The following is a 109,616-nucleotide window of genomic DNA, read 5'->3' on the forward strand; positions in this document are numbered from 1 at the left end:
CGTCCGCCCGGACCTGGACCCGCCCGTCCTGGTCCGGAGCGGCCGCGGGGGCGGCCGCCGAAGCGCCCACTATCCGCGCCATCACCCGCTCGATCAGCGTCTCTCCGTCCACCGGCGACCCGCCCAGCGGGGGAGACTCCAGCGCGCGCCCGAGCGCCCGCAACTCGTCGGGCAGGTGCCCGTCCCCGTCCCCGCTCCGGGCCACAGCCTCGGTGTCCTTCGCGGGCGACCCCGAGCCCCTCTCCGCAGTCCTTTCCGCGTTCCTCTCCGTCACTTCCTCGCCTTCCTTCCTCCTCCGCCACCAGCCCCTCCAGCCGCCTCAGCGCACGGCTGAGCCGGGACTTCACCGTGCCGCGCGGCCAGCCGAGCGCTTGCGCGGTCTCCGACTCGTCCAGATCCAGCAGATAGCGGTAGGTGACCACCCGCCGCTGCGGCTCGCTCAGCTCGTCCAGCGCGGCCAGCAGTCGGGCCCGCCGCTCGCCCGCGAGCGCCGCCACCGCCGGGTCCGCGGATTCCGGTATGGCCGGCTCGGATCCGCCGCGGCCGGCACAGCCGCCCAGCGCCGCTTCCCGGCCCACCGCCGTGCGCATTCGGCGCGCCGAGCGGAGCAGGTTGCTGGTCTCGTTGGTCACGATCCGCAGCAGCCATGGGCGGAACGACGCGCCGTCCCGGAATCCCTCCAGGGCGAGATACGCCTTGACGAAGGCGTCCTGCACCACGTCCTCCGCGTCGGGGCCCGCCCCGAGCAGCACGGCGGTGCGATGGGCGATCGGTGCGTGTGCGCGCATCAGCTCCGCGTACGCCTCGGTGTCCCCGGCGCGCACCCGCGCGATGATCTCCGCTTCGGTCGAAGCCGTCTCCGCTTCGGCCGACGCCGTCTCGGCCCCGGCCCCTGCCGACCGCGCGCCTACCGACCGCGCGCCTACCGACCGCGCGCCTGCCGACCGCGCCCCTGCCGACAGTGCCCCAGCCAACCGCGCCCCTGCCGTCTTCCGCACGGCGAGGTCCCCCTCCCGCGCCCTCTCACGAGTCCTCACACCTTTCATACACCGGCGGACCGAGACCGGTTCCACACCTGAGAGAATGGGTGCCATGGCCCTCGATCGTCCCCGTGCACTCTCCGGTATCCAGCCCACCGCAGGCTCGTTCCACCTCGGGAACTACCTCGGTGCGATCCGGCAGTACGTCGCGCTGCAGGAGACCCACGACGCCTTCTACATGGTCGTGGACCTGCATGCGATCACCGTGCCGCAGGATCCGGCGGCGCTGCGCGCCAACACCCGCCTCGCCGCCGCCCAGCTGCTCGCCTCCGGGCTCGACCCGGACCGCTGCACCCTCTTCATCCAGAGCCATGTGCCCGAGCACGCGCAGCTCGCCTGGGTGATGAACTGTCTGACGGGCTTCGGCGAGGCGTCCCGGATGACCCAGTTCAAGGACAAGACGGCCAAGCAGGGCGCGGACCGGGCCACTGTCGGGCTCTTCACCTACCCGATCCTCCAGGTCGCCGACATCCTGCTCTACCAGGCCAACCATGTCCCGGTCGGCGAGGACCAGCGCCAGCACGTCGAGCTGACCCGTGACATCGCCGAGCGCTTCAACGGGCGCTTCGGCGACACGTTCACCATTCCCGCTCCGCATATCGTCAAGGAGACCGGGAAGATCTACGACCTTCAGGACCCGGCGATCAAGATGAGCAAGTCGGCGTCCACGCCCAAGGGCATCATCAGCCTGCTGGACGAGCCCAAGGTCTCGGCGAAGAAGATCAAGAGCGCGGTCACGGACACCGAGACCGAGATCCGCTACGACGAGGAGAAGAAGCCCGGCGTCAGCAATCTGCTGACCATCTACTCCACCCTCACCGGCACCACGATCGCCGACCTGGAGCGGAAGTACGAGGGCAAGGGCTACGGTGCGCTCAAGACCGAGCTCGCCGAGGTGCTGGTCGAGTGGGTCACCCCCTTCCGCGAGCGTACGCAGGAATACCTCGCGGACCCCGAGACGTTGGACGGAATCCTGGCCAGGGGTGCGGGGAAGGCCCGCGCCGTCGCGTCCGACACGCTGGCCCGCGCCTACGACAAGGTGGGCTTCCTGCCCGCCAAGCACTGACCCGCCAAGCACTGGCACTACTCGCACTGATCGGCACTACTCGATCACCTCGATCACCGGCCGATGTCCCAACGCCCCCTTCGCGGGGGCCGTGGGTACGTGCGCCGATGGACCGGCGAACCTAGCCGCGAAGGCGGCCCAGCCGCCACACTGACACCGGATACAGCGGCTCAGGCCCACAACGCCCGGGAGGGCCAGGAGGGAGAACGCAGTGGGGACCGTAACGCTCGGCGTTTCGATCGCGGTCCCGGAGCCGTACGGCAGCTATCTGCAGCAGCGGCGCGCGGGCTTCGGCGACCCTGCCGCTCATGGCATCCCCACCCACGTCACGCTGCTGCCGCCCACCGAGGTCGACTCCTCGGCGCTGCCCGGCGTCGAGCGCCATCTGGCGACGGTCGCGACCGAGGGCCGGCCGTTCACGATGCGGCTGGAGGGCACCGACACCTTCCGCCCGCTGTCCCCGGTCGTCTACGTCAAGATCGTCGAGGGCGTCGAGGAGTGCGCGGCGCTCCAGGAGCGGGTGCGGGTCGCCTCCGGGCCGTGCGCCCGTGAGCTGCAGTTCCCGTACCACCCGCATGTCACGATCGCCCATGGCATCGACGAGGAGGCCATGGACCGGGCGTACGCGGAGTTGAAGGACTTCGAGGCGGCCTGGACGATCGACGGCTTCGCGCTCTATCAGCAGGGCGCGGACGGGGTCTGGCGCCTGGAGCGCGAATACCCCTTCGGCGACGGACCCGGCCCGTCGGGCCCCGGCCCGGTGCTCCCTCGCCAGGTCAACCTGTGCCGTCCGCCCGCGCCGTCCCTCTAACGGATCCGTAAGAGCCAACGGGCCCGTAAGAGCCAACGGGCCCGTAAGAGCCAACGGGCCCGTAAGAGCCAACGGGCCCGTAAGGGCCAACGGTCCGTAAGAGTGATGAGCGGGGTGTCGGACAAGTCGATTCCGGCTGACGGCCCGTCGTAGCGAGACCCTGGCCTCCTCGCCCCGGGGACTGGAAGCCGACCGAAGGGTACTCGCTGATCATGGACTGGTTGACCCGGCTGCCCGTGATCGGCCCCCTGATCGTCCGGCTGATGCACACCCACGCATACCGCTCGTACGAGACGCTGGAGCGCGTCCACTGGACCCGGCTCGCCGCCGCCATCACCTTCATCAGCTTTCTCGCCTTCTTCCCTCTGATCACCGTCGCCGCCGCGATCGGCGCCGCGACGCTCAGCGCGGACCAGATGCGGCAGCTGGAGAAGAAGCTCGCCCAGCAGGTCCCCGGGATCTCCGGCCAGCTCGACCTCAGCGGCCTCATCGAGAACGCCGCCACCATCGGCATCGTCGCCGGCGTGCTGCTGCTGTTCACCGGCATCGGCTGGGTGGGCTCGCTGCGTGAGTGTCTGCGCGCGGTGTGGGAGCTGGAGGAGGACCCCGGCAACGCGGTGAAGCGCAAGCTCAAGGACGCCGTCGTGCTCTTCGGCCTCGGCGGCGTCGCGCTCGCCTCCTTCGCCGTGTCCGGCTTCGCCGTCACCGCCGTCGGCTGGACCGCGCGCCATCTGGGCATCCCCGAGAACGGGCCCGGCGGCTCGCTGCTGCGGCTGGCGGCCTTCGCGGCCGCCGTCGTCGCCGACTTCCTGCTGCTGTGCTACGTCCTGACCTGGCTGCCCGGCGTACAGCCACCCCGCAGGAGCGTCGTCGTCGCGGCACTCATCGGCGCGATCGGCCTCGAACTGCTCAAACTGCTGCTGAGCAGCTACCTCCAGAACGTCGCGGCCAAGAGCATGTACGGGGCTTTCGGGGTGCCCATCGCCCTGCTCCTGTGGATCAACTTCACCGCCAAGCTGACGCTCTACTGCGCCGCCTGGACCGCCACCAAGCCCGTCCCCGAGCCGGAGCGGCCCGGGCTGGAAATCCCCCAGCCCGAGCGCTCCTGACGTCGGGACTTGCGAGCAGAGCGTGCTCAGCCGCGTGAGCGGCGCCGTACCAGCTCCGGCAGCGGCCACCGCCGGTGCACCGCGTACGCCACGCCGCCCAGCAGCACCAGCGAGCCGCCCGTGACGCCGACCGCCGTCCACATGCCGCCCGAGCCCGAGCCGTCGTCGCCGGGCGAGACGGCCGCCTGGGCGTGGTCGCCGGTCTTCTTCCCGCTGCCTCCGGCGCCGTCCGACCCGGACCCGCTCTCCAGGCCCTTGGGGCCCGGCCGGACGAGCGTGCCCACCGGCTCGATCTTGTCGGCCGCCTTGAAGCCCCAGTCGAAGAGTTTCGAGGTCTCCTTGTATACCTCGTTGGCCTCCTCCTTCTGCGGGTTCATGACCGTGACCAGCAGCACCCGGTCGCCGTGCTGCGCGACCCCGGTGAAGGTGGAGCCAGCGTGCGTCGTGTAGCCGTTCTTCACCCCGGCGATGCCCTTGTACTGCGGGACCTCGTAGCCGGTCAGCAGGCGGTTGGTGTTCTGGATCGCGAAGCTCTCGCGCTTCTTCTTCCCCTTGTTCTTCTTGTCCTTCTTGTACTCCCCGGGGAACTGCGCGGTCGCCGTCGAGCAGTACTCCCGGAAGTCCGCCTTCTGCAGCCCCGAGCGGGCGAAGAGCGTGAGGTCGTACGCGCTGCTGACCTGGCCCTTCTCGTCGTAGCCGTCCGGGGTGACGACATGCGTGTCGAGCGCGTTCAGCTGCTCGGCGTGCGCCTGCATCTCCTGGACCGTCTTCCCCTTGCCCCCGTTCATCGCGGACAGCACATGCACCGCGTCGTTGCCCGAGCGCAGGAAGACACCGAGCCACAGATCGTGCACCGAGTAGGTCAGGTTCTCCTTGACCCCGACCAGGCTGCTGCCCGCCCCCATGCCCGCCAGGTCGGACGGCGCCACCTTGTGCTCGCGGTCCTTGGGGAGCTTGGGCAGCACCGTGTCCGCGAAGAGCATCTTGAGGGTCGACGCGGGCGGCAGCTTCCAGTGGGCGTTGTGCGCGGCGAGTACGTCGCCGGACTCGGCGTCGGCCACCATCCAGGAGAGTCCGCTCAGCCCCTTGGGCAGCGCGGGCGCGCCGCCCTTCAGCGAGACCTGGGTGCCCGGGCGGCCGAGCCGTTCGCCGCCCACGTCGGACATCTTGGCGGGCGGCTTGGGGGTGTCGTCGTCGCGGTCGGCGGTCGGCGCGGCCTGGGCCGGGGCGGCGGACAACAGGGCGGCCAGGAGAAGGGCGGCGGAGGCGGCCAGGGGGGCGGCGGTGCGCCGCTTGGGGGCGCGGGAGGAGGTCGGCACGCCTGTGAACGTACCGGCCGTCGAACCCCCGGGCGAAATGGCTGCGGTCTTGCGAGTGTTCGACCCGCGCGAGGTACGTCCGCCATGCGTGTTCATACTGGAAAGCATGAAGCTCAGCCGCCCCATTTCCTGGTTCCTGCTCGCCTTCGGGGTCTGGAGCTGGGCCATCTGGTTCACCTTTGTCAAAAACTTGTGGAAGGACAGCAGCGGGCTGGCTTTCGACGACGCCGGAGATCCCACCGCGTACTTTTGGGTGCATCTGCTGCTCGCGATCACCTCGTTTCTCTTGGGGACGGGGATCGGCGTGATCGGGTTCCGTGGGCTGCGCGCTCTGCGCCACGAGGACGCCGCTGAAGCCGCAGAAAAGCAGCAGCGCTGAACGGGAGGACCTGGGTTGGTCGTGCTCTTCGCCCTCGTGGCGCTTGCCATCGTCGGCCTGCTGGCCGGCGTCCACTGGTATCTGTGGCGCCGGCTCGTCCGCGATACGACGGCGCGGGGCGGGCGCGCCCGGCGCGCCGGTACGGTCGCCGCGGCGGTCCTGCCCCTGATCAGCGTGGGCGCGCTGGTCTCCGGGCGGGCCGGAGCGCCCTTCGCCCTGCAGCAGGCCCTGGCCTGGCCGGGGTATCTGTGGCTGGCGCTGGTGCTGTATCTGACGCTCGCCCTGCTGGCGGGCGAGGCGGTACGGCCGCTGCTGCGCCGATGGCTGGAGCGGCGCGACGCGGCCCGGTCCGGTCAGCCTCAGCCCGAGCCCGAGCCGATCGCCTCGCCCGCCGAACCGCCCGCCGACTCTTGTATGGAGCGGACGCCGGTGGCTGTGGACGAGGCGGTGCGCACCGAGACCGAGACCGAGACCGAGACCGCGACCACTGACGCGCCACCGCCCCCCTCCCGGCGGCTGTTCGTCGCGCGGACCGTGGCTGTCGGGGCGGCCGCCGTGGCGGCGGGCACCGTGGGGTACGGGACGTACACCGTGCTGCGCGGTCCGCGCCTGAAGCGGGTCACCGTGCCGCTGGCCAAGCTGCCGCGCCAGGCGCACGGGTTCCGGATCGCCGTGGTCAGCGATATCCACCTCGGGCCGATCCTGGGCCGCGCCCACACCCGGCGGATCGTGGAGACGATCAACCGCACCAGCCCCGATCTGATCGCCGTCGTCGGCGACCTCGTCGACGGCAGCGTCGAGGATCTGGGCCCCGCCGCCGAGCCGCTGCGCGAGCTGCGCGCCCGCCATGGGTCGTACTTCGTCACCGGCAATCACGAGTACTTCTCCGGCGCGGCCCAGTGGGTCGACCACGTACGCGAGCTCGGGCTGCGGCCGCTGGAGAACCAGCGCACCGAGCTGGGCGGCTTCGACCTCGCCGGGGTGAACGACGTCGCGGGCGAGGACGAGGGCCAGGGCCCCGACTTCAAGGCGGCGCTCGGCGATCGCGACCCGGCCCGCGCCTGTGTGCTGCTCGCCCACCAGCCCGTGGTGATCCACGACGCGGTGGACCACGGCGTGGATCTCCAGCTGTCCGGGCACACCCACGGCGGCCAGATGTGGCCCGGCAACTACGTGGCCGAGCTCGCGAACCCGACCGCCGCCGGACTCGAGCGCTACGGCGACACACAGCTCTACGTCACGCGCGGCGCCGGCGCCTGGGGCCCGCCGGTACGGGTGGGGGCGCCGCCGGACATCACCGTCGTGGAGCTGGCGGCGACCCGCGCCTGACCCCCGACAACCCACATCAGGGCCCCGGCCGGGCCGCCGGCTGTCCGGCCGTGGTCGTCGTCTCAAGGTCGGCCGCGCCCCGCGCCCGATGGTGGCCGTCCGCCCGCGCCGACGGCAGGGCCACCACGACCGTCAGCCCCACGCCCGGGGCGGTGGTGACCCGTACCGTGCCGCCGTGCGCGTCGACCGCCGCCCGTACGACCGCCATACCAAGACCGCTGCCCTCCGCGCCGCCCGTACGGAAGAAGCGGTCGAAGATGCGCTCCGCGTCCTGCTGACCCATGCCCGGCCCCTCGTCGGCGACCCGCAGCACCCCGTATCCGCCCTCCTCGGCCACGCTCACCCGCACCCGCGCGTCGGCGGGCGTGTGGATGCGGACGTTGGCCAGCAGATTGCTGACGATCTGGTGGAGGGTCGGCTCGTCGGCGAGGACCGGGCAGTCCGCGGGCAGGCGCAGCTCGACGGGGCGGCCGGGCTGCTGGGCGCTGAGGTCGGCGGCGGCGCCACGCGCCACGCCCGCCAGGTCCACGGGCGCGGGGCGCAGCCGGGGCCGCTGGTCGAGGCGGGCCAGGGCGAGGAGTTCGTCGATGAGCCGGGCCATCCGTTCGGCCTCGGCGTTCATCCGGGCCATCGCGCGCGCCCGTTCCGCCTCGTCCTTGAACATGCCCTTCTCGTCCAGCTGCAGATAGCCGCGGATCGCGGCGAGCGGCGTCCGCAGCTCGTGCGAGGCGTCGGCGATGAACCGGCGCAGCTGTCCGGCGGCGTGCTCGCGTGTGACGAAGGCGGTCTCCAGCTGCTGGAGCATGGCGTTGAGCGCGGTGCGCAGCTGTTCGACCTCGCCGCCGCTGTGCCGGTGGCCGCGGGAGGCGACCCGGCGGGAGAGGTCGAGCCCCTGGGGGCAGCCCTCGGCGATGGCGGAGGCGGTCTCGACCATGTCCTCCAAGGGGCGCAGCCGCCGCCGCGTGCCGAAGAAGGTGGCCGCGCCCAGGCAGGCGACCAGGGCGGCGCCGATGGTGAGCACCATCCGTACGACCTTGTGCATGGTCTGGGTGACGGCCGTGGTGGAGTTGGCCATCAGGACCAGCAGCCCGTCGGGGCCGCCCAGGCGCAGGGCGGTCACCCGGTAGCCGGTGCCGTGCGCGGTCACGTCGATGGGCTCGTCGCGGCGGGCAAGTGCGGCGGCGTCGGGGACGGCGTCGGCGAGGGCGCGCTGGGCGGCGTCCGGCGCCACCCTGCCGAAGGGCGCGGCCTTGCCGTCGCGGCCGACGACGGTGAACAGGGTCCGGTTGGAGTGGTTCTGGGCGGCGAACTGGCCGCTCAGGTCGGCGATCGCGGCGATGGCCGCTATCTGGTCGCTGTTCAGCCCGGTCCGCTGGAGCCCGTTGCGGGAGGCGATGAGATCGCTGTCGATGTTGGCGACCATGTAGTGCCGGATGCCCATGGTGCTGACCCACAGGGCGGCGGCGATGCCGAGCGTCAGCATGGCGATGATGCTGAGCGTCAGCTTGGCCCGTAGCGTCGCGCGCTGATGCCGCTCCTCCTTCTTCCGCCACTTCACACCGGCTCCACGGGCCGCAGACCGTAGCCGACGCCCCGCCGGGTGCGGATCAGCGGCGGCCCCAACGGGTCGAGTTTGCGCCGCAGATAGCTGATGTACGTCTCGACGACCGTGGATTCGACGGGCTGCTCGTACCGCCATACGTCCCGCAGCAGCTGCTCCTTGGGCACGATCCGGTCCGCGTGCCGCACCAGATGGCGCAGCAGCGCGAACTCGGTCGGGGTCAGATCCGCGCTGCGCCCGCCGCGCCGCACCGTGTACGTGGCCTCGTCGAGCTCCATGTCACCGTGGCGCAGCACCGGGGGCCGGGGCGGCGGCGGGGCGTCCGGGTCCGGGCCCGGCGGGCGGGTGCGGCGCAGCACGGCCCGGATCCTGGCGACCACCTCGTCGACGTTGAACGGCTTGGTGATGTAGTCGTCGCCGCCGAGGGCCAGGCCGCGCACGATATCGGCGGGGGCGTCGCGCGCGGTGAGGAAGACGACCGCCAGATCGGCGCGTTCGGCGCGCAGCACCCGGCACACATGGCGCCCGTCGCCGTCGGGCAGGGCGATGTCGAGCAGGACGGCGTCCGGGCGCGCCTCGCGGGCGAGTTCCACGGCGGCCCGCGCGCTGCCCGCGCACACCACCGAGAAGCCGTGGAAGCGCAGGGTGATGGCGAGCACGTCCGCGATGCTCGGCTCGTCCTCGACGATCAGGACGGTGGCGCTGCCAGGACTGCCAGGACTGCCAGGACTGACGGGACCGCCAGGACCGCCAGGACTGACGGGACTGCCAGGACTGCCGGGACTGACGGGACTGCCAGGACCGCCAGGACTGCCAGAACCGCCAGGGCTGACGGGATTGCCAGGACTGCCGGGGTTGCCGTTGGGGTCTGCGGCACTCATCTCCCCAGTATCGGTCGCAAAATTGCGCGATCCCATGGGGAAGCCTGGGAGCTTCTTGTGAGTCCGGGGTCGGTTGCCCTGCCGCCCCGCCCCCGCGGCCGAGCCTTGGTGCGTACCTCGGGGACGTACGTCGGAACATCACGAGAAACAGGGGGCGGAACGCATGGCGGCATGGGCACGGTGGTGCCTCAGACACCGGCTGGTGGTGCTTCTGCTGTGGGTGGGGGCGCTGTTCGGCACGGCCGTCGCGAGCGGGGTCGCGGGCAGCGCGTACGCGAACGTCTTCGGCTTCCCGGGGACCGAGTCCTCGCGGGCCATGGAGCGCATGGAGAAGGCGTTCCCGCAGCGCGCGGGGGACACCGACAGCGTGGTGTGGGAGGTGGACCAGGGCAAGTCGGTCAAGGATCCGGCCGTACGGGAGCGGATGTCGGCGGCGCTCACCGACATCGGGAAGCTGCCCGAGGTGGGCACGGTGGTCAGCCCGTACGAGCCCGAGGGCGCGCGGCAGATCAGCGAGAACGGGCGGATCGCCTACGCCGAGGTGACCTTCACCAAGCAGGCGTTCGAGCTGCGGAAGGAGAACATCCAGAAGGTCGTCGACCGGGCCGAGGAGGCGCGCACCGCGGGGCTGCGGGTGGAGCTCGGCGGCCAGGCCATCGAGCAGACGCAGGAGCCCCCGGCCGGGCTTTCGGAGGCGGTGGGCATCGTCGCGGCGGCCGTCGTGCTCTTCCTCGCCTTCGGGTCGCTGTTCGCGATGCTGCTGCCGCTGCTCAACGCCATCTTCGCGGTGGGCACCGGCCTGTCCGCGCTGATCCTGCTCAGCCATGTCGTCGACCTGCCCGATGTGGCGCCGCTGATGGGCAGCCTGATCGGGCTCGGCGTCGGCATCGACTACGCGCTGTTCATCGTCACCCGGCACCGCAAGGGCCTTCGGGCGGGCCTGGATCCGGCCGAGTCCGCGACGCGGGCGCTGGACACCTCGGGCCGCGCGGTGCTGTTCGCGGGCGGCACGGTGTGTATCGCGCTGCTGGCGATGTTCTCGCTGGACCTGAGCTTCCTCAACGGCATCGCGATCGCCGCGACGCTCACCACCCTGCTCAGCGTGGCGGCCGCGGTCACCCTGCTGCCCGCGATGTTCGGTTTCCTCGGGCACCGGGTGCTCAGCCGCAAGGAGCGGCGCGCCCTGGCGGAGGAGGGGCCGCGGGAGGGCGAGAAGCCCGGCGGGCGGGCGGTGCGCTGGGCCTCGTTCGTGGAGCGCCGGCCCAAGGCGCTGGCCGCGGTCGCGCTCGTCGTGATGGCGGTGCTCGCGATCCCCACGCTCTCGCTCCGGCTGGGCACCAACGACCAGGGCAACCAGCCCGAGTCGCAGACCACCCGCAAGGCGTACGACCTGCTGGCCGAGGGGTTCGGGCCCGGCTTCAACGGGCCGCTGCTGATGGTCGCGGACGTCTCCGGCGGAGCGGTCGAACAGCGGGCGCTGGACGGTCTGGTGCGCCGGGTGAACGGCACCGAGGGCGTGGTGCGGGCCGTACGGCTGCCCGCCCCGCCCGGAACGGCCAAGGACACGGCGGTGGTGCAGGTGGTGCCGACCACCTCGCCGCAGTCGGAGAAGACCGACCGGCTGATCGACACGTTGCGCGACGACATCGTGCCCGCGGCCGAGCGGGGCACCGCGCTCGAGGTCGACATCGGCGGTGCCACGGCCATCCAGAAGGACTTCGCGTCGGTCATCGGCGAACGGCTGCCGCCGTTCATCGCCCTGATCGTCGGTCTTGGCGCGCTGCTGCTGCTCGTGGCGTTCCGCAGCGTGGTGGTGCCGCTGACAGCCGCGGTGATGAACCTGATCGCGGCGGCCGCGTCCTTCGGTGTGCTGGTGGCGATCTTCCAGTGGGGCTGGGGCATGGACCTGCTGGGCCTGGGCAAGGAGGGGCCGATCATCTCCTTCCTGCCGGTGATCATGCTGCCGCTGCTGTTCGGCCTGTCCATGGACTACCAGGTCTTCCTGGTCAGCCGGATGCACGAGGAGTGGGTGCACACCAAGGACAACGCGCGGGCGGTACGGGCCGGGCTCGCCGACACCAGCCGGGTCATCAACTGTGCGGCGCTCATCATGATCTGCGTCTTCTCCTCGTTCATCCTCAGCGGCGACCGGGGCGGCGTCATGGCCGGGCTCGGGCTCGCGGGCTCCGTGGCGCTGGACGCGTTCATCCTGCGCATGGTGCTCGTACCGGCCCTGATGCAGCTGATCGGCCGGGCCAACTGGTGGCTGCCGCGCGCGATCGACAAGCGGCTGCCGCATCTGGCGGTCGACCCGCCGGACCGCCCGTACCCGGGGGTCGCGCCGGAGCCCGAGGGAGAACGGGAGCTGGTGTCGGAGCGCTGAGTTCATGCGCGGGCGGGGGCGCTTCCGGGAACCGGGAGCGCCCCGAGCCGTAAGGTGATGGTGGTCGACGTCCGCCGATCCGTCGGCCAAGCGGCGCCGCCCACAGGGGAGTTGGGATGACGGGCTACGACAGAAGCGGAGAAGGGCTTGCGCCGGGAGGCTGGGTCGGGCTCTATCGCATCCTGTCGGTGCTCGCCGACGGGGGCATGGGGCGGGTGTATCTGGCCCGTTCATTACCCGGAGGCCGGTTGGTCGCGCTCAGGACGATCCGTACAGAGGGGCCGATCAGCGACGCCGCCCGGCAGCGGTTCGCGCATGAGGTGACGCTCGCCAGGCGGGTCGCGGGCATCTACACCGCCAACGTGGTGGACGCCGACCCCGCGGCCGAGGTGCCGTGGATGGCCACCGAGTACATCGCGGCACCTTCCCTGGCCCATCTGGTCGAGACCTGCGGGCCGCTGCCCGTCCCCGCGGTGCGGTGGGTGGCCGCCGGGGTCGCCGAGGCGCTGGTGAACGTGCACGCGGCGGGGCTTGTGCACCGGGACGTCAAGCCCTCCAATGTGCTGCTGCCCGAGGGCGGCCCGCGCGTGATCGACTTCGGTGTCCCGCACGCCGTCGATCCGACCCGGACCACGGTCACGCCGGGGACGGTCGCCTTCACCTCGCCCGAACAGGCCCGGGGTGAGGAGAGCGGCGCGGCGTCCGATGTCTTCTCCCTCGGGGCGACGATGTTCTACCTCGCGGTCGGCCGTCCCCCGTACGCCGAGACCGGCGAGGTTCCCCAACTGCTGGGGCGGGCCGCCCAAGGGCGGTTCGACCTGACCGGCCTGCCCGCTGAGCTCGACGGCCTCGTACGCCGCTGTCTGGCGGCCGACCCGGCCGGCCGGCCGTCGCCGCGGGAACTGTTCGAGGCCCTGGCCGCCGAGCTCGCCGCGTCGGCCTCGGCCAAGACCTCGGACGACCCGGCATGGCTGCCGCCGAGTTGGTTGCGGGCCATCGCCGCCTTCCGGGAGCGCGGCCTGGAGGGCGGCCCGCTGGACGGCACGCCGGGCGGTTCCTGGGGCCTGGTGCAGCCCGGCGAAACAGCGTGGCCGGTGGAGGCCGACGTCCTTCAGGACGTACGGACCGCGCCGGTGCGGAAGACCGCAGTGGCGGTCGCGGTCGCCGCGATCGTCGTGGGCCTCGGTGTCGTGGCGGTGGTGCTGATGTTCGGCGGCGTGATGTCCGACGACGGGGACGAGCCGAAGGCGCGGGCGGGCGGCAGCACATCGCCGTCGCAGAGCACGTCGCCGTCGCCGTCGCAGAGCATGTCGCAGAGCATGTCGCCGTCGCTGTCTCCGGGCTCGGCGAGTTCCACGCGTACGGCGGACACGGCCGGTGAGCCCGCGCTGCTGACCGGCGAGTGCACCGATGTCTTCCATGACGGCAGCGCGTGGTATCCGGCCGACAAGGCCCCGGGGCCGGTCGACTGCGCGGCCGACGACGCCTACTACAAGGTGGTCGACCGCGCGGAAGAGCGCGAGGGGCTGGACTGTCCGGAGACCTGGCAGATCGAGTGGAAGCCGGCCGAAGCGGAACGGCCGGCGCTGTGCATGGAGCGCGTCTACCGGGTGGGGCAGTGTTTCCCGCTGCGCACGGACTCGTCGAGCGACGAGATCGTCGAGGCGCGGGTCGGCGCCCGGACGCCGTGCGGGTGGCAGATCCCCTTCACCGGCCGCGACTGGGTGAAGACGCGGATCTTCAAGGTGCTCGAAGGCCAGGACAAGGTCTACGAGGACGCCTGCGGCGATGACCTCGGGACGTACACGGTGATCGTCAGGCCCCGTGAACTCGCCCTCTGCGCCCGGGAGGCATGAACCGGGCCTGACGACCTGACGACCTGGCGACCGCTGAGGCCCCCGGGCGCCGGGCTCACACGCTGGTGAGCGTCTTCTCTCGCGGGGCGGTTGTCCTCACGGCGACGGGGCCGGTCCCGACGGGGCCGGGGACGGCGACGGGGCCGGGGACGGCGACAGGGGCAGGGACGGCGACGGCGACCGGGACGGCGACGGGGACCGGGACGGCCGCCGCGCCGCGGGGGTGCCGGGCGCGGGTGTGCGGCAGGGCCTCGTTGCGGAGCCCCGAAAGGGTCTCGTGCGGGCCGAGCCCATCGGGGTGCCGCAGCGTCCTCAGCCCGTACGCCACCAGCAGCGCGACGCCCAGCACCGCGACGAGTGCCTGCTCCGGCGAGGACGCCACGAGGTACACCGCGTCCTCACCGTTCGCCTGCAGGGCGGTGGCAGTGTTGACGAAGCCGGACAGCGACGGCTCGAAGAGCAGCACCGCCGTCGCGAGGGAGAGCCCCGCCAGCAACGGCAGCGCGGCCACGCCGAGCACCAGCGCCCGTACGGCCAGCCGCCAGAGGGGGAGCGCCCCGCCGTCCGAGGGCACCACCCGCAGCAGCAACAGCCGCTTGCCGGGTGTCGCCCCGGTCAGATACGGCAGGACGACGAACCACCCGGCGAAGGCCGCGACGGGCACCCACAGCACGAGGCCCCCCGCGCCGAGCCCCGCGCTCACCACGACGGCGAGAAGCGTCGCCGCCGCATACCCGACCAGGTCGACCACCAGCGCCGTCAGCCGCCGCCCGAACGGCACCGGATGGCGCGCCAGCGCCCGCCCGTCCAGCGTCTCCAGCGTGGGCAGCCGCCGCGCCACGGGCCCGGCCAGGACCCAGCCGAGCATCGCGCCCGAGGTGTTGACGATCAGATCGTCCACGTCGAAGAGCCGGTACGGGCATGCGTACAGGCCCCACACCCCGCTCCACTGCGTCAGCTCGAAGAACAGCGAGGCGCCGAAGCCGAGGGCCGCGGTGGCCCGCAGCCCTTGCCGGAAGTGATAGCGCAGGAAGACCCCGAGCGGCAGGAGCAGCAGCAGGTTGAAGAGGGTTCCGGCGACGGCGGGGTTCTGTAGGACCAGCGCGTTGACGCCGACCTCGCCGTGCGCCTCCTTCCAGATGTCGCCGAAGGTGTTGCCGGGGATCAGCTGCGGGTCGGCGACCGCGGCGAATCTGCTGCACATGTCCGCGGACCGCCTGGGCAGCGGGACGACCGTCATGCAGAACGCGCTCAGCGCGTAGTACAGGAACCCGTACAGCGACAGGGTCCGCCCCCGCGACATGACGCCGTGCCTGCGGTACAGCGCGACGGCCGTCGGCAGGAACAGGGCCAGCGCGAGGAGGGGGAACAGCGCCGCGGCGGTCTTGATCGGCAGCAGATACGCATCGGTCATGCGGAGCACTATACACACCACGTATACACCGCGTGTATAGACCCAAAGACGCACGCAGGGAGCCCTGTTGGCATACGACGAGGGCCCCGCTTCCCGGGCGGGAAGCGGGGCCCTCGTCAGATGACCGCAGGCGCTACGAGGAGCGGTGCCTGCGGCAGTGAGGAACTCAGAAGCGCCGCGTGATCAGCGCGCGCTTCACCTCCTGGATGGCCTTGGTGACCTCGATGCCACGCGGGCAGGCCTCCGTGCAGTTGAAGGTGGTGCGGCAGCGCCAGACGCCGTCCTTGTCGTTCAGGATCTCCAGGCGCTGCTCACCGCCCTCGTCGCGCGAGTCGAAGATGAAGCGGTGCGCGTTGACGATCGCCGCCGGGCCGAAGTACTGGCCGTCGTTCCAGAACACCGGGCACGAGGAGGTGCACGCGGCGCACAGGATGCACTTGGTGGTGTCGTCGAAGCGCTCGCGGTCCTCGGCGGACTGCAGGCGCTCGCGTGTCGGCTCGTTGCCCGTGGTGATCAGGAAGGGCATCACATCGCGGTACGCCTGGAAGAACGGCTCCATGTCCACGACCAGGTCCTTGAGGACCGTGAGGCCCTTGATGGCCTCGATCGTGATGGGCTTGTCCGGGTTGATGTCCTTGATCAGCGTCTTGCAGGCGAGCCGGTTGCGGCCGTTGATCCGCATGGCGTCGGAGCCGCAGATGCCATGGGCGCAGGAGCGGCGGAAGGTCAGGGTGCCGTCCAGATCCCACTTGATCTTGTGAAGCCCGTCGAGGACGCGCTCCTTGGGGTCGATGTCGATCTGGAAGTCCTCCCAGAACGCATCGGCCGAGACCTCCGGGTTGAACCGGCGGATCCGGAAGGTGACCGTGACCAGGTGCGAAGCGGTGGCCGCGGCCGCCTCCGGAGCCTCGGCGGGCTTGTCAAGCGTCGGGGTGCTCATCAGTACTTACGCTCCATCGGCTGGTAGCGGGTCTGCACGACCGGCTTGTAGTCGAGGCGGATGGACTCGGAGCCGCCTGCGCCCACCTCGCGGTACGCCATGGTGTGGCGCATGAAGTTGACGTCGTCGCGGTTCGGGTAGTCCTCGCGGTAGTGGCCGCCGCGCGACTCCTTGCGGGCCAGCGCGGAGACGGCCATGACCTCGGCCAGGTCGAGCAGGTTGCCCAGCTCGATCGCCTCGAGAAGGTCGGTGTTGAACCGCTTGCCCTTGTCCTGGACGCTGATGTTCTTGTAGCGCTCGCGCAGGTGGCCGATCTCCTCGACGGCCTCCTTCAGCGTCTGCTCGGTGCGGAAGACCATGACGTTCTTGTCCATGGTCTCCTGGAGCGCCTTGCGGACCTCGGCGACCCGCTCGCTGCCGGTGGCGTTCCGCAACCCCTCGACCTGGCCCTGGACGAAGGTGGCCGGGTCGTCGGGGAGCTCGACGAAGTCGTTCTCAGCGGCGTACTCCGCGGCGGCGATGCCGGCCCGGCGGCCGAAGACGTTGATGTCGAGGAGCGAGTTGGTGCCCAGGCGGTTGGCGCCGTGCACGGAGACACAGGCGACCTCGCCCGCCGCGTACAGGCCCGGCACGACGGTGTCGTTGTCGGACAGCACCTCACCCAGGACGTTGGTCGGGATGCCGCCCATCGTGTAGTGCGCGGTCGGCTGGATCGGGATCGGGTCCGTGTAGGGCTCGATGCCCAGGTACGTCCGGGCGAACTCGGTGATGTCGGGCAGCTTGGCGTCCAGCTGCTCCGGCGGCAGGTGGGTCAGGTCCAGGTAGACGTGGTCGCCCTCGGGACCGCAGCCGCGGCCCTCCCGGATCTCGGTGTAGATGGAGCGCGAGACCACGTCGCGGGAGGCGAGGTCCTTCATGACCGGCGCGTACTTCTCCATGAAGCGCTCGCCGTCCTTGTTGCGCAGGATGCCGCCCTCACCGCGGGCGCCCTCGGTGAGCAGAATGCCCATGCGCCAGATGCCGGTCGGGTGGAACTGGAAGAACTCCATGTCCTCCAGCGGCAGCCCGCGCCGGTAGGCGACCGCCTGGCCGTCACCGGTCAGGGTGTGGGCGTTGGAGGTCACCTTGAAGAACTTGCCGCAGCCGCCCGAGGCGAAGACGACGGCCTTCGCCTGGAAGACATGGAGCTCACCGGTCGCCAGCTCGTACGCCACCACACCCGCGGTGCGCTTGACGCCGTCGACCTCGGTCAGCAGCAGATCCAGGACGTAGAACTCGTTGAAGAACTCCACGCCCTCCTTGACGCAGTTCTGGTACAGCGTCTGGAGGATCATGTGGCCGGTGCGGTCCGAGGCGTAGCAGGACCGGCGGACCGGGGCCTCGCCGTGGTTACGGCTGTGGCCGCCGAAGCGGCGCTGGTCGATGGTGCCGTTCGGGGTCCGGTTGAACGGCAGGCCCATCTTCTCCAGGTCGAGGACCGAGTCGATGGCCTCCTTCGCCAGGATCTCGGCGGCGTCCTGGTCGACCAGGTAGTCGCCACCCTTGATCGTGTCGAAGGTGTGCCACTCCCAGTTGTCCTCCTCGACGTTCGCGAGGGCGGCGGCCATGCCGCCCTGGGCGGCGCCGGTGTGGGAGCGGGTCGGGTAGAGCTTGGTGAGCACCGCGGTGCGGCTGCGCTTCGTCGACTCGATGGCCGCGCGCATCCCGGCGCCGCCGGCGCCGACGATGACGGTGTCGTACTTGTGGATCTTCATGAGTGGATACCTCAGCCCCGGGGCCTAGCGGATGTTCGGGTCGAAGGTGAAGATCACCAGAGTGCCGAGCACAATGGTGAATCCTGCCGCCGTGTAGAGCAGCCCCTTCAGCCACAGGCGGGTGTTGTCCCGCTCCGCGTAGTCGTTGATGACCGTACGCAGGCCGTTCGCGCCGTGCAGCGTGGCGAGCCAGAGCATGATCAGATCCCATGCCTGCCAGAACGGCGAGGCCCAGCGGCCGGCCACGAAGGCAAAGCCGATCTTGGAGACGCCGCCGTCGAGGACCAGCTGGATCAGCAGGTGGCCCAGGACGAGCACGACCAGCAGGACGCCGGACAGCCGCATGAACAGCCATCCGTACATCTCGAAATTGGTGCGGGTCGCCTTCGGCGTCTTACGGGTACGGGCGCGCGGCGGCTCGATGAGCGGCGCGGGGTGGTCCACGTCGTACATGTGGACACTGTCGTTCACGGGGGTGGTGGTCTCGGCGGACATCGTGCGTCAGCCCTTCCCGAACAGATCGCGCAGGGTGTGCTGCAGGATCGGGTAGAAGGCACCCGCCATCAGCACGACCCAGATACCGACGACGCTCCACAGCATCTGCTTCTGGTACTTCGGGCCCTTCGACCAGAAGTCCACGGCGATGACGCGCAGGCCGTTGAGGGCGTGGAACAGGATGGCGGCCACCAGGCCGTACTCCATCACGTTCACGATCGGATTCTTGTACGTCGCCACGACGTCGTCGTAGGCCTCGGGCGACACGCGAACGAGCGAGGTGTCCAGCACGTGGACGAACAGGAAGAAAAAGATGAGGACGCCGGTGACTCGATGAGCCACCCAGGACCACATGCCTTCCCGGCCGCGATACAGCGTTCCAGCCGGCACGGAAAACCCTCCGGAAACGGGGATTGGGGCCTGCCGGCTTCTGTCGGTCGGGCCCGGCCGGGTACGGTCCACCGGCCCTGGCCATCGTAGCGACGTGTTGTCGGTTCGCTCGCCCGGGGGGCTTCAGTGTGATCGATCAGGCACGCACGGCCTATATCAGGCGGGGTGGAACCGTTTGATTCCGGACATCCGAGATTGGCCCGCGATCAGCCGCGCGAGTCGGCCGCGCGCGATACGCCGCAGCTCCTCGGCCGCCTTGACCCGCTCGGCGTCCTTCTCGTTGTCCAGTCGCGTATGTATTTCGGCCAGCACCCGATTGCGCATTTCGTCGGGGTGAAGGTCATCCAGGCAGATCACGAAGACATGTCCGAAGCGGCGCTCGTACTCCGCATGGGCGGCCCGCAGCGCGGTATGCGCGGCCAGCGCCCCCGGCCCGTCCATGGGGCTGCCGGCCGGCAGCTGTCCCACCACCGCCTCGTCGGCCAGGGCCTCGTCGAGGTCAGCGGGGGTGAGGTCATAGCTGGCCTCGTCGCCGGCCGCGAGCAGCGCGTCGAGATCTGGATAGGGGCGGTGCGCCACGAGCAGCCGGGCCCAGCGGCGGCTTCCACAGCAGGCGAGCAGTACGTCCTCGGCGGCGCCGGCGGAGGCGGCGTTGAGGCGGGCGAGGCGGGCGGTGGACAGCATGGGCTCCTTGGACACGTGTGTTCGAAGGGGCGATGCAAGAGGTGCGTAGAGGGAGATAACGGGCGTCAGGGGTTGAAGTGGTGCGATCGGCAGTTCAAGGTAGCGATATGTGTCAGTCGCTGTCTGGAGGATGTGCGAAATTCACCCGGAAGGGGAGGTTTCGCGGCATGCGATGGACGCCACAGGGCCGGAACGGGAGGTCAGCACCATGGGACTGCCGTATATAAGGCGGCCAGGGCGACAGACGGCCGACCGTGCGAGCGCCACCCGCCGGGCGGGCACCCCCGTCGTCACGGCCGTCGCCATCACGGTCGTCACGGCCGTCGCCCTGGCCACCGGCTGCCAGCAGCAGAGCGGCGAAGGCGGGCACCCGGCCACCACCAGCCACCGCCCGACCAGCACCGCAAGCCCCACCCCGACCAGCCGACCCCCGGCCACCCGGAGCCCCCGCCCCACCACCACCTCGCCCCGGCCACCGGCCAGCCCGACAGCACTCCCCGCCGCGCCCCGCACCATCCCGTCCGTCCGGCACTTCGCCCCTGCGGCCGGCCCCGGCTGGCGGCCCGGCGCGGGCAGCCGCGTCGTCACCAATACGCGTGGCCCGCTCGCCGACGAGGCCGCGCTGATCGCCCGTGAGCTGGGCCTTCGCGTCAGCTCGGGCCCCGCACGCCGTGGCGACCTGGAGCTCGCCCTGAACCCCAAGCAGAGCGGCGGCCGCGAGGCGTACATCCTCACCGTGCGCGGCGGCCTGGCGCGGATCACCGGCTCCGCCGACGCCGGGGTGTTCTACGGCACCCGTACCGTCAAGCAGGCGCTGCGCTCCGGGGGCCGGGTGCCGCAGGGCGTCATCCGCGACGCCCCGGACCGCTCACAGCGCGGCCTCAACCTCGACATCGCGCGTAAGTACTACTCGCCCGCGTGGATCGAGGCCCGGCTGCGCGAGATGGCCGATCTCAAGCTCAACCAGCTCGGTCTGCACTTCTCCGACGACCAGGCCTTCCGTATCCAGAGCTCCACGCATCCGGAGATCGTCGCCCCGCAGCACCTCACCAAGCAGGAGGTGCGCCGGATCGTCAGCCTCGCCCAGAGCCTGCACATCACCGTCGTCCCCGAGATCGACTCGCCCGGCCACCTCGGCGCGGTCATCCTCGCGCACCCCGCGCTCCAGCTGCGCACCGCGAGCGGGTCCGCGTTCCGCGGCGCCGTGGACATCTCGAACCCGGCCGCCGCACGCATCGTGGACGATCTGATGCGCGAATTCGCGCCACTCTTCCCCGGTCCGTACTGGCATCTGGGCGGTGACGAGTACGGCGCGCTGATGTCGCGGAACCCCGAGGCCACCTATCCGGCCCTGGCCACGGCCGCCCGGCTGGCCTACGGGCCGCGGGGGCGCATCCAGGACCTGGCCACCGCATGGCTCAACGCCCGCGCCGCGGTCGCGCGCCAGCTGGGCAAGCAGCCCAAGGCATGGAACGACGGCTTCTTCTCCGGCGGCGTCGTCACCCCCGACCGTTCCATTCAGGTCGAGTACTGGACGGGCCGCGAGGCCGGGGCCAGACCACCGGCGGAGTATCTGCGCGAGGGGCGCACGGTGGTGAACCTCAACGACGAATACCTCTATTACGTGCTGGGGCAGCCGAACAACTTCCGCTACCCGACCGGCGAACGTATATACGAAGAGTGGTCCCCGGCGGTGCTGCGCGGCACCACGCCCGTCCCCGACCCGTCGCTGACCGGACCCGCCCGGGTGCCGGGCGCACGCTTCGCGGTGTGGAGCGACATCGCCGGCGCGCAGACGCAGGCACAGGTGGCCAATGGCATCAGGCTGCCGCTCGCGGCGCTGGCCCAACGGCTGTGGGATCCCGGGAAACCGTCCCTGAGCTGGAAGAATTTCGTCGCGCTCTACGACCGGCTGACGACGTGAGCTCCGCGGCCCGCTGAACGGGCCCTCGCTCGGACCTCAGATACGGGCCCTCGCCCAAAGGAAGGACGGTCGGGGCCGCCACCCCCCACAGGAGAGGCCCCGACCGTCGTCCGGTGCGGGCCCGCGAAGGACCCGTACTCCCTACAGCGTCGCACGCCCCGAATCCGTCACACCTCCCCTGGACGAGATCGAGACCGGACCGAGGCACCCGGGCCGAGTCCGACGCCCGGTACGGCTCTGGACGTGACCGGTCGAATCCCCGTAACGTGCAGGTCCGCGCTGTGGGCGCGGTGTTGTTTATTCCTTGCGTGGCCCAAAAGGGGCCACGTTTTCAGGGGGACTCCAAAAAATGTATCCGTGCGGGAACTGCCGCGCCGTGGCCGTCGGCCCCGACGGGCGCTGCGCAGCATGCGGGACCTACCAGCAACAGCTCGATCAGCAGCCACCCCAGCAGCCTCAGCCGTATGCCCCGCCCCAGCAGGGGCCCATACCGGCCGCGCCGCCGCTCGCTTACCCGGCCGCCCCGGGCATGGGGATGCCGACCGGAGGTGTGGATCTGCGGCGCGGGCTGTCGACCACGCTGGTGGTGCTCTTCGGCGTGGCGATCCCCTCCCTCATCCTTCTTCTCGTGGCGCGTGGTGACCAGTACGGCGTCATCGGGGACATGCTCGACGGCTCGTTTGTGTCCGTGAAGGACCTCAACGACGCCGACGACTTCTATACGGGCGCGGCGGCCATCTACTTCTGCCTCATGGTCGCGATCGTCGTCGTATGGGCCATATGGTTCCGCCGGCTGCGGCTGAACGCCGAGGTGTTCGCCCCCGGGCAGCACCGGTTCAGCAGCGGCTGGGCCGCGGGCTCCTGGTTCACCCCGGTCGTCAACCTCTGGTTCCCCAAGCAGATCGCCAACGACATCTGGCGGGCCAGTTCCCCCCAGGGGCCGCACAATGTGCGCCGCGGACTGCTCAACGGATGGTGGGTGACCTGGATCGTCGGCTTTGTCGCCAACGCCGTCGGCACGATCCGCTACAACACGCTGCGGAACAAGGTCGAGAGCGACAGCTACCAGCCGAGCCTTTCGGAGGCCAGGAGCGACCTCGACGACCTGCACGGCATTCTCGCGCTCGATATGTTCGCGGTCCTCGTCTTCATCGCCGCGGCCATCCTGGCGCTGCTGCTCGTCCGCCAGATCACCGCGATGCAGGAGCAGCGCGCCTCGCTTCCGCCGCAGGTCGGCGGGGTCACCCCGCCCTATGGCACGCCGCCGGCCGCTCCGTACGGCACGCCTGCCCCGCCCTACGGCACGCCTCCCACACCCCCCTACGGCCCGCCCGGTCCGGCGAACCAGCAGTACCCGCCCTATGGCCACGGCTAGCCTCGGCTACGGCATCGTTGGACCTCCGTTTCTCCGAGTGGGGCAGGTAGAGGGCGTGCAGGGGGACGACGCGGAACTGACCGCCGCGGTGCGCGCGGCGCAGGGCGGAGACGAGACCGCTTTCCGGACCGTGTACCGGGCGGTCCACCCTCGCCTCCTCGGGTACGTACGGACGCTGGTCGGCGACGGCGACGCGGAGGACATCACCTCCGAGGCGTGGCTGCAGATAGCCCGCGACCTGGCCAGGTTCAGCGGTGACGCCGACCGCTTCCGCGGCTGGGCCGCGCGGATAGCCCGGAACCGGGCGCTCGACCACATACGGATGCGTGGGCGGCGCCCGGCGATCGGCGGCGACGAGACCGAACTGGAGGGCCGGGCGTCCGACGCGGACACCGCGGACCAGGCGCTGGAGGCGCTGGGCACCGGCCGAGCCCTCGGGCTCGTCGCCCAGCTGCCGCACGACCAGGCCGAGGCGGTGGTGTTGCGGGTGGTCCTCGGGCTCGACGCCAAGAGCGCGGCCGCGGTGCTCGGCAAACGCCCCGGCGCGGTGCGCACCGCCGCCCACCGGGGCCTGCGGCGTCTGGCCGACCTGCTCGACGCGGGGAACGGGGCCGAACAAGGGGTGCTGGACGGGATCCCGCTGCAGCGGGAGTCACGCAGAGGGACCGCGAGGTCCGCTGGTGTGACGGATTCCGGCGCTCCGACGCAGAAGGACATGTGATGGCCGACGACCACCGCTACAGCTGGCTGGATGACGATGCGGCGGAGCGGTTGCTTCGTGGTGAGCCGGCCTGGGTGCAACCCAGCGACCTCGAAGCCGGGCAGAACGGCGGACAGACCGCCGGACAGAACACCGGACAGAACACCGGACAGAACGGCTGGTCGAGCCAGTCGCGGAGCGAAGCGGAGCGGTTGGCCGCCGTGCTCGACGCCGTGGCCGAGATGTCCCGCCCGATAGCGGCGGACGGCACCGCCGACGGGAAGCCCCTGCCGGGCGAGGAGGCCGCGCTGGCCGCGTTCCGCGCGGTACGGGCCGAGCAGGCGGAGCAGGCGGCGCGGACTGGGAAGGCAGGCCAGGCCAGCCGGGCGGCACTGCGCAGCGTACGGTTCGGCGCCGACGGCGGCTCGAGACCCCGCGGGACGTTCCGGATGGCGGGCCCGTCGAACGGTCAGGCGCGGCTGCGCAGACCGCTGCATATGGGACTGGTCGCCGCGCTGGCCGGCTGCGCGCTCAGCGGATTCGCGGTCGCGACGGCGGCGGGCGTGCTGCCTTTCGGACCGCAGGACAGCGCGCCGGGCCCCTCGGTGAGCATGCCGGCCGACACCAGCGGGGAGTCGGCCGAGCCCAACATCTCCCCGGACGGCACGACGCCCGGAACCGGAGGATCGCCCGACAACGATGCCAGCGGCGGGGCCGGGTACGGCTCCGGCGGCTCGCCGACGTCATCCGGCCAGGGCCATGAGACTGAGGGTGGCACGGACGGCAAGGGCGAGGGGAACAACGGCAAGGATGACCCCTCGGCGCCGGACTCGAACGCGGGCGGCTGGGCGCTCAACATCTGCCGCGACTATCTGGCGGCGGAGAGCGGCGATGCCGAGGCAGTCAACGCCAAGGACCTGCGCCAGCTGGAGAGGGCGGCGGGCAGCGTGACCGGGATCCACGGCTACTGCGTCGCGGTCGTCAACAACGGGGGCACCAGCGAGGGAACCCCGCGCAGCGGCGACAGCAGCGGCGACAACAACGGCGACAGCGGCGGCGACAGCGGCGGGAACGGCGACAGCGGCCAGGGCGGCGACTCCGGCAGCGGCGACAACGACAACGGTGGTGGGGGCGACCAGGGAAAAGGGGACGGGGGCACGGGCACTGACAACGTCCCAGCGCCCCCTCCTCCGCCTCCGCCACCACCCCCTTCCGACCCTTCCGACCCTTCCGACCCGTCTGATCCTTCCGACCCGGTGACCGCCGACCCGACCTCGGCCGTCGACGACGCGACCGAGAGCGCTGACGACGTCGCCGGTGACAGCACCGGTGACGGCGCTGGTGACACCGCCGGCGGTGTGGCGGACGACGTCACTGGCTCGGCCCACTGAGGGTCCGGAAACAGGGTGTGACGTTTTTTTCGGCGGTGACGCTGTAAGAAACGGGCCGACTGGTCATCGGCCGGCGCGCGGGAGCCGAGGTTCCCCCCGTACCGACGGCTCCGCGCATATGGCGCGGGCAGGGCACGTTCCCCCGGCCCTGCCCGCGCCCTTCTCTTTGGGCCTGCTTGTGGCCTACTCGCGTGGCCTACTTGTAGACCACGACCTTGTCACCCGTCCGGACCTGGTCGAAGAGCTTTGCGATCTTGGCCTTGTCCCGTACGTTGACGCAGCCGTGCGAAGCGCCGCTGTAGCCGCGGGCGGCGAAGTCCGCCGAGTAGTGCACCGCCTGACCGCCGCTGAAGAACATCGCGTACGGCATGGGGGTGTGGTAGATCGTCGAGACGTGGTCGCGGCTCTTGAAGTCGACCTGGAACTGCCCTTCCCGCGTCGGGGTGTACTGCGAGCCGAACCGCACATCCATCGCCGAGACGACCTTGCCGTTGACCATCCAGGCCAGCGTCCGGCTCGTCTTGCTGATGCACAGCGCCCGCCCGGTCATACAGCGCGGATCGGGCTTGGCGAGCGGGTTGGTGGTCGGCGGGTACAGCTCGTCGCGCGTGGGCCGCTTGGTGGCCGTGCGCAGCGAGTTCCAGGTGCGGCGGTCGACCGAGCCGGTGGCCGACAGGCCGTGGCCGCGCTGATAGGCCAGCACCGAGGAGCGGGTGACCGTGCCGTAGTAGCCGGTCGGGTTGCGGCCGAAGAGACCGAGCGCGCGCAGCCGCGCCTGTAACTCGCGCACCCGCTCACTGCTCGTCCCGAAGGCGATCACGGCGGCGGGCGCCGGTGGGGCGGTCCGCCGCGGTGGCACGGCCCGATGCGTGGGACGTGGCTTGTACGTCGGCTTGTGCCAGGTCCTGTGCGGCCGCGGCTTCGCCGGTGCCGCGTGGGCGGGCGCGCTGTGGCTCGTACGCACCTCCGGCCTCGCCCGCGTATGCCCGGCGTCGGCCATGTCCTGCTGTTTGCACCCTGTGACCAGCGTCGCCACCGCAGCCGTGGCGAGCGCCGTACCAGCCACCGATATCCGGTGCATCCTCCCCAACCCCCCAGTCCCGTCTCTGCCCCGGTCTTGTGTTCGCAGTTCGCTGTCGCTATCCGTCTTCCATGCTTCCCGGGGCTGCCGCCCGGCGAACATCGGCGCATGCTGTGAGGAGGGCTCTTTCCCCAGTGATGGACACCGGACCAGCAGGAGACGTGAACCCATGGCGCGCGATTCGGAGTCGGGCTTCCCCATCGAGCCGGTGTACGGGCCCGAGGCGCTGGCCGGCCGGGACCCGGAGGAGGCGCTGGGCGAGCCGGGCGTATACCCGTACACCCGCGGGGTCTATCCCTCCATGTACACCGGCCGCCCCTGGACGATGCGCCAATACGCGGGCTTCGGCACCGCCGCCGAGTCCAACGCCCGCTACCGCCGGCTCATCGAGCACGGCACGACGGGCCTGTCCGTCGCCTTCGACCTGCCCACGCAGATGGGCTATGACTCCGACGCCCCGCTCGCCCACGGCGAGGTCGGCAAGGTCGGCGTCGCCATCGACTCGATCGAGGACATGCGGACGCTGTTCGCCGGCATCCCGCTGGACCGCGTCTCGACCTCCATGACCATCAACGCCCCCGCGGCCCTGCTGCTCCTGCTCTACCAACTCGTCGGCGAGGAGCAGGGCGTGGCGGCCCGGGATCTGACCGGGACCATCCAGAACGACGTGCTCAAGGAGTACATCGCGCGCGGCACCTACATCTTCCCGCCGGGCCCCTCGCTGCGGCTCGTCGCGGACGTCTTCAAGTACTGCCGGGCCGAGATCCCCCGCTGGAACACCATCTCCATCTCCGGCTACCACATGGCCGAGGCGGGCGCCTCGCCCGCGCAGGAGATCGCCTTCACGCTGGCCGACGGCATCGAGTACGTCCGTACGGCCCTCGCCGCGGGCATGGCGGTCGACGATTTCGCCCCCCGCCTGTCCTTCTTCTTCGTCTCCCGTACGACGCTCCTCGAAGAGGCCGCCAAATTCCGGGCGGCGCGCAGGATCTGGGCGCGGGTCATGCGCGAGGAGTTCGGCGCCCGCGACCCGAGGTCGCAGATGCTGCGCTTCCACACCCAGACGGCGGGCGTCCAGCTCACCGCCCAGCAGCCCGAGGTGAATCTGGTGCGGGTCGCGGTCCAGGGGCTCGCCGCGGTCCTCGGCGGCACCCAGTCCCTGCACACCAACGCCTACGACGAGGCCATCGCGCTGCCGACCGACAAGTCCGCCCGCCTGGCGCTGCGCACCCAGCAGGTGCTGGCCCTCGAGACGGATGTGACCGCCACGGTCGACCCGCTCGCCGGTTCGTACGCCGTCGAATCGCTGACCGACGCCGTCGAAGCCGCCGCCCTCGATCTGCTGCGGCGGGTCGAGGACCTGGGCGGCGCCGTGGCCGCCATCGAACAGGGCTTCCAGAAGGAGGAGATCGAGCGCAACGCCTACCGCATCGCCCAGGAGACCGACGCGGGCGATCGGGTGGTCGTCGGCGTGAACCGCTTCCGGCTGGAGGAGGAAGAGCCGTACGAGCCGCTGCGCGTGGACCCGGCCATCGAGGAACAGCAGCGGAACCGCCTGGCGAAGCTGCGCGCCGAGCGCGACCGTACGGCGGTGGGCGCGGCGCTGTCCGCGCTCAAGAAGGCCGCCGGGAGCGAGGCGGGGGCGGCGAACGTCCTCTACCCGATGAAGGACGCGCTCGCCGCCCGCGCCACGCTGGGGGAGGTCTGCGATGCGCTGCGGGACGTATGGGGTACGTATGTCCCCGCCGATGCCTTCTGAGCCGATGTCTTCTGACCGGGGCACGGTTTCTGGTCTACTTTCAGGACCGACTTGAGGCCACAGGGTTCAGAACCACGGGGGGGCAGGGCCGATGAGGACCGGATGGGTGCGGGCGCGGGGCGTTGCGGTGGCGGGGCTGCTGCTGACGGCGTCGGCCGCGACGGGATGCGACGGCGGCGGCAGTGACGGCGCGGGTGACCGGGGCGGCGCCATCGGCGGGGCCTTCGACCCGCCGAAGAAGACCCCGTCGGCGCCCGGGGGCGGAGACGACGAGGGCGGCGGCGCGGCGGGTGGCGTGGTGAGCGGGCCGCCGGTGAAGTTCCTCCCGGTCGAGCGGGAGGAGCCCGGGTCCTGCCCGAGCGGCGCCGCCGACGCGTACACGGACACGCCCACGGGCAGGACGGGCGGGGCGACCGGGACGGGCGGGACGGCGTCGGACGGGGCGACCGAGGCCGCGCCGTCGTGCCTCTACCTCGATCCGGACGGCGGGATGACCGTGCGCCGGACCGAGTCGGCGAAGGCGACCTTGGACACGCAGTACGCCAATGGCTTCATCGTGACCATCGACCTCGCCGACGCGGACGCCAAGCGCTTCGGCGAGTTGACGGGCAAGCTCGCCCAGGAGCAGCCCCCGCGGAACCGGCTGGCGATGGTGCGCGGCGACAAGCTGCTGTCCGCCCCGACCGTCGCTTCCGCCATTCCCGGGGGCAAGGTCCAGATCACCGGGTCGTTCGACCGGGACGAGGCGGAGCAGCTGGCGCGGGACCTCGGCGGCGGCTGAGCGGCCGCGAACTCCGGCGCTACGTGTGCTCCATGGTCAGGGTCAGGGCGGTGCCGGGTTCGAGGGCCTGGCAGATATGCGGGGCGTCGCCGGGATAGGCGATGTAGTCGCCCGGCCCCAGCTCGACCGGCTCCTCGCTGGGGCCGATGAGCACACGCCCGGCATTGATCACCGCGTGTTCCACGGTGCCCGGCTGATGCGGATCGGATTCGCGCGGCGGGCCGGGCTCCACATGTACGAGGTAGATGTCCCGGCGGGCGTTCGGCGGGCTGGAGGCCAGCAGGGTGGCCACATAGTTCGAGCGCTCGGACGGCACCGCGATGCCCTCGCCGTGGCGCAGCACGGTCACCGGGGGACGCGGCGGGTCGACCAGCCTGCTGAACGGCACGTCGAGCGTGACGCTGATCGCCCAGAGCGTTTCCACGCTGGGGTTGCCCGCGCCTGACTCCAGCTGGGACAGCGTGGACTTGGCGATTCCGGCGCGTTTGGCCAGCTCGGACAGGGACAGCCCGGCCCGGCCGCGCTCTTTGCGGATCGAGGCCGCGATCCGTTCCAGCGGGGGGCGGCGGGCCGACTGGGCCCGTTCGCTCTGTCGGTCCATACGTTCTCCTTGACGAACGACCGATGGTTTGTTCACCATACCGTCCATGCGTTCGTTGTGGAAAACGGTCCCGCTGGAACGGCGGCTGCTGCGCGATATGGCGATGGTGGGTGTCGCCATCGGCGTCGTGGGCGTGTCCTTCGGGGCGATCGCGGTCTCCCGTGGCGAACCGGCCTGGGTACCGCTCACCATGTCGCTGACGGTGTTCGCCGCCGGGGCGCAGCTCGCCGCGCTGGACATCGTGCTGGGCGGCGGCGGAACGGCCGCCGCCGTGGCCGCCGGGCTGGTGCTCAACGCCCGGCTGCTGCTGTTCGGCCTGGCCGTCGCCGATGTGCTGGGCGGTGTACGGGGACCGGCCCGGCTGCTGGGCAGCCATGCGCTGGTCGACCAGTCGGCGGCGTTCGCCCTGGCACAGCGCGAACCGGCGCGGCGCAGAGCCGCGTTCTTCGTCTGCGGCGCGCTGCTGTTCGTGATGTGGAATCTCGGCACCCTGCTGGGCGTGGTGGCTGGACGGGCCATGGGCGATCCGGGCGCGCTGGGCCTGGACGCGGCCGAGCCGATGGTCCTGCTGGCCCTGGTCCTCCCGGCGCTGCGCGAGCCACGCACCCGCCGGGCCGCGCTGCTCGGCGCCGCGGTCGCACTCGCCTGCACGCCGTTTCTGCCCGGCGGACTGCCCGTGCTGGTGGCCCTGGTGGGGGTGGTGGCCGCGGCGGGCGGCGGCCCCGACGGATCGTATGGCGCAGGCGGGACCCGTGGACCGGGCGGGACACATGACACCGGCGAGTCCCATGGTGCGGCGGGGGCGGAGGGTACGCCGGGGATGGAGGGCGCGCCGGGGGCGGAGGGCGCGCCGGGGATGGAGGGCGCGCCGGGGGCGGAGGGTACGCCGGGGGCGGAGGGCCTCACATGACTCCGCTGACCGTACTGCTGCTGGCCGTCGGCACCTACGGGCTACGGCTGTCCGGCCCGCTGCTCTCGGACCGGATCGAGCTGGGCGAGCGGGCCCGGCGGCTGCTCTCCGTATCCGCGACCGTGCTCCTGTGCGCGCTGGTCGCCACCTCGTCCCTCACCGCCGACCACGCCTTCGCCGGCTGGGCCCGGCCCGCCGGGGTGCTGGTGGGCGGGGCGCTGGCGACCCGGCGGGCGCCGTTCCTCGCCACGGTGCTGGCGGCAGCGGCCACCACCGGGGCGCTCAGGTGGCTCGGCGTGGACTGAGGCGGGGCGGGGGCGTCAGCCGGTGACCGACTGCGGCGAGCCCGTGACCAGCCGCAAGTGGATCCGTACGCCTGGGCAGAGGGACGGCCGGGGGGTGTGGTGTACGGGGCCGTGGGGGCGGCGGAGGCGGAGGCGGGGGCGGGGGAGTTGGGCCGCTGCGCTTCGCTTCGCGTTGGCTGCGCTTCGCTCCGCGTGCGCCTAGGCGCCGTCTCGCGGCATTCGGCTCACGCGGGTGCGGGTTTCGTCTCGGACCCTCCGGGTCCAACGCGCCGGCGAGAAGGGGGAAGGGGGGCGGCCGGCCCGGCGTCCCAATTCCTCGGCCCGGCGGGCGCTGAGCTCAAAGAGGCTCCGCTGCGCTCCACCGCAGCTGCTGCCGCGCGGTGGCCGACCGGTCAGTCCAGCGGTGCGCTCGGCCGGGGGCGCGGGAGCGCGACGGACAAGCGAGCACCGACGGACGGGACCGCCTCTCCATCCACCTGCTCTCAGAAAAACGCTTGATGCAGTACTTGATATAAAGCAAGCATTTTTTTAAGAGGGGGTGGGTGGAGAGCCCCAACCGGACTGGCACCCACCGCTCCGGGCGACCGCCCGTTGGGCCGGACGGCGACGATGCCTCCGGCGCCCCCTCCCCTTCCCGTTGCTGGCTGTTTTGCGCCGAAGGCGCGAGACGATGCGCGCACGCGGCGTCCGGACCATGCCGTCCAGCGGTCGTCGGCCCGTTCGTCGCGCTCGCGCGCCTCCGGTCCAGCGCACCGCTGGCTGACCGGCTTGGCCACTGCGCGGTAGCAGCTGCGGCGGAGCGCAGCGGAGCCTCTTTGAGCTCAGCCACCCGCCGGGCCGAGGAACCGGGACGCCGGGCCGGCCGCCCCCCTTCCCCCTTCTCGCCGGCGCTTTGGACCCGGAGGGTCCGAGACGAAACCCGCACCCGCCTGAGCCGAATGCCGCGAGACGGCGCCTAGGCGCACGCGGAGCGAAGCGAAGCCAACGCGAAGCGGACCCCTCCGCCGGAGGGAGAGAAGGTGAGAGAGGGGGACGGCAGTCACACCAACTTCGCCGCCCTGGCGGCGAGCAGGATGAGGGACAAGGACCGAGCGGCGAACTACCTCAGTCGTCGCACGCCAGCGGTGCGCCATGGACAAGGCAAAGTGAAGGCGCAGGCGGGCGCCAAGACGTGGGACGCCTCCTTGGGCACCCTGGGAGGGGGTTGGAGTCTGTCCTCGGCGCCAAGCGCCCTGCCGGCGCGCGCCGCACAACGGGGAGTTGGAGGGCGGCGACCAGTTTCAGCAGCAGAGATGTGTGTTTCGGAGCGCCCCTCAAGACTCGACGATGATGGTGCCTATGGTCGATTCCGGGCCGGGCCCATCCGGACGGTCGACTTTCCACCAGCCCAGCACGTCCTGGTATTCCGGCTGGGGAATCGTACGTCCTTCGGCAGTCATCAACCGTCCCTGATATGCCTGGGCATAACGTGCTCGAACCGAATAGGTGCCGGGCTCGTCGGGAACAACGATGTCGCACGACACATTTACCCACTCAGCCGGACCCGGGTTGTCTTCCGCCATCGCCTCGACGTCCGTGCCCCAATTGACGACCTTCAAGCCTCCCCCGCTGCGCTGCTTACCATTCCATACCGACGCCTGTGCGCGATCCTGGCCCGCCAACCCAACGATCACCTGGTTGACAGCGTTTCCGCACTCCGAGCAGTCATGTAACACATCAAAACTGAGCTCGTGTGAACCGCCTCCGCGGACGTGTATCACGTCGCCCTGGCCATCGATCTTCATGTTGCGGATCTTGAACCGAAATCCCGTCCCGCCCCCGTACGGCTCGACCATTTCGGGCTGCGGCTGCGCCGGTATATCCGGTGACGCCTGTCCGACACGTACGCCCCGGTAGGCGACGGGTGCGTGGCCCGTACGTTGGCGGTAGCCGACGAAACTGCCGCTGCCCTCGGCGAGGAACCTGACGGCTTCGAGTTGCAGGTGCGGGGAGCCGTTGCTGTCGGTGATCTCGAGGCGGTAGCGGTCATAGGACTCCGGCTCGGCGATCCGGTACATCTGCGACTGGTGCCGGTGGGCGAACGACTGACCGGAGCGGGTGTCCAGGGTCCGCCACGGCCGTCCGTCCGCGGATCCGCGCAGGGTCCATGCGGCCGGGTCGCGATCAGGCGCGTCGTTCGCGGAGGTCAGCACGTACCGATCGACCGACACCGGCTCGGTCAGCTCGAATTCCACGGACGCACGGTTCTGGGGTGCGAACCACTTGCCGGCCGATGCATCCACGAGATTCACAGCCACCTCACCCGCGTCGCGGTACTCGGCGCTGGCGTGCACGGCGGTGACCAGTTCGCTGACATCCGCCTTGCCGGACCCACTCGCCGGACGCAGCGCCACCGAACACGCGTTGCCGGACCGGTCGCGCCAGGTCACCCACCGTACGGGCGCCTCCTCGCCGTCCTCGACAAGCACCCGCAGCCGTCCCGCCGGATGCCAGCCGCCGGTGTCCTCGACCTGCGTGTCGAACTCGTACCCGCGCGCACCGTCCCCATCCTCGGGGCGGTCCCGTTGGCCGTTGTCCCGTTGGCCGTCGAGTTCGCCCCGGACCTCCACCACGTCACCGTCGGCGGTACGGCGATGGCCGTAACAGCTCGCCATGTCCGGTGAGAAGCCGAGTGCGCACTGCGCGCCGTCCTCGGTGCCCCAGGACAGCTGCTCCGGCACCTCGCCCCCACCGTCGTCCAGGTGCACCAGCAACCGTGATCCCGGCACCCACTGCTCCGAGTCCCACGCGCGCCGCCACATCCGAAACACGAACACAGACGCCTCATCCGGCACCGGCCGCACAAACCCTCCTCGCCCACCACGGCGCCGGCGACAGGCGCCCGTCGCCACACGACGGGGACGACCATAGCCACCCCCGCTCCCGCCTTGCCACATCCAGCGACCGACTACGCCCCGACACGCACATCGGCGCCATAGGGCGGCCGCCGCGGCCCGCAACTCGGTCCGCACCCAAGAGTTGCAAGGGCTCCTTGCAAAGACCCTTTGCAACTCGTAGCCTTCTGGCGTGGCCGAACAACCGCCTGCTCAAGAGATCACCGATGTCGAGGCGCTGCGCGCCTTCGCGCACCCGATGCGGCAGAAGATCGAGCAATGCCTGCGCCGAGGACCGGCCAACTCTGCCGCGCTGGCACGCGAGTTGGGCGAGAGTACGGGGCTGGTCAGCTACCACCTGCGGCAGCTGGCCAAGCACGGCTTCGTCGAGGAGGTCCCGGAGCTGGCGAAGGGGCGGGAGCGGTGGTGGCGGGCGGTGCCGGGGGATCGGCGGTACCCGCCGTACAGTCGACAGACGCCGGAGATGCGTGAGGCTCTGACCGAGATGCATCGGCTCAACCTCGCCGAACTGATCGACTCCGCCCGGCGGTTCGAGGAGGCGCGCGACACGCTGGGCCCCTGGGCTGACGCGGCGCTCTTCTCGCGCGCCACGCTCCGGGTCGACCCCGCCCAACTCCGCGCGTTCTTCGAGGAGTACATCGCGCTCCTCTACCGGTACTCGGCTCCGGAAACAGGGAACGCGCCCGAGGTGCGGACCGTGCTGGTCCGGCTGCTCGGAATTCCCGAGACCGACTGACCGCACGCGGCCCAACCAACAACGAAGGGGGACGCACGCCGTGCTGCTCTCGGCTACGTCCGTATCACCGATACGCGCCGTACTGGCATTTGCGTCCGCGGTATTGGCCGGCACCCTCCTCCTGTTGGCCGCGCCCATGGCGTACGCCCGCGGGGACGGGCTGGTCCGCCAGAACGTCACCTTCCGGGGCGGGGGTGGGCTCGTCCTGCACGGCACCGTCCTCAGCAGGGACGGAGCACCCGGCCCGGAACCTGGCATCGTGCTCGTCGGCGGCTCGGGTTCCGGGCCCCGGGAGGAGTATCGGCAGGAGGCCGAAGCGTTCGCCCGGGCCGGGATCACCACGCTCGTCTACGACAAGCGGACCGTCGGCTACTCCCTGCTCCACCGGGACTTCGGCCTGCTGGCCGACGACGCGCTCGCCGGAGTGCGGTTGTTGCAGTCCAGGACCGGGGTGAACCCACGCCGGGTCGGGCTGTGGGGGTTCAGTGAGGGGGGCTGGGTGGCGCCGCTGGCCGCATCGCGCTCAACCGACGTCGCGTTCGTCGTCACCATCGGTGGCTCCGGCTACGACCCGCTGCGTACCGAGACCTGGAACCTCGCCACGCATCTGCGCCACCAAGGGGTGGGCGGATCGTTCCGTCGCACCGTGGCCGGCCCCGCCGCCCAATTCCTGGGCTCGACCGGTCTGTTCCCCGCGGCCGGCTACGACCCTTTGCCGGTGCTGGAGCAGCTTCACCGAACGCCGGTACTGGCGCTGTGGGGCGATCACGATACGCAGGTGCCGCCCCAGGAGAGCGCACGGATCTTCCGCGAGGCCCTGGCCCGTGCGGGCAACCGGCACGCCGTCATCGGCTTCGTCGCCGGCGGTGCGCACAACGGGCACCGCACGTCGGACGGGTTCGACCGGATCGGCGGCCCACTCTTCCATGGCAAGAAGCTGGGGGAGCTGACCCCGCGCTATGCGCAGACCATGACTTCATGGGTGCGGGCCGTGGCCGCCGGCCACCCACCGGCGTCGAGCGCTGCCCCCGCACCCGGGCAGGCACTCGCCACCACCCCCGTACCGGGGCACGCCTGGTATGCCTGGCTCGCCCCGGCGCTGCTCCTCCTCGGCTTCGCCGCCTATCCGGTGAGTGCCCTCCTGCGCCGGGGCCCGGTCCTGCGCCCGGTGCGGTGGTTGGCCGGGCTGGGCCTGCTGGCGGTCGTGGCGACGGTGGCCTGTTCGATCGCCGTCTTTGTGGCGGGGAACGGCGCCGTGGCACCCGTTGTGTGGGGCCGTCCGGCTCTGTGGCTGGTGGCGCAGGGGCTTGCCGTCGCCGTGGTGGTGTCTGCCGGTGTCTCGGCAGTCGCACTCCGGCGCCGACGGCTGACGTCGAGCTGGGCGGCCTGGCTGCGTCTGGCGCCGGTCGGGCTGGCCGCGGTCGGGTTCGTACCGTGGGCGGTGTGGTGGGGTGTTGCCGCGTGACGCGGTGAGACGGGGGCCGTCAGTCCGTGAGCGACTGCGGCGAGCCCGTGACCAGCCGAGAGTGGATCCGTACGCCCGGGCAGGCATCCGTCAGGGCCGCGGTGAGCGCGTCCCCGGCGGCGGTCAAGGCGGCGTCGTCCATGGGGCCGAGGGCGTCGAGGACGAACATGGCGCGGGTGGTGGCGTGGGTCAGCCGGGTGCGGGTGCACTGGCGCCAGTTCCAGCGGCGGCAGGTGACGCCCGCGTCGTCGCGCCAGACCACCTCGCCCGGCGCGGGGTGCTCCACGACGGCCTCACCGCCGGCCGTGGTCTCGAAGGTCTCGTCGCCGGCGGCGCGGACCAGGCGCGCCGGTCCGGCGTAGTGGTCCAGGTCCTCGCCGCCGAGCGGCAGGACATGGGCGACGGAGATCGCGTTGTAGATATCGGTGAGCCGGTCCACCCGGGGCAGCCCGGCCGCCAGCCGCCGCAGCAGCGCCTCCGCGCTCGGCCGGGTGCGCTGCGGCTTCGCGCCGAAGGCGCGGAACGCCTCGCGCCAGGCGGCGAGGTGCGGATGCTCCTCCACAGGCCCGTCGCCCAGCAGCTCGCGCGCCGTGGCCTCCGCCGCCGCGAGCATGCCCTCACTGAAGTCGTCGCTGGGGCCGGGGCGCAGCCCCTCGGCGGTGATGAGGAGCGCGCGGTAGTCGGGGCGCAGCGCGAGGACGGCCGGGTCGATGGTGGCCGAGTCGAGCCATTTCGCCGCGTCGAGTGTCACGGTTCGCGTCTCCCTGCGTAGTTCACTATCCATAACGGTGGAGTACAGCGTACTGGACGGTGCTGGTTCATCGCAGGACTCGCGTCCCGGGGCAAGGTGCACTCAACTCCACCCGAGGACGGCGGGCTCCCCACATGGTGGCGAGCGGCCCGACACGGAATCCTTTAACACATGACGACATACACCACCGGCCGTGGGCCGCACCGCAGCGAACCGACCGCCTCCGCCCCGCTCGCCGCCCCCGCCCCCGCCTTAGCGGGCATGGCGGCGCCGACCGGCCCGCACCCCGTCGGCATGATCTCCCTGCCCCTGGTCGACCGCGACCGGCCCGAGCCCGGGGTGCGGTCCAAGCCGTTCCGCGAGCTGATGGTCGACGTCCGCTACCCGGCCCGTGAGGTCGAGCGGTACGAGCGGACCCCGGGGACCTTCGTACACGAGGACGCCCCGCCCGCGCTGGACCCCAGCGGCCCGCGCCCGGTGGTGCTCCACTCGCCCGGCGTCGGCGAGGCGTATGCGCCCAGCCCGCTCGCCGAGGAGCTGGCCTCGCACGGCTATGTGGTCGTGACCATCGTCCACGACGACGACGCGCGGGCGGCCGGGCTGGCGGGCGACGGGCTGGCGGGCGACCGGGTGGCGGGCGACGGGCTGGCGGGCGACGGGCTGGCGGGCGACGGGCTGGCGGGCGACGGGGTGGCGGACGACCGCGTGCCGGACGTCCGGTTCGTACTCGACCAGCTGATCTCGCTCGCCCCCGGCGTACTGGACCTGTCCAGGATCGGGCTGGTCGGCCGGTCCGCAAGGGTCAGGGCGGGGGGCTGCCCCGCGGACCTGGCGACCCTGCACCTGGCGACCCTGCACGACGACCCGAGGATCACGGCGGTCGCCGATCTGGGCGGAAACCTGGCGGCTTCGACCGACGACCCGCGTACGTCCCTCGTGGCGTTCTTCGACCGCCGGCTGCGCGGTGGCGAGGGTACGGCCGTCGCGGCTACAGCAGCCCGAGCTGGACGGTGAGCATCGCGATGCAGATGGTCAGAACCCAGCCGAGGATGGTCTCCAGCGGCCCGTCTTCGGACGGTCCGCCGGTACGAGGCAGGAAACGGGTGCGGCGTGCCGCGATGTCGGTCATGCGGGTGTCCTTCTCGCTCAGCGATGATTCGGCATGAGGCAGCCGTCACCCCGCCCAGGGTGCGCATGGGCATCCCGTGCGGTAAAGGGGGAGTGGCCGAACTCACGAGCAGCGGTTCCAGCCCGCCGGGCGCGGGCGAAGCGAGTCGAGGAGGTCCGCCGTGACCAGCGTCATTCCGAAAGGCTTGAGCGAGCAGGTCCGCGCGCTGGCCGGCGGTGAGGTGTCCTCCCGTGCGCTGGTCGAGCGGGCGCTGGTCCGTATCGCCGGGACACAGGGCACGCTCAACGCCTTCCGGCGGGTACGCGCCGAGGCCGCGCTCCGCGAGGCCGACGAGGCCGACCGGCTGCTGGCGGCCGGGCGACGGCTGCCGCTGCTGGGGGTGCCGATCGCGGTCAAGGACGACACGGACGTGGCGGGCGAGCCGACCGCCTTCGGGTGCTGCGGGGAGTTCCCGCCCAAGACCGAGGACTCCGAGGTGGTGCGGCGGCTGCGGGCCGCCGGTGCCGTCATCGTGGGCAAGACGAACACACCGGAGCTGGGGCAGTGGCCGTTCACGGAAGGGCCCGCCTTCGGCGTGACACGCAATCCCTGGAACCCGGACTACACCCCGGGCGGCTCCTCCGGCGGAGCCGCGGCCGCCGTGGCCGCGGGCCTGGTGCCCGCCGCGCTCGGCTCGGACGGGGCCGGTTCGGTCCGTATCCCGGCCGCCTGGAGCCATCTGATCGGCATCAAGCCGCAGCGCGGCCGGATCTCCACCTGGCCGTACGCCGAGGCGTTCAACGGCATCACCTGCAACGGCCCCCTCGCCCGCACCGTCGAGGACGCCGCCCTGCTGCTGCACGCGGCGACCGGCAACCGCCCGGGCGATCTGCACCAGCCGCCGCCCGTGGACGTGCTCTCCGCCGTACGCCGCGATCCGGGGCGGCTGCGCATCGCGCTCTCCCTGAAACCCCCCTTCACCGGCACGCACAAGCACCTCGACCCGGTCGTCCGCGCCGCCGTCCTGCGGCTCGCCGAGCGGCTGGCGGCCCTGGGCCACGAGGTCGTGGCGGCCGAGCCGCGGTACGGGGCCGGGGTCGGCCTGTCCTTTCTGCCACGGGCGATGGTGGGCCTGTGGGAGTGGTCCGCGAACGTCCCGGACCGGGCCCTGCTGGACGTACGCACCCTCACCGCCGTCCGGCACGGCAGGCTCCTGGGCGGTCGGCCGCTGCGCCTGGCCCGGGCCGCCGAAGAGCCGCTGCGGCGCAGGGTCGGGGCGATCTTCTCGCGCGGCGGCGACGGCTACGGCGACGGCTACGGCTTTGATGTGGTGCTCGCCCCGACGACCGCGACGCCACCGCTGCGGATCGGGGCCCTGGCCGAGCTGAACTCCTGGCACACCGACCGGGCGACGATCGCGGCCTGCCCGTACGCCTGGCCGTGGAACGTCCTGGGGTGGCCGGCCGTGAACGTACCGGCGGGATTCGTCGGCAAGGACGGCACCCTGCCGCTGGGCGCCCAGCTCCTGGGCCCCGCCAACAGCGAGCCGCGGCTGATCTCGCTCGCCGCGCAGCTGGAGGCCGACCAGCGGTGGTACGAGCGCTGGCCGGCGGGGGCGCCGGGCGGAGGGCAGGGCGGGGTACCGAGTCTTTAGGCCCCCATCCCGAACGTCCCCGCGGCGCGCACGTCCCCGCGGCGCGCACGTCCCCGCGGCGCGCACGTCCCCGCGGCGCGCACGTCCTTACGGCGCCAGGATGTCCAGCTCCCGCAGCGCGCCGACCGTGATCTCCCGTGTGTACGCCTCCGCCAGCGCCGCGTCCCGCGCCCGTACGGCCTCGGCGACCCGTACGTGCAGGGTGACCGCCTCCGGGTCCGGGTCGCTGAACATCACCTGGTGCTCGGTGCGCCCCGTCAGCACCTCCGCGACCACGTCGCCGAGGCGCGCGAACATCTCGTTGCCCGAGGACTTGAGGATCACCCGGTGGAACGCGATGTCGTGGATCAGGTAGGCGGGCAGCTGCTGGCCGCGTGAGGTGGCCACCATGTTGAGGGCGTGTTCGGTGAGCTCGGCGCACTGCTCGGGGGTGGCGTGCTCGGCGGCCAGCGCCGCCGCGGCCGGTTCGATCGCCGAGCGCAGCGCGGTCAGTGAGCGCAACTGGCGCGGCCGGTCGGCGCCCGCCAGCCGCCAGCGGATGACCTGCGGGTCGAAGACGTCCCACTCGTCGGCCGGGCGCACCGTGACCCCGACCCGGCGGCGGGATTCCACCATGTGCATGGACTCCAGGACGCGCACCACCTCGCGTACGACGGTCCGGGAGACGTCGAAGCGCTGCTCCAGCTCGTCCGTACGCAGCACGGTGCCTGGTGGATATTCGCCTGCGGTGATCGCGGGCCCGAGGGATGCCAGCACACGCGCGTGCTGTCCCCGCCCCTGGTTGTCCATGGGCTCAGCCTACGTGGCGAGCCGCACCTCAAATAAGTATGACTTTTAGGTCACGGACTCTTGAATACGTCGTACCTGTGGGGTTGAGTGTGCCGCGGCGCCGAGGTCGAAGAAGACAGCGCCGGAGAAGACAGCGAGGTATCGATGCAGACCCCCCAGGTTGTCGTCGTCATGGGCGTGTCCGGTACGGGCAAGTCCACGGTCGGCGAGCGGCTGGCAGTGGAGCTCGGCGTTCCGTACGCCGAGGCCGATGACTTCCACCCGCCGGCCAACATCGCCAAGATGTCGGCCGGTGTCCCGCTCGACGATGACGATCGCCGACCCTGGCTGGACGCCATCGGCGCGTGGGCCCACGAACACTCCGTGGGCGGTGGAGTAGTCAGCTGCTCCGCGCTCAAGCGCGCCTATCGCGACCGGCTCCGCGCCGCCGCCCCCGACGTCTTCTTCCTCCATCTCACCGGCGATCGCGATCAGATCGCCCAGCGGATGGAGGCCCGTAAGGGCCACTTCTTCACCAGCAAGATGCTCGATTCGCAGCTGGCCACCCTCGAACCGCTGCAACCGGACGAGAACGGCGTCGCGGTGGACATCACCCCGGACCCCGAGACCGTCACGGAGCGGGCCGTCGCCGTACTGCGGCGGCTCGAAGTCCAGCGCTAGCGCCCGCCCCGTCCGCCATCCCGTCCCCCTCTCCGTCCCTCTGTCCCGTCCCCGGGCCGTATCTGGCATACCCGGATAAACAAACGTACGGCCAAGACACGACAAGACACGTACGGCCAAGACACGCACGCAAAGGAAGCCTCCGTGACCAGTCTCAGCGTCGAGATGCTGGCAGCGGATCCCGTCGACCCGATCACGTCGGCCGGTCACGCCCAGCTTGGAATCGCCGTCCTCGTCGGCATCGGCGTCATCGTCCTCCTCATCACCAAGTTCAAGTTGCACGCCTTTCTGTCGCTGACCATCGGCTCGCTGGCCCTCGGCGCCGTCGCGGGCGCGCCGCTGGACAAGGCGATCGCCAGCTTCACGGCCGGGCTCGGCACTACGGTCGCGGGCGTCGGCGTACTGATCGCGCTCGGCTCCATACTCGGCAAGCTCCTCGCGGACTCCGGAGGAGCGGACGAGATCGTCGACACGATCCTCGCCAAGGCGAACAACCGCACCATGCCGTGGGCGATGGCGCTGATCGCAGGGATCATCGGGCTGCCGCTCTTCTTCGAGGTCGGCATGGTGCTGCTGATCCCGGTCGTGCTGCTGGTCGCCAAGCGCGGCAACTACTCGCTGATGCGCATCGGTATCCCGGCCCTCGCCGGTCTGTCCGTCATGCACGGCCTGGTGCCGCCGCACCCCGGCCCGCTCGCCGCGATCGACGCGGTCAAGGCCAACCTGGGAGTCACCCTGGCGCTCGGCGTGCTGGTCGCGCTGCCCACCGTCGTGATCGCTGGACCGCTCTTCGCGCGTGTCGCCGCCCGCTGGGTGGATGTCACCCCGCCCGACCGGCTGATCCCGGCCCGCCCCTCGGAGGAGCTGGAGCGCCGCCCCGGGTTCGGGGTCACCGTGGCCACGGTGCTGCTGCCCGTCGTCCTGATGCTCGGCAAGGCGCTCGTCGACATCGTCGTGGACGACCCGGAGAACGGCGTCCAGCGGGTTGCCGACGTCGTCGGCTCGCCACTGATCGCGCTGCTCGCGGCCGTCATCGTCGGGATGTTCACGCTGGGCCGGGCGGCCGGCTTCACCAAGGACCGGTTGACGTCCACTGTCGAGACCTCGCTCGCCCCCATCGCCTCCATCCTGCTGATCGTCGGCGCGGGCGGCGGCTTCAAGGCGACGCTGGTCGACATCGGCGTCGGCGACATGATCATGGACGTCTCCAAGGACTGGAACGTCTCCGCGCTGCTGCTCGGCTGGCTGATCGCGGTGGGCATCCGGCTGGCGACCGGCTCGGCGACCGTGGCCACGATCTCCGCCGCCGGACTGATGGGCCCGCTCGCGGCCGATATGAGCACCACGCACACCGCGCTGCTCGTCCTCGCCATCGGCGCCGGGTCGCTGTTCTTCAGCCATGTCAACGACGCCGGGTTCTGGCTGGTCAAGGAGTACTTCGGGATGAGCGTCGGCCAGACCGTACGGACCTGGTCGGTGATGGAGACCATCATCTCCGTCGTCTCGCTCGGCTTCGTCCTGCTGCTCTCACTGGTCATCTAGCAACCTGGTCATCCAGCGACCCGGTCATCTAGCAACCTGGTCATCCGGCGACCTGGTCATCTAGCGACCTGGTCATCTAGCGACCCGGTCATCCAGCAGCCCGGTCGTCCGGCGATCCGGGCAACCAGCAACACAGCTCATCCAGCGAACTGGGGGAACGCATACCCATGGCGACACATCCGCTCTTCGACATCGCGGGCCGCACCGCCCTCGTCACCGGCTCCAGCCGGGGCATCGGCCACGCGCTCGCCCGGGGCCTGCTGGAGGCGGGCTGCACGGTGGTGCTCAACGGCCGTGACCCGGAACGGCTCAAGGCCGCGGCGGCCGAGCTCACCGAAAGCGCCGGCTCCGTGGAGGCGACGGGGAACACCACCACCGTCCACACCGCCGCCTTCGACGTCACCGACGGCCCCTCCGTCGCCGCGGGGATCGCCGAGGTGGAGGAGCGGGTCGGCCCGCTCGACATCCTGGTCAACAACGCGGGTATGCAGAACCGCGCCCCGCTGCTGGAGTTCACCGACGCCGACTGGCACCAGATCCTGGACACCAACCTCACCAGCGCGTTCCTGGTGGGCCGCGAGGTCGCCCGGCGGATGACCGAGCGCGGACACGGAAAGATCGTCAACATCTGCTCACTGCAGAGCGAGGTGGTGCGCCCCGGCATCGCTCCCTACGCGGCCACCAAGGGCGCGCTGAAGATGCTGACCAAGGGCATGTGCGCCGACTGGGGCCCGTACGGAATCCAGGTCAACGGGCTGGGCCCCGGCTATATCGAGACGGAGCTGACCCGGCCGCTCGTCGAGGACGAGAAGTTCAGCGCCTGGGTGCGCGGCCGGACCCCGGCGGGCCGCTGGGGGCGCACCGAGGACCTGGTCGGCGCGCTGCTGTATCTCGCGTCCCCCGCGGCGGACTTCGTGAGCGGGCAGATCCTGTACGTAGACGGCGGCATGACGAGCGTGCTCTGAACACGGATGAGCACAGAGAGGTGTGGGTGGAGGACATGGTGCTTGGCTGTGTGATCCATGGGCAGGGCGATCTGCGGGTCGATGAGCTCCCCGAGCCGACCCCGGCTCCCGGACAGGCCGTCGTCGCGATCCGCTACGGCGGGATCTGCGGATCCGATCTGCACTACCACCGCCACGGCGGGGTCGGCGACTTCCGGCTGAGCGAGCCGATGGTGCTGGGCCACGAGGTCGTCGGCACGGTCATCGGATACGGCGAGGGCGCGAGCGGACCGGCGCCCGGTACGCCCGTCGCCGTCCACCCGGCCACGCCCTGCGGGGTGTGCCCCGAGTGCGCGGACGGCCGGGCCAACGTCTGCCGCGACACCCGCTACCTGGGCAGCGCCGCGCGGACCCCGCACGTCCAGGGCGGCTTCGCGGGCCGTATAGCCGTCCCGGCGGAGCAGCTGCGGGCCCTGCCCGAGGGTCTTGAGCTGCGCCGCGCCGCGCTCGCTGAGCCGCTTGCGGTCGGCCTGCACGCGGTACGGCGCGCCGGTGATCTCAAGGGCCGTCATGTGCTGGTCACGGGCGCCGGGCCGATCGGCTGTCTGGTCGTGGCCGCGGCGCGTGCGGCGGGCGCCGCGCGGATCACGGTGACCGATCTGCTGCCGCGGGCCCTGGAGTTCGCGGCCTCGGCCGGGGCCACCGCATGCGTACGGGCCGATGACCCGGCCGACCCGAACTGGCCGGACGGCGAGGTGGACGTCGCGATCGAGGCGTCCGGCGTGGCGGCCGGCCTCGACACCTGTGTGCGCCTGATCCGGCGCGGCGGCGTCGTCGTACAGCTGGGCATGCTGCCGCCCGGGCAGAGCCCGATCGCGGGGAACCTGCTGGTCAGCCGGGAGATCGAAGTGCGCGGGGCGTTCCGCTTCCACGCGGAGTTCGATGACGCGCTGCGGCTGCTGGCGGCCGAGCCGTCCCTGGAGTCGCTGATCAGCGCGGTCCGGCCGGTACGGGAGTCGGTCGACGCCTTCGCGCTGGCCGCCGACCGCAGCCGCTCCTGCAAGGTGCTGCTGGAGTTCGGCGAGGAGTAGAGCGGTACGGGGTGGACGGCGTGGCGGAGAGGGATCCGCCACGCCGTCCGTCGTGTGTGGATGCGGATGTGGATGCGGATCCGCTGTATGCCATGGACATGTCTAGGCCAATCGTGGCAGGCTTTCCGCGACGCGGGTTGGACAACGTTGTCGGGCCAGCTCGCGCGGCAATCCGAACGCACCACGCACCCCCCTCAACGGACGTGGAGCCCCTTCCATGAGACGTGCCATCACCTTCTTAAGCGCGATAACCGTCGCCGCCATGGGCTGGACCCTCGGTACCGCCCAGGCCGCGCCCGCGCCGCCCCCGCCGCCCCGGTCCGCGCAGGAGACCTCCTTCTCCGCCGAGCAGCAGCGGTCCGCGCTGCGGTTCTGGACCGCCGAACGCCTGCGCACCGCACGGGACGTCACCACACCGCGCCAGACCGGCGCGTCGCCCGCCGGGCCCTCGGCCGCCGGACCGTCGGCCGCCGGACCGCGGGTGACGGTCCCCCCGGTGTCCGCGCCCAAATCCGTGTCGCCCTCGGGCACCGCCCCCTCGGGCACCGCCCCCCCGGGCACCGCCCCCTCGGTGGCCGCCTCCTCGCCCACCCCCTGGACCGGGGGCGGCCTGATCGGCACCACGGCCGGCAAGGTGTTCTTCCAGAACGCCTCCGGAGGCACGTTCGCCTGCTCGGCCACCGTCGCCAACGCCGACAACAAGTCCGTCGTCCTCACCGCCGGGCACTGCGTCGTGGACGCGGGCACCGGAGAGGTCTACCGCAACTGGGTCTTCATCCCGGGCTACGCCAACGGCAACCGCCCCTTCGGCACCTTCACCGCCAGGTCGCTGTTCCACCTCGGCCAGTACGTCTCCACGGGCGGAAACGCCAACTGGGACCTCGCCTTCGCCGTCATGGGCCAGGTGAACGGACGGTCGCTGGTCGACACCGTCGGCGCCCAGGGCATCGCCTTCAACTCGCCCACCGGCCGCCACGTCCACTCCTTCGGCTACGGAGGCTCGGCCGCGGAGGGCAACGGCGAGCGCCTGAACCACTGCGAGGGCGACGAGTACCCCGACGCGGGGCGGCCCGGCTCCACGATGTGGGGCATCGACTGCGTACAGACCGGGGGTTCGAGCGGCGGCGGCTTCCTGGCCGACTTCGACACCTCGAGCGGCGGCGGCTACCTCGTCGGCAACATCAGCGTGAGCGCGGGCAACAACGAGTACCACCCGACCCTCGGGAACGAGGCGCTGGATCTGTACCGTCAGGCGGGCGCGGCCTAGCCGCCGAGCCCGGCCAGATAGTCACGCAGCCCGGCTTCCTCGTCCGCCGCGAAACCGATGTAGCCGTCGGGGCGGACGAGGAAGAGCCCGCGTTCCCCGTAGCCGGCGCGGATATGCCCGTCGGGGTCGAGAAGATGACCTGGGCGCCCCGCCGGGCCGCCGATCCGGTACGTACGGACGAAGTCTGCGCGGATGGGCTGGAGTTCGGTGTCGCCGAGGGCCAGCAGCGTGAAATGCGGGCCACGGAAGGCGTCGAACAGGCGGAACGGCTCTCCGTCGGGCCGGGCGCACGGCGCGTCCGGGGCCCGGTCGCCCGCGCGCGGACTTCCGTACCCGTCCGCAGAGCTTTCCGGCGCGGCGTCTTCGCGTACGACACCTTCCGCCGCAACGTCCTCCGCCGCAACGCCTTCCGCCGCAACGCCTTCCGCCGCAACGCCTTCCGGCGCGGGCCGTCGGTCCACCGCCAGTCGGCCGCCGCGGTAGTTCAGGCCGAGCTGCCGCACTTCGGGCCCGCGGCGCTCCCCCTCCTCGTCACCCGCCCGATGGGCGCGGTGGATACGGGTGCTGATGCCGAGCACCCCGGCGGCGACCGGCAGTCGCTCCTCCTCGTAGGTGTCCAGCAGGGCCGGGTCCGCCCCGTGTCGCAGCACCTGCCCCAGCTTCCAGCCGAGGTTGTACGCGTCCTGCACGCTGGTGTTGAGGCCCTGGCCGCCCGCGGGGGAGTGGATATGCGCCGCGTCCCCCACCAGGAAGACCCGGCCCTCGGCGAACCGCTCCGCCATCGCCGCCCGCGCCCGGAAGTCCGAGGCCCACGACACCTCGCGCACATCGGACGCCGCGAGGTGGGTGCGCTCGGCGATCAGCTGCCGCACCGCCTCGGCCGAGGTGTCCGGCGTGGCGTCGACGTCCTCGTACTGGGCGAAGAGCTGGAAGTGGTCGGTCCCGGCGAGCGGGCACAGCGCGACCGTGCCGCCCTTCGCCTTCGGCCATGCGTGCCAGTGGTCGCGGTCGAGCCGGTCATCGTCCAGTCGGACGTCCGCGACCAGCATCGGGCTGGGATCCACGGTCTCGCCGGTCATGGGGATGCCGAGCGCCCTGCGCACGGTACTGCGGCCACCGTCGGCGGCCACCAGATAGGCGGCCCGTACGGTGGCGGCCGAGCCGTCGGCGCGGGACAGCCGCGCCTCGACGCCGTCGGCGTTCTGCGTCAGGCCGGTGAGCTCGGTGCCGAACTCGACGGATCCGCCCAACTCTTGGAGCCGCGCGTACAGCAGCCGCGCGGTGCGCCACTGCGGCACCATCCACATGTCCGCGTACGGCGCGCCCGGCGTCGGCCGGCCCCGTTCGATCATGTCGTGCGTGCCGAGCCGCGTGCCGTCTTCCCAGCCCAGCACCAGTGGATACGGCCCGCCCGCCCGCCGCACCGCGTCGATCACTCCCAGGTCGTCGAAGACCTCCTGCGTCCGCGGGTTCAGCCCCTTGCCACGCGACCCGGGGAACAGGCCGGCCCCTCGCTCGACCACGCGGGCGCGCACACCGCGCCGGGCCAGGTCGATCGCGAGGGTCAGACCGGAGGGCCCGGCCCCGACGATCAGTACCGCTTCCTTAACGTTGTTAAGTTCCATACTCCGAGAGTGCCCTTAACGGCGTTAAATTGTCAAGTGTCATCGGCCGGGGGACGGCCTGGGAGAATCGGCGCATGGCGACGCGACTGGACCGCGCGCAGGTGGTGGACACCGCGCTGCGGCTGCTGAACGAGGTGGGTCTCGAAGGGCTCACGCTGCGCCGGATCGCCAAGGAGCTGAACGTCCAGGCGCCCGCCCTCTACTGGCACTTCAAGAACAAGCAGGCCCTCCTCGACGAGATGGCCACCGCCATGTACCGCGAGATGGCGGCCGGTGCGGCGGCGGCCCCCGCCGCCACCTGGCAGGAGCGCGTCGCGGACGCCCAGCGGGCGCTGCGCCGCGCGCTTCTGCGCTACCGCGACGGCGCCAAGGTCTTCAGCGGCAGCCATTTCACGGACACCTCACACGCCCCCGGCCAGAACGAGCACCTGCGCGCACTCGTCGCGGCGGGCTTCACCCCCGGCACCGCCGCCCGCGCCTCCTTCGTCGCGTACGCGTTCACCCTCGGGTTCGTGATCGAGGAACAGGCGGTGGAGCCGATGCCCGGCGAGCGGGCGGAGGGCTACGACGTCCAGGAGCGCGCGAAGCTCATCGGCGAGGAGTACGCGCTGGCGGCGGAGGCGGGCGCGGACCTGTTCACGGATTACGAGGCGCGCTTCGAGGAGGGGCTGCGCGCCATCGTCGCGGGCATCGAGGCGACCATGGGCCCGGAAGCGCGGTCTTGAGGCGCCCGGCCCGGTGCCCTGCACAATGACTGCATGACACACCGAATCGAGGCCGACGGCGAGACCGGCGCCGAGGCCAACGCCGATACGGACGCCGCGACCGCGCACGCGTGGACCGCCCTCGGCGGCGCCCCGGACCTGCTGGAGAAGGTGTCGTACGTCCCCGCCGGCGGTGTTCTGCCCGCCCGCCTGCCCGTACGCGAGCTGGCCCGCGCCACCGTCGGAGCGTGCTCCCTCGCCGCCGCCGAACTCGCGGCGCGGCGGTCCGGGGGAGCGGTCCCGGCCGTACGGGTGGCGGAGGCCGCGGTCGCCACCGCGTTCATCAGCGAGCGGCATCTGCGGATCGACGGCCGGAAGCCGACGAACTTCGCGCCGCTGTCAGGCTTCTGGCGCGCGGCCGACGGCTGGGTGCGCACCCACGCCAACTACCCCCACCACCGCGCCCGCCTGCTGCCCGCCCTCGGGATAGCCGACGACGGCGATGAGGACGTGCTCGTCAAGCGCCTCGCGGAGGAACTGGCGGCCCGCCCGGCCCAGTGGATCCAGGAGACGGTGTACCAAGCGGGCGGCCTGGCCGTAGCGGTAGCGCCGCCGCCGCAGCCCACCGCCGGGGCCGCCGCAGCGACCGCCACCGGGGCTGCCGCAGCGACCGCCGCCCGGGCTGCCGCAGAGCCCACCACCGGGGCTGCCGCAGCGACCGCCACCGGGGCCGCCGCAGCGACCGCCGTCCCGCTGCCCGGTCCCGCGTTGATCGAGTCCCGCCACATCGGTGAAGCCGCTGCCCGCCCCCTGCCGCCCGCGCCCCTGCCCGCGAGCGGCGTACGGGTCCTCGACCTGACCCGGGTCATAGCAGGCCCCGTGGCCACCCGCACCCTGGCGCTGCTCGGCGCGGACGTACTGCGTATCGACTCCCCGCACCTTCCGGAGGACCCGGACGCCCACGCCGACACCGGCTTCGGCAAGCGCTCCACCCGGCTGGACCTCGCCGACCCCCGGGACCGGCAGACCTTCGAGGAACTGCTCGACCGCGCCGACGTCGTGGTCACCGGCTACCGCCCGGGCGCCCTCGACCGCTTCGGCCTCGCCCCCGGCGCCCTGCTGGAACGCCGCCCCGGGCTCGTCGTCGCCCAGGTGTCCGCGTGGGGCTGGTCCGGCCCGTGGGCCGGTCGGCGCGGTTTCGACAGCCTCGTCCAGGCCGCATGCGGTATCGCCGCCCTCGAAGCAGCCCCCGACGGCCACCCCGGAGTACTGCCCGCGCAGGCTCTGGACCACGGCACGGGCTATCTGCTCGCCGCCGGGGTCCTGCGGTCCCTGGCCGAACGCCACGAGAGCGGCGGCGGACGCCATCTGCGCTTCTCCCTGGCCGCCACGGCCTCGTGGCTGATGCACGGCATCACCCGCGACACGCTTGCCACCTCCGCCGCCCCGTACGACCCTGCCCCCTGGCTGACCGAACGCCCCGCCCCGTACGGCCGGCTGCGCTACGCCCGCCCACCCCTCGGCTACGCCGACGCCCCCCGCGACTGGGCCCATCCGCCGACCCTCTGGGGCACCGACGCCCCGGTCTGGCGCTGACACTTCATGTGCACCTGCTTGCCGCAAGTTGGCTTGCTTGGAGCGCACTTGAAGCTCCTAGCGTGACCGGCATGAGCAACGCCATCGAAAGCAGCGCCATCGAGCCGATCAGCAAGGTCGAGCTGGGCACCGGCGGCCCTCTCGTCGGTGTCCAGGGCTTCGGCGCCATGGGTATCAGCCACGCCTACGGACAGACGGACGACGCGGCCGCCCGCGACACCCTGGAGGCCACCGTCGAGGCGGGCGTCACCCTCATCGACACCGCCGATCTGTACGGCATCGGTGCCAACGAGGAATTCCTCGCGCCGTTCGTCGCCGCGCACCGCGACGAAATCACCCTGGCCACCAAGTTCGGCGTCGAGCGCCGCGCCGACGACCCGGGCTACCGGGCCATCCGCAACGATCCCGGCTACGTCAAAAAGGCCGTCGAGGCGAGCCTGCGCCGCCTGAACGTCGAGGTCATCGACCTCTACTACATGCACCGCCGCGACCCCGCCGTCCCGTTCGCCGAGTCCGTCGGCGCCATGGCCGACCTGATCCGGGAAGGCAAGGTCAAGCACCTCGGCCTGAGCGAGGTCACCGGCGCCGAACTGCGCGAGGCGCATGCCGTGCACCCGATCACCGCCCTGCAGTCCGAGTGGTCGCTCTTCAGCCGGGACGCCGAGCGCAGCGCGGTGGGCGCGGCCGCCGCGCTGGGCGTCGCCTTCGTGCCGTACTCGCCGCTCGGCAGGGGCTTTCTGGCCGGCGCCTTCGCCGACGCGGGCAAAGACCTCTCCAGCGACGACTTCCGGCAGTCCCAACCGCGCCTCACCGGCGACAACGCCAAGACCAACGCGGCCCTCCTGGCCCCCCTCCACCGGATCGCAGCCGACCACGGCGCCACCACCGCCCAGATCGCCCTGGCCTGGGTCCAGCAGCGGGCCCAGACCCACGGCCTGACCGTCGTCCCCATCCCCGGGACCCGTAAGCGCAGCCGCCTCCTCGAGAACGCCGCGGCCACCCGGATCACGCTGACCCCGGAAGAACTGGCGCTGCTTGAGCCGATCGCCGGCCGGGTGGCGGGCGACCGCGAAGCGGACATGTCACTCACCTCCGCGGCCCGGGAGGGCTAGGGGCTCGCTTTATGCCGACGGGCAGAACACCGATTTGAGGGCGTCGGTGATGTGTGGCGGCGTGTTCATGCGCTCGGCATCGTCCCCCGACAGCGTCACGGACACGGCGAACTGCAGACGGCCGTCGGAGGAGCTGGCGGTCGAGGCGACAAAGCCGGGGGCGGTGCCCAGGGATCCCGGAGCGAACTCGGGGTTGCCGGCGCACGGCCCTCCGTCGGTCCGCGGCGGCATACCAGGCGGCGGGCCGGTGAGCAGCTCGCTCAGCGACTCCGGCAGGAGCCTGCCCTGGCGGAGGGCGCGATTGAAGGTGCTGACGTCGCGCGCGGTGGAGACCACGCCGCCGGCGCCGAGCATGATGGTGGCGTTGATCTTGTCGGCATCGTGCAGCGTGCCCGTCTCGTCCATGGCATAGCCGTGCCCATGCGGGCCCTTGATGCCCCCCCACGGCTTTGTGGGCAGATAGGTATCGCGCATCCCGAGCGGGGCGAAGAACCTCCTGTTGAGCTCGGCCGCCAGTGACCTTCCGGACCGTTTCTCGACGACCGTGCAGACGGAATCGCGCCGCCCTTGCCGTCGAGCAGACGGGACCCGGCCGATCCCTTCCCGATCAGCTTGCCGTCCAGGTACACCTCGCCGATGACGCCCACCACGTGGCCCGACTTCAGCAAGTCTTCCATCGCCTTCCGCACATTCCTGACCTTGACGGAGTCGGCAGATACCGAGGCGTTGGCGGGGGCCGGCAGATACCAAGGCGTTGGCGGGGCCGGCAGATACCGAGGCTCTGGCGGGGGCCGGCAGCCACCGAGGCTCTGGCGGGCGCGGCTACGCTCAGAGCCGGCGCCGCACACGCCACCGAGGCGATGCCGGCCACTGCCGCTCGACGTGAAAGCATGAAGTCTCCCTTTGCGGAAGTCCGAAAAAGCCGATGTCGAGCCACGGTTCCAGGGTGGGACGTGCTTCCTCGGTGTTGGCCCCCGACCGTGCGGCTACGGCTTTCGCGGCGGTGCCGAGGAGGACGAGACCACTGGAGATCGGCATGACTTCTCATGAGGCACGGCTGTACGCGCACTTCCTGGACGACGGGAATGACGGGAATGACGGGAACGACGGCGGCGGCCGAGAACTGACACTGGCCGAACGGATACAGCAGCAGGTGCCCAACGTCGGGCTGATCGCCCGCAATCAGCGTCTCTTTGCGCTGCGGGCGGTGCGTACCGTCGTCGAGCAGTACGGCATCCGGCAGTTCCTGGATATCGGCTCCGGCCCGGACCACGCACCGAACGTCCATGAGGTGGCGCAGGCCGTCGACCCGGCCTGCAGGGTCGTCTACGTCGACCGGGACGAGGCGGTCGTGACGGGGCTGTCGGCCAGGTGGCAGGAGGACACCCGGGTCGGCTGCCTCACGGCCGACGCGCGCGACCCCGAGTCGATTCTGTGCTCCTCGGTCGTACGGCGGACCATCGACTTCGCCGAGCCCGTCGGACTGCTCCTGGCCTCAGTCTTCCTGTTCGTCGAGGACAAGGACGACCCGGCCGGCATCATCGAGCGGCTGGTCGGAGCGCTGCCGTCCGGCAGCTATGTGGTCTTCTCGCAGGGCACCTACGACTATGACGGTGACCGGCGCACCGTGGAACTCCTGACCTCCCTGTACGCGGAAGGCGGCGTGACCGTCACACCGCGCGACAAGGCCACCATCGCGAGATTCCTGGAACGGGCCGGATTGGAGGTCCTTGCCCCTGGCATCGTCGCCACCAACCATTGGCGGCCGGACCCGGACGCCCGGCCGGGTAACGAGGCCGACTCCTGCATTCACGCCGCCCTCGCCTGCAAGCCGTAAGCACGCTGTTGGCCTTCGACACGGCTCATCGCTCTGATGGGTGGAAAGGAATGCGTACACTGCTCTGCTACTTGACCGGGAGTCCATGGTGAGTCTGACCGACCAGATACTTCCGCTCGCAGGCGTCGCCCTGGGAGCTGCCATGTCGTTCCTGGTGAGCAGCTTGAACGAGCGGACGAGGTGGCGCAGGCAACAGTCGGTGCGCTGGGACGAGCACCGCTTGACGGCCTATGCCGAGTACGCCCACACCGTAAAGGAGCTGGCGGCTCGTTACCAGATGATCGCTGCCGCCCGGGGTTTGGTATCCGGGCCCATGCCGCTGGAACCCACCCCCGAAGTGCTCGCGGAGATCCGCGAGCTGGAGTCTCGCCGTTCCGCACTGTCGGAGACCCTTGGGCTGCTTGGCGACACGGCGGCAAACACCGCGTCCAAGACACTGGACCACTGTTTGTGGCGGTTGGAGTGTCTGGCCCGGGGTGTCGCCACAGAGGTCGAACAGAACTGGGATCAGGCGTATCTGGAGTTCCGAGATGCGCGCAGCCGCTACATCGAACAGGCCCGCACCAGCCTCGGCGTGTCGGGGGCCGTTGCCCGGGACGTCGCCTGGCCGGCCGCATGGCGTCCCGTGACCCGATCGCCGTCTTCGCAGTGACGCGAGGAGTACGGATCAGGTTCTGGGCCGCCGTCCTTGCGCCACAGGGTGCCGATCTCGCTGGTCGCCTTGTGGCACAGCAGGCTCAGACGACGCCGCACTCGCCACGCCGTACTCGCCACGCCGTACTCGCCACGCCGCACTCGCCACGCCGTACTCGCCACGCCGCACTTGGCCCGGCTCGTTGGCCATGATTCGCCGTTGATGCACCTGCGGCGCCATGATGGCGTGGGGATGTTCTCTCGCTTCGCGGAACCCGCCGAGGAGTTGTGGTCTGGTGGCGCCCCCGTTCCAGGGATCCCTTCGTCCGCGCCGCGATAGCGGCCCTATGGGTCGTGCGGCCGCTCGGGTTATTCGAGGTAGTTGTGCGGTGAGTTGGTGTAGACGTGGCCAGTGGGCGCGGTCCACGTAGCGATCCCGGTGTCGGCATCCCGGGTGACTCGCCACCCCGGATGGTGGGTCTTCATCACATGGTGGCGTCGGCACAACGAACCCAGGTTTCCCGGAACGGTCTGCCCTCCTGCTGCCGGATCATCATGGTTGAAGGGTTGGATGTGGTCGAGGTCGCAGCGGTGGGCGGGCATCTGGCAGGTGGGGAAGGTGCATCGGCCGTCCCGGGCGATCACATGCCGCTCCGTTTCGGCCGTCGGCTTGTAGGTCGTCGGGTCCGTCTTGACCAGTACCCCGGTCTTGGGCTCGATGATCAGCCGCCGCCAGATCGTCCCCTCGGCGAACGCGATCTTCCGCGCCTGCCCCGCGGTGATCGGTCCGTACCCCTTGAGCTGGGCGGGCTCCTCGCTCTCCCCGATCAGCACATCCAGCGGGACGGTGATCTGCACGACGGCCGCTGACCGCCCACCAGAGGCATGCTCGGCGCCGGTGGTGCCTGTGCTGGTGCGGTTGACGACCAGGTCGAAGAGGGCGTCCACCCGCTTCTGCTCGAGTGTGCGGCCCTCATCCGGCAGTGTGGCCGCGTGAGCGTCCACTGCCTGGTTCATCCGGGCGGCCTGCTCGGCGGGCAGGATCGCACCCCACATCGCCATGCCGTCGTCCTGCGCGTGGTGAACCATCTGCCGCTCGCGCTTCCGCTTGCGATGCCGCTCCTCAGCGCCGTGCGGATCGGCCCGGATGATGTGCCGGGCCAGCGCGCGCCGGGTCTGCCCGGTGGCCAGGCCCGGCATCTTCTCGGCGATCGTGGCTTCGACCTGCGCGGCGAGCAGCGGGTCGAGGACGCCGCAGGCCTCGGTGACAGCAACGGCCTGCATGTAGCAGATCTCACCGCGCTCCAGCATGCCCAGGGTGGTCGGGTAGTGGCTGTCGAGCTCCCGGGCGACCTGAAGCCGTTTGGCGGCTGTCGTCCCCGACAGCTTCAGCGCACAAGCCACTTCCTCACACGCGAAGTTCCACTCGCCCTCGATGCTCTCGTTCCACTTGCCCTCCGGCAACGCACCCTGCACATCGGCGTCCAGGGCAGCCAGGATGTGGGCCTGTTGCGCCTGGATCCACGCCGCATGCCGCTCCAGGGCCTTCAGCGCGTCAATACGGCCCGCGTGGGACAGCTTCTCCGGGTCCATGAGCGGTAACACGACTGCCGTCTGCGGTCCCGGAGCCATGTCGGCCAGGTAGGCAGCCCACTCGTCCGGTGTCCCCGGAAGCAGAGCCGGACCCAGGCCCTGACCCAGGGCCGGGCCCAGAGCCGGACCCAGGGCCGGACCCAGGCCCTGACCCAGGGCCGGAGCGGGAGCCGGAGCACGGCTGCCGGTCTCAGTAATGGTTGTGGTGTTGCCCCTCATGGCGATCACCCCCCCCGTGATGCGCTCAATGCCCGCCTCCTCCAGGCGAGCTCACACCTCCATTCTCCCTCACTCTCCGTGATTCAGGCAGGTCAGAGTGGCCAATTCCACCCATTAGAGTGACTGTTCGGAATCCGGAACTCCATCCCGCCCCCGTCGTGCAGGCATCGGCATCCCCCTGCAAACTCGATCACGTGTCCCTTGTCGGCCAATGGTGCACGCAAGCCGTGTCCATCAGCGTCTGCTCCTTGAAGGCGGAGCTAGCGGACAGGGGCCGGTTCGGTGGCCGCCCGTTCGTCGAACGAGGTGCGGGCGGCGAGGATTTCGCGCGCGTGTTCCAGTGACCAGTCGGCGATGGCGGCGGTGAGTTGGCCGACCTGGACGCCAAGGGGGGTCAGGCCGTATTCCACGCGCGGTGGGACGGTCGGGTAGACGGTGCGGCTGACCAGACCGTCGCGTTCCAGGGCGCGCAGGGTCTGGGTCAGCATCTTCTGGGTGATGCCATCCAGGACGCGCCGTAGCTCGTTGAACCGCAGTGGCCGCTCGTAGCGCCGCAGGGCCGCCAGGACGTACAGCGCCCACTTGTTGGCGATGACCTCGATGACGGTGCGTGAGGGGCAGTCACTGCGGTAGGTGACGGGCACGGGCGCGCCTGTGTCCGAGTAGGTATCCATAAGGTACCTGGGTATCACATGGGTGCCTTCTTCCCAAGGGGTACTGCTCTCTTCCAGGATGGAGCCCGTGGCCGGATCGGCCACCGTGCTCGGTTATCAAGGGAAGGCGATGAGATGAGCAGCCGTATGCGGGCGGTCAGTCAGCGGGTGTTCGGCGGTCCGGACGTTCTGGAGATCATCGAGACGGAGCGGCCCGAGCCGGGGCCCGACGAGGTGCTGGTGCGTGTCCATGCCGTGGGTGTCAACCCGGCTGACTGGAAGGGGCGTTCCGGACAGCTGCCCAGGATGGGTAAGCCGCCGTTCACGCTGGGGCTGGATCTGTCCGGGGTGGTGGAGACGGTGGGCGAGCGGGTCACCGGGTTCCGCCCGGGCGACGCGGTGTTCGCCGCCGTACTGCCGCCGCGCGCCTACGCCGAGTACGTCACGGTGTCGCAGGAGGCGCTGGCGCCCGTCCCCGCGGGCCTGGACCTGGTGCACGCGGCGGCGCTGCCGACCGCGGCGCTGACGGCCCGGCAGTCACTGGTGCGGGTCGCGGATGTGGGGGCCGGGCAACGGGTTCTGGTGCATGCGGCGGCGGGCGGCATCGGGCATCTGGCGGTCCAGATCGCCAAAGGTCGCGGCGCGCACGTCATCGGCACAGCCCGGCGGGCCAAGCACGGCTTCCTCCAGGAGCTCGGCGCCGATGAGCTGATCGACTACACCGCCACCGACTTCGTGTCCGCCGCGGCGGGCGTCGACGTGGTGCTGGACTCGATCAGCGGCGAGTACGGCCTGCGGTCTCTGGACGCGCTGGCCCCCGACGGGGTGCTGATCGACATCAGGGGCACCGGTCCGGACCGGGACCCGATCCGGGCCAGGGCGCGGGAACTGGGCCGACGATACGTAGAGTTCGGGTTCGTCCCCTCGGGGGCCGATCTGCGGGAGATCGGGGCGCTGGTGGAGCGGGGCGTGCTGCGGGTGGCTGTCGAGGAAGTCCTGCCGCTCCAAGCTGTGGCCAGGGCGCACGAGTTGAGCGAGTCCGGTCGAGCTACGGGGAAGATCGTGCTGACCGTTCGGTGACCGCTGACGTAAACACACCGTCGGCCGTGCCCCGTCGATGAGCGCCGGGCGGCCCCCTCGTCGGTGTCCAGGGCTTCGGCGCCATGGGCATCGGCCACGCCTACGGACAGACGGATGCCGCGGCGGCCCGTGACACCCTGGAGGCCACCGTCGAGGCGGGCGTCACCCTCATCGACACACCAGACACGCCTCACTAGGGCCTTGATGTTTTCGCAGGCCAGCGGTCGTATGTAGGGCTTCCTAATTCGCGTACTGGGGTAGACGATCACGTCCGGCCGGGTCCGGCCGGGCCGGGCGACCGCGAGGCGGACATGCACTCACCTCCGCGGCCCGGAGGCCTCACCACGCCTGCGCCTGAAGCGGGAGAAGAAGGAGACCTTCGGCTTCTCGGGGGAGGGCCGGTGGAGCGCTTTGACATCGTGGCGGTCTTCCTCGACCAGCCGCGCGAGCTCCTTGGCTGCGACGGCCGCCTCCGCGTGCCGGTTCAGCGCGGGGAGCAGATCGACGAGCAGACGCAGTGCGCGGATCAGGCGGTTTCGCCAGCCGTCCGGTTTGGCCGCGGAACACCTGCGGACGATTCCGATCGCCTCGGTGGCGGCGGTGTGTGCCTCGTCCAGCCGGTCGACTGCCGTCAGGGCCTCCGCCCTGGTCACGAGCGCGGTGGCCAAGTATGGCTCGACCCCTGCGGGGTTCGCCTCGCCGAGTCGGCGGAAGATCGCCACCGCCTCCTCGGAGTTGACCAGGGCCCGCTCGTAGGCGGTCAGGTGCATCAGCACGCCGCACTGGCTGGCCAGCGTCGAGGCGAGCAGCATGGCCGCCTCGACGGAGTCTTCGAAGTCCTGATGGCGCAGGAGAGCGATGCCCGCATCGAAGTCGTCCATTGCCGCCGCGACCAGGCCGCGGGCGTTTCCCAGGCTGTTCAGAGCCAGGGCCAGGGGGAGCTCGTACTGGAGTCTGCCCTGCTCGACCAGGCTTTGATACGTCTCGACCGACTCGGTCAGGGTCGAGATCGCCTCCGGCTGAGACCCGCACTGGTTCAGCGCGCTGCCGAGGTTCTTCAGCGCTCCCGCAAGGTCGGCGGTGAACTCATGGCTCTTGTCGCTGTAGATCCGCATGATCTTGATCGAATGTTCGAGTACGGGAATGGCCTCGGCTGTTCGGCCCCATTCGTCAAGCATGGCGCCCAGGTTGCTCAGGGCGAGCGCCAGATGGTTGATCTTGGCGGGTTCCGCCACGGCCAGTCGGCGGCATACGGCGATGCCCTGCCGCATGGTGGTCACGGCCTCCTCGCGCGAACCCTGCCGCCACAACGCCAGGCCGTGGTTGACCAGCGCCACGCCCTCGGCCTCAAGCATGTCCGACACATGCACGGGAATCGTCTCCTCTCCGGGCTGACGACATCCCGAATCGGAGCGTTATCTCCGGTCAGCGACGTCCCGTTTGACCAAAGGTTCGGCTCGGACTCGATTGCGCGTGACCGTAGTGCACCGCTACTGGGACCGGTCCCGCGTCTCCGGGCCGACGGCCTGGGCCATGTGCCCAGGCCGCCGGCCCGTGGTCAGGGTGACGGTCAGCCGTCTTCGCCGGGTGGGGTGCCGCAGCTCGGGCCGCCTGGGCCGTCGAACTGGACGGAGCTGAGGAAGTCCCGGTAGTCGGGGTAGAGGTTGCCCTTGCCGGTGGGGCCGGTGGAGGTGACGACCGTGCAGCCCGTGTAGTTCGCGTCGGACCACAGGTAGATGGTGGAAGAGGTCCGGTTCCAGTCCGACTTGGCACGGTCGTTCATGCCGAGCGCCGCGAGGTCCGGCGTGCTGCCCTTCAGCTGGATCATGTCGCCGGTGCCGTCGAGGCCCGAGAACATGCAGTAATAGCCGTCAGGACACCGGTCGTACCCGTCGGCCGCGGTGGCCGCATGGGCCGTGGTGGCCGGCAGTGCGGTGGCGGCCGCGAGGACTGCCGGCACGAGCAGGGCACGGAACGTGTTCCTCATCTATTTTGCCTCCTTGGCCCGGTTGGGCCCCATCGGGTGATGCGCCGAACGAACGGGACAAGACCCTAGGGCGGGCCGGGCCGTCAGCGCACCCGAACGGCCGTGAGCGACCGCTTGATGACAGGAGTCAGGCGCTGCTCCACGAAGCGGTAGAGCAGCCAGGCGAGGAACAGCATCAGCAGGATCGTCAGGGCGAAGGTGCCGTACGAGGGGATGCTCAGCTTCTGGTGGAGCACTTCGACCACCACCCAGCCCAGGTGTTCATGGACCAGGTAGAAGGGGTAGGTGAGCGCGCCCGCGAGGGTGAGCCAGCGCCAGTTGGCCCAGTGGAACTTGCCCAGGGCGATCAGGGCGACCGCCAGATAGCCGAAGGCCACGATCGCGACGATGCCGAGCGTGGAGCGGTAGGAGAAGAAGGAAGGATTCGGCGCGTGCCACAGCTCAGCCACCGCGTAGTGCTGGCCGATGAGGAAGCTGAGGCCGACGATCCCCCAGGCCAGGGCGTCATGGCCGTAGCGGTGGATCAGGTAGAGGCCCATGCCGCCGATGAAGTACGGGGCGTACTCCGGCATCAGGACCAGCTCGAGGAAGGGCTGGTTCGCGGCGTCCGCGAGGGCGGCGCCCAGGGTCCATACAGCGCAGAAGAGGATGACGCGCTGGCGGTTCGCGCCGGGGAGGACGACGAAGAGCGCGAAGAGGGCGTAGAAGCGCAGCTCCGCCCAGAGCGTCCAGCACACGCCCAGTACCCGGTCCACGCCGATGGGCTGCTGGAGCATCGTGAGGTTGACCAGCGTGTCGCTGGGCGAGACCGACTTGAACGCGACCCAGGGGAGCGCGAAGACGGCGGTGACGATGAGGATCGCGGCCCAGTAGGCGGGGTACAGCCGGGAGACGCGGGAGGCGAAGAAGGAGCGCAGGGGGCGGCCCCAGCCGCTCATGCAGATCACGAAGCCGCTGATGACGAAGAAGATCTGGACGCCGAGACAGCCGTACGCGAAGTAGGCCGAGGCGGTGGGGAACTGCTCGCGGGGGGAGGTGCCCCACGCCTGGCTGATCTCCCCGCCCCGGCCGCCGTAGTGGTACGCGGCGACCATCAGGGCGGCGAGCAGCCGCAGCCCGTCCAGTGCGCGCAGCCGTACGGGCGCGCCGCGCGACGGGCGCGAGCCTTCAGGGGAGGGCGCGGGGGGCTGCGGGAGCGCGGGGGGCAGGGGGCGCGCGGCGGTGGGGGATGCGGGGGATACGGGGGAGTCGGCGGGTGATATCGCGGATATCGGGCCTGTGTCGGCCGACTCCTTGCCCGCGTCGGCGGCCGGGCCCCCGCCCGAGCCTGTGGACGAGGGGGCGGGTGCGCCTGCGGTCGCGGTCACGATGCCACCTCGTTCCGCGTCGCCCCGTTCAGCGCCACCCCGTCACCCTCGTGGCGTATTCGGCCGAGCTCTCTGCCCGTGGTCATGGTGCCGTTTCCGTTTCTTCGCACTCGTCGACTGTCTGTCCCGTACGGCCCGCTCAGTCCCCCCGGTTCCCCCGGCTCACCCCGTGGCCGCTCGCTTCAGCGCCGACCGCTTGAGCGCACGCGCCCGGCGTGCGACCCGGCGCACGGTCTCGTTGCGCGGGATGAAGGCGAGCTGGGACGGGACCGCGCCGGGCAGGGCGAGCGCCGTCAGGCGGCGGCGCTTGAAGTAGCGCCAGGTGTGGGCGTCCAGATGGGTGCCCAGATAGCGCTCGGCGGCCGGACGCAGATTCGGGTAGATCTTGGCCTGCATGGCGAAGCCGACCGCGGCGACCAGCCCGGTCAGCCGCTGGCCGGTGCGCGCGTCCGTGGGCGGTGTCCACGCGGCGACGGCCTTGTGGTCCTCGAGGTCCGGCAGCAGCGCGTCGACGATGGTGACGGGCACTCGGTTGCTGTTCTGGTAGGGGGTCAGCCGCTCCAGCAGCACCTCGGTGCCGATCCGGGCGACCGGCAGCCCGTAGAAGACGCTCGCGGTGAGCAGCGCGGTGGAGAAGCAGCCGATGACCAGGGCCGGGGCCATCCGCTGGTACAGCACCTCGGCGAGGACGGGCGTGTCCATGACGGTCAGCTCGGCGCCCAGCTCCGCGGCCTTCTTCTCCAGCATCCGCGACCAGCGGGCCGGCGCGGTGGGGTGCGGTTTGAAGACGACGCTGTGGTGGCCGAGGGCCACGGCGCCGCGCAACATCCGTACATGCAGCTCTTCTTCCTCCTGCGGAGTGAGGATGTCGAGCGCGGAGAGGTACTGACCGAGCATCAGGGCCGGGCCCACGCCGGTGGCGATCCGCTCGCTCGCGGAGATGACGCCGCGCGGGGCGGCGTCGGCGATCTCGGCGAGCACCTTGGTGAAGACCTCGGTCGGGATGACCTCCGCCGTGACGCCGAACTCGGTGAGCAGCAGCGGCCGCAGTCCGGGTACGAGGTCCAGGTGGAGCAGTCGGCGGATGCGGGTGCCGATCAGCGGGTCGAGCTTGTTACGGGTGGGGCCGTAGCTCATCAGCCCGTCGGCGTAGACGTCGATGGGCGCGCCCTGGAAGACATTGGCGATCGCCATGGCCGGGTTGACCTGGATGGACTCCAGGACGATCTCGATGTCGTCGTCGTCGAGGTTCCACAGCAGCCGCAGATGGCGCTCCCACAGCGGGGCGTCGTCGGAGCGCGGGGACCAGCCGCCCGGGTGGAAGGGGCTGATCGTCTCGTTCCAGGACAGGACGCGGTCGAATCGGCCGCGCAGCCGTTCGAAGCCCGGCATGTCGTCGATGGCGGGCGTGGTCTCGGGCGTCGCGGCGTTGTTGCTGATGAGCAGCAGGCGGCGGTCGGCCGGGCCGATGCGCTCCGAGTCGATGGCGGCGGCGATGGTCGCGGCGCCGTAGAGCGTGGAGGCGAGGAAGATCTGGGTGCGCTTGCGCACGGCGCGGGGGCGGCGGGCGGGGAGGAGGGCGGACATCAGGCCGCCACCTCCGTCCCCGGACGGCGCTTGAGCCGGCGGAGCCGGGCGGCGCGCTCATAGTCCATCGAGTCCAGCGCTTCTTTGAGTACGTCCTGTGGCATGCGCTTCATCGCGGCCGCGGACATGGAACGCAGTTTTTTGGCCACGGCCGGCTCGAACCTTTCGATGTTGCCGAGATGGTGGGAAATGATCGCGCAATAGGTGCGCACGGCCTTCGGGAGAAGGGTGTCCGCGTCCTGGTCCCGGGCCGTTTCTTCGATTACCTGATCGAATGCGCGAATGAAGTCGAGCTGTCGTACGTCGCCGATCTGGGTCAGCGACGACGCGACACCGCGCCGGTAGAAGACACCGAGCAGGCCGACCACCGCGAATGAGCGGGCCTCGCGGTGCAGTTTCCAGATCCAGGGGCGGTCCTCGGCGGTACGCAGACCATGGGTGAAGTGCAGCAGGCCCTGGTCGGCGAGGCGGCGGTGGTAGATGCCGGCCCAGGCGTAGGCGTAGTCGACGGAGGTGGAGCGGTCGGCGGGCAGGATGACGTCGCGCGGGTTCATGACGACGTTGCGCAGACCGTGCGGCACGCGCTGGATCGTCCGCGCCCGGCCGGTTACCTGGACGTGGTCGGTGCGCAGGAAGTCACAGTCCAACTCCTCGATGGCGCCGAGCAGTTGCTCGTAGTAGCCGGGCGCGAGCCAGTCGTCGCCGTCGAGGAAGGTGATGTACTCGCCGCGGGAGGCGTCGAGGCCGGTGTTACGGGCGGTGGCGAGCCCGCCGTTCTGCTCATGCCGCACATGGACGGCCCCCGGAAGGTCGCGCTCGGCGCGCTCCAGGATCTCCGGCGTCCCGTCGGTGGCACAGTCGTCGACGAGAATGAATTCGAAGTCGTCGCGCGCGTTGGCGCGCAGACTTCTCAGCGTATCGGGGGCATAGGTCTGCACGTTGTAGAACGGCACGATGACGGAGAGCTTAACCACTCGCGTGACGCTAGGTCGCCGTCTGGCATTCGTCTTGACGAGGGGTGTACGTAAAGGTGAACGAAGGACGTCAGGACGGTTAACCCGCCGTCCTTGTCAGAACATCTGCGCGGTTTGCCGGGTGTTCCGGCTGGGCCCCTTCGGGCTTCCCTGAGGCTTCCCGACAGCTTCCCGACGGCTTTCCGATGGGCTGTCGTCGGCTCTCGTCGGCCGATTCGCCAATCGTCGACGTTCTGTTAACCCTTTGTTGCTCTTGCGTTGGGCCGTGAATCGAAATCCCTTCCTAGCGTCAGCGTCGTGCCCTCACGTACCAATTCCCCCCTACGAGTCGCCGTGCTCGCGGACTCCGACACCCGGTGGAAATGGGGCGCGCTCACCGCGCACCGCCTCGTACCGGATGACCTGGACTCCGCCTCCGCCCGCCGCCTGGACGGCTTCCTGCTGCGCGGCCGGGCGACGCCCACCGTCCGGCAGCTCGCCGAGGTCGGGGTGCGCGCGGACTCGCTGCGCGAGGTGACGGGGGTCGAATTCGTCTCGGCGGTGGACCGCGAGCGGTACGACGTGATCGTGCTGTCCCTGGTCGGCGGCGCCGTCCAGGCCATGCTGCACGGCCTCGCCCGCGCCTGGGAGGGCGCCGAGCGCCGGCCCGTCGTGATCACCGGCTATGTGGGCGTGGTCTACGAGAAGCTGGCCGACGGTCTGCTGCTGCGGCACGGCGCGGACGTCGTGCTCGCCAACTCCCGCCATGACGCCGAGCGGTTCCGCGATGTCTACACGGGCGTCGGCGCCTCGGCGGACAGCGTCGTGGAGTGCGCGCTGCCGTTCCTGGGCGGCGCCCCGTACGACGCGAAGGCGCGCGAGGGGCGCGCGTACCCCGGGGGCACCGTGGTGTTCGCGGTCCAGCCGTCCGTCCCGGACAACCGCGCCGACCGGATGTATCTGCTGCGCCGCGCCGTGGAGCACGCCCGGGCGCACCCCGACCGCGAGGTCCTGGTCAAGCTGCGCAGCAAGCCCGGTGAGCACACCACGCATATCGAGGAGCTGCCGTACCAGAAGCTGGTCGGCAAGCTCGGCGACGACGTGCCGAAGAACTTCCGCCTCGCCTACGGCAACATGGGCGAGGTCCTGGACACCACGGACCTGCTGGTCACGGTCAGTTCCACGGCCGCCCTTGAGTCCCTGCACCGCGGCATTCCGACCGCCGTCCTCACCGACCTCGGGGTGCGCGAGGTGCTGGGCAACCACCACTTCCTCGGCTCCGGCTGCCTCGCCTCCTGGGACCAGCTGGATGCGGGCCGTCTGCCCCAGCCCAACGCCGACTGGGTGAGCCGCCAGGGCGTCGCGGCCGACGGCGCGTACGAGACGGCCTTCGACGCCGCGCGGGAGCGGGTCGCCGAACTGGCCGCGGCGGACGAGCTGCCGCCGCTCGCCCCCTACTACACGCGGGCCACCGCGCCCGGCTATCTGCCCGCGAGACTCGCCCGCTACGGCTTCGAACCGGACGGCCGACCCCGGCCGGGCGCGGCGGCCGGGGACTCCGCGCAGGTCAGCGGGTTCCGGCGGGTCGTACGCAACACCATGCGGGAGGCGGCGCGGGGCGCCTACCGGCACGGCGTCCAGCGGGTGGCGCCGGTGATCCGGCGGATGGGGGAGCTGTGAGCAGGGGGCACCGCCCAGCGGTAACTGGGGGAGCACGCGCCGCCGGGCCGCACATGCCCCTGATGGCCGCACCTCTGCGCCGCGCGGGCGGCAGTTCCCGCGGCGGAGCCGCTGATGCGACGAGCAGCCGCTGCCGCGGCGGGGCGAACGGGTGGTTGCTGTGAGCGCTCGAGAGAACCCCGAAGGCGCAACGAAGCGAGGCGCAGAAGGCGCCGAAGGCACTGAAGGAGCCGCCATGTCCCCCTCCGACCGGCGCGTCGTCGCCGTCATTCCCGCCCGTGGCGGTTCGAAGGGCGTGCCCGCCAAGAACCTCGCCGCCGTGGGGGGCGTGCCGCTCGTCGCGCGTGCCGTGCGGGAGTGCCTGGCCAGCCGCCTGGTGACGGACGTGGTCGTCTCCACCGACGACGCGGGCATCGCCGCCGTGGCGCGCGGTGCGGGCGCGGAGGTCGTGCAGCGGCCGACCGCCATCGCGGGCGACACCGCGACCAGCGAGGCCGCCGTGCTGCACGCGCTCGACACCTACGAGGCCGCGCACGGGATCAGCGCCGAGGTCGTGCTGCTGGTGCAGTGCACCAGCCCGTTCATCGTCCGCGAGGACGTGGACGGCGTCGCCGAGGCGGTGCTGGACGGCGGGGCGGACACCGCGCTGACCGTGGCCCCGTTCCACGGCTTCGTCTGGCGGGACGCCGAGGACGGGACCGACGCGGAGAAAGAAGCGACGGCCGACGGCGGGTACGGCATCAACCACGACAAGTCGTACCGGCCGCGCCGCCAGGACCGGCCGCAGGACCTGCTGGAGACCGGCGCCGCGTACGGGATGCGGGTGGAGGGCTTCCGCGCCGAGCGGCACCGCTTCTTCGGCCGTACCGCCCTGGTCCGTACCGACGCCGCCCGCGTCCTGGAGATCGACGACCCGCACGACCTGGCGCGGGCCCGCGCGCTCGCGCCGCTCCTGGACGCCCCGCGCCCCGGTGCGCTCCCCACCCGCGACGACATCGACGCGGTGGTACTCGACTTCGACGGCACCCAGACGGATGACAAGGTGCTGATCGACTCCGACGGACGCGAACTCGTCGCCGTGCACCGCGGCGACGGGCTCGGGATCGCCGCCCTGCGCCGCGCTGAGCTGGCACTGCTGATCCTGTCCACGGAGCAGAACCCGGTCGTCGCCGCACGCGCCCGCAAGCTGCGGGTTCCCGTGCTGCACGGCATCGACCGGAAAGACCTCGCACTGAAGCAGTGGTGCGAGGAGCAGGGCATCGCGCCGGAGCGCGTGCTCTATGTCGGCAACGACGTCAACGACCTCCCGTGTTTCGGCCTCGTCGGCTGGCCCGTGGCGGTCGCAGGTGCGCACGACGTCGTGCGCGGCGCCGCACGCGCGGTCACCTCCACCCCCGGAGGTGACGGTGCGATCCGCGAGATCGCCTCGTGGATTCTTGGAAAGGAACTGTCTTAGTGAGCTCCAACAATCGCCTCCGTCAGCTCGGTGACAAGATCGCCGGCCCCGGCCACCCGGTCTACGTCACTGGTGAGATCGGCATCAACCACAACGGCGACCTGGAGAACGCGTTCAAGCTGATCGACGCCGCCGCCGACGCCGGCTGTGACGCGGTCAAGTTCCAGAAGCGCACCCCGGAGATCTGCACCCCGCGCGACCAGTGGGACATCGAGCGGGACACCCCCTGGGGCCGGATGACCTACATCGACTACCGGCACCGCGTCGAGTTCGGCGAGGACGAGTACCGCGCCATCGACGAGCACTGCAAGAAGCGCGGGCTCGCCTGGTTCGCCTCCCCGTGGGACACCGAGGCCGTCGCCTTCCTGGAGAAGTTCGACGTCCCCGCCCACAAGGTCGCCTCCGCCTCGCTGACCGACGACGAGTTGCTGCGCGCCCTGCGCGCGACCGGCCGCACGATCATCCTGTCGACGGGCATGTCCACCCCGAAGCAGATCCGCCACGCCGTCGAGGTCCTGGGCAGCGACAACATCCTGCTCTGCCACGCCACCTCGACGTACCCGGCCAAGGCCGAGGAGCTCAACCTGCGCGTGATCAACACGCTGCAGGCCGAGTACCCGAACGTGCCGATCGGCTACTCCGGCCACGAGACCGGTCTGCAGACCACCCTCGCCGCCGTCGCGCTCGGCGCGACCTTCATCGAGCGTCACATCACCCTGGACCGCGCGATGTGGGGCTCCGACCAGGCCGCCTCGGTCGAGCCGCAGGGCCTGCAGCGCCTGGTCCGCGACATCCGCACCATCGAGGAGTCGCTGGGCGACGGCGTCAAGAAGGTCTACGAGAGCGAGCTCGGGCCGATGAAGAAGCTGCGCCGGGTCGCGGGTGTCATCGCCGAGGGCGAGGCCGCCGCGGCCGACCGCGAGCCCGCCGGAGTCTGAGAGGCCAAGGAGCCGTCAGCCGTGAACTCACCGGCCGGTCAGCCCGGCCCACGCCCGGAAGCGGCGGGTCCCCGTGACTCCGCGGGGGCTGCCCGCCGCTTCCGGGCCCCGTCCCGGGACGGCGCCAAGCGTGCCGAGCGCCCCGGTCCCACCGGCCCCGGGGGCACCCTGGCCTTCGTCGAGAGCCCGGTTCAGCTGCTGAACGTTCTGGAGTGGGCGTATGCCGACGGGGGCGACCCCGAGGCGCTGACGGTCGTGGTGCTGTCGCCGCACGACCCGATGACGCGCGGCCAACTGCGCCGGATGGCGGAGCTCGCGCGGGACGAGGGCATCACGGTGCGGTGGGAGGAGGCGCGCGGCGGGGCGGGCGCGCCGCTCAAGACCATCGGGGGGCTGCGCGGGCCGCTGCGCCGCGCCGACCGGATCGTCATCGGCGATCCGTTCTCGCGCTATGTGCAGCTGCTGCTGATGCTCACCCGCGCCCAGGACCTGGTCGTCGTCGACGACGGCACGGCCACCATGGAGTTCGTCTCCCAACTGGCCAGCGGTGAGCCCCTGGTGCGCTGGCACCGGCGGGGCACCGGCCGGGGCGCGCGCGAGATGGTGTTCGCGCCGGTGTCGGCGACCGCGCGCCGTCGGCTCACCCCGGGCGGAAACCGGCGGGTCGAGGTGTTCAGCTCGATGCCCGTCGAGCCGCCCGCCGGGGTGACCGTCACGGCCAACTCGTTCGCCTGGACCCGGGACCGCTTCGGCCCGCCCACGCTCACCCGCGGCACCGACCTGGTGGGCACGTCCCTGGTGGAGACCGGGGTGGTCGATCTGGAGCGCTATCTGGAGGCGGTGGCCTCCCTGGCCCGTACGTACGGGGCGACCCGCTACTTCGCGCACCGCCGCGAGAGCGCGGAGAAGCTTCACCGGGTCGCGGGCGAGATCGGGCTGGAGATCGTACGGCCGGATCTGCCGCTGGAGCTGATAGCCCGCCGCGGCCCCATCGGCCATACGATCGTCAGCTTCCCGTCGACCGTCGTGCATACGCTTCCGCTGGCGCTCGCGGGCACCGGGGTCAAGGTCGCGGTCTGCGATGTGGACCCCGCCTGGCTGCGGAGCGATGCCTCGCCGCGCGCCCAGGGGTTCCTGTCGGGGGTCACGGGCACGGCCCGGGACGCACACCGGCTGCAGTCGATGCCCGCGGCCACGCCCACATCCTGAGATGACGGCGGCAACTTCCTGTCAGGGGTTCACCTGTACGCCATGTGGCGCTCGTCACTACACGGAGGCCATGCCCCCCTGTCAAAAGCGTTTTCATACCCCCTGACTAGGGAGATCATGCGCAAGGGGTGGCAGTTTCCTGTCCCCGAACGGGTTGAAGTTTTGTTGATCGACATCCGGTCGCCCCACCAGCCGTTCTACGCTTGATCGGGTGAAGCAATTGATGTCCCCCGAGACCGATTCCGTCACCGCTGAGGCCGAGGCTGTCGCCACCCAGGCCCAGGCCATCGCGCCCGAGACCGCCACCGGTCTCAGCGCGATCGCCCTCGCGCTGCCCGGCCGGCTCCCCGAGGAACTGCGGACGGAACTGATCGCCTTCCGGCGGGACATCCACATGCACCCGGAGCTCGGCAACCGCGAGTTCCGCACCACCTCCGCCATCAAGGCGCGGCTGGAGCAGGCCGGTCTGGAGCCCCGCGTGTTGCCCGGTGGCACCGGCCTCATCTGCGACATCGGCACAGACATCGGCACAGACATCGGCACAGACATCGGCCCGGACGGTGGTACTGGGGCCAGGACCGGCGCCGCCGCGGCCCTGCCCATGCTGGCGCTGCGTGCCGATATCGACGCGCTGCCCATCCCGGACACCAAGTCCGTGCCCTACCGCTCGACCGTGCCCGACCGCGCCCACGCCTGCGGCCACGACGTCCACACCACCGTCGTCCTCGGCGCCGGTCTGGTGCTGGCGGAGCTGGCCCGCGAGGGCCGGCTGCCGCGCCCCGTACGGCTGCTGTTCCAGCCCGCGGAGGAGGTGCTGCCGGGCGGTGCGCCCGATGCGGTCGAGGCAGGTGTGCTGGACGGTGTCGGCCGGATCCTGGCGCTGCACTGCGACCCCAAGGTCGACGTGGGCCGCATCGGGCTGCGTATCGGCGCGATCACCTCCGCCTGCGACCGCCTGGAGGTCTCCCTCGACGGCGCGGGCGGCCACACCGCGCGCCCCCACCTCACCACCGATCTGGTGACGGCCGCCGCGAAGGTGATCACGGAGGTGCCCGCGGTGCTGTCCCGCCGCGTCGACACCCGCTCGGGCCTGGCCGTCACCTGGGGCCGGGTGGAGTCGGGCCACGCCTGCAACGTCATCCCGCAGCACGCCGAGCTGTCCGGCACGGTCCGCTGCCTGGACCTGCCCGCCTGGCGGGAGGCGCCCGATCTGGTGCATGCCGCGGTCGACGAGATCGCGACCCTGCACGGCGCCAAGTCGGAGATCAACTACGTCCGCGGGGTGCCGCCCGTGGTGAACGAGGAGAGCTCGGTCGAGCTGCTGCGCCGTGCGATGGAAACCCGCCGCGGATCGTATGCGGTGGAGGGCACGGAGCAGAGCCTCGGCGGCGAGGACTTCTCCTGGTACCTGGAGCATGTGCCCGGCGCGATGGCGCGGCTGGGCGTCCGCAGGGTCGGTGACACGGCCCGGCGTGATCTGCATTGTGGCGATTTCGACGTGGATGAGGGGGCCATCGAGGTTGGCGTGGAGCTGTTCACCGCCGCTGCTCTGCTCGGCTGAGCCGCGACTTTGCCTGAATGACTTGTCCCGGAGACCCCCGGGACAAGTCAGATTCGCGACGATCCGATAACGGCTTCCGGACGCCCCTTTATCTGGCATCTACGCGCGTTACGATGCGGCGAAACCAGCGCCGAAGGAGGCGCGCTCAAGCCGAAGGGGAACCCTCGTGCGCCGGGTATCCAGCATCGCCGTCGCGGGCATAGGCATCGCGGCCCTCGCTTTCACCACCACGGCCTGTGGTGGCAGCAGCTCGTCCGACTCCAAGAAGGATAAGGGCGTCGCCATCGCCTATGACGTCGGCGGCCGCGGCGACCAGTCCTTCAACGACGCCGCGTACGCGGGCTTCGTCAAGGCCAAGAAGGAACTGGGCGTCAAGGGCGACGACATCGAGCCGTCCGAGGGCGAGTCCGACGCCGACAAGGTGCAGCGCCTGACCGAGCTGGCCCGCGAGGGACACAACCCGGTCATCGCCGTCGGGTTCGTCTACGCCCCGGCGGTGAAGGAGGTCGCCAAGAAGTACCCGAAGATCACCTTCGGCCTCGTCGACGATGACACCGTCCACATGAAGAACGTCGTGAACATGGTGTTCAACGAGGAGCAGGGCTCCTACCTGGCGGGTGTGGCGGCCGCCCTGACCACCAAGTCCAAGACGGTGGGCTTCGTCGGCGGTGTGGAGAACCCGCTGATCAAGAAGTTCGAGGCGGGTTACGTCCAGGGCGTGCACGACACCGACAAGTCGGTCAAGGTGAAGGTCCAGTACCTGACCCAGCCGCCGGACTACAGCGGCTTCAAGAAGCCCGACGCCGGCAAGGACACCGCCAACGGCCAGCTGGACGGGGGCGCGGACGTCATCTACCAGGCCGCGGGCGACTCCGGCAGCGGTGTCATCGAGGCCGCCGCCACGCGCGGCAAGTGGGCCATCGGCGTCGACAGCGACCAGTACACGCAGAAGGGTCTGGCCAAGTTCAAGAGCAAGATCCTGGCCTCGGCGACCAAGGCCGTCGACGAAGCCGTCTTCAACCTGGTCAAGTCCGTCAAGGACGGCAAGCCGCAGTCCGGTACGGTGCGCTACGGCCTCAAGACGGGCGGCGTCGGCCTGGCCGACTCCAACCCCGAGTACAAGAAGATGACCAAGGTCGTCGAGGCGGTCGAGACCGCGAAGAAGAAGATCATCAGCGGTGAGATCAAGGTCAAGACGACGCCGTAAGCGGCGTGCGATCTCTTGAACATCTGCTGAGTACGTGCTGAGCATCTGCTGAGTAGATAAGCGGGGCCTGGGGAGGGAGCTTTGGGCACACCACCTCAGGTCCCGCTCGCTGTGCGGCGGCCACTCGCCGCCCCGCATAATCCCCCAGCGGCAGCTGGGAGGTGCCCCCACCACCGCCGAGACTCCTTCTTTGAGGAGAGTGCGCCATCAACGCGTCCAGCAGTCCGCCCGCAGTAGAACTCAGCGGGATCACCAAACGTTTCCCCGGCGTCGTCGCCAACCACGACATCCACATCGCCGTCCGCAAGGGCACCGTGCACGCGATCGTCGGTGAGAACGGCGCGGGCAAGTCCACCCTGATGAAGACCCTCTACGGCATGCACAAGCCGGACGAGGGGACCATCGCGGTCGATGGCGAAGAGGTCTCCTTCCACAGCCCCGCCGACGCCATCGCCCGCGGCCTGGGCATGGTGCACCAGCACTTCATGCTCGCCGACAACCTCACCGTCCTCGAGAACGTCGTGCTCGGCGCCGAGAAGCTGTACGGCATCGGCGCCAAGGCCCGTGCGAAGATCAAGGAGATCTCGGACGCGTACACCCTCGGGGTGCGCCCCGACGTGCTCGTCGAGGACCTCGGCGTGGCCGACCGGCAGCGCGTGGAGATCCTGAAGGTGCTCTACCGGGGCGCCCGGACGCTGATCCTGGACGAGCCGACCGCCGTGCTGGTCCCGCAGGAGGTCGACGCGCTCTTCGACAACCTCCGCGAGCTCAAGGCGGAGGGGCTGACCGTCATCTTCATCTCGCACAAGCTCGGCGAGGTGTTGTCCGTCGCGGACGACATCACCGTCATCCGGCGCGGCACCACGGTCGGCTCCGTCGTCCCCTCCGAGGTCACCGCGCGGCAGCTGGCCGAGATGATGGTCGGCAGCGAACTGCCCTCGCCCGAGACGCGCGAGTCCACCGTCACCGATGTGCCGATGCTCCAGGTCGAAGGGGTGACGCTGACCACGCAGGACGCCGAGCACGGCGCCCGCACCGTACTGGACGACATCACCTTCACCATCCGCAAGGGCGAGGTGCTGGGTCTGGCCGGGGTCGAGGGCAACGGCCAGACCGAGCTGATCGACGCCCTGATCGGCACCCGCAAGTCCGACAGCGGCACCATCCTCCTCGGTGAGGAGGACGTCACCGGCTGGCCCACCCGGCGGCGCCGCGAGGGCGGCATCGGCTATATCCCCGAGGACCGGCACCGCCACGGCCTGCTGCTGGAGGCGCCGCTGTGGGAGAACCGCATCCTCGGGCATGTCACCGAGCGACCCAACAGCAAGGGCAAGGGCTTCTGGCTCGACCTCCAGGGCGCACGGGCGGACACCGAGCGGATCGTGGCCGAGTACGACGTACGCACCCCTGGCATCGAGGTCACCGCGGCCTCGCTGTCCGGCGGCAACCAGCAGAAGCTCATCGTGGGGCGGGAGATGAGCCACCGTCCGCGGCTGCTCATCGCCGCGCATCCCACCCGCGGTGTGGACGTCGGCGCGCAGGCGCAGATCTGGGACCAGATCCGCGAGGCGCGCCGGGAGGGCCTGGCCGTGCTGCTGATCTCCGCGGACCTGGACGAGCTGATCGGGCTGTCCGACACCCTGCGGGTCATCTACCGCGGCCGGCTGGTCGCGGACGCGGACCCGGCGACGATCACCCCCGAGGAGTTGGGCTCGGCCATGACCGGCGCGGCCACGGGCCATCTGGAGCACTCCGCCGAGGAGGGGGCGGCGCGATGAAGAAGACCGACGAGGCGAAGCCGATGAACGGCGACGCGAAGAACGGCGACGCGAAGAACGGCGACCCGAAGAACGGCGACGCGAAGAACGGCGGCAGCGCGGGCACGACCGGCGCCGCCCCGGAGAAGTCCGGCGACGGCCTGATCGAATCCGGGCGTACGCCCGCCAAGTCCGGCAGCCCCGCGGGCACTCCCGCGGGCGGCGCCGCCAAGTCCGATGGCTCCGTGGGCAAGAGGTTCAGCCGTGACCGGCTGCTGCTGGCGGTGGCCGGCCCGGTGCTGGCCCTGGTCGTGGCGGTGCTGCTGACCTCCGGAGTGCTGCTCGCCTCGGGCAAGAGCCCGTTCGAGCCGTACCAGCTGATGCTCGATTACGCGGGCAACGCCGATATCCAGGTGCTCATCGTCAACCAGGCGAGCTCCTACTACCTGGCGGCCCTCGCGGTGGCGATCGGCTTCCGGATGAATCTGTTCAACATCGGCGTGGACGGTCAGTACCGGGTCGCGGCGATGGCCGCGGCCCTGGTCGGCGCCAATGTCGATCTTCCCGGCCCGCTGAGCATCGCGCTGATCGTGATCGTCGCCATGCTGGTGGGCGCCTTCTGGGCGGGCATCGCGGGCATCCTCAAGACCACCCGCGGCGTGAGCGAGGTCGTCTCCACGATCATGCTCAACGCGATCGCCACCAGCTTGATCGCGTATCTGATCCTGCCCGAGCAGTTCGGTGTGCAGCCCAAGGGCAGCAACAACCTCACCACCGGCGACCTGCCCGAGTCCTCCTGGTTCCCGGGCCTCCACGTCAGCGATGTGGCCGGTGACATCTACGGCTTCGTGTTCGTGGCGATCGGCTGCGGCGTGGCGTACTCGCTGGTGCTGGGCCGCACCCGGTTCGGCTTCGACCTGCGCGCCACCGGCGCCAGCGAGAGCGCGGCGGCCGCCAGCGGCGTCGACGCCAAGCGCATGGTGCTCACCAGCATGCTGATCTCCGGCGCCGTGGCGGGCCTGGCGGGCATGCCGGTGCTGCTCGGCGACTCGCATACGTACAGCCTGAACTTCCAGACCGGCATCGGCTTCACGGGCATCACCATCGCCCTCCTCGGCCGCAACAACGCGGTCGGCATCGCCTTCGGCGCGCTGCTGATCGCGTTCCTCGACAAGGCGTCCCAGACGCTGGACTACAACGGCTACGAGAAGGAGATCGCCACGATCATGCAGGGCCTGATCGTGATCTCCGTGGTCGTCTCCTACGAAACCGTGCGCCGGTACGCCCTGCGCCGCCAGCAGCGGAAGGTCGGCGAAGAGCTCGCCGCCGCGGCCCGTACGACGACCCGTGAGGAGGTGGCAGCGTGAGCGTGTCTTGGCGCGCTGTGCGGGCTGGACTGAGGAGCCGCGCAGCGGCGAAGGAGCGAGAAGTGACGAAGGAAGCCCGTGCGTGGAAGCGCGCCAAGACTGAGCGGGAGGAGGGCGCGTGAGCACCATGACCACCTCTGTGACAGACAAGCCGCAGTCGCAAAAGCCCGTGCGCCAGAAGCTGACCCTGCCGGTCGTTCTGCTGATCGTCGCGGGCGCCCTGGTCCTGGTCTCGGTGGTCCGGCTGATCACCGGGGCCGACGACATCACCTCGGTGGGCCAGGTATCGGGCGCGCTGGAGCTCGCCATCCCCATCGGGCTGGCCGGGCTCGGCGGCCTGTGGGCGGAGCGGGCCGGCGTGGTCAACATCGGCCTCGAGGGCATGATGATCCTCGGCACCTGGCTCGGCGCCTGGGCGGGCTACCAGTGGGGGCCTTGGGTCGGTGTGCTGTTCGGCATCCTCGGCGGCGCGATCGGCGGGCTGCTGCACGCCGTCATCACCGTGACGTTCGGCGTCAACCACATCGTGTCCGGTGTGGCGATCAACATCCTCGCCGTCGGTGCCACCCGCTATCTGTCCAACTTCACCTTCCTCGAGTCGTCGGGCTCCGCCCGGAAGTCGCCGTCCATCGACCCGATCACCCAGATCACCGTGCCCGGGCTGTCGGACGCGATGAAGACACTCAACGGCAAACACTGGTTCCTGGTCTCCGACCTGGCGGGGCTCGTCGGCGGCGTGGTGACGGAGCTGTCGCTGCTCACCGTCGTGGCGCTGCTGCTGATCCCGGTCACCTGGTGGGTGCTGTGGCGCACCGCGTTCGGCCTGCGGCTGCGGTCCTGCGGAGAGAACCCGGTGGCGGCGGAGTCGCTGGGTGTCAACGTCTACCGGTACAAGTACCTGGCCGTGATCATCTCCGGCGGGTTCGCCGGGCTCGGCGGTGTCTTCCTGGCCGAGGTGGCCTCCAACCTCTACCAGGAGGGCCAGACCGGAAACCGCGGCTACATCGGCCTCGCCGCCATGATCTTCGGTAACTGGATGCCCGGCGGTCTCGCCATGGGCGCGGGCCTGTTCGGCTACACCGACAGCCTCAACCTGCGCTCCGGCGGCACGAACGTGCACGCGCTGCTGCTGTTCCTGGTCGCCGTGCTCGCGCTGGTCGCGCTGTGGCAGTTGTACCGGAAGAAGTACCTGGCCGCGGCCATCGGCGCGGCGTTCTCGGCGCTGCTGCTGGTCTGGTATTCGCTGACCGAGGAGGTGCCGAGCCAGTTCGTGACCGCGGCACCGTACATCGCCACGCTGCTGGTGCTGGCGCTGTCCGCACAGCGGCTGCGCGCGCCCAAGGCGGTGGGGCTGCCCTACCACAAGGGAGGCGGATGATGACCACGGGCGCGAGCGCGCCGGTCGACTGGGAAGCGCTGCGCGCACAGGCCCGGGGCGTGATGTCCCGGGCCTACGCCCCGTACTCCCGCTACCCCGTGGGCGCCGCGGCGCTGGTCGACGACGGCCGCACGGTGACCGGCTGCAATGTGGAGAACGCGGCGTACGGTGTCGCGCTGTGCGCCGAATGCGGCCTGGTCTCCGCCCTGTTCGCCTCGGGCGGCGGCCGGCTGACCGCGTTCACCTGCTGCGACGGCCACGGCGCGGTGCTGATGCCCTGCGGCCGCTGCCGCCAGCTGCTGTGGGAACACGGCGGCCCGGAGCTCCAGGTGGACACCGCCTCCGGCATCCGCCCGCTCGCCGAACTCCTCCCGGACGCGTTCGGTCGCAACGACCTGGAACGCTGAGCGTCTTCGAGCACCTTCGAGCGACCTTCGAGCACCTTCGAGCGCCCTTCGTGTGCTCTCCCCGATGAAAGGCCCGCACCTCACCATGGACGCCATCACCGTCATCCGCGCCAAACGCGACGGCGGCCGTCTCACCGACGCCCAGATCGACTGGATCATCGACGCCTATACGCGCGGTGAGGTCGCCCACGAGCAGATGTCCGCGCTCGCGATGGCGATCTACCTCAACGGCATGGACCGCGCGGAGATCGCCCGCTGGACCGCCGCGATGATCGCGTCCGGCGAGCGTATGGACTTCTCGTCCCTTGCGCGCCCGACCGCCGACAAGCATTCGACCGGCGGCGTGGGCGACAAGATCACCCTCCCGCTGGCCCCGCTGGTGGCCGCCTGCGGCGCGGCAGTACCGCAGCTGTCCGGGCGTGGCCTCGGCCACACCGGCGGCACGCTCGACAAGCTGGAGTCCATCCCGGGCTGGCGGGCGCGGCTCTCCGGCGAGGAGATGCTGCGGGTGCTGGAAGACGTCGGCTCCGTCATCTGCGCGGCGGGCGAGGGGCTGGCGCCCGCGGACCGCAAGCTGTACGCGCTGCGCGATGTGACCGGGACCGTGGAGTCGATCCCGCTGATCGCGAGCAGCATCATGTCGAAGAAGATCGCCGAGGGCACGGGCTCGCTGGTGCTGGATGTGAAGGTCGGCTCCGGCGCCTTTATGAAGGACCTGGCCTCGGCGCGGGAGCTGGCCGCCACGATGGTGGGCCTGGGCACCGACCACGGGGTCCGTACGGTCGCCCTGCTCACCGGCATGGCCACCCCGCTCGGCCGCACCGCGGGCAACGCCCTCGAGGTCCGCGAGTCCGTGGAGGTCCTGGCGGGCGGCGGCCCGGCCGATGTCGTCGAGCTCACCCTCGCCCTCGCCCGCGAGATGCTGGACGCGGCGGGCCTGCCGGACGCCGACCCGGCCAAGGCCCTCGCGGACGGCTCCGCGATGGACCACTGGCGCCGCATGATCGCCGCCCAGGGCGGCGACCCGGACGCGCCGCTGCCCGTCGCCCGCGAACAGCACGTCGTGACGGCCGAGTCGACCGGGCTGCTGACCGGCCTGGACGCGTACGCGGTCGGCGTCGTCGCCTGGCGGCTCGGCGCGGGCCGGGCCCGTAAGGAGGACCCGGTGCAGGCGGGCGCGGGCGTGGAGATCCACGCCAAGCCGGGGGACGCGGTACGGGCGGGCGATCCGCTGCTGACGCTGCACACGGACACGCCGGAGAAGTTCGACTACGCGCTCGAGGCGCTGGCGGGGGCGGTGAGCTACGCCCCGCCGGGGACGGAGTTCACACCCGAGCCGATCGTCCTGGACCGCATCGCGCGGTAGAACCGCATCGCGCGGTAGAACCGCATCGCGCGGTAGAAGAGACGGATGGGCGAAGGGGCCGCTCCGCCGGGACAGTGGCGGAGCGGCCCCTTCGGGCTCTGTGGTTCTTATCCGATCGGCGGGCGTCAGGCGGCTACGCCTGAGCGGCCAGCCGACGCAGGCCCTGCGTGGTCTCGTTGGAGGGCGCGCGCTCGGACTGCTGCGCCGACCGGGCCACGATCTCCGCGCGCCGCTCGGCCAGCGCCTTCCGCGTCGCGTAGAGCGTGATCGCCGCCGCGCCGGCCACGGCCACCAGACCGAGCACGACCGTGCCGCTCCAGCCGGCCGCGTGGAAGGCCAGCGCGCCGAGGGTGCCGCCCACGCTGCTGCCGATGTAGTACGCGGTCTGGTAGAGCGCCGAGGCCTGGGCGCGCCCGGTCTTGGCGGCCCGGCTGACCGAGGAGGAGGCCACGGCGTGGCCCGCGAAGAAGCCCGCGGTGATCAGCACCAGGCCCAGCAGCACCGCCACCAGCGAGTCACCGAGGCTCAGCAGCAGCCCGGCCGTCGTGGTGGTGACCCCCACGTACAGCGCGCCGCGCCGGCCCAGGCGGCCGACCAGCTTTCCGGCCGCCGCGGAGGACGCCGTACCGACCAGGTAGATCAGGAAGATCGAGCCGATCAGGGACTGCGAGAGGTTGAAGGGCTCGGCGACCAGGCGGTAGCCGATGACCGTGTAGACGCCGCCGAAGACGGTCATGAACAGCGCGCCGATCGCGTACAGCCTGCGCAGCAGCGGATCGGACAGATGCCCGCCGACCGTACGGGCCAGGGCGCGCGGGCTGACCGCGGACGGGGTGAAGTGGCGCGCCTTGGGCAGCAGCAGCCGGAAGGCGATCGCGCAGACCAGCGACAGAACGCCGACCGTGGCCAGCGATACGCGCCAGCCCCAGCCGTCGGCGACCCAGCCGGTGAGCAGCCGGCCGGTCATACCGCCGAAGCTGTTGCCGGCCACGAACAGGCCGATGGCGCTGATGAGGGAGGAGGGGCGTACCTCCTCCGAGAGGTAGGCCATCGCGGAGGCGGGGATACCGGCGATCGCGGCACCCTGGACGGCGCGCAGCGCGATCAGCCAGCCCAGGTCCGGGGCGAAGGGCACCACGAGGCCGACCGCGACGGCGACGGCGAGCGAGCCGGTCATCATGGCGCGGCGGCCGAAGCGCTCGGACAGGGCGCTGAGCGGAAGCACCGCGAGTGCCAGCGCGAGGGTGGCCGCGGAGACCGTCCAGCTCGCCTGGTCGGGCTGGACATCGAGGTCGGCGGAGATCGCGGGCAGCAGTGCCTGGGTGGAGAAGAGAAGGGCGAACGTCGCAAGACCGGCGGCGAAGAGAGCGAGCCGCATCCGGCCGAAGCCGGGGTCTCCGGGGCTCATTCGGTCGGGGGTCGACGACGTGGTGACGCAGGCGTCCACAGGGGTTCCGGTGGACGCCTCGGTATCAGCAGGAGGCATGTGTCGACCGTATGTGGCGCCTTTTGATGCGTCCAATGCACGGAATTGCCATAATCGATGCTGTGCAGCATCAGCCGAGGCCAGCGAGGTCATTGTCACGCCCCCGCAATGAAAAAGACATTCCCGTGACAGTCGGGTCCACAGTCGGGTCCACAGTCGGGTCCACAGTCGGGTCCCAGGCCGCCGATCGCGTCATGGCCGAGTTCGAGGCCGACTCCTGGGCCGCGTCCCTGACGCCCCGCCTGGTGCAGTTCGCGGCGGTGGCCCGGCACGAGCACGTCACCCGGGCCGCGCAGTGGCTCGGCGTACCCCAGTCGACGCTGAGCCGGGCGATGGTACGCCTCGAAGCGGACCTGGGCGTAGCCCTGTTCGCCCGCCGCGGCCGCACCGTCGCGCTCACCCCCGCCGGGCGTACGTTCCTGCGCGCGGTGGAACGGGCGCTGACCGAGGTCGAGCGCGCCGCCGAGACCGTACGGGCCGACGCCGACCCCGCCGCGGGCAAGATCGCCTTCGGCTTTCTGCACACCCTCGGCCCGGAGACGGTACCGGGTCTGATCCGCGCCTTCCGGGTCGACCACCCGCGGGCGCGCTTCCAACTCGTCCAGGGCTACGGCGAGGCGATGATCGAGCGGCTGCGCACGGGAGACCTCGACCTCTGCCTCACCTCACCCGTCCCCGACGCCCCGGACCTGGTGGCCCGCCGCCTCGACGAGCAGCGGCTGCGCCTGGTGGTGCCCGACGACCACCGGCTCGCCGACCGTAAGCGGATCCGGCTGGCCGAGGCCGCCACGGAGCTCTTCGTCACCCTCGAACCGGGCTACGGGCTGCGGCGCATCACCGACGCGCTGTGCGCCGAGGCGGGCTTCAAACCGAAGATCGCCTTCGAGGGGGAGGAGGCCGAGACCCTGCGCGGCCTGGTGGCCGCGGGGTTCGGAGTGGCGCTGCTGCCGCCCCCGGCAGTGCCGCGCCCCGGGGTGGCCGAGCTGACGGTGACGGCCCCGCGGGCGGTCCGCGAGATCGGCGTCGCCTGGCTCGACGGCCATCCGGACACCGCACCGGTCGCGGCCTTCAAACGCTTCCTGCTCAGCCGCCGCGGACAACTCCTGCCCAGCTGAACCCCGTCAGGCCGGGGCTCAGCTCGGCAGCGTCGAGCCGAACCCCGCCGCCAGCGGCATGCGCAGCCCCAGCGGTGGCGGGGCGGCGAGCGCGTCCTCGACCGGGCGGGAGAAGCCGTGGTCGAAGAGCGAGCCGAGCAGGAAGTCGGCGGCCAGCGCCTGTACTTCGGAGCGGTGGTGGTGCATCCCGTGGCCGTCCGTGTGGACCTCGAAGCGGCACACATCCCGGTTGGCCTTCTTGGCCCGCTCCGCGAGCCGGTACGACAGCTCGGGGTCGGCCCGCTGGTCGTTCGTCCCGTGGGCGATCAGCACCTGCCGCCCGACGAGTTGCTTGACCGGCTCGGGTTCCAGTGCGGACTCGGTCGGCGGCAGCCACGGGGCCAGCGCAACCACCGAGACGACGGCGTCGTGTCCGGCGGCGCGCAGGGCGGCGCGGGCGCCCATGCCGTGGCCGACGAGGCACACCGGCACATCGCCGTAGCGCCGTATCGCCTCGTCCACCGCCCACTCGGCGTCCACGGCGGGGTCGGCCGCGGTGTCGTTCCAGCCGCGGTGGCGGTAGTGGACGACATGGGCGGTCAGCCCTTCGGCGCGGCCCGCCCGGACCAGCCGCCGGGCCAGGGGCAGCACCGCGGCCACCGAAAGCCGCGAGGGCCGTCCGGTGCCGGTCTCCGGACCCCCGGGGAGCAGTAACACCACACCGTGCACGGTCTCCTGTGCGGCGGCCGCGCCTTTCGGCCGCCCCAGCCGGGCGCCCCGCTCGGGCAACGCTTGCTGAACCATGGCGACACGATCGCAGAAGGAGCGGTGTACTCCACCACTCGTGCGGGTCACTGTTGCATATCTATCGGGGCCACGCGGCGGAGCCGCACATGACACGATCTACGCGCGTAGGGGTATGGTGCGCAGATGACGAGCGAGTACCAGGACCGCCCCACCCCCGAGCAGATCCGCCGCGCCCCGAAGGTGCTGCTGCACGACCACCTCGACGGCGGGCTGCGCCCCGCCACCGTCGTCGACCTCGCCCGTGAGACGGGCTATGACGGGCTGCCCAAGAGCGATCCGGCGGAGCTCGGCCGCTGGTTCCGGGAGGCCGCCGACTCCGGTTCGCTCGAGCTCTACCTCGAGACCTTCGCACACACCTGCGCCGTCATGCAGACCCGCGACGCGCTGTTCCGGGTCGCCGCCGAATGCGCCGAGGACCTGGCCGAGGACGGGGTCGTCTACGCGGAGGTGCGCTACGCCCCCGAGCAGCATCTGACCCGGGGGCTGACCCTGGAACAGGTCGTCGAGGCGGTCAACGAGGGCTTCCGGGAGGGGGAGCGGCGGGCCCGGGAGAAGGGTCTGCGTATCCGCGTCGGCGCCCTGCTCACCGCGATGCGCCACGCCGCCCGCGCCCTGGAGATCGCCGAACTCGCCAACGGCTACCGCGACCACGGCGTCGTCGGCTTCGACATCGCGGGCGCCGAGGCGGGCTACCCGCCCACCCGCCACCTCGACGCCTTCGAATATCTCAAGCGGGAGAACAACCACTTCACGATCCACGCGGGCGAGGCATTCGGACTGCCCTCCATCTGGCAGGCGCTCCAGTGGTGCGGCGCCGACCGGCTCGGCCACGGCGTCCGCATCATCGACGACATCGAGGTGGCGGACGACGGGAGCGTGACCCTCGGCCGGCTCGCCTCGTACGTCCGGGACAAGCGCATCCCGCTGGAGCTGTGCCCGACCTCGAACCTCCAGACCGGCGCGGCCCGTTCGTACGCCGAGCACCCCATCGGGCTGCTGCGCCGACTGCAATTCCGGGCGACCGTGAATACGGATAATCGTCTGATGAGCGGCACGAGCATGAGTGACGAATTCGAGCACCTCGTTTCGACGTTCCACTACACGCTCGACGACATGCAATGGTTTACGGTCAATGCAATGAAATCGGCGTTCATTCCTTTTGATGAACGTCTGGCGATGATCAATGACGTGATCAAGTCCGGGTATGCCGAATTGAAGTCCGAATGGCTGTTCCGTCAGATGGCCTCCGCATCGCCCCTGACCAGGTGGTCTCACGTCGAGGGCGGCTGATGGCGGCTGATCTCACGGAGCGGGAAGCGGATGGGGATAAACGGCCGGAAGGCAAGTGGAGGGCGCTTTTCCGGGTTTGCGGAAGGCCGAAATCCATGGCTACGTTGCCGTACCGGTCAAGCCCCCGTCTCAAGGACAGATTTCTGATGAAGCAGGGAACCATCAAGACCCTCGGTGCCATTGCCCTCGGTGCGGTCGCCGTCATTGCCGGAGGCGGCACCGCGGCTGCGGCCGGCAACGCTCCGGTCGGGCCCGCGGGCGCCGGGCAGGCGAAGGCGTCCGTCGGGCAGGGGCCCGCACCCGCACCCGGGCCCCAGGCCCCGCGGCCGGGTCAGCCCGGCCCCAACAGCAAGACCCTGTTGGACAACCTCCCCATCAGCCCCAACGCACTGAAGGCCGGCGGTCTGCCGGGCGGTCTGCTGGGCTGACCCGCGTACTGTCGGGCAAGTGGGGCCCGCACATCCGGTCCGGGTGTGCGGGCCCCACTGTGTGCTGCCGCGTGCTGTGCTGCCCTACCGCGCGACCCCGACGCTGTGGACGGAACGGGCCATGGCCTGGGCTCCGCCCCCGGTCCGTTCCCCTTCCCGGCCCTCGTCGCCCCCGTCCCGGGAGAGGGCGGCGGCCCGCCGCCGGTCCGCCCGCCGGCGGAGCCACGACCGTGCGGCGGGAACCACCGCGAGATGCGCCAGCGCGACGCCCGCCGTGTTGAGCAGCACCGTGTCGACGTTCATGATCTGGCCGGTGAGCTCGCTGCGCACCAGCGCCATCGTCAGGGAGACCATCGCGCCGGTGAAGACCGTACGGACGAACGAGGCGAGCGGGTAGACCGTCACCCGGCCCCCCGCCAGCGGCAGCAGCACACCCAGCGGCGCGAGCAGCAGCAGCCCGCCGCCGATGCTGCGGGTGGCCTCCCAGGGGCCGAGCGCCAGATCGGCGCGGATGGTGGCCAGCGGCTCCAGGGTCACGGCGGTCACCCAGGGCGCGGACAGGGGGCGCAGGGTCAGCCAGCACACATACGCGAGATGTGCGGCGAGGAGGACGAATCCCGCGGCGCGGAAGCGGAAGGCGGCCCTGCGGCGGCCGGAACCATGACCCTGCACGACTCTCAGGACGCCTGTTGCGGGGGTCGCGGTTCCGGCCGAGTCGCGCTGGTGAGAAACGGGTTACCGGCGAGTCGGCCAGAAGCGGGAAGGAGGGCGGGAGCGCGGGCCGCAATCGCCACGCGGGGCTGGGGCGCGCAGAGCGTCAGGAGACGAGTACGCCCGAAGTGACCGCGATCTCGGGGTGGCGGCGCATCTCCCCCGTGCACTCGTACCGCTTGAGCGGATCCCGGTCCGCGTCCGGGCCGCCGAGCACCACCCGGTGCCTGGAGTCCGCCACGGTGGTCTCCGCGAAGGTGCAGACGATCTGCGCGAGCGCGTACGACTGAAGCTCCTCCGGCAGCCGGTTCAGCCGCAGCGCGCCGTCCGGGTCGCCCTTGGCCGGTCCGGAGACCCGCACCCAGTCCTCCACCGCGGTGGAGAACCCCGCCTCCTCCTCGGCCAACGACGGCTGCTCCTGCAACTGTTCCAGCAGCGCGCGGGCGACCTGCAGCGGCTCGGGCGTCTTCTCGTCCGTCAGCCGCGCCGACCGGCTCACCGAGAGGATCCGCGAGGTGCAGATCAGATAGACCCGTACGGTGACCCGGCCCGCACCCTCGGCCGACCGGCCCGGTTCGGGCGCCTGACACGACGCGCGCGAGGGGGCGGGGCCCGCGTCGACCGGCACCGACGTACCGCGGATGCCGCATCCCGAGGCCAGCAGCGCCACCGCCCCGAGCAGCGCGCCCGCCGCTCGCCGCCTCATCGCTCGCTCCCCTCGTCCGGGCCGTCCTGACCGGCGTCCCGGCCGCCGTGCTGAGTACTGCCGTGCTGAGTGCTGCCGTGCTCAGTGCTGTCCTGGCCGCCGCCCTGTCCGCCGCCCTCGCTACCGCCTTGGTCCGGTTGGTCCGGTTCGCTCAGCCGTGAGGCGTCCATGGGCAGCCGCAGCGTGAAGACGGCTCCGCCGTCGGGAGAGTTGTCCGCGGTGATCTCGCCGCCGTGGATATGCGCGTTCTCCAGCGCGATCGACAGGCCGAGTCCGCTGCCCTCCGACCGGGGCCGGGAGGCGCTGGCTTTGTAGAAGCGGTCGAAGACATGCGGAAGCACGTCCTCGGGGATGCCCGGGCCGTGGTCCCGGACCCGGATCAGCAGATCGTCGTCCTCGGGCCGCACCGAGACCCGCACCGGCGAGCCGCCGTGCTTGAGGGCGTTCCCGATCAGATTGGCGAGGATGACGTCCAGCCGCCGGGGGTCGAGCCGGGCCATGATGCCGCGCTCCGCGTCGAGCTCGACGGCGTCCAGCCAGGCCCGGGCGTCGATGCAGGCCGTCACCTGGTCCGCGACATCGACGTCGTCCAGGACCAGCCGTGCCGTGCCCGCGTCGAAGCGGGTCACCTCCATCAGGTTCTCCACCAGGTCGTTCAGCCGCCGCGTCTCGCTGACCACCAGCTGCACCGCCGGGGCGATCATCGGGTCGAGCGCGTCGGTCTCCTCCTCCAGCACCTCCGTCACCGCCGTGATCGCGGTGAGCGGGGTGCGGAGCTCATGCGACATGTCCGCGACGAAGCGTCGGCTGGACGCCTCCCGCGCGCTCAGCTCCTCCACCCGCTTCTCCAACCGCTCCGCGGCCCGGTTGAAGGTACGGGAGAGATTGGCGAGCTCATCGGTGCCGGAGACCTCGAGCCGGGTGTCGAGATGCCCCTCGCCCAGCCGGTGCGCCGCCTCGCCCAGCCGCTGCACCGGCCGCAGCACGGTGGCCGCGGCGGCCTGGGCGAGCAGCGCGGAGCCGATCAGCGCCAGGGCGGTGGCGATGCCCAGGGACCAGGCCAGGGAGTTGAGGTCCTGGCGCTCGGTCTCCAGGGATTTGAGCATGTAGCCGGTCGGCCCGCCGCCGTTCACCCGGGCCCCGCCGATCAGGTATGGGGTGCCCTTCAGCGTGATCCGCTGCCAGTAGAGGTGATACGGGGAGGTATTGGAGCCCGCGACGGCGCGTTTCTTGTCGACCGCGCTCCGTAGTGCTTCGGGCACCGTCTTCAGCGTCAGCAGATCGTCCGCTGAGGCGGCGGTGCACGGGCCGCCGCCCTCGGTCCGGGCGATCAGCAGCACCTCGTACTTCTGGGAGTTGTCCGCCATCCGATCCGCGGCGTCCTGCAATTCGGGACAGGTCGGCACGGCTGGCAGCGGGTCGGTGGCCTCCTTCAGCGACTTGCTGAAGTCGTCCAGCGCGGCGTCCTGGGTGCGTGTGAGCACCGCGTCACGATTCAGCCAGTACGCGATCGCCGACGCGGACACGGCGGCCGCCAGCGCCACCAGACCGAAGACGAGCATCAGCCGCAGCCGCAGACTCAGCCACCGCAACAGCCCCGCGGCCCAGCCACGTGCCCGGCTGGGCTTCCCTCCCCCAGCTACCGCTGGGTGGTGCCCCCTCACCGCGCTCAACGCTTCGCTACCCCGCCCCCCGCGGCGCCCGCGGTCGGGCGGCACGCGGCGTCCAGCGACCCGGGCCGCTCAGCCATCGCCTGCCCGCTCACTGTGGCGCGTCCAGCCGGTATCCGACCCCGCGCACCGTACGGATCAGCGTCGGGGACGACGGTACGTCCTCCACCTTCGCGCGCAGTCGCTGTACGCAGGCGTCCACCAGTCGGGAGTCACCGAGATAGTCGTGCTCCCACACCAGCCGCAGCAGCTGCTGCCGCGACAGCGCCTGCCCCGGTCTGCGGCTCAGCTCCAGCAGCAGCCGCAGCTCAGTGGGGGTGAGCTGGAGGTCCTGGCCGTTCTTGGTCACGGTCATGGCCGCGCGGTCGATGACCAGAGAGCCGAACGACGCCGAGTCATTGGCCTCCCGCTCACCGCGGCGCAGCACCGCGCGGATCCGGGCGTCGAGCACCCGCCCCTGTACGGGCTTGACCACATAGTCGTCCGCGCCCGACTCAAGACCGACCACGACGTCGATGTCATCGCTCCGCGCGGTCAGCAAGATGATCGGCAGCTGGTCGGTGCGCCGGATGCGGCGGCACACCTCGAAGCCGTCGATGCCGGGCAGCATCACATCCAGCACGATCAGATCCGGCCGCTGCTCACGCAGCAGTTTCAGGCCGTCCTCGCCGGTCGCCGCCGTCGCCACGCGGTGGCCCTGGCGGGACAGGGAGAGTTCGAGGGCCGTGCGGATGGCGTCGTCGTCCTCGATCAGCAGAAGGAAAGGCACGTTGGTCATTCTGGCCTACAAGGGGCCTGTAGTTCGACCGTCAGGCAGTCAGGAGGTTCATTCACCCCCTGCCCCTGTGACGAGCCTGTGACAGTCGGCAGACAGGGCCATGAAACTGGCCCGGCAGTCTTTTGGGCACCGGGAGGAACGAGGACCCGGGAAGCACAAGGAACCGAGCAAGCTCTACCGACGGGGGGCGCGACATGAACACACTGCACTTCAACAACGCCAGCGCAGTCATTCGCACGCGCCTCCACGACGCCGGCCGGAGCAACGAGAAGTCCGGTGCCGTGAGCGGGCGGGGGTGCGCTCGCGGCACCGGGCGTCAGCGGCCTCCTTATGTGGTGGCCATTGACGCGTACACGGGGGCCTCTGGGGGGAACACGGGCCCGGGGGGACCGGTGGAGCCGGCCGGCTCCAAGGAAGAGGGGGGCTCCGCGGACCAGGGGGGCCGCGGAGGAAGCGGGGGAAGCTCGTACAGGGAGGCATCGGGGGAGCGGTGCGGGACGTCGGAGGAATTCACCGCCTACGTCCAAGAGCGCCGCGCCTCCCTGTACGCCACCGCCTACCACCTGACCGGTGACCGGTTCGAGGCCGAGGACCTGCTGCAGAGCGCGCTGTTCTCGACCTACCGGGCCTGGGACCGGATCAGTGACAAGGCGGCGGTCGGCGGCTATCTGCGCCGCACCATGACCAATCTGCACATCAGCGCCTGGCGTCGGCGCAAGCTCAACGAGTACCCGACGGAGGAGCTGCCGGAGACGGCGGGCGACCACGACGCGATGCGCGGCACCGAGCTGCGCGCCGTGCTGTGGCAGGCCCTGGCCCGGCTGCCCGAGCTGCAGCGCACGATGCTGGTGCTGCGCTACTACGAGGGCCGGACGGATCCGGAGATTGCGGAAATTCTGAACATTAGTGTCGGAACGGTCAAAAGCGGCATCTGGCGCTCGCTGCGCCGGCTGCGCGAGGACGAAGCCCTCAGCTTCGGCCGTGACGAGGAGGAGTCCTTCGGCGAGCTTGTCGCCTGAGGATGAACGGGGGATACGGGGGAAAGCGGGGGGACCACGGGGGCCGACGTTCGGGGGAGCGTCGGTAGTACGGGGGAAGCACGGGGGATCACGGGGGAAACGAGCGGGTCCGGACGGCCGGGGGGTCTGTCCGGGCCCGTCTTTTCATTGCGTCATCCCGTCTTTTCATTACGTCAAGCGGCATCGCGCCATCGCCGCAGCACATCCAGGCGCGCCTCAAGAGGTCCTGCTGGGCGACGCCGGCTCCGCGGTTCTCGGGCTGAGGCAGGCCCGGCCGGAGGCCGCGGCGGCGGCGATCCGGCCCATCGCGACATCCTTCCCGCACGGATACGCCCCCAGCGCCGTATGCCGCGCCACGATGCCGCGCTCCGCGCGCATCAGCCGCCAGCCGCGCCGCAGCAGATAGGGCGCGGACTTGCGCCCCTCGCGCAGATCGCGCAGCAGCCGACGGCGGAAGGTGGTGGAGGGCCGGCCGCGCAGACACAGGGCGTCGGCGAGGAGGCCGAGCGCGCGGCAGCGCTCGATGATGTCGGCGGCGAAGATCCCCTCGGCGATGAACAGCGGCGAACGGCCGATGTCCAGCGGCTCGGCGCCGACGCGGGCGCTGGTGGCGATGTCGTACACCGGCACCGTGGTACGGGACGTACGGCACAGCGCCTCGATCGCCGCGACCGCGCCGTCCGCGTCCCATGACAGCGGCGAGTCCCAGTCGGCGCCCGCCCCGCCCGGGAGTTGCGGCAGCGAGGGGTCGTCGCCCTCCTTGTAGAAGTCGTCCAGGTTGAGCACGGGCAGGCCGGTGCGGGCCGCCAGGGACGACTTTCCGGAGCCGGAGGGGCCGGACAGCAGGACGACGCGGGCGGGTATGGGAGGAATGGTCACGGGACACCAGTGTGAGGCATGGCGCCGCCGGAGGAACCCCTCAGGTCGTGTGGTGTTCCCCCGGCGGTCGCGCGGCGTTCCCTGGCCCTATACGTCCCCCGCTGCGTCCCCCGCTGCGTCCCCCGCGCTAAACACCCATGGGGTGCCACACCGTCTTCGTCTCCAGGAAGGCCAACAGCCGGGCCGTGCCCGGGTCGGCCGACCAATCCACAGGCTGTGGACGGAGAACACGCTTGAGGTTGTCCGCGGCGGCCTCTTCCAGCGAGCGGGCCAACTCCGCGTCCGCGCCCGCGAGGTCGATCGCGTTGACGTCCTGGTGGGCGGCGAGCGGGGTGGCGATCTCGGCGGTGCGGCCGGAGAGTACGTTGACCACGCCGCCCGGGAGGTCGGAGGTGGCCAGTACCTCACCGAGGGAGAGGGCCGGGAGCGGGGCGCGCTCGCTGGCCACGACCACGGTCGTGTTGCCGGTGACGATCGCCGGGGCGATCACGGAGACCAGCCCGAGGAACGACGACTCCTGCGGCGCCAGGACCGCGACCACGCCGGTCGGCTCGGGCGTGGAGAGGTTGAAGTACGGGCCCGCGACCGGGTTGGCGGCCCCGGCGATCTGGGCGACCTTGTCGGACCAGCCCGCGTACCAGACCCAGCGGTCGATCGCGGCGTCCACGACGGCGGCGGCCTTGGACTTGCCAAGCCCCTCCGCGTCGCCGACCTCCCGCGCGAACTGCTCGCGGCGGCCCTCCAGCATCTCCGCGACGCGGTAGAGGATCTGGCCGCGGTTGTAGGCCGTGGCCCCCGACCAGCCGCCGAACGCCTTGCGGGCGGCGACGACCGCGTCGCGGGCGTCCTTGCGGGAGGAGAGCGGCGCGTTGGCGAGCCAGCGGCTCTTCCCCGCCGCGCCAGCGGCTGATGTCGCAGTGGTCACCTCGTACACCCGCCCGCTCTCGGACCGGGGGAACTTGCCCCCGACGAACAGCTTGTAGGTCTTGAGAACGCTCAGCCGGTCAACCGTGTTGTCAGACATCGAGGTACGCCTCCAGGCCGTGGCGGCCGCCCTCGCGACCGTAACCGGACTCCTTGTAGCCGCCGAACGGAGAGGCCGGGTCGAACTTGTTGAAGGTGTTGGACCACACCACACCCGCGCGGAGCTTGTTCGCCATCCACAGGATGCGCGAGCCCTTCTCGGTCCAGATGCCGGCGGACAGCCCGTACGGGGTGTTGTTGGCCTTCGCGACCGCCTCTTCCGGGGTGCGGAAGGTGAGGACGGAGAGCACCGGGCCGAAGATCTCCTCGCGCGCGATGCGGTGTGCCTGGGTGACGCCGGTGAACAGGGTGGGCGCGAACCAGTAGCCGGAGGTGGGCAGCTCGCACTCCGGGGCCCAGCGCTCGGCGCCCTCGGCCTCTCCCGCGTCCGCGAGGGTACGGATCCGGGCCAGCTGCTCGGCCGAGTTGATCGCGCCGATGTCGGTGTTCTTGTCCAGGGGATCGCCGACCCGGAGCGTACGCATCCGGCGCTTGAGCGCGTCCAGCAGCTCGTCCTGGATCGACTCCTGGACCAGGAGCCGGGAGCCCGCGCAGCAGACGTGGCCCTGGTTGAAGAAGATGCCGCCCACGATGCCCTCGACGGCCTGGTCGATCGGCGCGTCGTCGAAGACGATGTTGGCCGCCTTGCCGCCCAGTTCGAGGGTGACCTTCTTCTCCGTACCGGCGACCGTACGGGCGATGGCCTTGCCGACCTCGGTGGAGCCGGTGAAGGCGACCTTGTCGATCCCGGGGTGGGCCACCAGTCCGGCGCCCGTGGAGCCGTCGCCGGTGATGATGTTGACGACGCCCTTGGGGAGCCCGGCCTGGCGGCAGACGTCCGCGAAGAAGAGGGCGGACAGGGGGGTGGTCTCGGCGGGCTTGAGGACGACCGTGTTGCCCGCGGCGAGGGCGGGGGCGATCTTCCAGGCGAGCATCAGGAGCGGGAAGTTCCAGGGGATGACCTGGCCCGCGACGCCCAGTGGCTTGGGGCTCGGCCCGCTCGTGCCGTTCAGCGGGCTCCGCCCGCGGGCGGCGTATTCGAGCTTGTCGGCCCAGCCCGCGTAGTAGAAGAAGTGCGCGGCGACCAGGGGGAGGTCGACGTCGCGCGATTCGCGGATCGGCTTGCCGTTGTCCAGCGACTCCAGGACGGCCAGCTCGCGTGAGCGCTCCTGGATGATGCGGGCGATGCGGAAGAGGTACTTGGCGCGCTCGGCACCGGGCAGCGCGGACCACTTTCCGAAGGCCTTACGGGCCGCCTTGACCGCGCGGTCCACGTCCTCGGTGCCCGCGAGCGAGACTTCGGACAGCGTCTCCTCGGAGGCGGGGGAAACGGTCTTGAAGACCTTGCCGTCGGCGGCCTCGGTGAACTCGCCGTCGATGAAGAGCCCGTACGACGGGGCGATCTCGACGACGGAGCGGGACTCGGGCGCGGGTGCGTACTCGAACGCGTTCGTGATGGCGGGGTTCGTGATGGCTGGGTTCGTCATGGCAGTCTCAGTCCACCGTCACATAGTCGGGACCGGAGTACCGTCCGGTGCTCAGCTTCTGGCGCTGCATCAGCAGGTCATTGAGAAGGCTGGAGGCGCCGAAGCGGAACCAGTCGGCCGTCAGCCAGTCCGCGCCCAGCGTCTCGTTGACCAGCACCAGGTACTTGATGGCGTCCTTGGAGGTGCGGATGCCGCCCGCGGGCTTCACCCCGACCTGCACCCCGGTCGTGTCCCGGAAGTCGCGGACCGCCTCCAGCATGAGGAGGGTGACGGGGGGCGTCGCGTTGACCGCGACCTTGCCGGTGGAGGTCTTGATGAAGTCGGCGCCCGCGAGCATCGCCAGCCAGGAGGCGCGGCGCACATTGTCGTACGTCTGAAGCTCGCCGGTCTCGAAGATGACCTTGAGGTGGGCGGCGGTGCCGCTGCCGTCCGTGCGCCGGCACGCCTCCTTGACCTGCCGGATCTCCTCGAAGACCTGGAGATAGCGCCCGGACAGGAAGGCGCCGCGGTCGATCACCATGTCGATCTCGTCGGCCCCGGCGGCCACGGCCTCCCGGGTGTCGGCGAGCTTGACGGCGAGCGCCGCCCGCCCGGAGGGGAAGGCGGTCGCCACGGAGGCCACATGGACCTCGGACCCGCCCGCCTCGGCCAGGGCCTGCTTGGCGGTGGCGACCATGTCGGAGTAGACGCAGATCGCCGCGACCTTGGGGACGGAGCGGTCGGTCGGATCGGGGCTGACCCCCTTGGCGCACAGCGCCCGGACCTTGCCCGGGGTGTCCGCGCCCTCCAGGGTCGTCAGGTCGATCATGGAGATGGCCAGGTCGATGGCGTACGCCTTCGCCGTGGTCTTGATCGAGCGGGTGCCGAGCGCGGCGGCACGAGCCTGCAGGCCGACCGCGTCGACGCCCGGCAGGCCGTGCAGAAAGCGGCGCAGCGCGCCGTCGGTGGCGGTCACATCCGCCATCGACGCCAGTCGCTCGGCCGCCTCCGCGCCGTATGCGGGAACTGTGGTGGGCATGGTCACCAGGGGAGCATATCTACGCGCGTAGCCGAATGTCACCCCCGGGTGCCCGGTGAGAAAGGACTTGTGGGGCTTCGACAGGCTTGGCGATGCTCACTCAATGCTGACCTCCATCGTCGCGTTCATCGGCGCGGCTTTCCTCATCGCCATGGTTCCGGGGCCGAGCACGGTCGTGATCCTGCGCCGGGCGGTGGTGAACGGCCGGAAAACCGGCATGGCCACGGTCCTGGGCAATGAGTGCGGGGTGCTGCTGTGGGGCCTCGCCGCGGCACTCGGTCTCTCGGCCCTGCTGCTGGCCTCGCAGGTCGCCTACGACGCCATACGGATCACCGGCGCCGCGGTGCTGGTCTGGATGGGAGCGCGGGCGCTGTGGCAGGCGCGGCGGGTCGGCGGGCGCGGTGGGCGCGGTGGGCGCGGCGGGCCGGATACGGAACCGGCGGAAACGGCCGAAGTGTCGTGCCGGCGCGCGTACTGGCAAGGACTGATCACCAACTTCGCCAATCCCAAGGCGGGCGTGTTCGCGGTCTCCTTCCTGCCGCAGTTCGTGCCGCAGGGAGCCCCCGTCCTGCTGACGTTGCTCGCCTTTTCGGCGATCTGGGCCGTGGTCGACCTGATCTGGTACCTGCCGCTGGTCTGGCTGGCCGGGCGGATGGGCGGAGTGCTCCGGCGGCAGTCCGTACGGCGCCGCATGGAACAGATCTCCGGGGCGGTCCTGGTCGGGCTCGGGTTGCGGCTGGCAGCCGAGTCCTAGGCCGTTCCCTTCGGCTGTTCCCTTCGGCTGTTCCCTTCGGCTGTTCCCTTCGGGCGGGAGCCGGTGCGAGAACCCGCACATCACGAGAACGCCCTGTGCCCGGGGGCGCGAGGCCCTGCATACGGGCCTGCATACGGGCCGCCGCGCCCGTGGGGCAGAATCGGCCCCATGACGAGCCCGGACGACTCCTCGCACGACTCCTCCACCCCGCGCGGGCCCAAGGGGTCCAAGAAGGGGACCGCTGACCAGGAGACCGAGTACGCGGACCGCGTCTACCGCTCCCCGGGCGGCATCGCGGGCGGCGTACTACTGCTCGCGATCGGCGCCTGGCTGGGGATCGACGCCATGATCCGGGGCGAGGGCCGGGCGCCGTGGCTGGCGCTCGCCGGGCTGCTGTTCGCGGTGCCCCTGGTGATCGCCTTCACGGTCCGGCCGGCGGTGTTCGCCGGCCAGGACCGGCTGCGGGTGCGCAACCCCTTCCGTACGATCACCCTGCCCTGGGGCTCGGTGGAGGCGGTGCGCGCGGGCTACTCCAGCGAAGTGCTCGCGGGCGGCGCGAAGTACCAGATGTGGGCCATCCCGGTGTCGCTGCGGCAGCGCAAGCGGGCCACCCGGCGGCAGGCGCGGGCGGCGACCGAGGACCCCTTCGGCCGTACGTCCGTCCAGGCCGCGGCCGATGCGGACCAGCAGCGGCGGGCCCAGGCCGACCGCTCCATCGACGAACTGCGCGGCCTCGCGGAGGCCCACGCCACGCAGGAGGGCGCGCAGGGCGAGCCCGAGGTGCGCTGGGCGTTCGAGGTCATCGCCCCGGCAGTGGCGGGGGCGGTGCTGCTCGCGGTGGTGCTGGCGATCACCTGAGCGGCCCTGAGCGGCCGGAGTGGGACCGGGACGGCGAGGAGGCCGAGCGTGACGACAAGCGATGCGCCGAAGACCGAGACACCCGCTGCCGGACGGCGGCGGGTGTGGCTGCTGTGGTTGGTTGCCGGTATTGCGTACGCCATCGACCTGGGGAGCAAGCTGGCGGTGGTCGCGGGGCTGGAAGGGCGTGCCCCCGTCCCCGTGATCGGGACCTGGCTGGAGCTGCGGGTGCAGCGCAACCCCGGAGCGGCCTTCGGCCTCGGTGAGGCGACGACCATCGTCTTCACACTGATCGCGGCGGCCGTCGCCGTCGCCATCGTCCGGGTGTCGCGCCGGCTGACCAGCACGCCGTGGGCGCTCGCGCTGGGGCTGCTGCTGGGCGGGGCACTCGGAAACCTGACAGACCGTGTCTTCCGCTCGCCCGGCTCCATGCGGGGCGCGGTGGTCGACTTCATCGCGGTCCGCGACTTCAGCGTGATGAACCTCGCCGACTGGGCGATCACGTGCGGGGGCGTCCTGGTGGTCCTGCTGTCCTTCCGTGGGGAGGAGCTGGGTCCTGTGGGCACTCCGTCCGATGCCGGGGGCGACAGCGGTCCGGCTCGGCAGGGAGGGGTTGGCGCTTCGTAGACGATCGCCTAACTGTTGCTGTGACCGCTTCCGTTCACCAGGAGTCCCACGGCGCCCGTGCCGCCGCCGAGTTCGGAGTCCCGGCAGTGCTTTTCGATGTCACCCGCAGCGAACTCGCCGACATCTTCGGCGAGGATCGAATCGCGACCCTGCCCGCCACTGCCTTCCCGCCCTCCACCGCGGACACGGAGGGCGCCCGCCTCCTGCAGACCGTCGGCGTCCCCACCGGGACGTTCTGGCTGCGTGAGCCCGACGAGAACTCCGGTCGGCTTCCCCTCGTCCAGGACGTCGTCGACGTCGGGGGTGCCGGGGACGTCGGGGATGCCGGGGGTGCCGGGGACGTCGAGGACGCCTCGGAGGACGCGGGCGAATGGCCCGTCATCGGCTGGCTGCTCAACGCCCACCTCGCCCTCGACCCCGGTTCCGGCAAGGTGCACGCCTTCGACGCCGACGAGGAGACCGTGCAGGAACTGCACACGGACGTCTCCTCCCTCGTCCAGGTCACCCTGCGGTTCCAGCGCCTGCTCGAGGAGTTCACCTTCAGCGGCGACGACGGCGACGAGGAAGCCGACTTCGAGCGCCTGGAGAGCGAGGTCGAGCGTATCCGCCAGGAGACGAGCAGCACTGACCCGCTCCCCTTCCAGGACGACGACACCGTCTGGTCGGTGGTCGGAGAGGAGATCGCCATGGGCCAGCGCTTCAAGGGCAACAGCCCGGGAGCCCGCTCGCTCTACGGGTGATCGCCGGCCGATGTCGCGCCGATCGACCGCTATGACCTCGCTCTGAACTGCCCCAGGAGTTCACGGCTTGCGGCCGTAAGAAGGGAAGCCGCCTCCGGAAGGCCGCGGGCTTCGAATGCGTCGAGTGACAGTTGCCAGGTTCGACCGACCAGGTGTCGGGGGTCCGCGTCGGACAAGGCGTCAGCTCCTTGATCTATGAGCGCGACCCACTCGCCTTCGTCCAGGTGGCGCCCGTAGGCGTCCATCGTCCAAGGGTCGAGTACCTGGTGGGACAGGAAGCCACCCGCGAGCGTGAGCGGCAGGGGACCAGCGGTGTGCGCTGGACTGGGGGCGCGGGAGCGCGACGAACGGGGCGGCACCGCTGGACGGCATGGTCCGGCAGCTGGGTGCGGGCATCGTTTCGCGCCTTCGGCGCAGAGCGGCCAGCAGCGGGAAAGGGGGGAGGGGGTTGAGGCATCGTTGCCGCCCAGCCCGAGGGGCCATCACCGGCCAACGGGCGGCGGACGGGCGGTGGGCGGTGGTGGATGGTCGCCTGGAGCGGTGGATGCCGGTCCGGTTCGGGGCCTCCCCTCACCCCCTCTCAAAGAAATGCTTGCTCTGCATCAAGCACCACATCAACCATTTTTCTGAGAGGGGTGGGGGAGAGCCGATCCCGACTGCCGGCGCCCGCCCATCCGTCGCGCTCCCACGCCCCCGACCACCCACCGGGCCAAGAAACCGGGACACCGGGCCGACCGCCCCTCCCTTCCGCCCTCCTGCTGGCGCAGCGAGCCGCGCCCAGCGTGAGGAGGCCTCGCTGAGTCGGTGTCGGCGAGCAGCCGCCAGGCCGTCGGTGCGGAGGCGACCGGGCCGAACACTTCACCCTGGTCCCGCAGTACAGCCACGTCCGCGGTGGCCTCGCCGCCGTCGGCGAGGATCACCGTAGGGTCGGTGCCGATCCGGCCCGGACCCGGAATTGCCGCCCGCGCTGACGGCGCTGGTCGCCGAACACCTGGCTCGTGATCCGCAGCGACGTCCCGAGTCGGCACGGCAGGTTCTCGAACGCCTCAGCCGCCTGCGGACCGCGCTCGCGTACAGCCCCGCGGACAGTTCGGCCGAGGCTCGTAAAGTGCTGCCGGCCAGGACGGCCGGGGCGATGAAGGCGGTGCTCGCCCGGGCGGAAACGCTCGCCCGGGCCCGGCTCGGGCAACGCGTAACCCGGCCATCGCGGCCGCCCGCGGAGACGGCAGTGCAGACGCGGCGCCTGCCCGGCTCCGCCGGAGAATCGCTGACCGACCTGGCCCATTTCTCCCGCCTGTGAGCAATGCCGGCTCGGTCAGACGCCGCCCTGGGCGGCGGCCTCGCGCAGCCTGCGCACCACCGGCTCGTAATTGGCGTGGCCGTTCTTCACCCACCCCTCGGCGCACTCCAGCGCGGTGCTGCCCTGGTACGAGATGTCGCGGACACCGTGTCGGACGAGCAGATCGACGAGTGCGAGAAGTATCTCGCCGGGCACCTCGCGCTCGTAGTACCCGGTGAAGTGGAGCAGCGCGTGCAAGGCCGGGCCGTCCTGAGCTCGTAGCCATGGCCGCTGGGCAGCCGCCTCGGCGTCCTCGGGGCGGGCTCCCGACTCGAGGAGGAACCGCAGTTGGCTGACGCGTGTTTCGAGGGCTTGGCGGCCGTCGCTGTAGGGCAGGGCGGCCAGGAGGCGGCCGAAATCCGGATCCGTGAGCCGGATACTCCGCGCGCCTTTGCCGACGAGGTGGCGAATCGTCTCCTCGGGGTAGGGCTGGGTGGCGATCGCCAGGTCGAGGAGGGTCGAGCCGTCGCGGTTCTGCGCGTTGACGGGGGCTTCCGCGTCGATGAGTGTGCGCAGGATGGCCAGGTGGTCGGCGTCCTCGAGCCGCTCCGCGCCGGCCGCGACCCGTTCGCTGTCGTCGAGTGACGCGAATTGAGGGGCGTTGTTGTAGGCGGCCTGGAGCGCGGGATCGGCCCCTGCGGCGAGCAGTGCTGTCACGGCGGACAGCCGGCGGTGGGCCACGGCGATGTGGAGCGCGCTCATGCCGCGCTCGTCCAGCGCGTTGACGCGGGCACCCTCGCTCAGGGCCTCGGAGATGGCGTCGGTGTCACCGGCCTCGGCGGCGTCCATCAGCGCGCGGTCGGCGTCCGTGGGCTCGCCGGTGGGCTGGAGTTCGAGGATGCCGTAGTCGGCTTCCTGGTTGGGCGGGACCGCTGTGCTGAGGAGGATGAGGCGGGCACCGGCGAACCAGCCCGCGCCTGCGCTCGTGTCCACGTCGATGGCGCCTTCGTAGCCCATGAGCAGGCACGCGAGAGCGCGGTTCGCCGGTGAGCGGATGCCGTCCAGCCGCTGGAGGTCCGCCTCCCCCATGTCGTCCTCGTCGGGCGGATCCCCCACCTCGTCCAGCACTGCGGACGCCAGGATGTCCAACGCGTCGTACACGGACGTGGCCTCGCCCAGCCCCGTGAGGATGTCGCATTCCTCGCCTTCCTCGTCGTCGACCCCGTCGAAGAGGTCGAGCGGCAGCGGGGAGGCGTCGTCGTAGGCGTAGCGGTTGGCCACGGACACATAGCGGCCGCCGCAGAGTTCGGGCCGACGCCGGTCGGCTTCGGCCTCCTTGAGGCAGCGCACTACGTCGTTGAGGTCCATGGTCGCGATTGTGTACGACGGGGCCCGGCCGCGTGCCGTGTCGCGGTCAGTTCTCGCGCTGGTCGATGAGCACGGCCAGACCGTCGAGGATGCGCTGGAGGCCGAACTCCCAGGCCTGGTCCTGTCCGCCGGACTGCTCCGCCGAGGCGAGGGCGGCGGCCAGGGCGGGGAAGCGCTCTCCCTGATCCCGCATCAGGTCGGTGAGAATGCCGCCCAGCTCCGCCTCGGGGGTGCCCGCCGGGCCCGCCGCGCGGGCCTGTTGGGTGATGCCGCGTACATGGCCGACCAGCAGGACGACCGCGTCCATGCGCTCGGCGCCGCTGAGCCCCGTACCGTCCAGCGCGGAGACGGCGCGCTCCATCCAGCCCAGCTCCGCGGGCCCCATGACCCGCGGTCCGATGGTGGCGTCGAGCGTCCATGGGTGCGGGAGGAAGGCGGAGAGCAGACAGCGGGCCCAGTCCTCCAGCTGCCCCCGCCAGCCGGAGGGCTGTGCGTCCCCCGCGGCCGGGTACGGGCCGATCGCGGCCTCGACCATCAGGGCGATCAGCTCGGCTTTGCCCGGGACGTAGCGGTACAGCGCCATTTTGGTGACGCCCAGTTGCGCGGCGACCCGCTGCATGGAGACACCGGCCAGCCCTTCGGAGTCGGCGATCTCGATACCGGCCCGTGCGATGCGGTCCAGGTCGAGGGTCGGCCGGGGGCCGCGCGACGGCTTGGCGTGGGGGCCCCACAGCAGCCGCACCGTCTCGGCGTGGTTGTCGGCCATGTCCGTCGCCCCTCTTGCCTCGATGTCTTGGCTTCTTGGCTTCTTGGCTTCTTGTCGTGCCAAATAACTGCGTCTATGGTACACAGTAATTAATCGTGTCCGACGGACACAGTTCTCAGGGGTGGAGAAACCATGAACCGGAACGTCCTCATCTCCGGCGCGAGCATCGCCGGCCCGGCGCTGGCCTATTGGCTGGGGCGCCACGGCTTCAACCCGACGGTCGTCGAGTTGGCCCCGGCCCTGCGTGGCGGCGGCCGGGCCGTCGACTTCCGGGGCGAAACGCACCTGACCGTGCTGGAGCGCATGGGCCTGCTGCCCGAGCTGCGCGGGATGCAGACCGGCGGCAGCCCGATGAGCTTCGTCGACGAAAGCGGCCGGACACTGCTGCACCTGCCCGCGGAGTTCGCCGGTGGTGCCATCGAGGTGCTACGCGGCGACCTGGCCCAGCTGCTGTACAAGCGCAGCCTGGACCACACCGAGTACCTCTTCGGCGACTCGATCACCGGCCTCACCGAGACCCCCTCCGGTGTGCGGGTCGACTTCCGGCACGCGGCCTCGCGCGAGTTCGACCTGGTGATCGGCGCGGACGGGCTGCACTCCCATGTCCGACGCCTCGCCTTCGGCCCCGAGGAGGACTACGTGAGCCACCTCGGCTACTACGCCGCCACCTGGGAGCTCGCCAATGAACTGGGGTGGGAGAAGGGCTCGGTCGGCTACAACGTGCCGGGGCGGCTCGCCTCCGCCGGGGCCGACCACCGGGACCCGGCGCGGGCCGGGGCGTTCTTCGTCTTCGCCGCGCCCGAGCTGTCGTACGACCGCCACGATCCCGAGCAGCAGAAGCGGCTGATCGCCGATGCCTTCTCCGGCCTCGGCTGGGAGGTGCCCCGTCTGCTGGATTCGCTGCACCGGGCCCCCGAGCTGTACTTCGACTCGATCAGCCGGGCGGACGTGGACAGCTGGTCCAGGGGCCGGGTGTGCCTGGTGGGCGACGCGGCGTGCGGGGCCACCATCGGGGGGATGGGCACGGGCACCGCCGTGGTGGCCGCCTATGTGCTGGCAGGTGAGCTCGCGCGGGCCGGAGGTGACCATCGAGTGGCCTTCACGCGCTACGAGGGCAGGCTCCGGCAGTACGCCAAGGGCTGCCAGACCGGCGGCGACCGCACCGGGAAGTTCCTCGCGCCCCGCACCGCGACCGGCCTGCGTTTCCGCAACGGCCTGCTGTCCAGGCCCTTCTTCCTGAACTGGATGCTCAGGCTGGGGGAGAAGGTCAGCAGCGATGTGGCCCTGCCCGACTACGCCGCTGAGCCGAGTCGGCGGACGGGGGCTGGTCGCTGAGCGCCTTACCGACGCACTACGCCGACGGTGACGCCGCCACGGCGGAACCGCGCGGCCTGCGCTGAACAGCGGCGCCGACCGCCGCGACGACAACGGCGCCCGAGAGCGCGAGCCCGGCATAGCCGACCCGCTGGGTCCGCCGCGCGTTGCACTGGTCGCGGTAGCGGGAGAACCCGTCCTCCGTGCGCTCCGCGCGCGGCGAGACCACGGAGCCGCACTTCAGGGAGACGCTTTCCGTCATCCCGCCTTGGTGCTCGACGGTCTCATGGAAGTCGGCCGGAGTCAGCAGCATGATCACCGCGATGATGACCGGCACCAGGGTCAGCCCCGGCCAAATCAGATGCTCTTTTCCTGCGCGCTCCTTGCGCGCCAGCTCCGCTGCCTGATCCGGCGGCAAGTGATGCTCACTCGCAAAGGACACGCTGAACCGGAGCTTCCGTCAGGGCTGACATGGTCATGGCTTGGCCGGAAGCGTACCGGTCCGGGGCCGGTGGCGGGCGCCGCGGCCTCGGCACCCGAGGCGGGAACGGGCGTCGGGGCGCGGGCCGGGGCGGAGGCTGATGGGCCGTCCGGTGTGCCGTCGCTCCCGCCGCCCGGGGCGAGTACGCGAGGCCCTGGCGCGGGGGCCCGCCGGAAACCCGGCAGGCCCCTTCCGGTCCGGCCTCCCGGAGGCCGCCCGCCTCAGATGCCGGCCGCCATAGCGAGATCCGCCTTGATCGCCGACAGGACCTGCTCCGCCGTCGTACGCGCCGACGCGAGCGCGTCCGCCCCGGGGACGTCGACCACGACCTCCAGATAGCACTTGATCTTGGGCTCGGTGCCACTGGGGCGGACGATCACCCGGGCCGACTGGACCGTGCTCCCCGGGCTGCTGCCGATGCGGCCGGAGAGGCGGTAGCGCAGCCCGTCCGTCGGGGGCAGCGTCGCCGTACCGCGCGACAGGTCCTCGCTGGAGGACACGGCGAGGCCCGCGAGCTCGGTGGGCGGCTGTTCGCGCAGCCGCTTCATGGCCTGACCGATCAGGGACAGGTCCTCGACGCGTACGGACAGCTGGTCGGTGGCGTGCAGCCCGTGCTCGAGCGCGATGTCGTCGAGCAGATCGGTGAGCGTACGGCCCTGCTCCTTGAGCTCGGCCGTCAGCTCGGCGACGAGCAGGGCGGCCGTGATGCCGTCCTTGTCGCGTACGCCGCCGGGGTCGACGCAGTAGCCCAGCGCCTCCTCGTAGGCGTAGCGCAGCCCGTCGACCCGGGCCAGCCACTTGAAGCCGGTCAGCGTCTCGGCGTACGGGAGCTCAGCGGCGCCCGCGATCCGGGACAGGAGGGACGACGAGACGATCGAGGTCGCGAACGTGCCGCGGGCGCTCTTGTGGATGAGGTGCGTCGCGAGAAGCGCGCCGACCTCGTCACCCCGGAGCATGCGCCAGGCGGTCGCGGCGGGGGTGGCGTCGGGTACGGCAACCGCGCAGCGGTCGGCGTCCGGGTCGTTCGCGATGATGATGTCCGCGCCCCCGGGGCCGAGTCGGCGAGCGGTCGCGAACGCCAGGTCCATCGCGCCCGGCTCCTCCGGGTTGGGGAACGCGACGGTCGGGAACGCCGGATCCGGCTCGGCCTGCTCGGCGACCACGGTGGGGGCCGGGAAGCCCGCGCGGGCGAAGGCCGCGGTGACCGTCTCACCGCCGACGCCGTGCATGGGGGTGTAGACGACGCGTACGTCCCGGGGGGATCCCGGAGTGAGGACGGCGTCCGTACGGGCGAGATAGGCGTCCAGGACGTCGTCGCCAAGGGTCTCCCAGCCGGAGTCCGGGCGGGGCACGTCGGCGAGGCCGCCGATCGCGGCGATCTCGGCGGCGATGTCGAGGTCGGCGGGCGGCACGATCTGGGAGCCGTCGCCGAGATAGACCTTGTAACCGTTGTCGCGGGGCGGGTTGTGGCTCGCGGTGACCTCCACCCCGGCGACCGCGCCGAGGTGACGGATGGCGAAGGCGAGGACGGGGGTGGGGAGCGGACGCGGCAGCAGAGCGGCCCGGAAGCCCGCGCCGGTCATGACGGCCGCGGTGTCGCGGGCGAAGTCGGCGCTCTTGTAGCGGGCGTCGTAGCCGATGACGACGAGGCCGGGCCGCTCGCCGGGGGCGGTGTGCTCGGTGAGGTACGCCGCGAGACCGGCGGCGGCGCGGATGACCACGGCGCGGTTCATCCGCATGGGCCCGGCGCCCAGCTCGCCCCGGAGACCGGCGGTGCCGAACTGCAGGGTGCCGGAGAACCGCTCGGCGAGCTGATCGAGCGCCTGGGGCTCGCCCGCCTCGGCCGCCTCCAGCAGCACAGCCAGCTCGTCACGGGTCTCGGGGTCGGGGTCCTCGGCCATCCAGGCGCTGGCCTCGGAGATGAGTTCGGACTCTGGGGTGGGCGCCATGGGCGGCCTCCTGGTGTGGCTCTGGGGGGTGGCTGAGTTGGGCGTGTGTCTGGATTCTGGGCGGGGTCTGGTCCTGGGCGGAATCCGGGGCGGAATCCGGGGCGGGGCGGAATCCAGGGCGGGGCCGGGCAGCGCTGTCACAAGCCCGCGCCCGCCGCCTCGGCGCCGCCGGAGGTGGACGGCCGCCGAGGGTGGCTGACCAGTGAGTACCCCAAGACGCAGGCGCGACGCCCACGGCCCGCCCGAGCCAGGCCGGGGCCGGGGCAGCCCCGGCTCGGCTCGGCCCCGCCCGCGGCGCGGATGGTGCCGCCCGGTCGCCATCGCCCGGCCGCCCGGCCCACGCGCCCCCGGCCGTCTGCCGCCCGGCCCGTATGTCCCCCGACCACCTGCCGACCGGCCCGTATGTCCCCCGACCACCTGCCGACCGTCCGTCCTCGCCCGGTCCGCCGGCCGATAGGCGCGGCGAGCCGGGGTCAGGGGCTCGGAGTCGGCGAGTCGGCCACGGCGGGTCGGGGTCGGTGGGGCGGGTTGACCAAGGTTGACACCTTGTTGACCACGATCGTTAATCGAATGCTCCCTGTGGGTGATATGTCGATGTGGTCGGTTACGGCGGAGTGTCTGTTATCGGCGAGGTGTGACTTGTGTGCGACCAGAGGATCGTGCCGAGAGAGCTACCCGTCGGGGCGCTTGCGGCCGAGGACCGCGGGAGGGCTGACAGCCCCGCTGAGGACTTCGCGCAGCCTTATGGGCCGTAAGACGCGGATCGCCGAGGTGGATCAGCGCGCCCTCTGACCCCGAAGACCGTTCGCGGGGCAGTTCGGAACATTCGGATGCGAAGTTCGGCCAACGGTGGCCAACAGCGCGAGGAACGGTTACCACGGCCGGGGTCACCTGCTCGGGTCTGCGGCTCGGGTCGGCGGGTCCAGGTGCTGGTGGGTCCGGGTCGGCGGGTCCAGGTGCTGGTGGGCCCCGACCGGTGGGTCCGGTCGGCGGCCCAGGGCTCGTAACTCGGGCCCGTAGCCCGAGTCGCAGCCCGGGTCCGTGACTCGCGTCGGCGGCTCGGGGCCGCAGGGCCGGGGTTACCGGCCCGGGGCAGCGCGTCCGGGGCACCGGCTCCGGTCCTGTGGGACCGGGCGAGTGCGTACGACGGGTCACCGGCGGGCCGTGGCCCGGGGCGTCGGCGGGCGGTCCCGGCGGGCGGGTCCCGGCGACAGGCGCAGGCGGAGTCAGACGCGGTCGAGGACCTGCGCCAGGAGGCTCCCCATCCGCGCGGCGGAGTCGCGGCCGGCCTGAAGGACCTCCTCGTGGTTGAGGGGTTCGCCCGTCATGCCCGCCGCGAGGTTGGTGACCAGGGAGATGCCGAGGACCTCGGCGCCCGCCTCGCGGGCGGCGATCGCCTCCAGGGCGGTGGACATGCCGACGAGGTCCGCCCCGAGGGTGCGGGTCATGGTGATCTCGGCGGGCGTCTCGTAGTGCGGGCCGGGGAACTGCGCGTAGACGCCCTCCTCCAGGCTGGGGTCGATCTGCCGGCAGAGCGCGCGCAGCCGGGGCGAGTAGAGGTCGGTGAGGTCGACGAAGTGCGCACCGGCGATCGGCGAGGCGGCCGTGAGGTTGATGTGGTCGCTGATCAGCACCGGCTGGCCGGGGCGCATGCCCTCGCGCAGGCCGCCGCAGCCATTGGTGAGGACTACGGTCTTGCAGCCGGCGGCGACGGCAGTCCGTACGCCGTGCGCGACGGCGGCGACACCGAGGCCCTCGTAGTAGTGCGTGCGGCCGAGGAAGACCAGCGCTCGCTTGTCGTTGATCTTGTACGAGCGGATCTTGCCCGCATGGCCCTCGACGGCGGGCGGCGGGAAGGAGGGCAGATCGGTGACCGGGAACTCGTGTTCCGGGGTGCCGAGCGCGTCGGTGGCGGGTACCCAGCCGGAGCCGAGGACCAGGGCGACGTCGTGGGTCTCAGCGCCGGTGAGTTCACGCAGGCGGGCGGCCGCGGCGTCGGCGGCGGCGTGGGGGTCCCCCTGATGGGTAACTGATGCGTTCACGCGCACGAGACTAGCCGGTGATTGCCTACGCGCGTAGAAGTATCGACAGGGGTGTTCGATTCGTTGCCAAGGCGCGATCGAACTGCGCGGAAGAGGCGCGGCAGGGAGACGGTGAGGAAGCGGCGAGGACGCGGCGAGGACGCGGCGAGGAAGCGAGGAAACGCGACCGGGCCGCGGTCTCAGCAGGGGCGCTTGCGCAGTTCCATGACGTAGTCGTGCGGGGCCCCCGCGGACTCCGCGGCGTCCGCGATCTCGCCGAGGTAGCGCGCGGACGGCAGACCGCCCTCGTAGCCGTTCAGTACGTACAGCCAGGCCGCCTCGTCGCCGTCCAGAGTGTGGACGCGGACCCGCATCCGGCGGTAGATGTCCAGGCCGACACCTTCCCAGCGGTCCATGGACTCCTCGTCCATGGGGGCGATGTCGTACAGGGCGACGAAGACCTGGGAGCGCGGCGCCTCGACGATGGTGGGGAGGGCGCCCTCCCACCCCATCTGTTCGCCGCCGAAGGTCAGGCGCCAGCCGTTGATCCACCCCGTGCCGCGCAGCGGGGAGTGCGGTGCGCGGCGGGACATCAGCCGCGCGTCGAGGTTGCCGGCGTACGCGGCGTAGAGCGACATGGCTCAGAGGGTACGGGAGTGGGAGACGAAGGTTTCGGGGGCGCCGGGAACCCCCCGGAGGAGTGATGTCGAACGAGTGCGGGACAATGGAGCATGTGACTCGGATCGTGATCATTGGTGGCGGACCCGGCGGCTATGAGGCGGCGCTGGTCGCTGCCCAGCTCGGCGCGGAGGTGACCGTCGTCGACTGCGACGGTCTGGGCGGGGCATCGGTGCTCACCGACTGCGTGCCGTCGAAGACTTTGATCGCCACCGCTGAGGTGATGACGAACTTCGACTCCTCTTATGAGGAGCTGGGGATCATCGTCGCCGATGACACCCCGCCGCTGGAGCAGGCGGCCCGGGTCGTAGGCGTCGACCTGGGCAAGGTCAACCGACGGGTGAAGCGCCTGGCGCTGGCCCAGTCGCATGACATCACCGCTTCGGTCACCCGCGCGGGCGGGCGCGTGATGCGCGGGCGCGGGCGGCTGGAGCCGTCGCAGTCGCCCGACGGGTCGCGGAAGGTGATCGTCCGGGCCGCGGACGGGACCGAGCAGACGCTGGTCGCGGACGCCGTGCTGGTGGCGACCGGGGCACACCCGAGGGAGATCCCGGACGCGCAGCCGGACGGCGAGCGCATTCTGAACTGGACGCAGGTGTACGACCTGGACGAGCTCCCGGAAGAGCTCATCGTGGTCGGCTCCGGTGTCACCGGCGCCGAGTTCGCCGGCGCGTACCAGGCGCTGGGCTCGAAGGTCACCCTCGTCTCCAGCCGGGACCGGGTGCTGCCGGGCGAGGACCCGGACGCGGCGGCGGTACTGGAGGACGTCTTCCGCCGGCGCGGGATGAACGTGATGGCGCGCTCGCGGGCGCAGGCCGCCAAGCGGGTCGGGGACCGGGTGGAGGTGACCCTCGCCGACGGGCGGGTGATCACGGGCACCCACTGTCTGATGGCCGTCGGCTCGATCCCGAACACGGAGGAGATGGGCCTGGAGGAGGCCGGGGTCCGGCTCAAGGATTCCGGCCACATCTGGACCGACAAGGTCTCGCGGACCAGCGCGCCTGGCGTGTACGCGGCGGGCGACGTCACCGGGGTGCTGGCGCTGGCGTCGGTGGCGGCCATGCAGGGCCGGATCGCGATGTACCACTTCCTCGGCGACGCGGTCGCCCCGCTGAACCTCAAGACCGTCTCGGCGAACGTCTTCACGGACCCGGAGATCGCCACGGTCGGCTACTCCCAGGCCGATGTGGACGGCGGGAAGATCGACGCCCGGGTGGTGAAGCTGCCGCTGCTGCGCAACCCGCGCGCGAAGATGCAGGGCATCCGGGACGGCTTTGTGAAGATCTTCTGCCGTCCGGGCACCGGCATCGTGGTCGGCGGTGTGGTGGTCGCGCCGCGCGCCAGCGAGCTGATCCATCCGATTTCGCTCGCGGTCGACAACAACCTGACGGTGGAGCAGATCGCCAGCGCCTTCACGGTGTACCCGTCGCTGTCCGGCTCGATCGCCGAGGTGGCGCGGCAGCTGCACACGCGGAAGACGCAGGCGGAGGCGTAAGAAGAGGGCCGGGAGCGGTGCGCGAGGAACGTAATCCGCTTCCATACCATCTCGCGGGGTCGTAGACGAACAACATCTGTTAATTGGTGCAAGCTGCTGAAACCAGACGGTCGTTGGCGTTACTGTCAGTTTCGTGTTCGCTGCAGAACGTCGCCAATTGATCCTTGAAATGGTGCGTGCGAACGGAGCGGTATCGCTCCGCGAGCTCGCCCGCGTCGTCCAGACCTCCGAAGTGACCGTACGGCGGGATGTGCGGGCGCTGGAGGCAGAAGGACTGCTCGACCGCCGGCACGGCGGTGCGGTGCTGCCGGGCGGATTCACCAGGGAGTCCGGCTTCCCGCAGAAATCCCATCTAGCGACCGCGGAGAAGACGGCCATCGCCGATCTCGCGGCCGGTCTCGTCGATGAGGGCGAGGCCGTCGTGGTCGGCGCCGGGACCACCACGCAGGAGCTGGCCCGCCGGCTCGCGCGCGTCCCTGGCCTGACCGTGGTCACCAACTCCCTGCTGGTCGCACAGGCATTGGCCCATGCCAACAGGGTGGAGGTCGTCATGACCGGCGGCACCCTGCGCGGCTCCAACTACGCGCTGGTCGGCAGCGGTGCCGAGCAGTCCCTGCAGGGGCTGCGGGTCAGCCGGGCCTTTCTGTCCGGCAGTGGGCTGACCGCCGAGCGCGGCCTGTCCACGTCCAACATGCTGTCGGCCAGCGTCGACCGGGCGCTGGTACAGGCGGCGGCGGAGGTGGTGGTCCTCGCGGACCACACCAAGCTGGGCACCGACACCATGTTCCAGACGGTGCCGACGGATGTGATCACCCGTCTGGTCACGGACGAACCGCCGCCGCACGACGAACGCGCCCTGACCGAACTGCAGGCCCTCGCCGACCAGGGCGTGCAGATCGCGGTGGCCGGGCCGGGCGCGGGCTCGGGCCCGGCGGGTGGTGAGGGCGGCCCGGCGGCACCGGGCCGCCAGCAGCCCCGGCTCGGCGGCCCGCCCCCCGCGCGCGGCGCGGAGGAGGGGCTGCCGCTCCCCGGACCGCGCCGCAACCACCCGCACCCACCGGGGCCCGGGCCCGGGCCCGGCGCCACGCTGCGCGGCGCGATGCCGCTGGCGGAGCAGCCGGGGCCGGGAGGCCGGGTCGCGGACCTGGCGCCACGGCGGCGCTGAGGGGCTGAGGGGCTGAGGCCAGGGGCGCTGAGGGGGCTGAAGCACTGGCGGGGGCTGAAACCCTGGCGGGGGCTTAAGCCCTGGCGGGGGCTGAAGCCCTGGCCGGCTCAGCGCGGCTTCAGGCCGGTGAAGGTCAGGGCCAGCAGCCGGTCGGCCAACTCCGGGTCGTCCGGCGACTGTTCCACGGCCAGCGAGATGGCGTTGGTCAGCTGCATCAGATCGTCTATACCGACGTCGGACCGTACGTTCCCGGACTGCTGGGCGCGGGCGAGCAGCGCGCTGCCCGCCTCGCGCATCGGCAGACCGCACCCCTGGGACAGCGATGAGCTCTCGTCCCCGGAGGCCGCCATCAGGGCGTGTGAGAGCCCGCGGTAGGTGCTCGCGTAATCGATGATCTCGCGCAGCCAGTCGACCAGCGCCCGGCACGGCTGCGGCGCCTTCGCCAGCTCGCGGGCGCGCGCCAGCAGCGCGCAGACCTCTTTCTGGAAGACGGCGCCCATGAGCGCGGTGCGGTTGGGGAAGTGCCGGTAGAGCGTGCCGATCCCCACGCCCGCGCGGCGCGCGATGTCCTCAAGCGACGCGTCGGTGCCATGCTCGACAAACGCGGTCCTCGCCTCGGTCAGCAGCCGCTCGTAATTGCGGCGCGCGTCGGCGCGCATGGCGCGCGGTGGGGTGTGCGCCGTGGCTGTCTCGGTCGCCATCGCGGTCCTCCCTGCGCCGCTGGTCGTACGGGGTCGGTCGTACGGGTTGCCGGTCGTACGAGCTGGCCGTACGGGGTCGGTCATACGGGGCCGGCCGTACGGGGGTGATGGGCCGTACGGGGCCGTGGGTCAAGCATGCCATTACGAGCCGGGTGGGGGCGGCGTCGGCGGCGGGACCGGGGGCAGGACCAGCGGCGGCCGGGGGTCGGCGCGGTACGGGTCGAGAGCGGCCGCGCGTTCGTGGTAAGGGAGCCGGGACAGCCGGGAGACCAGCATCCACATGGTGCGCTCGGCGGCCAGCTCGGGCGGCAGCGCCAGGCCAAGGGACTCCGCCAGCGGCTTGCGGCCCACATTGACCAGCGCCCGTACGGCGGCGGCCCACTCGTCGGTGGCGGTCACGGCGGACCGGTACCACAGCGGGATCAGCGCGATCAGGACGGCGGCGGTGGTCAGCAGCGCGGAGCGGTCCGCGTCCCCGGAGGCCAGCGCGGCCAGGGCGGCCGCCGCCACCGCGGCGTGGCCGTAGAGCAGGGCGATGAAGAAGTCGACGCTGGCGCGGGCCAGTTCCTCGTGGCGGCGGACCTGTTCGGGCGCCGTGCCGGTCAGCTCCCCCCACAACACCTGGGTGTCGAGGCGGAAGCGGTCATAGCCGTACTCCTCCAGGCGGCGGATGGCGTTGCCCAGGCGGGTGGGTGCGACCTGGTCGTCGTCGATGGGGTATCGGCGCAACCGCTCCTGCAGCAGGGCGCGTTGGGCCGCCGTACGGAGGCGGTCCCGGCGGGCGGCGCGGGCGACACGGGGGTTGGCGCGCAGCTCGGCCAGTTGCCGGGCGGCCTCCGGCGACAGCCCGCCCTCGCGCTCGCGGCCCTCAAGCCGCAGCAGCGCGAGGCGGTCGCGGAGGTCCTGCTTGGTCTGCCGGTGACGGCGGCAGCGCGCGTCGTACGCGGTGGCGGGCCACAGGACATAGCCCTCCAGGAGGCGGTAGAGCAGGGTCTGCACCGCCGAGACGACGAGGCCGAGGAGGAGGGAGACGGTCAGCAGGAGGAGGGCGGTGTTGCCCTTCGAAGAGGGCCACAGACGCTGTGCCAGGTCGATGTGGTGGAGGCTGGGCGCGACGGTGAAGAAGAAAACGGACAGGTTGAGGGCGGTGGGCAGGATCCAGCCGACGAGCAGGGTCCAGGCGCCGCCGAGCACACCCTTGGCGATATCACCCACGGGGGCGGGCCTCCCGTGGGCGGGGGTTCACCGGGCGGGGGGCGAGCGGATGGGTCACGCGTTCTCGTCCGTCTCGTCGTCCCAGTCGTCGTCGCCGAACGGAGGGCCGGGGGGCCGGGCGGCGTGAGCGTCCCCGAACGTGATGCTCCCGTGGAAGTCCCGTCCTTGGATGACAGGGCCGTGGATGGATCCGCCGCTGATCGTGTTGTGGACCTCGCCGCTTCCGGCGATCGTCCCGTATCGGCTCAACCAGTCCTGGAAGGCGCGGGCGAACTGCGGGTCCTCGGCAGCGGGTTCCTGGATCAGTAGGACGAGTCGGAGCGAGTCCAGGCCGAGATCGTCGTCGGTGGCGTCCCGCCGCAGCACCAGCGCGATCAGCACATCCCACGCCCGCCGCGCCGCCGCGTCCCCGCTCCGCGCGGCCGCCTGGATCCGTGTGAGCCGCGCTGCCAGATCCCTTTGGGCCATGGGCTCCCTCCCCCCCCTGCTCGGCCGAGCTCCCATCCTGCCGCCCGGACGGCTCCGGTCGCCACCGTATGCGCCGGGCCCCGGTCGAGAAGATCGACCGGGGCCCGGGCTCGGCTGTGTGGCGGGGTGTCAGCCCCGGCTGTCAGTCTTTGATTTCGCAGATGACGGCGCCGGAGGTGATGGAGGCGCCGACCTCGGCGGCGAGGCCCTTGATGGTGCCGGCCCGGTGGGCGTTGAGCGGCTGTTCCATCTTCATCGCTTCCAGGACCACGACCAGGTCGCCCGCAGCGACCTGGTCGCCCTCGGCCACCGCGACCTTGACGATGGTGCCCTGCATCGGCGAGGCCAGCGCGTCACCGGACGCGGCCGAACCCGACTTCTTCACCGCCTTGCGCTTGGGCTTCTTCGACCCGGCCCCACCGCCCGCCGTGGCGGTGGCCACGCCGAGCGAGGCGGGGAGGGAGACCTCCAGCCGCTTGCCGCCGACCTCGACGACCACCGTCTCCCGGGCGACGGGCTCGTCGGTTTCGTCGGTGCCCGTGGGGGTGTAGGGGGTGATGGTGTTGGTGAATTCGGTTTCGATCCAGCGGGTGTGGATGGTGAAGGGGTCGCTGGTGAAGGCGGGGTCGGTGACCACGGCGCGGTGGAAGGGGATGGCGGTGGCCATGCCCTCGACCTGGAACTCGGCCAGGGCGCGGGCGGCGCGCTGGAGGGCCTGGGTGCGGGTGGCGCCGGTGATGACCAGCTTGGCCAGCAGGGAGTCCCAGGCCGGGCCGATCACGCTGCCGGATTCCACGCCCGCGTCCAGGCGTACGCCGGGGCCGGTGGGCGGGGTGAAGGTGGTGACGGTGCCGGGGGCGGGGAGGAAGCCTCGGCCGGGGTCCTCGCCGTTGATGCGGAACTCGAAGGAGTGGCCGCGTACCGGCGGGT

The 109,616-nt window shown here is 71.2% G+C and carries 98 protein-coding genes and 5 pseudogenes (1 of these 103 only partly in view); 55 read left to right on the plus strand and 48 right to left on the minus strand.

From position 1 onward, the window contains the following. Positions 1-274: the 5' portion of a hypothetical protein gene (locus ACH4U7_RS25505; protein ID WP_398530254.1), read on the minus strand. 290 nt of this gene lie to the left of the window's left edge; only the first 274 of its 564 coding nucleotides appear in the window; it begins with the start codon at positions 272-274; the stop codon falls past the left edge of the window. Beyond that, positions 261-836: pseudogene (locus ACH4U7_RS25510) on the minus strand (RNA polymerase sigma factor); the annotation flags it as partial. The pseudogene ACH4U7_RS25510 and the gene ACH4U7_RS25505, both read right to left, overlap by 14 nt. Before the next feature lie 256 nt (positions 837-1,092). Here ACH4U7_RS25510 and trpS point away from each other — a divergent pair. The 3 genes from trpS (at position 1,093) to ACH4U7_RS25525 (ending at position 4,026) form a co-directional block, all read left to right on the plus strand. Next, a complete protein-coding gene (gene trpS, locus ACH4U7_RS25515; RefSeq protein WP_398530145.1) occupies positions 1,093-2,106 on the plus strand; it encodes a tryptophan--tRNA ligase in 1,014 nt (337 codons plus the stop codon). Positions 2,107-2,317: 211 nt separating this feature from the next. Beyond that, the gene (locus ACH4U7_RS25520) at positions 2,318-2,917 is read left to right on the plus strand and encodes a 2'-5' RNA ligase family protein (RefSeq protein ID WP_398530146.1); all 600 of its coding nucleotides are present in this window, start codon (positions 2,318-2,320) and stop codon (positions 2,915-2,917) included. Between the two features lie 212 nt (positions 2,918-3,129). After that, the gene (locus tag ACH4U7_RS25525) at positions 3,130-4,026 is read left to right on the plus strand and encodes a YihY/virulence factor BrkB family protein (protein WP_398530147.1); all 897 of its coding nucleotides are present in this window, start codon (positions 3,130-3,132) and stop codon (positions 4,024-4,026) included. 26 nt (positions 4,027-4,052) lie between these two features. On the opposite strand, the gene ACH4U7_RS25530 is transcribed toward ACH4U7_RS25525, so the two are convergent. Next, complete coding sequence (locus ACH4U7_RS25530) at positions 4,053-5,345, minus strand: D-alanyl-D-alanine carboxypeptidase family protein (protein ID WP_398530148.1); 1,293 nt, start codon at positions 5,343-5,345, stop codon at positions 4,053-4,055. 106 nt (positions 5,346-5,451) lie between these two features. On the opposite strand from ACH4U7_RS25530, the gene ACH4U7_RS25535 reads away from it, so the two are divergent. Continuing rightward, a complete protein-coding gene (locus ACH4U7_RS25535) occupies positions 5,452-5,724 on the plus strand; it encodes an SCO4848 family membrane protein (protein ID WP_398530149.1) in 273 nt (90 codons plus the stop codon). A gap of 15 nt (positions 5,725-5,739) precedes the next feature. Further along, a complete protein-coding gene (locus ACH4U7_RS25540; RefSeq protein WP_398530150.1) occupies positions 5,740-7,053 on the plus strand; it encodes a metallophosphoesterase in 1,314 nt (437 codons plus the stop codon). A gap of 16 nt (positions 7,054-7,069) precedes the next feature. Here ACH4U7_RS25540 and ACH4U7_RS25545 read toward each other — a convergent pair whose 3' ends face one another. Continuing rightward, entirely contained in the window at positions 7,070-8,611 is a 1,542-nt protein-coding gene (locus ACH4U7_RS25545) for an ATP-binding protein (RefSeq protein WP_398530151.1), read from the minus strand. Then, positions 8,608-9,303 carry a response regulator transcription factor gene (locus ACH4U7_RS25550; protein ID WP_043490525.1) on the minus strand — a complete coding sequence of 232 codons (696 nt, stop codon included), beginning with the start codon at positions 9,301-9,303 and terminating at the stop codon, positions 8,608-8,610. The genes ACH4U7_RS25545 and ACH4U7_RS25550 overlap by 4 nt, the downstream gene beginning before the upstream one ends. Before the next feature lie 355 nt (positions 9,304-9,658). Here ACH4U7_RS25550 and ACH4U7_RS25555 point away from each other — a divergent pair, with 355 nt between their 5' ends. Together ACH4U7_RS25555 and ACH4U7_RS25560 are read left to right on the plus strand one after the other, a co-directional pair. Beyond that, positions 9,659-11,878: an MMPL family transporter gene (locus tag ACH4U7_RS25555; protein ID WP_398530152.1), complete on the plus strand. Its 2,220-nt coding sequence runs from the start codon at positions 9,659-9,661 to the stop codon at positions 11,876-11,878. A gap of 116 nt (positions 11,879-11,994) precedes the next feature. Continuing rightward, on the plus strand, positions 11,995-13,734 hold the full coding sequence (locus ACH4U7_RS25560; RefSeq protein ID WP_398530153.1) for a serine/threonine-protein kinase: 1,740 nt from the start codon (positions 11,995-11,997) through the stop codon (positions 13,732-13,734). Positions 13,735-13,789: 55 nt separating this feature from the next. On the opposite strand, the gene ACH4U7_RS25565 is transcribed toward ACH4U7_RS25560, so the two are convergent. The 6 genes from ACH4U7_RS25565 to ACH4U7_RS25590 all read right to left on the minus strand — a co-directional run bounded on the left by ACH4U7_RS25565 (position 13,790) and on the right by ACH4U7_RS25590 (position 19,411). Then, a complete protein-coding gene (locus ACH4U7_RS25565; protein WP_398530154.1) occupies positions 13,790-15,148 on the minus strand; it encodes a VanZ family protein in 1,359 nt (452 codons plus the stop codon). Positions 15,149-15,314: 166 nt separating this feature from the next. Next, positions 15,315-16,088 carry a succinate dehydrogenase iron-sulfur subunit gene (locus tag ACH4U7_RS25570; RefSeq protein ID WP_398530155.1) on the minus strand — a complete coding sequence of 258 codons (774 nt, stop codon included), beginning with the start codon at positions 16,086-16,088 and terminating at the stop codon, positions 15,315-15,317. Further along, positions 16,088-17,842 (minus strand): succinate dehydrogenase flavoprotein subunit, encoded by a 1,755-nt coding sequence (sdhA, locus tag ACH4U7_RS25575; protein ID WP_398530156.1) that lies wholly within the window; start codon positions 17,840-17,842, stop codon positions 16,088-16,090. The genes ACH4U7_RS25570 and sdhA overlap by 1 nt, the downstream gene beginning before the upstream one ends. A 24-nt stretch (positions 17,843-17,866) precedes the next feature. Beyond that, a complete protein-coding gene (locus tag ACH4U7_RS25580) occupies positions 17,867-18,337 on the minus strand; it encodes a succinate dehydrogenase hydrophobic membrane anchor subunit (RefSeq protein ID WP_385623586.1) in 471 nt (156 codons plus the stop codon). A 6-nt stretch (positions 18,338-18,343) separates the two neighbouring features. Continuing rightward, positions 18,344-18,727 carry a succinate dehydrogenase, cytochrome b556 subunit gene (sdhC, locus tag ACH4U7_RS25585; protein ID WP_398530244.1) on the minus strand — a complete coding sequence of 128 codons (384 nt, stop codon included), beginning with the start codon at positions 18,725-18,727 and terminating at the stop codon, positions 18,344-18,346. A 156-nt stretch (positions 18,728-18,883) separates the two neighbouring features. Next, complete coding sequence (locus tag ACH4U7_RS25590; RefSeq protein ID WP_398530157.1) at positions 18,884-19,411, minus strand: 2-oxo-4-hydroxy-4-carboxy-5-ureidoimidazoline decarboxylase; 528 nt, start codon at positions 19,409-19,411, stop codon at positions 18,884-18,886. Between the two features lie 208 nt (positions 19,412-19,619). Here ACH4U7_RS25590 and ACH4U7_RS25595 point away from each other — a divergent pair, with 208 nt between their 5' ends. The 4 genes from ACH4U7_RS25595 (at position 19,620) to ACH4U7_RS25610 (ending at position 24,801) form a co-directional block, all read left to right on the plus strand. After that, on the plus strand, positions 19,620-21,335 hold the full coding sequence (locus ACH4U7_RS25595; RefSeq protein ID WP_398530245.1) for a family 20 glycosylhydrolase: 1,716 nt from the start codon (positions 19,620-19,622) through the stop codon (positions 21,333-21,335). A 376-nt stretch (positions 21,336-21,711) separates the two neighbouring features. Further along, entirely contained in the window at positions 21,712-22,710 is a 999-nt protein-coding gene (locus ACH4U7_RS25600) for a DUF4328 domain-containing protein (RefSeq protein WP_398530158.1), read from the plus strand. A gap of 55 nt (positions 22,711-22,765) precedes the next feature. After that, complete coding sequence (locus ACH4U7_RS25605) at positions 22,766-23,431, plus strand: RNA polymerase sigma factor (protein WP_398530159.1); 666 nt, start codon at positions 22,766-22,768, stop codon at positions 23,429-23,431. Next, entirely contained in the window at positions 23,431-24,801 is a 1,371-nt protein-coding gene (locus ACH4U7_RS25610) for a hypothetical protein (protein ID WP_398530160.1), read from the plus strand. Before ACH4U7_RS25605 ends, ACH4U7_RS25610 begins: the two co-directional genes overlap by 1 nt. Before the next feature lie 196 nt (positions 24,802-24,997). Here the strand turns inward: ACH4U7_RS25610 and ACH4U7_RS25615 are convergent, their stop codons facing one another. Continuing rightward, positions 24,998-25,882 carry a L,D-transpeptidase family protein gene (locus ACH4U7_RS25615; RefSeq protein WP_398530161.1) on the minus strand — a complete coding sequence of 295 codons (885 nt, stop codon included), beginning with the start codon at positions 25,880-25,882 and terminating at the stop codon, positions 24,998-25,000. 169 nt (positions 25,883-26,051) lie between these two features. Here ACH4U7_RS25615 and ACH4U7_RS25620 point away from each other — a divergent pair, with 169 nt between their 5' ends. Beyond that, positions 26,052-27,641 carry a methylmalonyl-CoA mutase gene (locus ACH4U7_RS25620; protein WP_398530162.1) on the plus strand — a complete coding sequence of 530 codons (1,590 nt, stop codon included), beginning with the start codon at positions 26,052-26,054 and terminating at the stop codon, positions 27,639-27,641. 91 nt (positions 27,642-27,732) lie between these two features. Then, entirely contained in the window at positions 27,733-28,422 is a 690-nt protein-coding gene (locus ACH4U7_RS25625) for a SecDF P1 head subdomain-containing protein (protein WP_398530163.1), read from the plus strand. A gap of 19 nt (positions 28,423-28,441) precedes the next feature. On the opposite strand, the gene ACH4U7_RS25630 is transcribed toward ACH4U7_RS25625, so the two are convergent. Beyond that, positions 28,442-29,023 (minus strand): helix-turn-helix domain-containing protein, encoded by a 582-nt coding sequence (locus ACH4U7_RS25630; protein WP_398530164.1) that lies wholly within the window; start codon positions 29,021-29,023, stop codon positions 28,442-28,444. A 46-nt stretch (positions 29,024-29,069) separates the two neighbouring features. Here ACH4U7_RS25630 and ACH4U7_RS25635 point away from each other — a divergent pair, with 46 nt between their 5' ends. Further along, positions 29,070-29,933 carry an AzlC family ABC transporter permease gene (locus tag ACH4U7_RS25635; protein ID WP_398530165.1) on the plus strand — a complete coding sequence of 288 codons (864 nt, stop codon included), beginning with the start codon at positions 29,070-29,072 and terminating at the stop codon, positions 29,931-29,933. Further along, positions 29,930-30,238 carry an AzlD domain-containing protein gene (locus ACH4U7_RS25640; RefSeq protein ID WP_398530166.1) on the plus strand — a complete coding sequence of 103 codons (309 nt, stop codon included), beginning with the start codon at positions 29,930-29,932 and terminating at the stop codon, positions 30,236-30,238. The genes ACH4U7_RS25635 and ACH4U7_RS25640 overlap by 4 nt, the downstream gene beginning before the upstream one ends. Before the next feature lie 1,313 nt (positions 30,239-31,551). On the opposite strand, the gene ACH4U7_RS25645 is transcribed toward ACH4U7_RS25640, so the two are convergent. Further along, positions 31,552-33,081: a hypothetical protein gene (locus ACH4U7_RS25645; RefSeq protein WP_398530167.1), complete on the minus strand. Its 1,530-nt coding sequence runs from the start codon at positions 33,079-33,081 to the stop codon at positions 31,552-31,554. A 223-nt stretch (positions 33,082-33,304) separates the two neighbouring features. On the opposite strand from ACH4U7_RS25645, the gene ACH4U7_RS25650 reads away from it, so the two are divergent. Both ACH4U7_RS25650 and ACH4U7_RS25655 read left to right on the plus strand, forming a co-directional pair. Further along, complete coding sequence (locus tag ACH4U7_RS25650) at positions 33,305-33,868, plus strand: ArsR/SmtB family transcription factor (protein WP_398530168.1); 564 nt, start codon at positions 33,305-33,307, stop codon at positions 33,866-33,868. 124 nt (positions 33,869-33,992) lie between these two features. Then, positions 33,993-35,333: an alpha/beta hydrolase family protein gene (locus tag ACH4U7_RS25655; RefSeq protein ID WP_398530169.1), complete on the plus strand. Its 1,341-nt coding sequence runs from the start codon at positions 33,993-33,995 to the stop codon at positions 35,331-35,333. Between the two features lie 19 nt (positions 35,334-35,352). Here the strand turns inward: ACH4U7_RS25655 and ACH4U7_RS25660 are convergent, their stop codons facing one another. Further along, entirely contained in the window at positions 35,353-36,084 is a 732-nt protein-coding gene (locus ACH4U7_RS25660; RefSeq protein ID WP_398530170.1) for a B3/4 domain-containing protein, read from the minus strand. 171 nt (positions 36,085-36,255) lie between these two features. Between ACH4U7_RS25660 and ACH4U7_RS25665 the strand changes: the two genes are divergently transcribed. Beyond that, positions 36,256-37,098 carry a hypothetical protein gene (locus ACH4U7_RS25665; RefSeq protein ID WP_398530171.1) on the plus strand — a complete coding sequence of 281 codons (843 nt, stop codon included), beginning with the start codon at positions 36,256-36,258 and terminating at the stop codon, positions 37,096-37,098. Here ACH4U7_RS25665 and ACH4U7_RS25670 read toward each other — a convergent pair. After that, positions 37,073-37,213 (minus strand): SCO1431 family membrane protein, encoded by a 141-nt coding sequence (locus tag ACH4U7_RS25670; protein ID WP_398530172.1) that lies wholly within the window; start codon positions 37,211-37,213, stop codon positions 37,073-37,075. The genes ACH4U7_RS25665 and ACH4U7_RS25670 overlap by 26 nt on opposite strands. Before the next feature lie 160 nt (positions 37,214-37,373). Between ACH4U7_RS25670 and ACH4U7_RS25675 the strand changes: the two genes are divergently transcribed. Continuing rightward, positions 37,374-38,846 (plus strand): amidase, encoded by a 1,473-nt coding sequence (locus ACH4U7_RS25675; protein WP_398530173.1) that lies wholly within the window; start codon positions 37,374-37,376, stop codon positions 38,844-38,846. Positions 38,847-38,933: 87 nt separating this feature from the next. Here ACH4U7_RS25675 and ACH4U7_RS25680 read toward each other — a convergent pair whose 3' ends face one another. After that, positions 38,934-39,635 carry a FadR/GntR family transcriptional regulator gene (locus tag ACH4U7_RS25680; RefSeq protein WP_385623547.1) on the minus strand — a complete coding sequence of 234 codons (702 nt, stop codon included), beginning with the start codon at positions 39,633-39,635 and terminating at the stop codon, positions 38,934-38,936. 144 nt (positions 39,636-39,779) lie between these two features. On the opposite strand from ACH4U7_RS25680, the gene ACH4U7_RS25685 reads away from it, so the two are divergent. From ACH4U7_RS25685 to ACH4U7_RS25705, 5 genes are all read left to right on the plus strand, one after another. Next, positions 39,780-40,295 carry a gluconokinase gene (locus ACH4U7_RS25685; RefSeq protein ID WP_089513241.1) on the plus strand — a complete coding sequence of 172 codons (516 nt, stop codon included), beginning with the start codon at positions 39,780-39,782 and terminating at the stop codon, positions 40,293-40,295. Between the two features lie 144 nt (positions 40,296-40,439). Beyond that, positions 40,440-41,837, plus strand: coding sequence for a gluconate:H+ symporter (locus tag ACH4U7_RS25690; RefSeq protein ID WP_398530174.1), 1,398 nt, complete (start codon positions 40,440-40,442; stop codon positions 41,835-41,837). A 167-nt stretch (positions 41,838-42,004) separates the two neighbouring features. Further along, positions 42,005-42,802 (plus strand): SDR family oxidoreductase, encoded by a 798-nt coding sequence (locus tag ACH4U7_RS25695; RefSeq protein WP_398530175.1) that lies wholly within the window; start codon positions 42,005-42,007, stop codon positions 42,800-42,802. A gap of 35 nt (positions 42,803-42,837) precedes the next feature. Further along, positions 42,838-43,872, plus strand: coding sequence for an L-idonate 5-dehydrogenase (locus ACH4U7_RS25700; protein WP_398530246.1), 1,035 nt, complete (start codon positions 42,838-42,840; stop codon positions 43,870-43,872). Between the two features lie 217 nt (positions 43,873-44,089). Continuing rightward, positions 44,090-45,139, plus strand: a complete 1,050-nt coding sequence (locus tag ACH4U7_RS25705) for a hypothetical protein (protein ID WP_398530176.1) — start codon at positions 44,090-44,092, stop codon at positions 45,137-45,139. Here the strand turns inward: ACH4U7_RS25705 and ACH4U7_RS25710 are convergent. Next, on the minus strand, positions 45,136-46,764 hold the full coding sequence (locus ACH4U7_RS25710) for an FAD-dependent monooxygenase (protein ID WP_398530177.1): 1,629 nt from the start codon (positions 46,762-46,764) through the stop codon (positions 45,136-45,138). The genes ACH4U7_RS25705 and ACH4U7_RS25710 overlap by 4 nt on opposite strands. Before the next feature lie 74 nt (positions 46,765-46,838). Here ACH4U7_RS25710 and ACH4U7_RS25715 point away from each other — a divergent pair, with 74 nt between their 5' ends. From ACH4U7_RS25715 to ACH4U7_RS25725, 3 genes are all read left to right on the plus strand, one after another. After that, positions 46,839-47,489 (plus strand): TetR/AcrR family transcriptional regulator C-terminal domain-containing protein, encoded by a 651-nt coding sequence (locus tag ACH4U7_RS25715; RefSeq protein WP_398530178.1) that lies wholly within the window; start codon positions 46,839-46,841, stop codon positions 47,487-47,489. A gap of 33 nt (positions 47,490-47,522) precedes the next feature. Then, on the plus strand, positions 47,523-49,064 hold the full coding sequence (locus ACH4U7_RS25720; protein WP_398530179.1) for a CoA transferase: 1,542 nt from the start codon (positions 47,523-47,525) through the stop codon (positions 49,062-49,064). A gap of 71 nt (positions 49,065-49,135) precedes the next feature. Continuing rightward, positions 49,136-50,176: an aldo/keto reductase gene (locus ACH4U7_RS25725; protein ID WP_398530180.1), complete on the plus strand. Its 1,041-nt coding sequence runs from the start codon at positions 49,136-49,138 to the stop codon at positions 50,174-50,176. A 9-nt stretch (positions 50,177-50,185) separates the two neighbouring features. Here the strand turns inward: ACH4U7_RS25725 and ACH4U7_RS25730 are convergent, their stop codons facing one another. Beyond that, positions 50,186-50,926: a serine hydrolase gene (locus ACH4U7_RS25730; protein WP_398530181.1), complete on the minus strand. Its 741-nt coding sequence runs from the start codon at positions 50,924-50,926 to the stop codon at positions 50,186-50,188. A gap of 286 nt (positions 50,927-51,212) precedes the next feature. On the opposite strand from ACH4U7_RS25730, the gene ACH4U7_RS25735 reads away from it, so the two are divergent. The 3 genes and pseudogenes from ACH4U7_RS25735 to ACH4U7_RS25745 all read left to right on the plus strand — a co-directional run. After that, complete coding sequence (locus ACH4U7_RS25735) at positions 51,213-52,013, plus strand: SAM-dependent methyltransferase (RefSeq protein ID WP_398530182.1); 801 nt, start codon at positions 51,213-51,215, stop codon at positions 52,011-52,013. 85 nt (positions 52,014-52,098) lie between these two features. Then, entirely contained in the window at positions 52,099-52,665 is a 567-nt protein-coding gene (locus tag ACH4U7_RS25740; RefSeq protein WP_398530183.1) for a hypothetical protein, read from the plus strand. Positions 52,666-52,821: 156 nt separating this feature from the next. After that, a pseudogene (locus tag ACH4U7_RS25745) lies at positions 52,822-52,986 on the plus strand (XRE family transcriptional regulator); the annotation flags it as partial. Positions 52,987-53,015: 29 nt separating this feature from the next. Here the strand turns inward: ACH4U7_RS25745 and ACH4U7_RS25750 are convergent. Then, on the minus strand, positions 53,016-54,239 hold the full coding sequence (locus ACH4U7_RS25750; RefSeq protein WP_398530184.1) for a DUF222 domain-containing protein: 1,224 nt from the start codon (positions 54,237-54,239) through the stop codon (positions 53,016-53,018). Between the two features lie 479 nt (positions 54,240-54,718). After that, positions 54,719-55,132, minus strand: coding sequence for a winged helix-turn-helix transcriptional regulator (locus ACH4U7_RS25755; protein WP_398530185.1), 414 nt, complete (start codon positions 55,130-55,132; stop codon positions 54,719-54,721). A gap of 114 nt (positions 55,133-55,246) precedes the next feature. Between ACH4U7_RS25755 and ACH4U7_RS25760 the strand changes: the two genes are divergently transcribed. Both ACH4U7_RS25760 and ACH4U7_RS25765 read left to right on the plus strand, forming a co-directional pair. Then, positions 55,247-56,191 carry an NADP-dependent oxidoreductase gene (locus tag ACH4U7_RS25760; RefSeq protein ID WP_398530186.1) on the plus strand — a complete coding sequence of 315 codons (945 nt, stop codon included), beginning with the start codon at positions 55,247-55,249 and terminating at the stop codon, positions 56,189-56,191. A 47-nt stretch (positions 56,192-56,238) separates the two neighbouring features. Then, a pseudogene (locus ACH4U7_RS25765) lies at positions 56,239-56,376 on the plus strand (aldo/keto reductase); the annotation flags it as partial. Between the two features lie 132 nt (positions 56,377-56,508). Here ACH4U7_RS25765 and ACH4U7_RS25770 read toward each other — a convergent pair. The 5 genes from ACH4U7_RS25770 to ACH4U7_RS25790 form a co-directional block, all read right to left on the minus strand. Then, the gene (locus ACH4U7_RS25770) at positions 56,509-57,561 is read right to left on the minus strand and encodes a hypothetical protein (protein WP_398530187.1); all 1,053 of its coding nucleotides are present in this window, start codon (positions 57,559-57,561) and stop codon (positions 56,509-56,511) included. A 200-nt stretch (positions 57,562-57,761) separates the two neighbouring features. Next, a complete protein-coding gene (locus ACH4U7_RS25775; RefSeq protein WP_398530188.1) occupies positions 57,762-58,178 on the minus strand; it encodes a peptidase inhibitor family I36 protein in 417 nt (138 codons plus the stop codon). An 83-nt stretch (positions 58,179-58,261) separates the two neighbouring features. Next, complete coding sequence (locus tag ACH4U7_RS25780; protein ID WP_398530247.1) at positions 58,262-59,386, minus strand: acyltransferase family protein; 1,125 nt, start codon at positions 59,384-59,386, stop codon at positions 58,262-58,264. Positions 59,387-59,707: 321 nt separating this feature from the next. After that, positions 59,708-61,132 carry an alpha-2,8-polysialyltransferase family protein gene (locus ACH4U7_RS25785; RefSeq protein WP_398530189.1) on the minus strand — a complete coding sequence of 475 codons (1,425 nt, stop codon included), beginning with the start codon at positions 61,130-61,132 and terminating at the stop codon, positions 59,708-59,710. Further along, positions 61,132-62,106, minus strand: coding sequence for a glycosyltransferase family 2 protein (locus ACH4U7_RS25790; protein WP_398530190.1), 975 nt, complete (start codon positions 62,104-62,106; stop codon positions 61,132-61,134). Before ACH4U7_RS25790 ends, ACH4U7_RS25785 begins: the two co-directional genes overlap by 1 nt. Before the next feature lie 297 nt (positions 62,107-62,403). On the opposite strand from ACH4U7_RS25790, the gene ACH4U7_RS25795 reads away from it, so the two are divergent. The 11 genes from ACH4U7_RS25795 to ACH4U7_RS25845 all read left to right on the plus strand — a co-directional run bounded on the left by ACH4U7_RS25795 (position 62,404) and on the right by ACH4U7_RS25845 (position 76,411). Then, positions 62,404-63,765, plus strand: a complete 1,362-nt coding sequence (locus ACH4U7_RS25795; protein WP_398530191.1) for a DUF6716 putative glycosyltransferase — start codon at positions 62,404-62,406, stop codon at positions 63,763-63,765. A gap of 235 nt (positions 63,766-64,000) precedes the next feature. Then, positions 64,001-65,221: a cytidylyltransferase domain-containing protein gene (locus ACH4U7_RS25800; RefSeq protein WP_398530192.1), complete on the plus strand. Its 1,221-nt coding sequence runs from the start codon at positions 64,001-64,003 to the stop codon at positions 65,219-65,221. Continuing rightward, positions 65,221-66,159 carry an N-acetylneuraminate synthase family protein gene (locus ACH4U7_RS25805; protein WP_398530193.1) on the plus strand — a complete coding sequence of 313 codons (939 nt, stop codon included), beginning with the start codon at positions 65,221-65,223 and terminating at the stop codon, positions 66,157-66,159. Before ACH4U7_RS25800 ends, ACH4U7_RS25805 begins: the two co-directional genes overlap by 1 nt. 21 nt (positions 66,160-66,180) lie before the next feature. Then, complete coding sequence (locus ACH4U7_RS25810) at positions 66,181-67,368, plus strand: hypothetical protein (RefSeq protein WP_398530194.1); 1,188 nt, start codon at positions 66,181-66,183, stop codon at positions 67,366-67,368. A gap of 223 nt (positions 67,369-67,591) precedes the next feature. Then, on the plus strand, positions 67,592-68,929 hold the full coding sequence (locus ACH4U7_RS25815) for an amidohydrolase (protein ID WP_398530248.1): 1,338 nt from the start codon (positions 67,592-67,594) through the stop codon (positions 68,927-68,929). A gap of 166 nt (positions 68,930-69,095) precedes the next feature. After that, the gene (locus tag ACH4U7_RS25820; RefSeq protein WP_398530195.1) at positions 69,096-70,136 is read left to right on the plus strand and encodes a BMP family protein; all 1,041 of its coding nucleotides are present in this window, start codon (positions 69,096-69,098) and stop codon (positions 70,134-70,136) included. A gap of 206 nt (positions 70,137-70,342) precedes the next feature. Beyond that, a complete protein-coding gene (locus ACH4U7_RS25825; RefSeq protein ID WP_179285673.1) occupies positions 70,343-71,914 on the plus strand; it encodes an ABC transporter ATP-binding protein in 1,572 nt (523 codons plus the stop codon). Then, positions 71,911-73,260, plus strand: coding sequence for an ABC transporter permease (locus ACH4U7_RS25830; RefSeq protein ID WP_398530196.1), 1,350 nt, complete (start codon positions 71,911-71,913; stop codon positions 73,258-73,260). The genes ACH4U7_RS25825 and ACH4U7_RS25830 overlap by 4 nt, the downstream gene beginning before the upstream one ends. A 127-nt stretch (positions 73,261-73,387) precedes the next feature. Beyond that, a complete protein-coding gene (locus tag ACH4U7_RS25835) occupies positions 73,388-74,638 on the plus strand; it encodes an ABC transporter permease (RefSeq protein ID WP_398530249.1) in 1,251 nt (416 codons plus the stop codon). Further along, positions 74,638-75,045, plus strand: a complete 408-nt coding sequence (locus tag ACH4U7_RS25840; protein WP_398530250.1) for a cytidine deaminase — start codon at positions 74,638-74,640, stop codon at positions 75,043-75,045. Before ACH4U7_RS25835 ends, ACH4U7_RS25840 begins: the two co-directional genes overlap by 1 nt. 85 nt (positions 75,046-75,130) lie before the next feature. Next, positions 75,131-76,411 carry a thymidine phosphorylase gene (locus ACH4U7_RS25845; RefSeq protein WP_398530251.1) on the plus strand — a complete coding sequence of 427 codons (1,281 nt, stop codon included), beginning with the start codon at positions 75,131-75,133 and terminating at the stop codon, positions 76,409-76,411. A 133-nt stretch (positions 76,412-76,544) separates the two neighbouring features. Here ACH4U7_RS25845 and ACH4U7_RS25850 read toward each other — a convergent pair whose 3' ends face one another. Beyond that, complete coding sequence (locus ACH4U7_RS25850; protein ID WP_398530197.1) at positions 76,545-77,897, minus strand: MFS transporter; 1,353 nt, start codon at positions 77,895-77,897, stop codon at positions 76,545-76,547. A 194-nt stretch (positions 77,898-78,091) separates the two neighbouring features. On the opposite strand from ACH4U7_RS25850, the gene ACH4U7_RS25855 reads away from it, so the two are divergent. Beyond that, positions 78,092-79,012, plus strand: coding sequence for a LysR substrate-binding domain-containing protein (locus ACH4U7_RS25855; RefSeq protein ID WP_398530198.1), 921 nt, complete (start codon positions 78,092-78,094; stop codon positions 79,010-79,012). An 18-nt stretch (positions 79,013-79,030) separates the two neighbouring features. On the opposite strand, the gene ACH4U7_RS25860 is transcribed toward ACH4U7_RS25855, so the two are convergent. Further along, a complete protein-coding gene (locus tag ACH4U7_RS25860; protein WP_398530199.1) occupies positions 79,031-79,795 on the minus strand; it encodes an alpha/beta hydrolase in 765 nt (254 codons plus the stop codon). 126 nt (positions 79,796-79,921) lie between these two features. Here ACH4U7_RS25860 and ACH4U7_RS25865 point away from each other — a divergent pair, with 126 nt between their 5' ends. Together ACH4U7_RS25865 and ACH4U7_RS25870 are read left to right on the plus strand one after the other, a co-directional pair. Then, positions 79,922-81,088: an adenosine deaminase gene (locus ACH4U7_RS25865; RefSeq protein ID WP_398530200.1), complete on the plus strand. Its 1,167-nt coding sequence runs from the start codon at positions 79,922-79,924 to the stop codon at positions 81,086-81,088. 146 nt (positions 81,089-81,234) lie between these two features. Beyond that, a complete protein-coding gene (locus ACH4U7_RS25870) occupies positions 81,235-81,516 on the plus strand; it encodes a hypothetical protein (protein WP_398530201.1) in 282 nt (93 codons plus the stop codon). Between the two features lie 84 nt (positions 81,517-81,600). On the opposite strand, the gene ACH4U7_RS25875 is transcribed toward ACH4U7_RS25870, so the two are convergent. The 4 genes from ACH4U7_RS25875 to afsQ1 form a co-directional block, all read right to left on the minus strand. Further along, positions 81,601-82,188 carry a VanZ family protein gene (locus ACH4U7_RS25875; protein WP_398530202.1) on the minus strand — a complete coding sequence of 196 codons (588 nt, stop codon included), beginning with the start codon at positions 82,186-82,188 and terminating at the stop codon, positions 81,601-81,603. 145 nt (positions 82,189-82,333) lie between these two features. Further along, positions 82,334-82,933, minus strand: coding sequence for a hypothetical protein (locus ACH4U7_RS25880; RefSeq protein WP_398530203.1), 600 nt, complete (start codon positions 82,931-82,933; stop codon positions 82,334-82,336). Beyond that, positions 82,930-84,525, minus strand: a complete 1,596-nt coding sequence (locus ACH4U7_RS25885) for an ATP-binding protein (RefSeq protein ID WP_398530204.1) — start codon at positions 84,523-84,525, stop codon at positions 82,930-82,932. The genes ACH4U7_RS25880 and ACH4U7_RS25885 overlap by 4 nt, the downstream gene beginning before the upstream one ends. A gap of 169 nt (positions 84,526-84,694) precedes the next feature. After that, positions 84,695-85,372, minus strand: coding sequence for a two-component system response regulator AfsQ1 (gene afsQ1, locus ACH4U7_RS25890; RefSeq protein ID WP_014177233.1), 678 nt, complete (start codon positions 85,370-85,372; stop codon positions 84,695-84,697). A 203-nt stretch (positions 85,373-85,575) separates the two neighbouring features. Here afsQ1 and ACH4U7_RS25895 point away from each other — a divergent pair, with 203 nt between their 5' ends. Then, a complete protein-coding gene (locus tag ACH4U7_RS25895) occupies positions 85,576-86,400 on the plus strand; it encodes a SigE family RNA polymerase sigma factor (protein WP_398530205.1) in 825 nt (274 codons plus the stop codon). 216 nt (positions 86,401-86,616) lie between these two features. On the opposite strand, the gene ACH4U7_RS25900 is transcribed toward ACH4U7_RS25895, so the two are convergent. The 4 genes from ACH4U7_RS25900 to deoC all read right to left on the minus strand — a co-directional run bounded on the left by ACH4U7_RS25900 (position 86,617) and on the right by deoC (position 90,807). Continuing rightward, a complete protein-coding gene (locus tag ACH4U7_RS25900) occupies positions 86,617-87,279 on the minus strand; it encodes an ATP-binding protein (RefSeq protein ID WP_398530206.1) in 663 nt (220 codons plus the stop codon). A 127-nt stretch (positions 87,280-87,406) separates the two neighbouring features. Then, positions 87,407-88,303: an aldehyde dehydrogenase family protein gene (locus tag ACH4U7_RS25905; RefSeq protein ID WP_398530207.1), complete on the minus strand. Its 897-nt coding sequence runs from the start codon at positions 88,301-88,303 to the stop codon at positions 87,407-87,409. Next, positions 88,296-89,789, minus strand: a complete 1,494-nt coding sequence (locus tag ACH4U7_RS25910; protein ID WP_398530208.1) for an aldehyde dehydrogenase family protein — start codon at positions 89,787-89,789, stop codon at positions 88,296-88,298. Before ACH4U7_RS25910 ends, ACH4U7_RS25905 begins: the two co-directional genes overlap by 8 nt. Positions 89,790-89,796: 7 nt before the next feature. Continuing rightward, a complete protein-coding gene (deoC, locus tag ACH4U7_RS25915) occupies positions 89,797-90,807 on the minus strand; it encodes a deoxyribose-phosphate aldolase (protein WP_179285671.1) in 1,011 nt (336 codons plus the stop codon). A gap of 103 nt (positions 90,808-90,910) precedes the next feature. Between deoC and ACH4U7_RS25920 the strand changes: the two genes are divergently transcribed. From ACH4U7_RS25920 to ACH4U7_RS25935, 4 genes are all read left to right on the plus strand, one after another. Further along, positions 90,911-91,561: a LysE family translocator gene (locus tag ACH4U7_RS25920; RefSeq protein WP_398530209.1), complete on the plus strand. Its 651-nt coding sequence runs from the start codon at positions 90,911-90,913 to the stop codon at positions 91,559-91,561. Positions 91,562-91,729: 168 nt separating this feature from the next. Further along, positions 91,730-92,419, plus strand: a complete 690-nt coding sequence (locus ACH4U7_RS25925; RefSeq protein ID WP_398530210.1) for a PH domain-containing protein — start codon at positions 91,730-91,732, stop codon at positions 92,417-92,419. A 48-nt stretch (positions 92,420-92,467) separates the two neighbouring features. After that, positions 92,468-93,046 carry a signal peptidase II gene (gene lspA, locus ACH4U7_RS25930; RefSeq protein WP_398530211.1) on the plus strand — a complete coding sequence of 193 codons (579 nt, stop codon included), beginning with the start codon at positions 92,468-92,470 and terminating at the stop codon, positions 93,044-93,046. An 86-nt stretch (positions 93,047-93,132) separates the two neighbouring features. Further along, entirely contained in the window at positions 93,133-93,786 is a 654-nt protein-coding gene (locus ACH4U7_RS25935) for an SUKH-4 family immunity protein (RefSeq protein ID WP_398530252.1), read from the plus strand. A gap of 62 nt (positions 93,787-93,848) precedes the next feature. On the opposite strand, the pseudogene ACH4U7_RS25940 reads toward ACH4U7_RS25935, so the two are convergent. Both ACH4U7_RS25940 and ACH4U7_RS25945 read right to left on the minus strand, forming a co-directional pair. Next, positions 93,849-94,094, minus strand: a pseudogene (locus tag ACH4U7_RS25940) (ATP/GTP-binding protein); the annotation flags it as partial. Between the two features lie 486 nt (positions 94,095-94,580). After that, positions 94,581-94,733 (minus strand): annotated as a pseudogene (locus ACH4U7_RS25945) (IS1380 family transposase); the annotation flags it as partial. 8 nt (positions 94,734-94,741) lie between these two features. On the opposite strand from ACH4U7_RS25945, the gene ACH4U7_RS25950 reads away from it, so the two are divergent. Then, a complete protein-coding gene (locus tag ACH4U7_RS25950) occupies positions 94,742-95,086 on the plus strand; it encodes a hypothetical protein (protein ID WP_398530255.1) in 345 nt (114 codons plus the stop codon). Between the two features lie 15 nt (positions 95,087-95,101). Here the strand turns inward: ACH4U7_RS25950 and ACH4U7_RS25955 are convergent, their stop codons facing one another. Beyond that, positions 95,102-96,433 carry an ankyrin repeat domain-containing protein gene (locus ACH4U7_RS25955; RefSeq protein WP_398530212.1) on the minus strand — a complete coding sequence of 444 codons (1,332 nt, stop codon included), beginning with the start codon at positions 96,431-96,433 and terminating at the stop codon, positions 95,102-95,104. A gap of 46 nt (positions 96,434-96,479) precedes the next feature. Beyond that, entirely contained in the window at positions 96,480-97,199 is a 720-nt protein-coding gene (locus tag ACH4U7_RS25960; protein ID WP_398530213.1) for a TetR/AcrR family transcriptional regulator, read from the minus strand. A gap of 132 nt (positions 97,200-97,331) precedes the next feature. Between ACH4U7_RS25960 and ACH4U7_RS25965 the strand changes: the two genes are divergently transcribed. After that, on the plus strand, positions 97,332-98,534 hold the full coding sequence (locus tag ACH4U7_RS25965) for an FAD-dependent monooxygenase (RefSeq protein ID WP_398530214.1): 1,203 nt from the start codon (positions 97,332-97,334) through the stop codon (positions 98,532-98,534). A 16-nt stretch (positions 98,535-98,550) separates the two neighbouring features. On the opposite strand, the gene ACH4U7_RS25970 is transcribed toward ACH4U7_RS25965, so the two are convergent. From ACH4U7_RS25970 to ACH4U7_RS25985, 4 genes are all read right to left on the minus strand, one after another. Continuing rightward, positions 98,551-98,931: a hypothetical protein gene (locus ACH4U7_RS25970; RefSeq protein ID WP_398530215.1), complete on the minus strand. Its 381-nt coding sequence runs from the start codon at positions 98,929-98,931 to the stop codon at positions 98,551-98,553. Positions 98,932-99,215: 284 nt separating this feature from the next. Then, complete coding sequence (locus ACH4U7_RS25975; protein WP_398530216.1) at positions 99,216-100,943, minus strand: phospho-sugar mutase; 1,728 nt, start codon at positions 100,941-100,943, stop codon at positions 99,216-99,218. A gap of 1,226 nt (positions 100,944-102,169) precedes the next feature. Then, a complete protein-coding gene (locus tag ACH4U7_RS25980) occupies positions 102,170-102,991 on the minus strand; it encodes a purine-nucleoside phosphorylase (protein WP_385623430.1) in 822 nt (273 codons plus the stop codon). Positions 102,992-103,164: 173 nt separating this feature from the next. Then, entirely contained in the window at positions 103,165-103,602 is a 438-nt protein-coding gene (locus ACH4U7_RS25985; protein WP_014177207.1) for a gamma-glutamylcyclotransferase, read from the minus strand. Between the two features lie 86 nt (positions 103,603-103,688). Between ACH4U7_RS25985 and ACH4U7_RS25990 the strand changes: the two genes are divergently transcribed. Together ACH4U7_RS25990 and ACH4U7_RS25995 are read left to right on the plus strand one after the other, a co-directional pair. Beyond that, positions 103,689-105,137, plus strand: a complete 1,449-nt coding sequence (locus ACH4U7_RS25990; RefSeq protein WP_398530217.1) for an NAD(P)H-quinone dehydrogenase — start codon at positions 103,689-103,691, stop codon at positions 105,135-105,137. A gap of 133 nt (positions 105,138-105,270) precedes the next feature. Continuing rightward, positions 105,271-106,302, plus strand: coding sequence for a DeoR/GlpR family DNA-binding transcription regulator (locus ACH4U7_RS25995; RefSeq protein ID WP_398530218.1), 1,032 nt, complete (start codon positions 105,271-105,273; stop codon positions 106,300-106,302). A gap of 107 nt (positions 106,303-106,409) precedes the next feature. Here ACH4U7_RS25995 and ACH4U7_RS26000 read toward each other — a convergent pair whose 3' ends face one another. From ACH4U7_RS26000 to ACH4U7_RS26015, 4 genes are all read right to left on the minus strand, one after another. After that, a complete protein-coding gene (locus tag ACH4U7_RS26000) occupies positions 106,410-107,003 on the minus strand; it encodes a TetR/AcrR family transcriptional regulator (RefSeq protein ID WP_385623422.1) in 594 nt (197 codons plus the stop codon). A gap of 141 nt (positions 107,004-107,144) precedes the next feature. Further along, the gene (locus tag ACH4U7_RS26005; RefSeq protein ID WP_398530219.1) at positions 107,145-108,218 is read right to left on the minus strand and encodes a hypothetical protein; all 1,074 of its coding nucleotides are present in this window, start codon (positions 108,216-108,218) and stop codon (positions 107,145-107,147) included. A gap of 54 nt (positions 108,219-108,272) precedes the next feature. After that, complete coding sequence (locus tag ACH4U7_RS26010; protein WP_398530220.1) at positions 108,273-108,686, minus strand: hypothetical protein; 414 nt, start codon at positions 108,684-108,686, stop codon at positions 108,273-108,275. Positions 108,687-108,828: 142 nt separating this feature from the next. Then, the coding region (locus tag ACH4U7_RS26015) for a biotin/lipoyl-containing protein (protein ID WP_398530221.1) at positions 108,829-109,616 on the minus strand (788 nt) is incomplete at its 5' end.

This window comes from Streptomyces sp. NPDC020845 (assembly GCF_044334165.1).
Taxonomy (GTDB): domain Bacteria; phylum Actinomycetota; class Actinomycetes; order Streptomycetales; family Streptomycetaceae; genus Streptomyces.

Bases quoted from the DNA above. Each gene is read 5' to 3' on its own strand.
- trpS (WP_398530145.1), top strand. From the start codon at position 1,093: ATGGCCCTCGATCGTCCCCGTGCACTCTCCGGTATCCAGCCCACCGCA.
- ACH4U7_RS25525 (WP_398530147.1), top strand. From the start codon at position 3,130: ATGGACTGGTTGACCCGGCTGCCCGTGATCGGCCCCCTGATCGTCCGG.
- ACH4U7_RS25535 (WP_398530149.1), top strand. From the start codon at position 5,452: ATGAAGCTCAGCCGCCCCATTTCCTGGTTCCTGCTCGCCTTCGGGGTC.
- ACH4U7_RS25555 (WP_398530152.1), top strand. From the start codon at position 9,659: ATGGCGGCATGGGCACGGTGGTGCCTCAGACACCGGCTGGTGGTGCTT.
- ACH4U7_RS25560 (WP_398530153.1), top strand. From the start codon at position 11,995: ATGACGGGCTACGACAGAAGCGGAGAAGGGCTTGCGCCGGGAGGCTGG.
- ACH4U7_RS25565 (WP_398530154.1), bottom strand. From the start codon at position 15,148: ATGACCGATGCGTATCTGCTGCCGATCAAGACCGCCGCGGCGCTGTTC.
- ACH4U7_RS25570 (WP_398530155.1), bottom strand. From the start codon at position 16,088: ATGAGCACCCCGACGCTTGACAAGCCCGCCGAGGCTCCGGAGGCGGCC.
- sdhA (WP_398530156.1), bottom strand. From the start codon at position 17,842: ATGAAGATCCACAAGTACGACACCGTCATCGTCGGCGCCGGCGGCGCC.
- ACH4U7_RS25580 (WP_385623586.1), bottom strand. From the start codon at position 18,337: ATGTCCGCCGAGACCACCACCCCCGTGAACGACAGTGTCCACATGTAC.
- ACH4U7_RS25590 (WP_398530157.1), bottom strand. From the start codon at position 19,411: ATGCTGTCCACCGCCCGCCTCGCCCGCCTCAACGCCGCCTCCGCCGGC.
- ACH4U7_RS25595 (WP_398530245.1), top strand. From the start codon at position 19,620: ATGGGACTGCCGTATATAAGGCGGCCAGGGCGACAGACGGCCGACCGT.
- ACH4U7_RS25610 (WP_398530160.1), top strand. From the start codon at position 23,431: ATGGCCGACGACCACCGCTACAGCTGGCTGGATGACGATGCGGCGGAG.
- ACH4U7_RS25615 (WP_398530161.1), bottom strand. From the start codon at position 25,882: ATGCACCGGATATCGGTGGCTGGTACGGCGCTCGCCACGGCTGCGGTG.
- ACH4U7_RS25620 (WP_398530162.1), top strand. From the start codon at position 26,052: ATGGCGCGCGATTCGGAGTCGGGCTTCCCCATCGAGCCGGTGTACGGG.
- ACH4U7_RS25625 (WP_398530163.1), top strand. From the start codon at position 27,733: ATGAGGACCGGATGGGTGCGGGCGCGGGGCGTTGCGGTGGCGGGGCTG.
- ACH4U7_RS25630 (WP_398530164.1), bottom strand. From the start codon at position 29,023: ATGGACCGACAGAGCGAACGGGCCCAGTCGGCCCGCCGCCCCCCGCTG.
- ACH4U7_RS25635 (WP_398530165.1), top strand. From the start codon at position 29,070: ATGCGTTCGTTGTGGAAAACGGTCCCGCTGGAACGGCGGCTGCTGCGC.
- ACH4U7_RS25640 (WP_398530166.1), top strand. From the start codon at position 29,930: ATGACTCCGCTGACCGTACTGCTGCTGGCCGTCGGCACCTACGGGCTA.
- ACH4U7_RS25665 (WP_398530171.1), top strand. From the start codon at position 36,256: ATGACGACATACACCACCGGCCGTGGGCCGCACCGCAGCGAACCGACC.
- ACH4U7_RS25670 (WP_398530172.1), bottom strand. From the start codon at position 37,213: ATGACCGACATCGCGGCACGCCGCACCCGTTTCCTGCCTCGTACCGGC.
- ACH4U7_RS25680 (WP_385623547.1), bottom strand. From the start codon at position 39,635: ATGGACAACCAGGGGCGGGGACAGCACGCGCGTGTGCTGGCATCCCTC.
- ACH4U7_RS25685 (WP_089513241.1), top strand. From the start codon at position 39,780: ATGCAGACCCCCCAGGTTGTCGTCGTCATGGGCGTGTCCGGTACGGGC.
- ACH4U7_RS25695 (WP_398530175.1), top strand. From the start codon at position 42,005: ATGGCGACACATCCGCTCTTCGACATCGCGGGCCGCACCGCCCTCGTC.
- ACH4U7_RS25700 (WP_398530246.1), top strand. From the start codon at position 42,838: ATGGTGCTTGGCTGTGTGATCCATGGGCAGGGCGATCTGCGGGTCGAT.
- ACH4U7_RS25705 (WP_398530176.1), top strand. From the start codon at position 44,090: ATGAGACGTGCCATCACCTTCTTAAGCGCGATAACCGTCGCCGCCATG.
- ACH4U7_RS25710 (WP_398530177.1), bottom strand. From the start codon at position 46,764: ATGGAACTTAACAACGTTAAGGAAGCGGTACTGATCGTCGGGGCCGGG.
- ACH4U7_RS25715 (WP_398530178.1), top strand. From the start codon at position 46,839: ATGGCGACGCGACTGGACCGCGCGCAGGTGGTGGACACCGCGCTGCGG.
- ACH4U7_RS25720 (WP_398530179.1), top strand. From the start codon at position 47,523: ATGACACACCGAATCGAGGCCGACGGCGAGACCGGCGCCGAGGCCAAC.
- ACH4U7_RS25725 (WP_398530180.1), top strand. From the start codon at position 49,136: ATGAGCAACGCCATCGAAAGCAGCGCCATCGAGCCGATCAGCAAGGTC.
- ACH4U7_RS25735 (WP_398530182.1), top strand. From the start codon at position 51,213: ATGACTTCTCATGAGGCACGGCTGTACGCGCACTTCCTGGACGACGGG.
- ACH4U7_RS25740 (WP_398530183.1), top strand. From the start codon at position 52,099: ATGGTGAGTCTGACCGACCAGATACTTCCGCTCGCAGGCGTCGCCCTG.
- ACH4U7_RS25750 (WP_398530184.1), bottom strand. From the start codon at position 54,239: ATGGACCCGGAGAAGCTGTCCCACGCGGGCCGTATTGACGCGCTGAAG.
- ACH4U7_RS25755 (WP_398530185.1), bottom strand. From the start codon at position 55,132: ATGGATACCTACTCGGACACAGGCGCGCCCGTGCCCGTCACCTACCGC.
- ACH4U7_RS25760 (WP_398530186.1), top strand. From the start codon at position 55,247: ATGAGCAGCCGTATGCGGGCGGTCAGTCAGCGGGTGTTCGGCGGTCCG.
- ACH4U7_RS25775 (WP_398530188.1), bottom strand. From the start codon at position 58,178: ATGAGGAACACGTTCCGTGCCCTGCTCGTGCCGGCAGTCCTCGCGGCC.
- ACH4U7_RS25785 (WP_398530189.1), bottom strand. From the start codon at position 61,132: ATGTCCGCCCTCCTCCCCGCCCGCCGCCCCCGCGCCGTGCGCAAGCGC.
- ACH4U7_RS25800 (WP_398530192.1), top strand. From the start codon at position 64,001: ATGTCCCCCTCCGACCGGCGCGTCGTCGCCGTCATTCCCGCCCGTGGC.
- ACH4U7_RS25815 (WP_398530248.1), top strand. From the start codon at position 67,592: ATGTCCCCCGAGACCGATTCCGTCACCGCTGAGGCCGAGGCTGTCGCC.
- ACH4U7_RS25830 (WP_398530196.1), top strand. From the start codon at position 71,911: ATGAAGAAGACCGACGAGGCGAAGCCGATGAACGGCGACGCGAAGAAC.
- ACH4U7_RS25835 (WP_398530249.1), top strand. From the start codon at position 73,388: ATGACCACCTCTGTGACAGACAAGCCGCAGTCGCAAAAGCCCGTGCGC.
- ACH4U7_RS25840 (WP_398530250.1), top strand. From the start codon at position 74,638: ATGACCACGGGCGCGAGCGCGCCGGTCGACTGGGAAGCGCTGCGCGCA.
- ACH4U7_RS25845 (WP_398530251.1), top strand. From the start codon at position 75,131: ATGGACGCCATCACCGTCATCCGCGCCAAACGCGACGGCGGCCGTCTC.
- ACH4U7_RS25850 (WP_398530197.1), bottom strand. From the start codon at position 77,897: ATGCCTCCTGCTGATACCGAGGCGTCCACCGGAACCCCTGTGGACGCC.
- ACH4U7_RS25855 (WP_398530198.1), top strand. From the start codon at position 78,092: ATGGCCGAGTTCGAGGCCGACTCCTGGGCCGCGTCCCTGACGCCCCGC.
- ACH4U7_RS25860 (WP_398530199.1), bottom strand. From the start codon at position 79,795: ATGGTTCAGCAAGCGTTGCCCGAGCGGGGCGCCCGGCTGGGGCGGCCG.
- ACH4U7_RS25865 (WP_398530200.1), top strand. From the start codon at position 79,922: ATGACGAGCGAGTACCAGGACCGCCCCACCCCCGAGCAGATCCGCCGC.
- ACH4U7_RS25870 (WP_398530201.1), top strand. From the start codon at position 81,235: ATGAAGCAGGGAACCATCAAGACCCTCGGTGCCATTGCCCTCGGTGCG.
- ACH4U7_RS25880 (WP_398530203.1), bottom strand. From the start codon at position 82,933: ATGAGGCGGCGAGCGGCGGGCGCGCTGCTCGGGGCGGTGGCGCTGCTG.
- ACH4U7_RS25895 (WP_398530205.1), top strand. From the start codon at position 85,576: ATGAACACACTGCACTTCAACAACGCCAGCGCAGTCATTCGCACGCGC.
- ACH4U7_RS25905 (WP_398530207.1), bottom strand. From the start codon at position 88,303: ATGTCTGACAACACGGTTGACCGGCTGAGCGTTCTCAAGACCTACAAG.
- ACH4U7_RS25910 (WP_398530208.1), bottom strand. From the start codon at position 89,789: ATGACGAACCCAGCCATCACGAACCCCGCCATCACGAACGCGTTCGAG.
- deoC (WP_179285671.1), bottom strand. From the start codon at position 90,807: ATGCCCACCACAGTTCCCGCATACGGCGCGGAGGCGGCCGAGCGACTG.
- ACH4U7_RS25920 (WP_398530209.1), top strand. From the start codon at position 90,911: ATGCTGACCTCCATCGTCGCGTTCATCGGCGCGGCTTTCCTCATCGCC.
- ACH4U7_RS25925 (WP_398530210.1), top strand. From the start codon at position 91,730: ATGACGAGCCCGGACGACTCCTCGCACGACTCCTCCACCCCGCGCGGG.
- ACH4U7_RS25955 (WP_398530212.1), bottom strand. From the start codon at position 96,433: ATGGACCTCAACGACGTAGTGCGCTGCCTCAAGGAGGCCGAAGCCGAC.
- ACH4U7_RS25960 (WP_398530213.1), bottom strand. From the start codon at position 97,199: ATGGCCGACAACCACGCCGAGACGGTGCGGCTGCTGTGGGGCCCCCAC.
- ACH4U7_RS25965 (WP_398530214.1), top strand. From the start codon at position 97,332: ATGAACCGGAACGTCCTCATCTCCGGCGCGAGCATCGCCGGCCCGGCG.
- ACH4U7_RS25975 (WP_398530216.1), bottom strand. From the start codon at position 100,943: ATGGCGCCCACCCCAGAGTCCGAACTCATCTCCGAGGCCAGCGCCTGG.
- ACH4U7_RS25985 (WP_014177207.1), bottom strand. From the start codon at position 103,602: ATGTCGCTCTACGCCGCGTACGCCGGCAACCTCGACGCGCGGCTGATG.
- ACH4U7_RS25990 (WP_398530217.1), top strand. From the start codon at position 103,689: ATGGAGCATGTGACTCGGATCGTGATCATTGGTGGCGGACCCGGCGGC.
- ACH4U7_RS26000 (WP_385623422.1), bottom strand. From the start codon at position 107,003: ATGGCGACCGAGACAGCCACGGCGCACACCCCACCGCGCGCCATGCGC.
- ACH4U7_RS26010 (WP_398530220.1), bottom strand. From the start codon at position 108,686: ATGGCCCAAAGGGATCTGGCAGCGCGGCTCACACGGATCCAGGCGGCC.